A 115,343-nucleotide genomic window follows, 5' to 3' on the forward strand; every position below is an offset into this window, starting at 1 on the left:
GTTCCTGGCCATCCCGTTCATCCTCCAGCAGATCTGGGGCTTCATCGCGCCGGGGCTGTATCGCCATGAAAAGCGCATCGCCATCCCGCTGCTGGTGTCGAGCATCCTGCTGTTCTACGCCGGCATGGCGTTCGCCTATTTCCTGGTATTCCCACTGATCTTCGGCTTCTTCGCCAGCGCCACGCCCGAAGGCGTGTCGATGATGACGGATATCTCCAGCTACCTGGACTTCGTCATGACGCTGTTCTTCGCTTTTGGCGTCGCCTTCGAGATTCCGGTGGCCGTGGTACTGCTGGTGTGGATCGGCGTGGTGGACGTGCAGTACCTGAAGAAGATCCGCCCCTACGTGATCATCGGCTGCTTCGTGGTCGGCATGGTCCTCACGCCACCGGACATCTTCTCCCAGACCCTGCTCGCCGTGCCCATGTGGATGCTGTTCGAGGTGGGCGTGCTGTGCGGCAGCCTGATCCGCAAGCGCAGCCACGCCCAGGAAGGCGCGCCGGACGACCACAACGACCAACCGCCAGCGACCCAATCGTGAACCTGTTGTTGCTCGAGGAGGCCGATTTCATCGCGGCCGACCGTGTGGTGCTGGCCGATCGACGCTTCACCCACATGCAGGAGATCCATCGCGTGGCGGTGGGGGACACCTTGCGGGTCGGTCGCATCGGCGGGCTGATGGGCCTGGCCAGCGTGCTGCGTCTGGAGGGGCACGAGGCCGAGCTGCAGGTCGCCTTCGACCAGCCGCCACCGGCCAAGCTGCCCCTGACGCTGATCCTCGCCGTACCGCGCCCCAAGATGCTGCGCCGCCTGTTCCAGACGGTCGCCACCCTGGGCGTGCCGCGGCTGATCCTGGTCAACAGCTACAAGGTCGAGAAAAGCTTCTGGCAGACCCCCTTCCTGAACCCCGAGACCATCCGCGAGAACCTGATCCTGGGCCTGGAGCAGGCACGCGACACGGTGCTGCCCGAGGTGATCATCGAAAAACGCTTCAAGCCGTTCGTCGAAGACCGCCTGCCGGCGATCGCCAGTGGCACCCTGGGCCTGGTCGGCCACCCCGGCCCCTACCCCGCCTGCCCGCGTGCTGTCGACGAGCCGGTTACCCTCGCGATCGGGCCAGAAGGCGGCTGGATCCCCTACGAAGTCGACCTGTTGGGCAAGGCGGGCCTGGCCCCGGTGCAATTGGGCGAGCGCATCCTGCGCGTGGAAACCGCCGTCACGGCGCTGCTGTCGCGTATTTTCTGACGGACGGGTCAGCCTTGACCCGTCAAGTTTCCCCGGCGCACGCCGATGGCCTTGGCAACATTACAAAAATGCTACCGTTGCCGGGGAGTAGAACATGTACCGATGGTTTAACCAGTCGCTGGGGAATATGAGCGTCAATCGCAAGCTGGGTTTCGGTTTCGGCCTGGTATTGCTCTTGACCCTGGCCATTACCGTTACCGGCTGGATCGGCCTGGACAATGTCACCAACCGCGGTGACAAGCTGGGCAACATCTCGCTGATCTACGAGACCACTCAAGACCTGCGCATCGCTCGCCTCCACTACCAGACGACCCATGACCAGGCCTCGATCACCGAGCTGGAGAAGGTCCTCGACCAGCTCGAACAGCAGATCCAGTCGATGCTCGGGCAAATCGAGCAACCGGCCGATCAACAGCGCCTGCGCCAGCAGCTTGAAGCCACGCGCCAGTATCGCCAGGCATTCGACCAACTCAGGCAGGCCGACCAGCGCAAAGGCACCCTGGTCGACGATGCCCTGGGTGCCAGCCAACAGGCCTTGGAGCGCATGGCTGCGCAAGGCACGGTGCTCAAGGACACCAGCCAGGCGCTGACCGCCTCGCAAACCGCGGTCCGTGACGCCGGCACCCGCCAGGCCAAGCAGACCCTGGCTGGCGCTGCCGCCCTGGCGTTGCTGCTCGGTTTGCTGGCCGCCTGGGCCATCACCCGCCAGATCGTCGCTCCCCTGCGCCAGGCCCTGGCCGCCGCCGAACGCGTGGCCAACGGCGACTTGCGCCAGGAGCCGCCGGTGGAGCGCCGCGATGAAATGGGGCAACTGCAAGCCAGCATGCAACGCATGACCCAAGGCTTGCGCGAGCTTATCGGCGGCATCGGTGATGGCATCACCCAGATCGCCAGTGCCGCCGAACAGTTGTCGGCCGTCACCGAGCAGACCAGTGCCGGGGTCAACAACCAGAAGGTCGAGACCGACCAGGTGGCCACGGCGATGAACGAGATGGCCGCCACGGTGCACGAGGTGGCACGCAACGCCGAACAAGCCTCGGAGGCTGCCGTGGCAGCCGACCAGCAGGCGCGCGAAGGGGACCGGGTGGTGGGTGAGGCCATCGCCCAGATCGAGCGGCTGGCCAACGAGGTGATCAACTCCAGCGAAGCAATGAACCAGCTCAAGGCCGAAAGCGACAAGATCGGCAGCGTGCTGGACGTGATCAAGTCGGTGGCCCAGCAGACCAACCTGCTGGCGCTCAATGCGGCCATCGAGGCGGCCCGGGCTGGCGAGGCCGGCCGAGGCTTCGCCGTGGTGGCCGACGAAGTACGCAGCCTGGCCCAGCGTACCCAACAGTCCACCGAGGAAATCGAGGAGCTGATCGCCAGCCTGCAGAACGGCACCCAGCGAGTCGCTGGCGTGATGGATGGCAGCCGTGCGCTGACCGACAGCAGCGTCGAACTGACCCGCCGTGCCGGCGGCTCGCTGGCGACCATCACCCGCACCGTGTCGGCGATCCAGGCGATGAACCAGCAAATCGCTACCGCGGCGGAGCAGCAGAGTGCCACGGCCGAGGAAATCAACCGGAGCGTGATGAACGTACGGGATATTTCCGACCAGACCTCGGCGGCGAGCGAAGAGACGGCGAGCTCGACCGTCGAACTGGCGCGGCTGGGGACGCACCTGCAAGGGCTGGTTGGGCGGTTCAGGCTCTAAGGCCTGCTGCGCAGCCCAATCGCACAACGCCCGCTCTCACAGTACCCCCCTGTAGGAGCGGGCTTGCCCCGCGATGGCCGCCATAGCGGCCCCGGCGGTTACAGCACCTGACGCAGGAACGCCTGGGCCCGTGGGTCCTTGGGCGCGGCGAAGAACTGCTCGGGCGGCGAGTCTTCCAGCAACTTGCCATGGTCGAAGAACAGGACACGGTCGGCCACTTCCCGGGCAAAGCCCATCTCGTGGGTCACGCAGACCATGGTCATGCCCTCCTGGGCCAGGGTCTTCATCACATCCAGCACCTCGCCGACCATCTCCGGGTCCAGCGCCGAGGTCGGTTCGTCGAACAGCATGACCTTGGGGTCCATCGCCAGGGCCCGGGCGATGGCCACCCGCTGCTGTTGGCCACCGGACAACCGCGACGGGTACTCGTTGGCCTTCTGGCCGATGCCAACCTTCTCCAGCAGCGCCTTGGCCTTGGCTTCACGCTCGGCCTTGCTGCGCTTGCGCACCACCTTCTGGGCCAGACACAGGTTCTCCAGCACGGTCATGTGCGGGAACAGGTTGAAATGCTGGAACACCATGCCGACTTCGCGGCGGTAGGCGTTGATGTCGGTCTTCGGGTCATCCAGTTGCAGGCCGTCGATGGACACATGCCCCATGTCGAAATGCTCGAGGCCATTGAGGCAACGAAGGAAGGTCGACTTGCCCGAGCCAGACGGCCCCAGCACCACCACCACCTCGCCCTTGGCCACGCCGGTGGTGACGTTGTCCACCGCACGCACCACCTGGCCGCGGGTGTCGAAGACTTTTACCAGGTCACGGACTTCAATCACTTTGCGCAAGCCTCCGCTCGAGCCGGCTGGCGATGTGCGACAGCGGCAGGTTGATCAGCAGGTACAGGCCTGCCACGCAGAACCAGATCTCGAAGGTCGAGAACGAGGTGGTGATGGCCTCGCGGCCGCTCTTGGTCAGTTCGGTGATGGCGATCACCGAGACCAGCGAGGTGTCCTTGACCAGGCTGATGAACTGCCCGGCCAGCGGCGGCAGCACGCGTTTGAAGGCCTGGGGCAGGATCACATGACGCATCGACTGGCTGGCGTTCAGGCCCAGCGAGCGCGCCGCCTCGTTCTGGCCTTTGGCGATGGACTGCACGCCGGCGCGCACGATCTCCGCCACGTAGGCGCCGGTGAACAGCGCCAGCGCCGCCACCCCGGCGAACTCCCGGGACAGGTTGAGCACGGTGCCGATGAAGAAGTAGAAGATGAAGATCTGTACCAGCAGCGGCGTGCCGCGCACCAGTTCGACATACACCGTGGACAGGTCGCGCAGGGTCGGGTTGTTCGACAGCCGGCACAGCCCGGCGAACAGGCCGATCACCAGGCCCAGGGCACCGGACACCACCGAGATCCACAGAGTGGTCCACAAACCCCAGGCCAACGGGCCGGCTGCCCAATGGCGGGTCACGCCGATCGCATCGCCTTCGGCGACGTCGTCGCCACGGCTGAGCAGCATGCTGTCCTTGTCCACCTCCACGACCTGCTGGCCGCCGCTTTCGTCCTTGAGGGTGACGCGCGCGGTATCGCCGCTGACCACGATCTCTTGGACCGTACCGTAGTCGGCAGCGCGCTGGGTTTCTTCGGCCTTGTAGGCGAAATACTGGGGGACGCGGTTCCAGCGCCACTCATAGGAAATCATCGAGGTGGCCAGGTAGAGGCTGAACGCCAGCCCCACCAGTACCAGCGCGGTCAACCCGTGCCAGGGCCACTGGGCTTTCTTGTGCTTGATCAATTGGGGTACTTCCGTAAAAGCGAACGCGCAGGGTTTGCCTGCGCGTCGGGGTGATAAAGCCGGGCTTGTGGCCAGGGCCTTATTCCATTTCCTTCAGCCAGTCCTTGTTCTTGAACCACTTGTCGTGGATCCGATCGTAGGTCCCGTCGTTCTTGATCTGGTGCAGGAAGTTGTTGATGAAGTTGATGCTGTCGTAGTCGCCTTTCTTCAGGCCGAAGGCCAGCGGCTCGTAGGTGAAGGGCTCTTCGAGGAACAGCAGCTTGCCGGCACCGGCCTTGTCCACCGCCACCACGTTGTACGGTGCGTCGTAGACGAAGGCATCGGCCTTGCCGTTGACCACATCCATCACGCCTTCCTGCTCGTTGTCGTAGCCGTGGTACTTGGCCTTGCCGATCAGCTTCTTGGCGACCATCTCGCCGGTGGTGCCGAGCTTGGAGGTGATGCGGTACTTCTCGTTGTTCAGGTCCTTGTACGACTTGATCTCGCCTGCCAACTCCTTGCGGATCAGCAGGGTCTGGCCGACCACGATGAAGGGTTCGCTGAAGTTCAGGCGCAGGTTGCGTTCCTGGGTGAGGGTCATGCCGCTGCCGATCATGTCGAACTTGTCGGTCAGCAGGGCCGGGATGATGCCGTCATAGGCGGTGGAGACGGTCTCCAGCTTGACGCCCATGGACTTGGCCATGGCCTTGAGGATGTCGACCTCGAAGCCGATGATCTCGCCACGCTTGTTGGTCATCTCGAAGGGCATGTAGGTGGGGTCCATGCCGACCCGCAGCGTGCCACGCTTGACCGCGTCTTCGATGGCGCCCGCTTGGGCGGCGGTGACCGCGACCAGCGCGGTGACACCGACCAAGAGTCGCGACAGGTATTTTTTCATCATCACCAGGTCCCCTAGCAAAGTAGTGCGAATTTTATTGTTGGAAAGGTCGATAGACCGATACGCAATATCGAGAGGGATGCTAACGCATGCGCAGGCTGGGACCTAGAGCCAGGGGGGACTTTGTTGGCCAAAATCGAAGAGATGGCGAGGGCTGCGCCCTCGATCGCGGCACAAGGCCGCTCCTACAGGGGACGTGCAACGTAGGAGCGGCCTTGTGAAAGATCAGGCGCCGACCAGCGAAGGCTGGGCCTGATTGTCCGGGTGCAGCGGCAGCAACGGCGAGTGCGGGTCGCTGGTGATGGAGTTGCGCCACACGCCGATCCACGCTTCGTTGTGCGTGGCCCAGACCTGCTCGTGCAGGCGCGACAGCGCCACCGGGTCGCTCAGCAAGGCCAGGCGCGTGTTGCCATCCAGCCCCTTGGGACCCACTTCCAGCGCCTTGGCCACGCGCTCGGCGCGCAACGCCTCGATCGGCGCCGCCTGGCCATGGCGTGCCGTGGCCATGGCGCAGGCCAGGGCGTTCTGCCGAGGGTCGACCACGGCCCGGACGAAACCGTCATGCATGGCATGCCAACGGTTTTCGTGAGTGTACTGGTCGGTGGCCAGCAACTCGTGCGGGGTCGCATATTCCTCAGGGATCAGGAACAGCTTTTCGTCCTTGGCGCTCAGGCCCAGGCGCACGCGGCTGGAGATCACCGACACCGGGATCGACAGCACCAGCGAGCCCACGATCGGCGCCAGCCACCACAGGAAGCTCGGGTTCAGCCAAGCCACCAGGGCCGCCCAGGCGATGCCCAGCAGGGTTTGCGGGCCGTGGCGACGCACGGCTTCGCTCCACGGGGTGGAGTCATCGTCACGCTGCGGCGAGTTCCAGGTCGCCGCCCAGCCGAGGAACGCAGCCAGGACGAAGCGGGTGTGGAAGATCATCCGCACCGGCGCCAGCAGCATGGAGAACAGCATCTCGATCAGCATCGACAAGGTGACCTTGATGCGCCCGCCGAACTCGGTGGCGCCCTTGGCCCAGATCAGCACGATGCTCAGCAGCTTGGGCAGGAACAACAGCACGATGGTGGTGGAGAACAGCGCGATGGCCTTCTCCGGGTGCCATTGCGGCCACAGTGGGTAGAGCTGGAACGGCTCGATGAAGTACTGCGGCTCCATCAAGGTGTTGGTGGCCAGCAATGCGGTCGAAAGCACCAGGAAGAAGAACCACAGCGGCGCCGACAGGTACGACATCACGCCGGTGAGGAACACCGCGCGATGCACCGGGTGCATGCCTTTTACCAGGAACAGGCGGAAGTTCATCAGGTTGCCGTGGCACCAGCGCCGGTCGCGCTTGAGCTCGTCGAGTAGGTTCGGCGGCAGTTCCTCGTAGCTGCCCGGCAGGTCGTAGGCGATCCACACGCCCCAGCCGGCACGGCGCATCAGCGCGGCTTCGACGAAGTCGTGGGAGAGGATCGCACCGGCGAAGGCCCCCTTGCCCGGCAGCGGCGCCAGGGCGCAATGCTCGATGAAGGGCTTCATGCGGATGATCGCGTTGTGGCCCCAATAATGCGATTCGCCCAGCTGCCAGAAGTGCAGGCCGGCGGTGAACAGCGGGCCGTAGACACGGGTGGCGAATTGCTGGATGCGTGCATAGAGGGTGTCCATGCCCGACGCCTTCGGCGCGGTCTGGATGATGCCCGCGTCCGGGTTGGCCTCCATCAGGCGCACCAGGCTGGTCAGGCACTCGCCGCTCATGACGCTGTCGGCGTCGAGCACGACCATGTACTTGTACTCACCACCCCAGCGACGGCAGAAGTCGTCCAGGTTACCGCTCTTGCGCTTCACGCGGCGGCGACGGCGGCGATAGAAGATGCGCCCGAAACCTTTGGCTTCGCGGCATACCTCGAGCCAGGCCTGCTGTTCGGCGACGGCGATGTCGGTGTCGTTGGTGTCGCTGAGCACGAAGAAGTCGAAGCGGTCCAGGTCGCCCGTGGCGGCCACCGACTCGAAAGTCGCGCGCAGGCCCGCGAAGACCCGCGGCACGTCCTCGTTGCAGATCGGCATCACCAATGCAGTACGCGCCTGGGGCGCGATCGGCTCGCTGCCGGCGCTGCTGCCGGAGATGCGGTATTTGTCACGCCCGGTGAGCAGCTCGAGAAAGCCCATCAGCGCGGTCCAGAAACCTGCCGACACCCAGCAGAACAGGATGCCGAACAAGACCAGGATGGAGGTCTGCAAGGCGTACGGCCAGACCTGCACCACGGTTTCCCAGAAGGTCTGGGCCATGATCTCGTCGAGCGAGACGAACGACCAGCCCTGGTAAGGCAGGATGCCCTTCATGTACCAGCCGGCCACGAGGGTCTGGCCGATCATCAGCAGCAGCAGGATGTAGCGACGCAGGGAGCCGACCCGGCGCCAGCGGGCCGGTGGCAGCTCGCGCTTGGGCGGCTGCGGGGCGTTGGTACGCCCGGTGAGGCGCCGCCACATCCGCACCAGCACGTTGGTGCGCCAGGGTTCGGGCACCACGCGGGTACGCTTGATCGGCGGCGCGATCTTCAGGCACAGCCGCCCGCCGGCGTCGACGCCGAGCATCTCAGCCTCTTCCAGCTCGGCGGCGCTGCCCACGGTCAGGCGTGGGCCCACCGAGGCCTGCACGGCCTCGGCGGCAGTGGCGGCCGGATGGGCCGCCAGGCGTTGGTGCAGCTCACTGAACGAGGTGCAGCTGGCAAGTTCTGCCCGCTGCTCGTCGCTCAGTGGTAGGTGGGCCAGGTATTCGGCAAGCGATTCTGGCCGGGCGCTTGAGTTACTCATCGGCAGGCAACTGATAGCTCCAGGTCTCGGTCATCACCTTCTCGGTGGTGGCCGGGGCCCCGTTGGTGGGCGCCGCATCGGCGGCAGGTTGTTCAGCCTTGACGGCGTTCTCGGCCTTGGCGTGCTTGCCAGTGGCCTTTTCCTGCTTGCCTTCCTTGGCCGGCTTGGCCGGTTCCACCGGAACGTCGCGTACCAGCGCGGCACGCATCTCGGTGGACTTACTCGGGTCCTTGACCTTCAACCGCAGGGTCAGGCGCCAGCCCTTGATTTCAGGGTTGTAGCGCAGGTTGTTCTCGACCACCTCGGCGTTGTCGCCCACGCTGACCTGGCTGCGCAGGGCGGTGTCCTCAGGCAGGGCGGCCAGCGCCGGGCCTTCGAAGTCGACCAGGAAGGCCACGCTGCCATCGGCCTCACGGATCAGGTTGGACTGCTTCACGTCACCGGTCGAACGCATGGTCTGCTTGACCCAGCCCAGCTCCGGCGAATGCAGCTGGGACTCGTCGATGGTCCAGCGCAGGCGGTATTCGAACTCCATCGGCTTGCCCGGCTCTGGCAGTTTCTCCGGGCTCCAGAAGGCAACGATGTTGTCGTTGGTCTCGTCGGCGGTGGGGATCTCGACCAGGTCGACAGTACCTTTACCCCAGTCGCCACGGGGTTCGATCCAGGCGCTCGGACGCTTCTGGTAGTTGTCGTCGAGGTCTTCGTAGTGGCTGAACTCACGCTGGCGCTGCAGCAGGCCGAAACCACGCGGGTTCTCCACGCTGAAGCTGCTCACGGCCAGGTGCTTGGGGTTGTTCAGCGGACGCCACAGCCACTCGCCGTTGCCGGCGTGGATCGACAGGCCTTCGGAGTCGTGCAGGGCCGGGCGGTAGTTGAGGACCTTGGATGGCTGGTTGCTGCCGAACAGGTACATGCTGGTCAGCGGGGCAACGCCCAGGCGGCTGACGTGATCACGCAGGAACACCTTGGACTTTACGTCCACCAGCGTGTCGCTGCCCGGACGCAGGATCAGCTTGTAGGCACCGGTGGAGCGCGGCGAGTCCAGCAGGGCGTAGATCACCAGGTGCTTGTCGGTGGGCTTGGGCTTCTCGACCCAGAACTCACGGAAGCGCGGGAACTCCTCGCCCGACGGCAGCGCGGTGTCGATGGCCAGGCCACGGGCCGACAGGCCGTACACGTGGCCCTTGCCGACCACGCGGAAATAGCTGGCGCCCAGCAGGGTCATGATCTCGTCCTGCTTACCGGCCTTGTTGATCGGGTAGAGCACGCGGAAACCGGCGTAGCCCAGGTTCTCGACGGTCTTGGGGTCATGGGGTACGTCGCCGAACTCGAAGCGGCTCGGGTCGTACTTGATCTCCTCGACGCTGGTGGCGGTGACCTGGTTGATCTTCACCGGCGTGTCGAAATGCATGCCCTGGTGGTAGAAGGACAGCTTGAACGGCGTCTTGTCCTTGGCCCACTCGGCCTTTTCCTGGATGAAGCGGATCTTCTGGTAGTCCGCGAATTTCATGTCACGGAACACCGCCGGCAGATTGCTCTTGGGTGCTTCGAATTTCTGGCCGGCGAGATCCTTTGCCTTGGCTGCAACATCGTCAAGATTGAATGCCCACAGCTGGCCAGCGCTCATCAGGCCGATCAGTGCAACGCCTGCCGCCAGGGCCTTGCGCAGACGATTTCCGGGGATTCTTTGTGCAATACAGGGACTTACAATCACGAGCAACCCTCGCCGAAAACAGATCATGAAACCAACGGCCAGCGACCAATGCCGGGTTGGCGAGCACTGTTCGGACCCCGTGAGGGCGCAATGATTCCCCAAACGGTTCCAGACAATGCTCGAGTCAGAGTGAAACGAGCCTGCGAACGCAGGCTCACGCAGCGCGCGATTATCCAGCAGGGCGCGTTACAACGCATCAGGCTGGAACAACTATTTATCGTACAAACCCTCTTGTTTTTCACGCAAACATAGGGTTTTTAAGCTCAAATTTGTAACATAAATGTCACTGGGCCATCATTGACCAGATGCACCTGCATATCGGCACCGAAACAGCCGCTGGCGACAGTGTCGTGCGCGGCGCGGGCTCGCTCGAGCAGGTAGTCGAACAATTCGGCGCCGAGGGCCGGCGGCGCCGCGGTGGAGAAGCTCGGGCGCATGCCGTTGCGGGTGTCGGCCGCCAGGGTGAACTGGGACACCAGCAGCAAGCCGCCGCCGATGTCCTTGAGCGACAGGTTCATCTTGCCCTGGGAATCGCTGAACACACGGTAGTTGAGCAGCTTGTGCAAAAGCTTGTCGGCGTGCTCGCGGGTATCCCCCGGCTCCACCGCCACCAGCACCAGCAGGCCTTGGTCGATAGCGCCGACGATTTCCCCCTCCACCTCTACCCGCGCGCCCCGCACGCGCTGCAGCAGGCCCTTCATGCTTCTTCCAGGGGCAGGTCGAGCAGGCGGCGGGCCATCTGGTCGGCGGCGCGCACCAGGGCATCGGTGATACCCGGCTCGGAGGCGGCATGGCCGGCGTCGCGGATCACCTTCAGCTCGCTGTTCGGCCAGGCCTGGTGCAGCGCCCAGGCGTTTTCCAGCGGGCAGATCACATCGTAGCGGCCGTGCACGATCACCGCGGGCAGGTGGGCGATCTTCGGCAGGTCACGGATCAGTTGGTCCGGCTCGAGGAAGGCATTGTTCATGAAGTAGTGGCATTCGATGCGGGCGATCGACAGGGCGCGCTGTGGCTCGGAGAAGCGGTCGACCACCAGCGGGTTGGGGCGCAGCGTCGCGGTGCGGCCCTCCCAGGTGGACCAGGCCTTGGCGGCGTGCATCTGGGCGATCTGGTCGTTGCCGGTCAGGCGCTTGTGGAAGGCCTTGACCAGGTCACCGCGCTCTTCCGGCGGAATCGGTGCGATGTAGTCCTGCCAGTAGTCCGGGAACAGGCGGCTGGCACCTTCCTGGTAGAACCATTGGATCTCCTGGGGGCGGCACAGGAAGATGCCCCGCAGGATCAGGCCATGGACGCGCTCGGGGTGGGTCTGGGCATAGGCCAGGGCCAGGGTGGAACCCCAGGAGCCGCCGAACAGCACCCATTTGTCGATCCCCAGGTGCTCGCGGATGCGCTCCAGGTCCTCGACCAGATGCCAGGTGGTGTTGTTCTCCAGGCTGGCGTGGGGCGTGGAACGGCCACAGCCGCGCTGGTCGAAGGTGATGATGCGGTACAGGTTGGGGTCGAAGTAGCAGCGGCTCTGGGCATCGCAGCCAGCGCCCGGGCCACCGTGGATGAACACCACCGGCAGACCTTCCGGCGAACCGCTTTCGTCGACATACAGCACATGCGGCGCTTCCACGGCCAGATCGTGCCGGGCGTAGGGTTTGATCTGCGGGTACAGGGTCTGCATTGCGCACTCCGTGTGAGGATTTAGTCTGCCGCCTGGCATCATAAACCTGAATTGCGCTTTGAGCATGTGTCGCGGTGAAACAGGTGGATGTCGATCGGGATACTGGGGCCGCTTTGCGCCCTTTCGCGGCACAAGGCCGCTCCTACAAGAACCTCGCGATCTCCTGTAGGAGCGGCCTTGTGCCGCGAAAGGGCTGCAAGGCAGCCCAAGTATCAACGCCCGTAGCGCTCCTTGCCCCAGGCCACGACGGTTTCCAGCAACCGCTTCAACACCACCTGGGTCGGCTGGGCCAGCTCCTCGCGGTAGGCGAACGGCTCGACCTCTTCCATGTAGGTGCTCTGCGCCAGCTCCAGTTGCACCGCATGGATGTGGTTCGCCGGGTCGCCGTAATGACGGGTGATGTGCCCGCCCTTGAAACGCCCGTTGAGCACAGAGGTGTAGCCCTGGGCCTGAGCGCAGACACCCAGCAGGCGCTCGGCCAGGACCGGGTCGCAGCTGGCGCCATTGAAGGTGCCCAGGTTGAAATCCGGCAACTTGCCGTCGAACAGGTGCGGGATGACCGAGTGGATCGAGTGGGCGTCCCACAACAGGGCATAGCCGTGAATCTCGCGCAGGCGCGCGAGTTCCTGTCGGATCGTCTCGTGGTAGGGCCGCCAGATCTGCTCCAGATAGCCCTTGCGCTCGTCCGCAGAGGGTTCCTGACCCGCCTTGAACAACGGCTCGCCCTCGAACAGCGTCGCCGGGTACAGGCCCGTCGTGGCGCCGGCATACAACGGCTTGTCGTCATCCGGGCGGTTCAGGTCGATGACGAACCGCGAATATTCCGCAGCCACCACGCTGGCACCCAGGTTTCGGGCGAAATCGTACAGCCGTGGGATATGCCAGTCGGTGTCCGGCAGGCTGCGCGCCTGCTCGACCAAACCGTCACGCACGGTCTCGGTCAGGCCAAGGCCTGCATGAGGCATGCTGATCAGCAGCGGCAGCTGGCCCTGGTGAAAACTCAATACCTTGTCCATGTGCCCTCGCTCAGTTGGATATCTCATGGCCCAGGCGTACCACCCGCTTGGGCAGGTCGCCGCCGAGCCAGTAGCTCAGATCCGCCGGGCGTTCGATCTGCCAGGCGACGAAGTCCGCCACCTTGCCCACCTCCAGCGAGCCGTGGCTTTCGCCCAGGCCCAGTGCCGTGGCGGCGTGCAGGGTGACGCCGGCAAGCGCCTCCTCGGGGGTCATGCGGAACAAGGTGCAGCCCATGTTCAGCATCAGGCGCAGCGACAACCCAGGCGAGGTGCCGGGGTTCAGGTCGCTGGCCAGGGCGATCTTCACGCCGTGGCGGCGCAGGGCCTCCATCGGCGGCAGCTGGGTTTCGCGCAGGAAATAGAACGCCCCCGGCAGCAGCACGGCGACGGTGCCGGCCTCGGCCATGGCGATGGCGTCTTCCTCGGTCATGAACTCCAGGTGGTCGGCCGACAGCGCATGGTAGCGCGCCGCCAGGCTCGAGCCGTGCAGCGACGACAGCTGCTCGGCGTGGAGCTTGACCGGCAGGCCCAGCTCGCGCGCCTTGATGAACACCTTCTCGACCTGGGCTGGCGAGAATGCCAGGTGTTCGCAGAAGGCATCCACCGCGTCCACTAGGCCTTCCTCGGCCAGGGCGGGCAGCATCTGGTCGCAGATATGCGCGATGTAGTCGTCCGCCCGGCCGGCGTATTCCGGCGGCAAGGCATGGGCAGCCAGGCAGGTGCTGCGCACGGTCAGCGGCAGCTCCTCGCCCAGGCGCCGGGCGACCCGCAGCATCTTGCGCTCGTTGGCCAGGTCCAGGCCGTAGCCGGACTTGATCTCCAGCGTGGTCATACCATCGCGCATCAATGCCTGGACCCGCTGGCGTGCACTGGCGAACAGCTCGTCCTCGCTGGCCGCACGGGTCGCCCGCACGGTGCTGGCGATACCGCCGCCCTGGGCGGCGATCTCGGCGTAGCTGACGCCCTGCAGGCGCTGCTCGAACTCGCCGCTGCGGTTACCACCGAACACCGCATGGGAGTGGCAATCGATCAGCCCCGGGGTGACCCAGGCGCCGCCCAGGTCGACCGTACGCTCGGCGTCGACCGACGGCTGTTCGCCACGTGGGCCGATCCATTCGATCCGCCCCGCGTTGGTGACGATCGCCGCATCCTCGATGATCGAGTAGCGGCCTTGGGCCATGGTCGCCACGTGACAGTGCTGCCAGAGGGTTCTCATAAGCGGTCTCCGTTTCTAGCGGTGCAGTTCGGCCGGCTCCCGGACTGGCTGGCCCTGCCCTGCCCGCGGCTTGCACCACAGCAGGTAGGAGGCCACCAGGAACACCACCCAGATGACGCCGACGATCAACGCAGCCTGAGTATCCGGGAAGTAACCAAGTACACCAAAGATGAACAACATGAAAGCGATGGCCATGGCCGGCCCGTAGGGCCAGAACGGCACGGGGAACTTCAGCTCGGCGACTTGCTGGGCGCTCAGGCGGCGACGCATGGCCACTTGGCTGACCAGGATCATCGTCCATACCCACACGGTGGCGAAGGTGGCGATCGAGGCGATCAGCAGGAACACGTTCTCCGGGATCAGGTAGTTCAGCAGCACGCCGACCAGCAGCGCAGCGCCCATCACCAGCACGGTCATCCATGGCACGCCGTGGCGGGACAGTTTGCCGAAGCTGCGCGGCGCATGGCCTTGCTGGGCCAGGCCATACATCATGCGGCCGGCGCCGAAGATGTCGCTGTTGATGGCCGACACCGCGGCCGAGATCACCACCACGTTCAGCACGGCAGCGGCCGAACCAATGCCCAGGTTGCTGAAGATCTGCACGAATGGGCTGCCCTGGCTGCCGATCTGCGGCCAGGGGTACAGGCACATCAGCACGAACAGGGTGAGCACGTAGAACAGCAGGATGCGCAGCGGCACGGCGTTGATCGCCTTGGGGATGACGCGTTGCGGGTCCTTGGCTTCACCGGCGGTGACACCGATGATCTCGATGCCACCGAAGGCGAACATCACCACGGCGAAGCAAGCGATCAGGCCGCCGATACCGTTGGGCATGAAGCCGCCATTGCTGACCAGGTTGCTCACACCGACGGTGGTTTCGGTGGTGGCGTGGCCCAGGCCGAAGATCATGATGCCGAAGCCGGCCAGGATCATGGCGACGATCGCCCCGACCTTGAGCAGCGACAGCCAGAACTCCATTTCGCCGAAGACCTTGACGTTGCACAGGTTAAGGCCGCCGATGATGAAGACGATGCCCAGCACCCAGATCCAGCGGGCCACTTCCGGGAACCAGAAGCCCATGTAGATCCCGAATGCGGTGACGTCGGCGATGGCGACGATGACCATCTCGAAGGCGTAGGTCCAGCCGAGGATGAAGCCCGCCATGGGGCCGAGGTAGGTACTGGCGTAGTGACCGAAGGAGCCGGCCACCGGGTTGTGCACGGCCATCTCACCGAGGGCGCGCATGACCATGAACACCGCCGCGCCACCGATCAGGTAGGCCAGCAGGACGGCCGGGCCGGCCATCTGGATGGCTGAGGCCGAACCGTAGAACAGCCCGGTACCGATCGCGGAACCGAGCGCCATGAAACGAATGTGCCGGGCCGATAGCCCGCGCTTGAGACCTTGGGTTTGTTGCATGTCACGTCCTTCTTGAATTGTTCTTGTGGTCGTGAAATAGAAGGGGCTGCTACGCAGCCCAATCGCGGGGCAAGCCCGCTCCTACAGGTACGGCGAGGTCCCTGTGGGAGCGGGCTTGTCCCGCGATGGCGATGTCACAGGCTTGGCAGGACGCCGGCCGGCAGCAGGCTGGTCAAGGTCCCTTTGGCCAGCAGCTCGGCGGCGATTTCGATGTCCGGCGCGAAGAAGCGGTCACGGTCGTAGTGCGGCACTTCGCGGCGCAGGGCCTGGCGCGCCTGTTCCAGCTTGGCGGAGGTCTTCAGGCCCTTGCGCAGGTCCAGGCCCTGGCAGGCGCCCAGCCATTCGATGGCGAGCACACCACGGGTGTTCTCGGCCATTTCCCACAGGCGCTTGCCGGCGGCAGGGGCCATCGACACGTGGTCTTCCTGGTTGGCGGAGGTCGGCAGGCTGTCGACGCTGTGCGGATGCGACAGGGCCTTGTTCTCGCTGGCCAGGGCGGCAGCGGTGACCTGGGCGATCATGAAGCCGGAGTTCACCCCACCGTTCTCCACCAGGAACGGCGGCAGCTGGGACATGTGCTTGTCCATCATCAGCGAGATACGGCGCTCGCTCAGCGAGCCCATTTCGGCGATGGCCAGGGCGATGTTGTCGGCGGCCATGGCCACAGGCTCGGCGTGGAAGTTGCCACCGGAGATCACGTCGCCTTCGGCGGCGAATACCAGCGGGTTGTCCGACACGGCGTTGGCTTCGATGCCCAGCACTTCGGCCGCCTGGCGGATCTGGGTCAGGCAGGCGCCCATGACTTGCGGCTGGCAACGCAGGGAGTACGGGTCCTGGACCTTGTCGCAGTTCTTGTGCGACAGCGAAACTTCGCTGGAGTCGCCCAGCAGGTCGCGGAAGCAGGCGGCGGTGTCGATCTGGCCACGCTGGCCACGCACTTCATGAATGCGCGCATCGAACGGCGAGCGCGAACCCAGTGCCGCTTCGACGCTCAGGCCGCCACAGGCGATGGCCGCGGCGTACAGGTCTTCGGCGGCGAACAGGCCGCGCAGGGCATAGGCGGTGGATGCCTGGGTGCCGTTGAGCAGGGCCAGGCCTTCTTTCGCGGCCAGGGTCAGCGGCTCCAGGCCGGCGACCGCCAGGGCTTCGGTGGCTGGCAGCCACTGGCCTTTGTGGCGGGCCTTGCCTTCACCCAGCAGCACCAGCGACATGTGGGCCAGCGGTGCCAGGTCGCCCGAGGCGCCTACCGAGCCCTTGAGCGGGATGTGCGGGTAGACTTCGGCGTTGACCAGGGCGATCAACGCGTCGATGACCTTGCGGCGGATGCCGGAGAAGCCACGGCTGAGGCTGTTGATCTTCAGCACCATGATCAGGCGCACCAGGGCGTCGTCCAGCGGCGCGCCGATACCGGCGGCGTGGGACAGCACCAGCGAGCGCTGCAGGTTTTCCAGGTCATGGCTGGCGATGCGGGTCGAGGCCAGCAGGCCGAAACCGGTATTGATGCCGTAGGCAGTACGGTCTTCGGCGATGATCTGCTCGACGCAGGCGACGCTGGCGTCGATCGCCGGGATTGCGCTGGCGTCCAGCTGCAGGCGTACAGGCGCTGCGTGGACAGCACGCAGTTGGGCCAGGGTCAGGGTGCCGGGCTTGAGAGTCAGGTCGGTCACTTCGCTACTCCAATTCGCATGGGGCCCGCAGGCCCCTTCTTGTTGTTCAGTATCAACGTTGTTCGGCGACAGCCAAAGGAACGCCGATCAGCCCGTGATCATCGGCAGGTCCAGGCCCTGCTCCTTGGCGCAGTCGATGGCGATCTGGTAGCCGGCGTCGGCGTGGCGCATGACGCCGGTCCCTGGGTCGTTGGTCAGTACGCGGGCGATACGTGCAGCGGCTTCGTCGGTACCGTCGCAGACGATGACCATGCCCGAGTGCTGGGAGAAGCCCATGCCTACGCCGCCGCCGTGGTGCAGCGAAACCCAGGTGGCGCCGCCTGCGGTGTTGAGCAGCGCGTTGAGCAGCGGCCAGTCGGAGACAGCATCGGAGCCGTCACGCATGGCTTCGGTCTCGCGGTTCGGGCTGGACACGGAACCGGAGTCCAGGTGGTCGCGGCCGATGACGATCGGCGCGGACAGCTCGCCGCTGCGGACCATTTCGTTGAACGCCAGGCCCAGCTTGGCGCGCAGGCCCAGGCCAACCCAGCAGATACGTGCCGGCAGGCCCTGGAAGCTGATGCGCTCGCGGGCCATGTCCAGCCAACGGTGCAGGTGGGCGTCGTCCGGGATCAGTTCCTTGACCTTGGCGTCGGTCTTGTAGATGTCCTCGGCATCGCCCGACAGCGCCGCCCAGCGGAACGGGCCGACACCACGGCAGAACAGCGGGCGGATGTAGGCCGGTACGAAGCCAGGGAAGTCGAAGGCATTGGCTACGCCCTCTTCCTTGGCCATCTGGCGGATGTTGTTGCCGTAGTCGAAGGTCGGCACGCCCATCTTCTGGAAGTCGAGCATGGCTTGTACGTGTACGGCCATCGATTGCTTGGCCGCTTTGACCACGGCAGCGGCGTCGGTCTGGGCGCGGTCGCGGTACTCTTCCCAGGTCCAGCCGGCCGGCAGGTAGCCGTTGAGCGGGTCGTGGGCGCTGGTCTGGTCGGTGACCATGTCCGGGCGCACGCCACGCTTGACCAGCTCAGGCAGGATTTCGGCAGCGTTGCCGTGCAGGGCGATGGAGATGGCCTTGCCTTCGGCGGTGTACTTGGCGATGCGCGCCAGGGCGTCGTCCAGGTCCTTGGCCTGCTCGTCCACGTAGCGGGTCTGCAGGCGGAAGTCGATGCGGCTCTGCTGGCACTCGATGTTCAGCGAGCAGGCACCGGCCAGGGTCGCGGCCAGAGGCTGGGCGCCGCCCATGCCACCGAGGCCTGCGGTCAGGACCCACTTGCCGGTCAGGTTGCCATTGTAGTGCTGGCGGCCTGCTTCGACGAAGGTTTCGTAGGTGCCCTGGACGATGCCCTGGCTGCCGATGTAGATCCAGCTGCCGGCGGTCATCTGGCCGTACATGGCCAGGCCCTTGGCGTCCAGTTCGTTGAAGTGTTCCCAGTTGGCCCAGTGCGGCACCAGGTTGGAGTTGGCGATCAGCACGCGCGGGGCGTTGGCGTGGGTCTTGAAGACACCGACCGGCTTGCCGGACTGCACCAGCAGGGTCTCGTCGTCTTCCAGGCGGGTCAGGGTCTCGACGATCTTGTCGTAGCACTCCCAGTTACGCGCGGCACGGCCGATACCGCCGTAGACCACCAGTTCCTTCGGGTTCTCGGCGACCTGCGGGTCGAGGTTGTTCATCAGCATGCGCAGCGGCGCTTCGGTCAGCCAGCTCTTGGCGGTCAGCTTGTTGCCACGCGGGGCGCGGATTTCTACGTCACGGTATTTGTTGTTGTCAGTCACGGGTGTGTCCTCTGCGGTCGGTGTCGACGGCGGTGTGTCGATGGCGATATACAAACACACCTTTACTTGTACATACAAGCATGGACAACTAAATTTTTTCTACCGTTCCTCGGGAAACCGAAAAACCAAAGGGGCCGCTGCGCGACCCAATCGCGGGACAAGCCCGCTCCCACAGGCTCGCGTTGCCCTTGAGGCGGCGCGGTACCTGTGGGAGCGGGCTTGTCCCGCGATTGAGGCTGCGCAGCAGCCCCCTTTCACGATGCCAGGCTTAACGCGGCATCAATTCGATCAGGCAGAACCGCCCTTGCACATCCAGCCTCAGCAGCTCTTCGTTGCCCTCCAGGCGCAGGCAGTCATACAAGCCCAGCCGCTGCACCCCATGCCCCGATACGCTCGCCTCGACATGCCCGCTGGCCGCGAACAGCAGCACCGTCGAGGCCGAGCTGTATAACCGCTGCGTGCCATCGAACCATTGCAGCCGCGCCCGGTAGCGTTGCGGCGCGTAGATCAGGTTGAAGTCGCGGATCGGCCCGCCCAGCAGCTTGCAGCTGACCTGGCTTTCGCCCCTGAAGGCGAAGGCATCGAACGGCAGCAATGGCCGGCTGGCCTGGCCGTCGACCAGCAGGCGCATGCCATCGCCCTGGAGCACGGTGATGATCCGCTGGTAACCGGCGAAGGTGGAAAACCCGCCGGACTCCTCGATATCGGCGATCGACAAGCGCCAGCCAAAACCCTCCAGGCCCTCGCCGGCGTCGCGGGTAATCTCTTCGGTGAAGCCTCCACCGTTCTTCCAGGGCATGCGCGGGTAGTCTTGGGCGCGCAACAGCTGCAATTGACTCATTTGCTGAATCGTCCTTCCAGGCGATGACGGGAACCAGGGTGGATCAGGCGTGCGGCGGTCACCGGCTGACGGCCGGACCAGGTGCGACGGCGGATCAGCAGGCACGGCTCGCCGCGCTCGATCTGCAACAGGCGGCATTCCTCGGGCTCGGCCAGGATCGCCTCGACCACGTGCTCGCCCTCGGTCAACGGGGCGACCTGCGACAGGTAGGCGTAGGGCGTCTGCCGGGTGAAATCCTGCTTGAGGTAGTCCGGGGCGATCTGCGCGTTGACGTAGCGGTCCTCGATCTGCACTGGCACGCCGTTTTCGTAGTGCACGATGAGCGAATGGAACACCCGCTGCCCTTCGCGCATGTCCAAGGCCAAGGCACGCTCGGAGCCGGCCGCTTCCTCGGCGAGGCGGATCACCTGGCAGCTATGCTGGTGGCCACGGCCGGCGATCTCGTCAGCGATGTTGTTGACCTCGAACAGCGCCGAACGGGTCTTGGGCTCGGCCACGAAGGTGCCGACGCCCTGCATGCGCACCAGCAGCCCTTCGGCGGTGAGTTCGCGCAGGGCACGGTTGATGGTCATGCGGCTGAAGCCCAGCTGGCTGACCAGCTCGCTTTCCGAGGGAACCCGGTGGTGCGGCGGCCAGCTGCCGTTTTCGATCTGCTGGACGATCATCTGCTTGACCCGGGCATACAGCGGCGCCGGACCTTCGCCCATCTGGGCAACCAGCGCGGAGACAGGAGGTGTCGGCACGGCGTTGAATCCTTGTGCAATTGGTTGAACGGTAGCTTGCCGCAGTTTACCCGGCACGCAAACGCCTGTATATGTATATACAAGTTAAACAATAACAGGATTTTTCCCAATGCCTGCCTTTTTCGCCGAACGCGCCCTGCTGCCCACTGGCTGGGCCAGCAATGTCCGCCTGGAAGTCGCCGAAGACGGTCGTCTGAGCCACGTCGAGGCCAACGCCTCGGCCGAGGGCGCCGAGCGCCTGGCCGGCCCGCTGCTGCCGGGCATGCCCAACCTGCATTCCCATGCCTTCCAGCGCGCCATGGCAGGCCTTGCGGAAGTGGCCGGCAACCCCAACGACAGCTTCTGGACCTGGCGCGACCTGATGTACCGCCTGGTCGGCCGGATCACGCCGCAACAGCTCCAGGTCATCGCCCGCCAGCTGTACATCGAAATGCTCAAGGCCGGCTATACCTCGGTGGCCGAGTTCCATTACGTGCACCACGACCACAATGGCCACGCCTATGCTGACGCCGCCGAGCTGTCGCTGCGCATCAGTGCCGCCGCCGCCGACACCGGCATCGGCCTGACCCTGCTGCCGGTGCTCTACAGCCATGCAGGCTTCGGCGGCCAGGCGCCGAGCGAAGGCCAGCGCCGTTTCATCAACTCCAGCGAGCAGTACCTGCGCCTGCAACAGCAGCTCGCCCCGCAGCTGGCGGCGCAACCTGCCCAGCGCCTGGGCCTGTGCTTCCACTCCCTGCGCGCGGTCACCCCTGGGCAGATCGCCGAGGTGTTGGCTGCCAGCGACCAACGTTGCCCGGTGCACATCCATATCGCCGAACAGCAGAAGGAAGTCGACGACTGCCTGGCCTGGAGTGGCCTGCGCCCCCTGCAATGGCTCTATGAAAACGTCGAGGTAGACGAACGCTGGTGCCTGGTCCATGCGACCCACGCCGAGCCCGATGAAGTCAGCGCCATGGCCCGCAGCCGCGCCGTGGCCGGCCTGTGCCTGACCACCGAGGCCAACCTGGGCGACGGTATCTTCCCGGCCGTGGATTTCATGGCCCAGGGCGGGCGCATGGGCATCGGCTCGGACAGCCACGTGTCACTGAGCGTGGTGGAAGAGCTGCGCTGGCTGGAATACGGCCAACGCCTGCGCGACCAGCGACGCAACCGGCTGTATCGCGGCGACCAGCCGATGGTTGGCCGGACCTTGTACGACGCAGCCTTGGTCGGCGGCGCCCAGGCGATGGGCCAACCCATCGGCGAACTGGCCGTAGGCAAGCGCGCCGACTGGCTGGTGCTCGATGGGCAAGACCCTTACCTGGCGACGGCGAACGGGGATGCCATTCTCAACCGCTGGCTGTTCGCCGGCGGCGATCGCCAGGTGCGCGACGTGATGGTCAACGGGCAATGGGTGGTGCGCCAGGGGCGGCACGAACAGGAAGAGGCGAGTGCGCAGGCGTTCGTCGAGGTACTGCGCCAGCTGCTCGACTGACGACGGCAAGGGCTTCGCCCTTGATCGCGAGCCCGCTCCCACAGTGATCACCGTCACCCTTGTGGGAGATTCTATGGTTGTGGGCAAGCATTTTTAGCTGTTCTGGTGACGTATTCGCCCTGACTCTTCAATAGGGCGAATGCGACTCTGGCGAGCTTCCTGGCCAAGATCACCAGGGCCTCGGTAGTAGCCTTACCTTTGCTCCTGTGGTGTGCATACACCTCTTTCCAGGCCACTGATCGACTAGCCGACATTGCCGCATTGTGCAGAAGGCGTCGTATCTCAGAGCAGCCCCGCTTGGTGAGCCGCCGACGGCCGGTTTTTTGCCCGGAGTCAGAGATTTGCAAGTCCATGCCCAAGAAAGCGATGAATGAATCACCATTCTTGAAGTCCCCCCGGATAAACGCTGTCACCAACCCCACAGCGGTCAAAAATCCGATGCCTTCTATCTTTTGGCAGCGGGCGACCTGCTCGCTTAATCCGGCTTCGCGCACCAACTCCTTGAGCTTTTTCTGAAGCAGTACATCGAGTTTCTCCATGTTCTTGGCAAAGGATTTGAACACGGTCTCAAGGCTTCTTTCATTGGACCAGCTTTGCATCAAGGCGGTGCGTGCCGAGACCAGCGAGGCGCGGCGACGCAGAAGGCTCTGGAGCTTGCCGTAGACGGCTGGAGGTGGGCTCCAGGGACGTAGTCCACTGCCTTCGCGGGAAAGATAGCGAGAGAGTAGATAAGCGTCAGAGGCGTCCGTCTTCACCCGACCACCGACGCTCTTTCGATAGTTACTGAGCTGGAAGCCATCGACCACGTAGACTGCAAAGCCTTTTTCATAAGCCATCTCCACCAGGTCGAGATGGTAGGTATTCGTTGCTTCGACGCAGATAGCGGTATTGGCGGGTTGTTGTCCCAGCCATTTTTTGATTTCGGGTTTGGTATTTTTCAGCGAGGACTGTTCATCACGGTCTTCGAAATGGACAACCAATTCGACTTTGGCCACATCCACACCAATGATGAATTGGCTTACCTGCATTGCCATTGGCCACACTCCCACGTATGGTTTTTCTGCTTGGAGGGGTTTTCACCAAGAGGCGCTGGCTTGCTTCTATCGTCGCTTGCAAACGATGCATTCTTTATCGGCGCTTTGGTGAAGGGGTGGGGCGATGTCTCCCACGGTCTGTACTGCGGCTAACAGTCAGAATCGGCTTTTTCGTCCCACCACCCCTTCAAGTATCACCATACAAGCGGGCTTGTCCCGCGATCGCGATCCAGCAGCAGAACTCAGTGCGAAGCGACGATCTGCTTGTCCGACGCCCGCCAGATCAGGCGGGTGGTGTCGTACCCCTGCTGCCGGGCCTTGGCCAGCAGGCTCTCGCGCTCCACCGCCGGCAGGCTCTGGGTCCGCGACAGGATCCACAGGTATTTGCGGTCCGGGCTGCCGACGATCGCCGTGCGGTAGCGCTCGTCCACGTACAGCACCCAGTACTCGCCCTTGGCCACACCCGGCACCAGATGCGTGAACCAGTTGTTGAACTCCACCCACAACCGGTCATTGTGCCCCTGCTCCTGCGGCCAGGCCGAACCCTCGGCGCGCAACCACTCACCGTCGATCATGCGGCAGCGGTTCAGCACGCCCATCGAACCATCGGGCTTGAGGTTGTAATGGGCCTCGGACTGGGCACAATCGCGCTGGTAAGGCATCGGCAACCGCGCCAGCTCGAACCATTTGCCCTCATAGCGCTTCAGGTCGAGACCGCCTGCGGTCTTAGGCGCCAGCGGGTCGCTCGGGGACGTGGCGCAACCGCCCAGCAGCAACGCTGCACAAACCGCCAGCAGCAGGTGGATACGCTTCATTTGAGACCCTGCCCGGAATACATCAAGACCTTGTCGGCAGCGTACTGAACGCTGATGAAGCTCTTCTCGTCGCCCCAGGTGCAGCTGCTCATGCCCAGCGCCCCCGAACATTCTGCCGGGGTGCCGAGCAGTTGCTCGACCTCGGCCTTGCTCATGCCGGCCTTGAGCTTGGAATAGTTTTCCTGGTTGATCTTGCTGCAGGCAGTCAGGACGACGCACAAGGACAACAGGGCGAGGGAACGCAACGACATGAAGGGACACTCCTGGAGATGAAGGCACAGGCATGGTGACCTGCAGACAGCTTAGAAGGCAAAAAGCCGCCTCGGTTCCCTGCTCCCCTGGGTTTGTGCCTACACCGTTGGTCGGCTGGCGTGAACCTTGCGAACCTGTTCACATCGCCAAAACGATTGCGGGGCGAACCCGCCCCCCCTGCATCACGCATGAGAGCGGCTTTGCCCCGCAAAGGCCTGCTGGCCTAGAAACGCGAGCCTGGCTCGAGCAGGAAGTCCATCTCTTCATCGGTGCTCGGCCGGCCCAGCACCAGGTTGCGGTGCGGGAAGCGGCCGAAGCGGGCGATCACCCGTTGGTGCTGCTCGGCGTAATCGAGGAACCCTTCGAACAGGCGGCGGTTGGCCTCGGGCTGTTCCTCCAGCAGGGCCTGGTAGCGCTCGACGCACAGGTTCTGCCAGTCCAGCACCTCGGCGTGCTCCAGCACCAGCAGCACGAACACCCGCTGGATCGGCAACAGCTGGTAGTCCCAGCCCTTCTGCAAACCCTGCATGGCCACTACCTGGGCACGCCGGTCGCCCTCGAAGGCGCGCGGCGAGTCCCGGTAAATCATGCGCGGCAGCTGATCGAGCAACAGGAGCAGGCCAAGCCAACCCTGGGGGCTCTGCTGCCATTCGTCCAAGCCGCCGGCCAGGGCATGCTCGACCAGCTCGCCAAAGTACTCACGGGCTTCATCGTCATGGTGCTTGCCGAACCACAGCGTGCTCTTCTCGTCAGCCACGGCCTGGGGGCTGGTGCCCCAACCGAACCACCATTCCAGTAAAGGCTGCCAAGGTGCGAGCATGACTTACTCCTTGTGATAGGCGGTGACGCGCTCGACCTCTTCCTTCGAGCCCAGGATCACCGACACGCGCTGGTGCAGGCTTTCGGGCTGGATGTCGAGGATGCGATCGTAACCGTTGGTGGACGCGCCGCCGGCCTGCTCGATGATGAACGACATCGGGTTGGCTTCGTACATCAGGCGCAGCTTGCCCGGCTTGCTGGGTTCGCGGGCATCGCGTGGGTACATGAATAGGCCGCCACGGGTGAGGATGCGGTGCACGTCGGCCACCATCGAGGCGATCCAGCGCATGTTGTAGTTCTTCTTCAGCGGGCCGGTCTCGCCAGCCAGCAGTTCGCCCACGTAGCGCTGCACCGGGGCTTCCCAGTGACGCTGGTTGGACATGTTGATGGCGAACTCGGCGGTGCTTTCCGGCACGCGGATGTTCTCATGGGTCAGGACGAAGCTGCCCAGCTCGCGGTCCAGGGTGAAGCCCTTGACGCCGTTGCCCAGGGTCAGGATCAGCATGGTCTGCGGGCCGTAGATGGCGTAGCCGGCGGCGACCTGCTGGGTGCCCGGCTGGAGGAACGCCTTCTCGTTCAGGGTTTCGTTCTGGCTCAGGTATTCGTTGGGGCAACGCAATACCGAGAAGATGGTACCGACCGAGACGTTGACGTCGATGTTCGACGAGCCGTCCAGCGGGTCGAAGACCAGCAGGTAGGCCCCCTTGGGGTACTTGCCCGGGATCTGATAGGCGTTGTCCATTTCCTCGGACGCCATGCCGGCCAGGTGGCCGCCCCACTCGTTGGCCTCGAGCAGGATGTCGTTGGAGATCACGTCGAGCTTCTTCTGCACTTCGCCCTGCACGTTTTCGGTGCCCATGCTGCCCAGTACGCCGCCCAGGGCCCCTTTGGACACGTGGTGGCTGATTTCCTTGCACGCACGCGCCACCACTTCGATCAGGAAGCGCAGATCGGCAGGGGTATTGTTGCTGCGGGTCTGCTCAATCAGATAGCGACTCAGGGTAACGCGGGACATGTATGGCTCCGAAATGGAAAGGGGGAGAAAAACCCCCGCAGTTTACAGGGAGAGTGGCGGGCTAGCGAGCGATGAGACTCGACTGGTCGTTCAGACGGCACAATAGGTCGGTAGTTCAGCGCCCGCCAGGCCGGCGGTCGGAGCGCGCGGCCATTCGCGGGTAAACCCGCTCCCACAGGTTTGTCGCAGGCTTCGGGAGCTGAGCGGGCCTGTGGGAGCGGGTTGACCCGCGAATGGCTTCACCTCAGTCCAGCGCCTTCCAGATCTCGCTGGCATACTCGCGAATGGTCCGGTCCGACGAGAACCAGCCCATCCGCGCGGTGTTGAGCACCGCCATGCGCCACCAGCTCTGGGGTTGGTGCCACAGCGCCTCGACCCGTCGCTGGGCCTCCCAGTAGGCATCGAAATCGGCACACACCAGGAAACGGTCATGGGCCACCAGCGCATCCACAAGGCCCGTGTAGCGCGCCGGGTCGTCGGGTGAAAAGACGCCGCTGCGGATCGCCTCGAGCACATCGCCCAGGCGGTTCGACGCTGCGATCGCAGCGCCGGCACCGAAGTCCCCGGCACGCTTGCGTGCCTCCACTTGCTGGGCCGTGAGACCGAAGATGAACATGTTCTCGGTACCGACCTGCTCGCTCATCTCGACATTGGCGCCATCGAGGGTGCCGATGGTCAGTGCGCCGTTGAGGCCGAACTTCATGTTGCTGGTGCCAGAGGCTTCGTAGCCGGCGGTGGAGATCTGCTCGGACAGGTCCGCCGCCGGGATGATGCTCTCGGCCAGGCTGACGTTGTAGTTAGGCAGGAACACCACCTTGAGCAGGCCGCGCACGGTCGGGTCGTTGTTGACCACCCGGGCGATGTCGTTGGCCAGCTTGATGATCAGCTTGGCCTGGTGGTAGCTGGCCGCGGCCTTGCCGGCGAAGATCTTCACCCGTGGTACCCAGTCGATGTCCGGCTCGGCGCGCATGGCCTGGTACAGGGCCACGGTGTGCAGCAGGTTGAGCAGCTGGCGCTTGTATTCGTGGATCCGCTTGACCTGGACGTCGAACAGCGCCTCGGGGTTGACCGTCACCCCGACCCGGTCCTGGATGATGCTGGCCAGGGCGCGCTTGCTGTGCAGGCGCTGGGCGGCGAACTGCTTGCGGAAGGTGGTCTTGTCGGCGAACGGTACCAGCGCCTTCAGTTGCCCCTCGGGGTCGTCCAGCACCTGCTCGCCCAGCGCCTCCACCAGCATGGCGGTGAGCTGCGGGTTGGCCTGGTACAGCCAGCGGCGGAAGGTGATGCCGTTGGTCTTGTTGTTGATCCGTTGCGGGTAGAGCTTGTGCAGCTCGGCGAATACCGTGCTGCGCATCAGCTTGCTGTGCAGGGCCGACACCCCGTTGACGCTGTGCGAACCGAGGAACGCCAGGTTGCCCATGCGTACCCGCCGACCGTTGTCCTCCTCGATCAGCGACACCGCGCGCAGAACGTCGAAGTCATGCAGGCCTTTGGCCCGCAATGCATCGATGTGGTAGGCGTTGATCAGATAGATGATTTGCATGTGGCGCGGCAGCATGCGCTCCATCAGCGCCACCGGCCAGGTTTCCAGGGCCTCGGGCAGCAGGGTGTGGTTGGTGTAGGCCAAGGTCCCGACAGTCAGCTCCCAGGCGGTGTCCCAGGGGATTTCATGCTGGTCGACCAACAGCCGCATCAATTCGGCCACGGCGATCGAGGGGTGGGTGTCGTTGAGCTGGATGGCCGCCGCATCCGGCAGGTTGAGCAGGTTGTCATGCATGTTCAGGTGCCGGCGCAGCAGGTCCTGCAACGATGCCGAGACGAAGAAGTATTCCTGGCGTAGGCGCAGCTCCTGGCCCGCCTCGGTGCTGTCGGCCGGATAGAGGACCCGCGAAATGCTCTCGGCCCGCGCCACCTCGGCGACCGCGCCGAGGTGATCGCCGGCGTTGAAGCGCTCCAGGTGCAGCTCTTCCATGGCCCGGGCACGCCACAGGCGCAAGGTGTTGACGCTCGCCCCACGCCAGCCGACCACCGGGGTGTCGTAGGCCACCGCCCGCACCGTCTCGCCCGGCCACCAGACCTGGCGTGGCTGGCCATGGGTGTCGTACACGGTCTCGACGCTGCCGCCAAAGCTGATCGGGTAGATCACCTCGGCGCGCTCGAACTCCCACGGGTTGCCGAAGTCCAGCCAATTCTCGGTCTGCTCCTGCTGCCAGCCATCGACCATGGCCTGGCGGAACAGGCCGTGTTCGTAGCGGATGCCATAGCCATGGGCGGCGATGCCCAGGGTCGACATGCTCTCCATGAAGCACGCCGCCAGGCGACCGAGGCCGCCGTTGCCCAGCGCGGCGTCCGGCTCCAGCAGACGGATGCGCTCCAGGTCTACGTCCAGCCCCACCAAGGCTTCGCGGGCGATCTCCAGCAGGCCCAGATTGCTGAGGCTGTCGTAGAGCAGGCGGCCGATGAGAAATTCCAGGGAGAGGTAGTAGACCCGCTTCTGGCTGCGCCGGTAGGCCTGACGGGTGTGGTCCATCCAATGGTCGACCATGTGATCGCGGGCAGCCAGGGCGATGGCTTCGAACCAGTCGTGGTCGAAGGCATGCTCCGGATCCTTGCCGACCGCGTAGGTCAGCTTGGCCAGTACAGCGGCGCGGAACTCGGCCACCTCTGCGTCACGAGCTTTGGGTTCCTGGGACATGCGGCATCCTCGGGCAAGTTGACGAAAGCACAGGTTGTTCAGCCTAGACGCTTCGACACAGAGCGTCAGCGAGGGTTCGAGGTTTTCATGCCCGCTCGGCGATTCGGGCAAAAGGTTGTTCACAAATTGAACAACTCCGGTATCATCGCGCGCCCCGCAAACCGTGATATGCCCCAAGAAAATGAAACCGACCCTGATCACCGCCGCCGAAGTCGACCGCCTGGAAACCTGGCAACGCTATGCCAGCCACATGTGCGGAGGCTGCCACTCGACCTGTTGCACACTGCCGGTGGAAGTGAAGATCAAGGACCTGATCCGCATTGGCGTGGTGGACGAGTTCGAAAAAGACGAGCCGCCGAAGAACATCGCCAAGCGCCTGCAGAAAGACGGCATCATCGAGCGCTTCAACCAGAAGTCGGGGATCTTCACCCTGACGCGCATGAGCAATGACGATTGCCTGTACCTGGATCGCAAGAGCCGCTTGTGCACCATCTATGACAAGCGGCCCGACACCTGCCGCAACCACCCCAAGGTCGGGCCGCGGCCGGGGTATTGCGCCTACAAGCCCAAGGTGGTCGGGCGCTGAGCCTGTTTCAGTCGAGAATTCGGGGCCGCTTCGCGCCCCTTTCGCGGCGCAAGGCCGCTCCTACAGGAGATCACGCCCCCGTGTAGGAGCGGCCTTGCGCCGCGAAAGGGCCGCAAAGCGGCCCCTAACTTTCTTGAAGACAAACAAAAACGCCCCCGGCCTTTCGACCGGGGGCGTTTTCGTTTCAGCTCAGGCTAAATGAATCAAGCCTTGGCTTTCTTGGCAGCGCGGGTACGCTCGCCTTCGTCGAGGATCTTCTTGCGCAGACGGATCGACTTCGGCGTGACTTCGCACAGCTCGTCGTCCTGGATGAATTCCAGGGCCTGTTCGAGGGTGTGGCGAACCGGCGGTACCAGGGCGATGACTTCGTCCTTGCCCGAAGCACGCATGTTGTCGAGTTTCTTGCCTTTGGTCGGGTTCACGCCCAGGTCGTTGTCACGGCTGTTCAGGCCGATGATCTGACCGTTGTAGATGTCCTGGCCATGCTCGATGAACAGCTTGCCACGAGCCTGCAGGGTTTCCAGCGAGTAGGTCAGGGCCTTGCCGGTCTCGATCGACACCAGCACACCGTTCAGACGGCCCGACATGGTGCCTGGCTTCATGGTGTCGTAGCGATCGAAGATCGAGGTCAGGATGCCCGCACCGTTGGTCAGGGTCAGGAACTGGTTACGGAAACCGATCAGGCCACGGGCCGGAACGTTGTACTCCAGACGCACACGGCCCTTGCCATCCGGCGCCATGTTGGTCAGGTCGCCCTTACGCAGGCCCATCTCTTCCATGACCTTGCCCTGGGATTCTTCAGGGATGTCGATGGTGACGTTCTCGAACGGCTCCTGCTTGACACCGTTGACTTCGCGGATGATCACTTCAGGACGGCCTACGGCCATTTCGAAGCCTTCGCGACGCATGGTTTCGATCAGCACCGACAGGTGCAGCTCACCACGGCCGGACACCTTGAACTTGTCGGCCGAGTCGCCTTCTTCGACGCGCAGGGCCACGTTGTACAGCAGCTCTTTGTCCAGGCGCTCCTTGATGTTGCGGCTGGTGACGAACTTGCCTTCCTTGCCGCAGAACGGCGAGTCGTTGACCTGGAAGGTCATCGAAACGGTCGGCTCGTCGACGGTCAGCGGCTTCATCGCTTCGACGTGGTTCATGTCGCACAGGGTGTCGGAAATGAACAGCTCGTCGAAGCCGCTGATGCAGACGATGTCGCCCGCGGTGGCTTCTTCGACGTCGACGCGGTGCAGGCCGTGGTGGCCCATCAGCTTGAGGATACGGCCGTTGCGCTTCTTGCCTTCGGTGTCGATGGCGACGACCGGGGTGTTCGGCTTGACGCGGCCACGGGCGATACGGCCAACACCGATGACGCCCAGGAAGCTGTTGTAGTCCAGCGCAGAGATCTGCATCTGGAACGGGCCGTCGACGTCAACGGTCGGAGCGGGCACGTGGTCGACGATGGCCTGGTACAGCGGGGTCATGTCTTCGGCCATGTTGGTGTGGTCCAGGCCGGCGATGCCGTTCAGGGCCGAGGCGTAGACGACCTGGAAGTCCAGCTGGTCGTCGGTGGCGCCGAGGTTGTCGAACAGGTCGAAGATCTGGTCCAGAACCCAGTCAGGACGTGCGCCCGGACGGTCGACCTTGTTGATCACGACGATCGGCTTGAGGCCGGCTTCGAAGGCCTTCTTGGTCACGAAGCGGGTTTGCGGCATCGGGCCGTCCTGGGCGTCGACCAGCAGCAGCACGGAGTCGACCATCGACATCACGCGCTCTACTTCACCACCGAAGTCGGCGTGGCCGGGGGTGTCGACGATGTTGATGCGGTAGTCGTTCCAGCGGATGGCGGTGTTCTTCGCCAGGATGGTAATGCCGCGCTCCTTTTCCTGGTCGTTGGAGTCCATCACGCGCTCGTCGTTGAGCTCGTTACGCTCCAGGGTGCCGGACTGGCGCAGGAGTTTGTCGACCAGGGTGGTTTTGCCATGGTCAACGTGGGCGATGATGGCGATGTTACGCAGATTTTCGATCACAACTGTATCTCGATCAGAGGATTCGGTTGCCGCCAGTGTAGGCGGCGAATATGTAAGGTTTGCGGCTCAGCGGGTCCGGTGGTCGGGAGGGCGATGGCGGATGCTGCCGCCATACAGCCCTGGGGTCTTATGTCGGACGATAAACACGCACATTGGCATGTCCCTCACTGAGCAGGTGGTGTGCGTGCAGGCGGCTCATCACACCCTTGTCGCAATACAGCAGGTACTGGCGGTTGGCATCCAGGTGCTTGAACTTGCTGTTGATGGCATAGAACGGCATGGCCTGGACTTCGACGCCTTCGATCACCAGGGGTTCGTCTTCCTGGGCATCGGGGTGGCGGATGTCGAGGACGATCTGGCCCGGCAACGCCTCGGCCACTTCCTCAATCTCGACGTCCTTGCCCAGCTCGTCGATCACGTGGTCGATGGAGATGAACTTGGCGCGCTCCATGGCGCGCTCGAGCACCGCCATGTCGAACTGCTTCTCTTCGTGCTCCATGCGGTGGCGCTTGGCATGGGTGGTCGGGTTCACCGAGATCACGCCGCAGTATTCAGGCATGTGCTTGGCAAACTCGGCGGTGCCGATCTGGTAGGCGGTGTCGATGATGTCCTGCTTGTGGCTGGCCAGCAGCGGGCGCAGCACCAGCTTGTCGGTGGCCGAGTCGATGATCGACAGGTTCGGCAGGGTCTGGCTGGACACCTGGGAAATCGCCTCGCCGGTGACCAGGGCCTCGATCTCCAGGCGGTCGGCCATGCGCGCGGCGGCGCGCAGCATCATGCGCTTGAGGGTCACGCCCATGTAGCTGTTGTCGACCTTGTTGAGGATCTCACCCACCACTTCCTCGAAAGGCACGCTGATGAACAGCACGCGCTGGCTGCTGCCGAACTTCTTCCACAGGTAATGGGCCACTTCCATCACGCCCAGTTCGTGGGCACGACCGCCGAGGTTGAAGAAGCAGAAGTGGGTCATCAGGCCGCGGCGCATCATCTGGTAGGCAGCGACGGTGGAGTCGAAGCCGCCGGACATCAACACCAGGGTCTGCTCCAGGGCGCCCAGCGGGTAACCGCCGATGCCCTGGTGCTGGTTGTGGATCACGTACAAACGCTGGTCGCGGATCTCGATGCGCACCAGGACTTCCGGGGCCTTGAGGTCGATGCCGGTGGCGCCGCACTGCTGGCGCAGCTGGCTGCCGACGTAGCGATCGACATCCATCGAGGTGAAGTCATGATGCCCGCCTCGCTTGCAACGCACGGCGAAGCGCTTGCCGGCCAGCAGGTGGCCAAAATGGTGCTTGCACTTCTCGACAATATCGTCGAAGTCACCCAGCGGGTACTCCTCGACTTGCAGGAAGTGGGTGATACCTGGGGTGCAGGTCAGGCGTTCGATCATTTCGCGCTGGATCTTCTCGTCCTCGACGCGGGTGACCACCTCGAGATTGTCCCAGACACCATCGACCACGAGCTCCGGATCCAAGTCCTTGAGCACGACGCGGATGTTCTTGCCGAGCTGGCGGATGAAACGCTTGCGCACCGGCCGGCTCTTGATGGTGATCTCTGGGAAGACTTTGACGATAAGTTTCATTGGTTTAACAGCGCGCGCAGGGCCTGCCGAAAATGAGGGGCGCGAATTATAGCGGAAATAGCTCAAGGTTTGAGCAACTTTTGATCAGGACATGGATTTATGTTGCCTGTGCGGGCCTCATCGCGGGACAAGCCCGCTCCCACCGAGAGCCCGTTGTGCGCAATTCCCTGTAGGAGCGGGCTTGTCCCGCGATGGGGCGCACAGGACCACCGTCGCACCACAATGGTGCGCAACTTCAAAAAAACGCATCTTATGGGTGCATTTTCAAAGGTTCCCTTTAGGCAAAATGCCCGCCAACGCCCCCTTTTATCCCACCCTCGCCATTTTCGAGCACTGGCATGCAAATTGCTCTCTTGTGAGGCAGGTAAGCTTGGCCGACTATCCGCGCCCGGCGACACCCTTTTTCCAGGGCAGCGGCCCACCGCGCCCTAGACCATCCGGAGGACAACATGTCGAAGTCGGTTCAACTCATCAAAGATCATGACGTCAAGTGGATTGATCTGCGTTTCACGGACACCAAAGGCAAGCAGCACCACGTCACCATGCCCGCTCGCGATGCGCTGGAAGACGACTTCTTCGAAGCCGGCAAGATGTTCGACGGCTCGTCGATCGAAGGCTGGAAAGGTATCGAAGCCTCCGACATGATCCTGATGCCGGACGACGCGTCCGCCGTCCTGGACCCGTTCACCGAAGAACCGACCCTGATCCTGGTCTGCGACGTGGTCGAGCCGTCCACCATGCAAGGCTACGACCGTGACCCACGCGCCATCGCCAAGCGCGCCGAGGAATACCTCAAGACCACCGGCATCGGCGACACCGTGTTCGTCGGCCCGGAGCCTGAGTTCTTCATCTTCGACCAGGTCAAGTTCAAGTCCGACATCTCCGGCTCCATGTTCAAGATCTACTCCGAACAGGGCTCCTGGATGACCGACCAGGACGTCGAAGGCGGCAACAAGGGCCACCGCCCTGCCGTCAAGGGCGGCTACTTCCCGGTTCCGCCGTGCGACCACGACCACGAAATCCGTACTGCCATGTGCAACGCCATGGAAGAAATGGGCCTGGTCATCGAAGTTCACCACCACGAAGTGGCCACCGCCGGCCAGAACGAAATCGGTGTGAAGTTCAACACCCTGGTCACCAAGGCTGACGAAGTCCAGACCCTGAAGTACTGCGTGCACAACGTGGCCGACGCCTACGGCAAGACCGCCACCTTCATGCCCAAGCCGCTGTACGGCGACAACGGCTCGGGCATGCACGTCCACATGTCGATCTCCAAGGACGGCAAGAACACCTTCTCCGGCGAAGGCTATGCCGGCCTGTCCGATACCGCCCTGTACTTCATCGGCGGCATCATCAAGCACGGCAAGGCCCTGAACGGCTTCACCAACCCGGCCACCAACTCCTACAAGCGTCTGGTGCCTGGCTTCGAAGCCCCGGTCATGCTGGCCTACTCGGCCCGTAACCGTTCGGCCTCGATCCGTATCCCGTACGTTTCCAGCCCGAAAGCCCGCCGTATCGAAGCGCGCTTCCCGGACCCGGCCGCCAACCCGTACCTGTGCTTCGCCGCCCTGCTGATGGCCGGCCTGGACGGTATCCAGAACAAGATCCACCCAGGCGATGCCGCCGACAAGAACCTGTACGACCTGCCGCCTGAAGAGGCCAAGGAAATCCCGCAGGTCTGCGGCAGCCTGAAGGAAGCCCTGGAAGAACTGGACAAGGGCCGTGCGTTCCTGACCAAGGGCGGCGTGTTCTCCGACGACTTCATCGATGCCTACATCGAGCTGAAGTCCGAAGAAGAGATCAAGGTCCGCACCTTCGTCCACCCGCTGGAATACGATCTGTACTACAGCGTGTGATGTAAGCTTCACCCAGCAAACGGCCTCTTCGGAGGCCGTTTCTGCTTTTACACCATCGACTCCCCCGCCATCTCGCCCTAGGCCGCACCACCGCATGGCTGTGCGAGCGCAGCCGAAGGCCCTATGCTCTATATTGGTGCATCGCTGCACGCAACGCCCCGCGATGCGTCCCAATAGAGGTCACAAGAAACGATAAACCAGGGCTTTTTGTCCTGATTTCGCACAAATCCAGGCCTTTATCCGGGAAATCCGCTTCTTTTCGGAGCCTTGGTTTGTTTCTTGCATTTTCCTTTGCACCGAGAGGATCACCCGCGCGCGCCCTAGCCCAGCCGGGGCCCACCCACGAGCCAACCACGCGCCCAAACGAGGTCCAAGACGCCATGACCATCAGCGATGCACAGCACCGGCTGCTCCTGGACAACCTGACCACCGCCACGCTTTTGCTCAATGCCGAGCTGCGCCTGGAGTACATGAACCCGGCGGCGGAAATGCTGCTGGCCGTCAGCGGGCAGCGCAGCCATGGTCAGTTCATCAGCGAGCTGTTCACCGAGTCCGCCGAGGCGCTCAACTCGCTGCGCCAGGCCGTGGAACAGGCGCATCCCTTTACCAAGCGCGAAGCCCAGCTCACTTCGCTGACCGGCCAGGCCATCACCGTCGACTATGCCGTGACGCCGATCCTGCACCAGGGCCAGACCTTGCTGTTGCTGGAAGTCCACCCACGCGACCGCCTGCTGCGCATCACCAAGGAAGAGGCCCAGCTGAGCAAGCAGGAAACCACCAAGATGCTGGTGCGCGGGCTGGCCCACGAGATAAAGAACCCTCTGGGCGGCATCCGCGGCGCGGCGCAGCTGCTGTCGCGAGAACTGCCTCATGACGATCTGCGCGACTACACCAACGTGATCATCGAGGAAGCCGACCGCCTGCGAAACCTGGTCGATCGTATGCTCGGCTCGAACAAGCTGCCTTCGCTGGCCATGACCAACATCCATGAAGTGCTGGAGCGGGTCTGCAGCCTGGTGGACGCCGAAAGCCAAGGTGGCATCACCTTGGTGCGCGACTATGACCCGAGCCTGCCGGACGTGCTGATCGACAGCGAGCAGATGATCCAGGCGGTACTCAACATCGTGCGCAACGCCATGCAGGCGATCGGCGGGCAGAACGACCTGCGCCTGGGCCGCATCACCCTGCGCAGCCGTGCGGTACGCCAGTTCACCATCGGCCACATACGTCACCGCCTGGTCGCGCGGATCCAGATCACCGACAACGGCCCGGGCATACCCACCGAACTGCAGGACACCCTCTTCTATCCCATGGTCAGCGGGCGCCCGGACGGTACCGGGCTGGGCCTGGCCATCACCCAGAACATCATCAGCCAGCACCAGGGCCTGATCGAGTGCGACAGCCATCCCGGCCAAACCACCTTTTCGATCTACCTGCCCCTGGAACAAGGAGCCACCGCCTCATGAGCCGAAGTGAAACCGTCTGGATCGTCGACGATGACCGCTCCATCCGCTGGGTCCTGGAAAAAGCCCTGCAACAGGAGGGCATGACCACCCAGAGCTTCGACAGCGCCGACGGAGTCATGGGCCGCCTGGCCCGGCAGCAACCGGACGTGATCATTTCCGATATACGTATGCCCGGCACCAGCGGCCTGGACCTGCTCGCACAGATCCGCGAGCAGCACCCGCGCCTGCCGGTCATCATCATGACTGCCCATTCCGACCTGGACAGCGCCGTGGCGTCCTATCAGGGCGGCGCCTTCGAATACCTGCCCAAGCCGTTCGATGTGGACGAAGCCGTCGCGCTGGTCAAGCGCGCCAACCAGCATGCCCAGGAGCAACAGGCGCTCGACGTGCCGACAAGCCTGGCCCGCACGCCGGAGATCATCGGCGAGGCCCCGGCGATGCAAGAGGTGTTCCGCGCCATCGGCCGGCTCAGCCATTCCAATATCACCGTGCTGATCAATGGTGAGTCCGGCACCGGCAAGGAGCTGGTGGCCCATGCGCTGCATCGTCACAGCCCGCGCGCGGCATCGCCGTTCATCGCGCTGAACATGGCGGCGATCCCCAAGGACCTGATGGAGTCAGAACTGTTCGGCCACGAAAAAGGTGCCTTCACCGGCGCGGCCAATCTGCGTCGCGGCCGCTTCGAACAGGCCGACGGCGGCACACTGTTCCTCGACGAGATCGGCGACATGCCTGCCGACACCCAGACCCGTCTGCTGCGGGTGCTGGCCGATGGCGAGTTCTACCGGGTCGGAGGGCATGTACCGGTCAAGGTGGACGTGCGCATCATCGCCGCCACGCACCAGAATCTCGAATCGCTGGTACAGGCCGGCAAGTTCCGCGAAGACCTGTTCCACCGCCTGAACGTGATCCGCATCCATATCCCGCGCCTGGCAGACCGGCGCGAGGACATTCCCGCCCTGGCGCGTCACTTCCTTGGCCGGGCGGCCAAGGAGCTGGCAGTGGAACCCAAGCTGCTCAAGCCGGAAACCGAGGAATTCATGCGCAACCTGCCCTGGCCGGGCAACGTACGCCAATTGGAGAACACCTGCCGCTGGATCACCGTCATGGCCTCCAGCCGCGAGGTGTTGATCGGCGACCTGCCGCCAGAGCTGCTCAACCTGCCGCACGATGCAGCGCCGGTGACCAATTGGGAACAAGCCCTGCGCCAATGGGCCGACCAGGCCCTGACGCGCGGTCAGTCGAACCTGCTCGACAGTGCCGTGCCCAGCTTCGAGCGCATCATGATCGAGACCGCCCTCAAGCACACCGCCGGGCGCCGGCGCGATGCCGCGGTGCTGTTGGGGTGGGGGCGCAACACCCTGACGCGCAAGATCAAAGAGCTGGGCATGCGGGTCGATGGCGGGGATGAAGAGGACGGCGACGACCACTGACGCAATCGCGGGGCAAGCCCGCTCCCACAGGAGGCCGCTGCCCTCAGCACCGTGCCCCCCTGTAGGAGCGGGCTTGTCCCGCGATTGCGTCTGCAAGGGCAACACCTCAAGCCGCCTCTTGCACCGATCCGGTGCCCACCGCACTGCGCAAAGGCACAAAAACTACCGAAAGTCCCGCCAGAACCGTTCTAAACCCAGCATTCACGGGCTTTTGCAGAACTGGCACGGCACCTGCAATACACCAGGTACCTCCAGTTTTGGGGACCTCGGTACAGGCAGGCCGGGATATCCCCTCTTTTATTCGTGCAGTTTCACCTGCACCCGCCAGCGCCCAGCGTCCTCTGCACCGGCCCACTCGCCGTGCAGGGGACGCGCGGCGACCACGGTCAGCAACAAACCCTCTTCGCTCTTGCGCAACCGCCACCCTGCGGGCTTGCCCTGTACCTGCAACTGTCCGCGCTGCTCCCGACCTTCGGCCTGGAAGACCAGCGCCACGGTGCCTTGCACATTCTCGCCATGCAGCCTGGGCTCACCGTCGAACCACAGGTCCAGGCCATCCTGCACCACGTCCACCTGTTCCAGCACCCGTTCCTCGGGCGCGGTCAGGCGGCCGATCATCAGGCCCACCATCAAGCCGACGATGGCCAGTGACAACAGCACACGTGGCCAGGCCTTCGATCGCAGGTCGGGTTCGAGGGTAGAATGCTCGTCATCATTACGCCTGGAGCCGTGCATGTTTCACGTCATCCTCTTTCAACCAGAGATTCCGCCGAATACCGGCAACATCATCCGCCTGTGCGCCAACAGCGGCTGCGACCTGCACCTGATCGAGCCGCTGGGCTTCGAGCTGGACGACAAGCGCCTGCGCCGGGCAGGGTTGGATTACCACGAGTATGCCACGCTCAAGCGTCACCAGAGCCTGGCCGATTGCCTGGAAAGCCTAGGTCAGCCGCGGCTGTTCGCCTTCACCACCAAGGGCTCGCACCCCTTCCATGAAGTGGCCTACCAACCGGGCGATGCCTTCCTGTTCGGCCCGGAGAGCCGCGGGCTGCCGGCTGAGGTGCTGGACAGCCTGCCGCCGGAACAGCGCCTGCGCCTGCCGATGCGGCCGGGGTGCCGCAGCCTTAATCTGTCCAATACCGTGGCAGTGACGGTATACGAGGCGTGGCGCCAGCAGGGGTTTGCCTGACAGGCCCAACCGCGGGCGGCGCTCGATCGGATAGGCGCTGAACCGTTCACGACGAACACCTGGCAGCCCTGACACATCCTCAAAACGCCCCATGAAAAAAGCGCCCCGAGAGGCGCTTTCTTCATACCGGCAGGATCACTGAACGGTCGGCGCTTCGCCAGCTTCCTGCATACGCTGCATCTCTTGCGCGTACAGGGCGTCGAAGTTGACCGGCGACAGCATCAGGGCCGGGAACGAACCACGGGTCACCAGGCTGTCGAGGGTCTCACGGGCGTACGGGAACAGGATGTTCGGGCAGAACGCGCCGAGGGTGTGGCTCATGGAAGCAGCGTCGAGGTTCTTGATCAGGAAGATACCGGCCTGCTGCACTTCGGCGATGAACGCCACTTCCTCACCATTCTTGACGGTCACCGACAGGGTCAGCACCACTTCGTGGAAATCGCTTTCCAGGGCCTTCTGGCGGGTGTTCAGGTCCAGCGAGACGCTCGGCTCCCACTGCTGGCGGAAGATCTGCGGGCTCTTCGGCGCTTCGAACGACAGGTCGCGCACGTAGATACGCTGCAGGGAGAATTGCGGGGAGTTGTCTTCGGCGGCGCCGTTGTTCTGCTGGTCTGTCATGGCAGATCCTTTTTCCTAATGGTTATGTAAGGGAAAGTGCTCAAGCCTCGAGCAGGGCATCGAGCTTGCCCGAGCGCTCCAGGGCATAGAGGTCATCGCAACCGCCAACGTGGGTGGTGCCGATCCAGATCTGCGGCACGGAAGTACGACCGGTCTTCTGGCTCATCTCGGCACGCACCTGGGGCTTACCGTCGACCTTGATTTCCTCGAAGGCCACCCCCTTGCTCTCGAGCAGGTACTTGGCGCGCATGCAATAGGGGCAATAGTCGCTGGAGTAGACGATGACAGGCTTCATGATCACTTCACCAGGGGCAGGTTATCGGCTTTCCAGCTGGAAACGCCACCGCTGAGCTTGGCGGCAGTGTAACCAGCCTTGAGCAGCTCGCGGCAGATGGTGCCGGACTGCTGGCCCATGCTGTCCACCACGATCAGGGTCTTGCCCTTGTGCTTGTCCAGCTCGGCCATACGGTTGACCAGTTTGTCCTGCGGGATGTTCAGGGCGCCGACGATGTGGCCCGCCCCGTATTCCTTGGCCGGGCGGATGTCGATCACCACGCCCTTGTCGGCGTTGACCAGGGCGGTCAGCTGACCATTGCTCAGGCTCTGGCCGCCACGGCGGATCTCGTTGATGAGCAGCAAGACCAGGAGAACGACGAAGATCGCGACGAGGATGTAGTGGTTTGTCGCAAATTGGATCAGGTTAGCAACCATCTGAGGGTGTTCCACGCGATTGAAAATGCCGGCCAGTATACACAGCCCCCAAAGCCGGCCAAAGCCCGCCGGGCCCGCTGGGAAAACACCTACATCGGCAGCCTGTCGGAGCGATGGCCGGCCATCCGGAGGAAATTGGCCGCGCTTGGCCGAATTGCCCTAGAATGCGTGTCTTTATCATCTTGCAACCGTGAGTAGGATTGATGACAAGCACGCCAAAACCCTTGGTCCTGATTATCCTGGATGGTTTCGGGCACAGCGAAAGCCCCGAGTACAACGCCATCTTCGCCGCCAACACCCCGGTCTACGATCGCCTGCGGGCCAGCCAGCCCCATGGCCTGATCTCCGGTTCCGGCATGGATGTCGGGCTGCCCGATGGCCAGATGGGCAACTCCGAAGTCGGCCACATGAACCTCGGCGCAGGGCGTGTGGTGTATCAGGACTTCACCCGGGTGACCAAGGCCATCCGTGATGGCGAGTTCTTCCACAACCCGGTCCTGACCGGCGCGGTGGACAAGGCCGTAGGTGCCGGCAAGGCCGTGCATATCCTCGGCCTGCTCTCCGACGGCGGCGTGCACAGCCACCAGGACCATCTCATCGCCATGGCCGAACTGGCCGCACAACGCGGCGCCGAGAAAATCTACCTGCACGCCTTCCTCGATGGCCGCGATACCCCGCCGCGCAGCGCGCAGTCGTCCATCGAACTGCTCGACGCCACCTTCGCCAAGCTGGGCAAGGGCCGCATCGCCAGCCTCATCGGCCGCTACTACGCGATGGACCGCGACAACCGCTGGGACCGCGTCGCCGCCGCCTACAACCTGATCGTCGACAGCGTCGCCGACTACACCGCCGACTCGGCCGTGGCGGGCCTGCAAGCGGCCTACGCCCGTGATGAAAGCGACGAGTTCGTGAAAGCCACGCGCATCGGCGAAGCGGTGAAGGTCGAGGACGGCGATGCCGTGGTCTTCATGAACTTCCGCGCCGACCGCGCCCGCGAACTGTCCCGCGTGTTCGTCGAGCCCGACTTCAACGAGTTCCCCCGTGCCCGCCTGCCGAAACTGGCCGCCTACATCGGCCTGACCCAGTATTCGGCCAAGATTCCGGCCCCGGCCGCGTTCGCCCCGGCCAGCCTGGACAACGTGCTCGGCGAATACCTGGCCAAGCACGGCAAGACCCAGCTGCGCATCGCCGAGACCGAGAAGTACGCCCACGTCACCTTCTTCTTCTCCGGCGGGCGCGAAGAGCCGTTCGAAGGCGAAGAGCGCATCCTGATCCCGTCGCCGAAGGTGGCGACCTACGACCTGCAGCCAGAGATGAGCGCACCGGAGGTCACCGACCGCATCGTCGAGGCCATCGAGCAGCAGCGCTACGACGTGATCGTGGTCAACTACGCCAACGGCGACATGGTCGGCCACACCGGCGTGTTCGAGGCGGCGGTCAAGGCCGTCGAGGCCCTGGATGGCTGCGTCGGCCGTATCGTCGAGGCGCTGGACAAGGTCGGCGGCGAAGCGTTGATCACTGCCGACCATGGTAACGTCGAGCAGATGGAAGACGCGTGCACCGGCCAGGCGCACACCGCCCACACCACAGAGCCTGTGCCGTTCATCTATGTCGGCAAGCGCGCCCTGAAGGTCCGCGACGGCGGCGTGCTGGCGGACGTGGCCCCGACCATGCTCAAGCTGCTGGGGCTGGAAAAGCCCGTGGAAATGACCGGCACCTCGATCCTGGTCGACGCCTGAGCCATTGCCAGGGGCTGCAAGGCAGCCCCGCTGCACGGTTTCCAGACAAACGCCTCGCCACAAATACCGCGAGGCGTTTTTTTTGCGGGCACGGGCGGGCATACTAGGCCAGTCTCCATCCCTGGTACGCCCAACCCCATGCTCCGCGCCCTGATCCTCATCGCCCTGTCCTGCCTGCTCAGCCCGGCCTTCGCCGATGAGCGTGCGCAGACCCAGCAACAACTGGAAGCCACCCGCCAGGACATCGCCGAGCTGAAAAAAATGCTGGGCAAGCTCCAGGAGGAGAAGTCCGGTGTGCAGAAAGACCTCAAGACCACCGAGACCGAAATCGGCGATCTCGAAAAACAGGTGGAGGCGCTGCAAGAAGAACTAAAAAAGACCGAGGGCGAGCTGGAGCGCCTTGATACCGAGAAAAAAAAACTCCAGAGCGCCCGCGTTGAACAACAGCGACTGATCGCCATCCAGGCCCGCTCCGCCTACCAGAGCGGCCGCGAGGAATACCTCAAGCTGCTGCTCAACCAGCAGAACCCCGAGAAATTCGCCCGCACCCTCACCTACTACGACTACCTGAGCAAGGCGCGCCTGGAGCAACTGCGCGCCTTCAACGAAACCCTGCGCCAGCTGGCCAACGTCGAGCAGGACATCAGCCGCCAGCAGGCGCAGTTGCTGGCCCAGCGCGGCAACCTCGACAGCCGCCGCCAGGAGCTTGAGGCCGTGCGCAGCGAGCGCCGGCAGGTGCTGGCCAAGCTCAACGGCGACATGAAGGCTCGCGACCAGAAGCTGCAGGCTCGCCAGCAGGACCAGGCCGACCTCACCAAGGTGCTCAAGACCATCGAGGAAACCCTGGCCCGCCAGGCCCGTGAAGCCGAGGAAGCTCGCCAGAAGGCGCTGCTGGCCCAGCGCGAGGCGGAAAAACGCCGCCAGCAAGAGGCCCTCGCCGCCCGCTCGGCCACCGAAACGCCCACGAAAAAGGCCCGCACCACGCTGGGCCCGCTGGTTTCCAGCGACGGCGCGAACTATGGCGGCGCATTTTCTGCCGCGCGCGGAAAACTTCCATGGCCAGTCAATGGTCGATTGCTGGCACGCTTCGGCGATGCACGCGGTGGCGATGCCCGGGCCAAGTGGGACGGCGTGATGATCGGCGCCAGCCCCGGCACCCAGGTACGCGCCGTGCACGGCGGGCGCGTGGTGTTCGCCGACTGGTTGCGCGGCGCTGGACTTCTGGTCATTCTCGACCATGGTAATGGTTACCTGAGCCTGTACGGCCACAACCAGAGCCTGCTCAAGAGCGCCGGCGATATCGTCAAGGCCGGCGAAGCCATCTCCACCGTCGGCGACAGCGGTGGGCAGGACAGTTCGGGCCTGTACTTCGCCATCCGCCAGCAGGGCCGGCCGACCGACCCGGCGCAATGGTGCCGGGGCTAGCCCCCTCAAACGTCTACGGCGTAGCGCAACCCAGCGCTGCGCCGATGCTCCCGCGGGAGCGCCAACAGGATCAGGAGTTCGTTCGACATGCTGCACTCGCCTCGCCTCACCCAGCTGGCCCTGACCATCGCATTGGTGGTCGGCGCGCCCTTGGCCTGCGCCGCCGAGCCGGCACCGGCAACGCCGGCCAGCCGCGCTGCGGTCCCGGCCACCGAGGTGACGGCCAACGCACCGCTGCCGCTGGATGAGCTGCGCACCTTCGCCGAAGTCATGGACCGCATCAAGGCGGCCTATGTCGAGCCGGTGGACGACAAGACCCTGCTGGAAAACGCCATCAAAGGCATGCTCAGCAACCTCGACCCGCACTCGGCCTACCTGGGCCCCGAAGACTTCCAGGAGCTGCAGGAAAGCACCAGCGGCGAATTCGGCGGCCTGGGCATCGAAGTGGGCATGGAAGACGGCTTCGTCAAGGTGGTATCGCCGATCGACGACACCCCGGCCTCGCGCGCCGGCATCGAGGCCGGTGACCTGATCGTCAAGATCAACGGCGCCCCGACCCGCGGCCAGACCATGACCGAAGCTGTCGACAAGATGCGCGGCAAGGTCGGCGAGAAGATCACCCTGACCCTGGTGCGCGACGGTGGCACGCCGTTCGACGTGACCCTCGCCCGCGCGGTGATCCAGGTCAAGAGCGTGAAGAGCCAGCTGCTGGAAAACGACTACGGCTATATCCGCATCACCCAGTTCCAGGTCAAGACCGGCGATGAAGTGGGCAAGGCCCTGGCCAAGCTGCGCAAGGACAACGGCAAGAAGCTGCGCGGCGTGGTCCTGGACCTGCGCAACAACCCCGGCGGTGTCTTGCAGTCGGCGGTGGAAGTGGCCGACCACTTCCTGACCAAGGGCCTGATCGTCTACACCAAAGGCCGCATCGCCAACTCCGAGCTGCGCTTCTCGGCCGACCCGGCCGATGCCAGCGAGGGCGTGCCACTGGTGGTGCTGATCAACGGCGGCAGCGCCTCGGCCTCGGAGATCGTCGCCGGCGCCCTGCAAGACCAGAAACGCGCCGTACTGATGGGCACCGACAGCTTCGGCAAGGGCTCGGTACAGACCGTGCTACCGCTGAACAACGACCGTGCCCTGAAGCTGACCACCGCGCTGTACTTCACCCCCAACGGCCGCTCGATCCAGGCCCAGGGCATCGTCCCGGATATCGAAGTGCGCCCGGCCAAGCTCACCGCCGAAGCGGACACCGACAACTTCAAGGAAGCCGACCTGCAAGGCCACCTGGGCAACGGCAACGGCGGCGCCGATCGCCCGACCGGCAGCGCCAAGCGCAAGGACCGCCCGCAGGATGGCGACTTCCAGCTCAGCCAGGCCCTGAGCCTGCTCAAGGGCCTGAACATCACCAAGGGTGACTGACCCTGCCCATGCGCTACCTGCTGTTCTCGCTGCTCTGCCTGCTGGCCGGCACCGCCCACGCGGCGCCGGCCAAGGCCTACATGAGCATCATCATCGATGACCTGGGCCAGAACAGCGAGCGCGACAGTCGCACCCTCGCCCTGCCAGGCCCGGTCACCTTGGCGATCATGCCCGACACACCCCACGCCACCGATTTCGCCCGCCAGGCCCACAAGGCCGGGCGCACGGTGATCCTGCACATGCCCATGGATCCGGCTACCGGGCCCTATGCCTGGACGCCAGGCACGCCGGTCGAGGAGCTGGCCCGGCGCCTGGACGCCGCCTTGGCCAAGGTGCCTTTCGCCGCCGGCATCAACAACCACATGGGCAGCCGCATGACCGCCCAGCCTGGGCCCATGGCCTGGCTGATGGGCGAACTGCAACGGCGCCACCTGTTCTTCGTCGACAGCCGTACCAGCGCCGCCACCGTGGCCGCGGCCAAGGCCCAGGAGCAGGGTCTGGCGCATGTTTCGCGGGATGTGTTCCTGGACGACGTGCGCACTACCGAAGCCATCACGGCCCAGTTGCAACAAGGCATCGCCCTGGCCCGCAAGCAAGGTTCAGCGGTACTCATCGGGCATCCCTATCCGCAGACCCTGGACGTTCTGGCGCGGGAGATACCTCGGCTCAGAGGCCAGGGCATCGAGCTGATCGACATCCACCAGATGATCGCCCAACGTGGCAACCAGGCGATGCCGGGCCATGGCCATAACGGGCGCTACAGCAACCGCTGAGAAGCAAATAGACGTAACACGGTTTGCGTTTTGGCACAGGGCGGAAATCGAGCGCCACCCATAAAGAAAAGAGCCCGATTCTCACGAACCGGGCCCTTCTTCATCGCATCAAGCCGTATCAGCTATACACACGGCCCAACAGCTGGCGATGGCTCTCGAACTGATCCAGCACATCGCGCACGATCTGCTCAGGCGTGAAGCCCATCAGGTCGTATTCCTGGCTGCCATCGTGCAGGTACACCTCAGCACGGTAGAAGCGCTGGGGCACTTCCGGCGCCCCTTCGACCTGCGCCTCGCTCGGCGCGGCCTGGTAGCCGTCAAGGCTGACTTCATAGACGAACGGGTTGCCCTCTTCCATCATCACCCGCAGGCCCATCAGGTTACGCGAGTGACCGGCACGGGCCTCGACCTCGAAGCCTTGCAGGCGCATCTGCGCGGCGGCGTCCTTGAGCGCCGGGCTCACGTACTTGTCCATGAAACGCTGGACCACGGCCTGGGTCGGCTGCAGGTCCATCTGGCTCAAGCGCTCGCTGAAGCCACGGCGGCCGCGGGCAGCCAGCTCGGCGCGCTCCTGCTCGACGGCCACGTCCTGCTTCATGGCCTTGTACAGGCCGAACATGAACAGCACCAGCACCACCGAGAACGGCAGGCCAGCCAGCACCACCATGGTCTGCATGGCTTCGAAGTTACCGGCAAACAGCAGGCCGATGGTGACCAGCGTGATGACCACCGACCAGAACACCACCATCCAGTGCGGCGCATCTTCGTCCACCTTGCCGCCTTTGCACGACAGGTTGGCCATCATCACCGCGCCCGAGTCGGCCGGGGTGAGGAACAGCACGAAGCCGACGAATACCGCTACACCGATGACGATCTTGGCGGCCGGGAAGTATTCCAGCAGCTGGTAGATCGACATCGAAGGCTGCTCGAGCGCCGTCTTGCCCAGTTCCACGGCGCCCTGGTTGATCACCAGGTCCAGCGCGGTGTTGCCGAAGATCGACAGCCAGGCCAGGGTGAAGCCCAGCGGAATCAGCAGCACGCCGGTCACCAGCTGGCGCACGGTACGGCCCTTGGAGATACGGGCGATGAACATGCCGACGAACGGGCCCCAGGAAATCCACCAGGCCCAGTAGAACACGGTCCACAGGCCCAGCCAGCGCTCGGACTTGCCCGCCTCGCCTTCATAGACATAGAGGTCGAAGGTCTTGAGCACCAGGCCGTTGAGGTAGTCGCCGATGTTCTGCACGAAGGCGTTGAGCAGGTGCAGGGTCTGGCCGCCGAGCAGCACGAAGATCAGCAGGCCGCTGAACAGGATGATGTTCAGGTTGGACAGGCGGCGGATGCCGTTCTCCACGCCCGATACCGCCGCTACGGTGGCAACACCGGCCATGACCAGGATGACCGCCAGCAGGTTGGTCTTGCTGTGGTCGATGCCGAACAGGTACTCCAGGCCCGAGGCCACCTGCATCGAGCCTATCCCTAAGTTGGTGACCAGGCCCAACAGGGTGACGAACATGCCGAAGATGTCCACGGCGTTGCCCGCGGCCCCCTTGACCCAACGCTCGCCGACCAGCGGGTACAGCGCCGAGCGCAGTGCCAGCGGCTGGTTGTGGCGATAGGCGAAGTACCCCACGGCCAGGCCGACCAGGGCGTAGATCGCCCAGCCGTGCAGGCCCCAGTGCAGGAAGGTCAGCTGCAGGCCCTGGCGCGCGGCCTCGAGGCTGGCCGAGGTGCCCTCTGGCGGGTTGAAGTAGTGGTCCAGCGGCTCGGATGCGCCAAAGTACAGCAACGAGATACCGATACCGGAGGAGAACAGCATGCCGGCCCAGGCGCCGTAGCTGAAGTCAGGCTGGTCGTCCTTGCCGCCCAGCTTGAGCTTGCCGTAGTCGGAGAAGGCCAGGTAGACGACGAACAGCAGGTAACCGCAGATCACCAGCATGTAGTACCAGCCGAAGGTGCGGGTCAGCCATTTCTGGGCAATGCCCAGCACATGGCCAGCTGTTTCAGGAACCGCGATGAGCAAGGCAGTCAAGGCGAGGACCAGCAGGGCGGAGGTGTAGAACACCACGCGGTTGACCCGCACGCGTTCGGCGGGAGGCTTGGTTAGGGAGGCAGAACTCATTGCACGAATGCTCCGGGCAAGTGCGGGGTGAAGGCTAATCAGATGTTTCCCAAGCAAATGGTGGAATAGCCCCACTGCGTCAGGTGTTATAAATGCACCTAGGAAACCGTGATCCCGAATCGAATCGTTGCAAAAAAAACAGTTCCAGCCCGCTCCAAAGGGCTTCCCGTTCGGCCTGTGACCGCCCGGCGGAATCTGTCATTCGCATCGCTCATGCCCGTCAACGCCTTGTATTCCGGGGGTTACGCGATTTCCTGGGGTGTCAATCCGTGCCTTCTCGACCGCCTGAAAAACTGTCAATGGCACAAATTGTCGCAGAGCTTATTCTTTATTGATTGAACGTTCAATCAAAACAAAATAGACTGGCCTTCGCCGAGGCAGCCGCTCGTCGTCTGATCGCAGGCCTGAGGAGATAGCAAGATGCCCAAGGTCGGTATGCAACCCATCCGCCGCCAGCAGTTGATCGAAGCCACGCTACAGGCTGTCGATCAGGTCGGCCTGGGAGATGCCAGCATTGCGCTGATTGCCCGTTTGGCCGGTGTGTCGAACGGCATCATCAGTCACTACTTTCGGGACAAGAATGGCCTGATCGCAGCGACGATGGGCTACGTCATGAGCATGCTCAACGAAGGGGTGGCGGCGCGTCGCCAGGCACTGACGGACGACAGCCCGCGTGCCCACCTGAAAGTGATCATCGAAGGCAACTTCGATGCGAGCCAGGTGAATGGCCCGGCAATGAAAACCTGGTTGGCCTTCTGGGCCTCCAGCATGCACCAGCCAGACTTGCACAGGTTGCAGCGGATCAACGACCACCGCTTGTATTCCAACCTGTGCTGCCAGTTCCGTCGCGTCCTGCCGCTCTACCATGCGCGCAAGGCTGCCCGCGGCCTGGCGGCCCTGATCGATGGCCTGTGGCTGCGTGGCGCGCTGTCCGGTGATGCATTCGACACCGACCAGGCGATACGGATTGCTTACGAATACATGGATCTACAACTGGCTAAACAGCAGACCCTGGGCACAACCGACCAGGCCTCTGAACCTTCGCGCGCAGCGCTTGCCGAGCAGGCAGGAGCGTGACGCGGTAGCCAACCACACACTGCACTTGCGAGGACACTATGGCCCGTTTCGGAACGCAAAAACTCTATATTGATGGTGGTTATGTCGACGCTAGCTCCGACGCTACCTTCGAAGCCATCAACCCGGCCACCGGCGAAGTCCTCGCCCACGTGCAGCGCGCCACCCAGGCGGACGTCGAGAAGGCCGTCGAAAGCGCCGAGCGTGGCCAGAAAGTCTGGGCTGCCATGACCGCCATGCAGCGTTCGCGCATCCTGCGCCGCGCCGTCGATATCCTGCGCGAGCGCAACGACGAGCTGGCCATGCTGGAAACCCTGGATACCGGCAAGTCGTACTCCGAAACCCGCTACGTCGACATCGTCACCGGCGCCGACGTGCTGGAATACTACGCAGGCCTGGTACCGGCCATCGAAGGCGAGCAGATCCCGCTGCGCGAAAGCTCCTTCGTCTACACCCGCCGCGAGCCGCTGGGCGTGACCGCCGGTATCGGCGCCTGGAACTACCCGATCCAGATCGCCCTGTGGAAATCCGCCCCGGCCCTGGCCGCCGGCAACGCCATGATCTTCAAGCCTTCGGAAGTCACCTCGCTGACCACCCTGAAACTGGCCGAGATCTACACCGAAGCCGGCCTGCCTGACGGCGTGTTCAACGTCCTGACCGGCAGCGGCCGTGAAGTCGGCACCTGGCTGACCGAACACCCACGCATCGAGAAAGTCTCCTTCACCGGCGGCACCACCACCGGCAAGAAGGTCATGGCCAGCGCTTCGAGCTCCACGCTCAAGGAAGTCACCATGGAACTGGGCGGCAAGTCGCCGCTGATCATCTGCGACGACGCCGACCTGGACAAGGCCGCCGACATCGCCATGATGGCCAACTTCTACAGCTCCGGCCAGGTCTGCACCAACGGCACCCGCGTGTTCGTACCGGCGTCGATGAAGGCCGCCTTCGAAGCCAAGATCGCCGAGCGCGTTGCCCGCATCCGCGTTGGCAACCCGGAAGACGAGAACACCAACTTCGGTCCGCTGGTCAGCTTCCCGCACATGGAAAGCGTCCTGGGCTACATCGCCAAGGGCAAGGAAGAAGGTGCGCGCGTACTGTGCGGTGGCGAGCGTCTGATGGACGGTGATTTCGCCAAAGGCGCCTTCGTCGCGCCGACCGTCTTCACCGACTGCACCGACGACATGACCATCGTCAAGGAAGAAATCTTCGGCCCGGTCATGAGCATCCTGACCTACGAAACCGAAGAAGAAGCCATCCGTCGCGCCAACGACACCGAATACGGCCTGGCCGCCGGCGTGTGCACCAACGACATCAGCCGTGCCCACCGCATCATCCACAAGCTCGAAGCCGGTATCTGCTGGATCAATGCCTGGGGCGAGTCCCCGGCCGAAATGCCGGTCGGTGGCTACAAGCAGTCGGGCGTCGGCCGTGAAAACGGCGTCAGCTCGCTGGCCCAGTACACCCGCATCAAGTCGGTCCAGGTCGAGCTGGGCGGCTACAACTCGGTTTTCTAAACCCTGTCTAGCCACGCCCGTGCCGCCGTGCACGGGCGTTTCCGCTCCCTGATCACCGCTAACACGAGGGTACTTCAATGTCCCAAGAATTCGACTACATCATCGTCGGCGCCGGTTCCGCCGGTAACACCCTGGCGACCCGCCTGACCGAAGACGCTGGCGTCACCGTCCTGCTGCTCGAAGCCGGCGGCCCGGACTACCGCTTCGACTTCCGCACCCAGATGCCGGCCGCCCTGGCCTTCCCGCTGCAGGGCCGCCGCTACAACTGGGCCTACGAGACCGACCCGGAGCCGCACATGGGCGGCCGTCGCATGGAATGCGGTCGCGGCAAGGGCCTGGGCGGTTCCTCGCTGATCAACGGCATGTGCTATATCCGTGGTAACGCCATGGACTTCGACGGCTGGGCGAAACTGCCAGGCCTGGAAGACTGGACCTACCTGGACTGCCTGCCGTACTTCCGCAAGGCCGAAACCCGTGACATCGGCCCGAACGACTACCACGGCGGCGACGGCCCGGTCAGCGTGACCACGCCCAAGGCCGGCAACAACCCGCTGTTCCATGCCATGGTCGAGGCCGGCGTGCAGGCCGGTTACCCGCGCACCGAAGACCTCAACGGCTATCAGCAGGAAGGCTTCGGCCCGATGGACCGCACCGTGACGCCGAAAGGCCGTCGCGCCAGCACCGCCCGCGGCTACCTGGACCAGGCCAAGAAGCGCCCGAACCTGACCATCGTCACCCATGCCCTGACCGACCGCGTCCTGTTCGACGGCAAGCGCGCCATCGGCGTGACCTACCTGGTCGGCGACAGCGAAGAGCGCATGGAAGCCCGCGCCCGCAAGGAAGTGATCGTCAGCTCCGGCGCCATCGCCTCGCCACAGCTGCTGCAACGCTCCGGCGTCGGCCCGCGCGAACTGCTGGAAAGCCTGGACATCCCAGTCGTACACGACCTGCCGGGCGTCGGCGAGAACCTGCAGGACCACCTGGAGCTGTACATGCAGTACGCCTGCACCCAGCCGGTCTCGCTGTACCCCTCGCTGCTGTGGTGGAACCAGCCGGCCATTGGTGCCGAGTGGCTGTTCAACGGTACCGGCATCGGGGCCAGCAACCAGTTCGAGGCCGGTGGTTTCATCCGTACCCGTCCTGAGTTCGAATGGCCGAACATCCAGTACCACTTCCTGCCGGTCGCCATCAACTACAACGGTTCGAACGGCGTGAAGGAGCACGGCTTCCAGGCGCACATGGGTTCCATGCGCTCGCCAAGCCGCGGCCGCATCAAGCTCAAGTCCAAGGACCCACGCCAGCACCCAAGCATCCTGTTCAACTACATGGCCACCGAACAGGACTGGCAGGAGTTCCGTGACGGCATCCGCCTGACCCGCGAGATCATGGCCCAGCCGGCGCTGGACCCCTACCGTGGTCGCGAGATCAGCCCGGGCGCCCACGTGCAGACCGACGAGGAACTGGACAAGTTCATCCGCGAGCACGCCGAAACCGCCTTCCACCCGTCCTGCTCGTGCAAGATGGGCACCGACGACATGGCGGTGGTGGATGGCGAAGGCCGCGTGCACGGCATGCAGGGCCTGCGTGTGGTCGATGCTTCGATCATGCCGATCATCATCACCGGCAACCTCAACGCCACCACGATCATGATCGCCGAGAAGATCTCGGACAAGATCCGTGGCCGCAAGCCGCTGCCGCGCAGCACCGCCAAGTACTACGTGGCCAATGGCGCGCCGGTCAAGGGCAAGCCGATGCGTGAGGTCAAGCAGGGTTGAGACCCTGGGGCCGCTTTGCGGCCCTTTGGCGGGGCAAGCCCTACAAGGATCGCGTTGCCCTTGAAGACTGCGCTGCACCTGTAGGAGCGGGCTCGCCCCTCGATAGCGTCGGCACTGCAACACAGAGAAAAGCACCTTGATCGGTGCTTTTTTCATTTGCAGAAACGCTTTACAGGCGGCCAATTCATCAGGTTAGAATCGATTGGCACGCGACCTGCTAGTCAACGCTGCCCTGCCCTTTCCCCCGCGATGTACCGGAGTACTGCCTTTGGATGCGAGCACCATCAACAGCCTGTTCCTGATCGGCGCACTGCTGGTTGGGGCAAGTATCCTGGTCAGCTCGCTGTCATCGCGCCTTGGCATCCCTATCCTGGTCATCATCCTCGCCGTCGGCATGGCTGCTGGGGTCGATGGTGGCGGTATCATCTTCAACAACTACCCGACCGCCTACCTGGTGGGCAACCTGGCCCTGGCCGTGATCCTGCTCGACGGCGGCCTGCGCACCCGGGTGGCCAGCTTTCGCGTGGCCCTGTGGCCGGCCTTGTCGCTGGCCACGGTGGGCGTGCTGATCACCACCGGCCTGACAGGCATGGTCGCCGCCTGGCTGTTCGACCTGAGCCTGATCCAAGGCTTGTTGATCGGTGCCATCGTCGGTTCCACGGACGCCGCCGCAGTATTCTCGCTGCTCGGCGGCAAGGGCCTGAACGAGCGGGTCTCGGCCACCCTGGAAATCGAGTCGGGCAGCAACGACCCGATGGCGGTATTTCTCACCGTCACCCTCATCGACATGCTCGCCAGCGGCCAGACCGGCCTGCACTGGAGCCTGCTCACCCACCTGCTGCGCGAGTTCGGCATCGGCAGCCTGCTGGGCCTGGGTGGCGGCTGGCTGATGTTGCAACTGGTCAACCGCATCAGCCTCGCCGGCGGCCTGTACCCGATCCTGGTGATCGCCGGCGGCCTGGCGGTGTTCTCCCTGACCAACGCCCTGCATGGCAGCGGCTTCCTGGCCGTGTACCTGTGCGGCCTGGTGTTGGGCAACCGGCCGATCCGCAGCCGCCACGGCATCCTGCACATGCTCGATGGCATGGCCTGGCTGGCGCAGATCGGCATGTTCCTGGTGCTGGGCCTGCTGGTCACCCCCCACGACCTGTTGCCCATCGCCCTGCCGGCCCTGGGCCTGGCGCTGTGGATGATCCTGTTCGCCCGGCCGCTGTCGGTGGTCGCCAGCCTGTTGCCGTTCAAGGCCTTCCACGGCCGCGAGAAGGCGTTCATTTCCTGGGTAGGCCTGCGCGGCGCGGTCCCCATCATCCTTGCCGTCTTCCCGCTGATGGCCGGGCTGCCGGATGCCCAACTGTTCTTCAACCTGGCATTCTTCATCGTCCTGGTATCGCTGCTGGTGCAAGGCACCAGCCTGCCGTGGATGGCCAAGCTGCTGAAGGTCACGGTGCCGCCGGACCCGGCCCCGATCTCCCGCTCGGCCCTGGAAGTGCACATCACCAGCGAATGGGAGCTGTTCGTCTACCGCCTGGGTGCCGAGAAATGGTGCATCGGCGCCGCGCTGCGCGAGCTGAAGATGCCCGAGGGCACGCGTATCGCCGCACTGTTCCGCGGTGAACAACTGCTGCACCCCTCGGGCAGCACGGTACTGGAGGTCGGCGATATGCTCTGTGTGATCGGCCATGAACATAACCTGCCAGCCCTGGGTAAACTGTTCAGCCAGGCACCGCAACGCGGCCTGGACCTGCGCTTCTTCGGTGACTTCGTGCTCGAAGGCGATGCCGAGCTCGGCGCGGTGGCTGCGCTCTATGGTCTGAAACTCGAAGGCCTGGACGCGAAAATGCCGCTGGCGCAGTTCATCCGACAAAAGGTCGGAGGCGCTCCAGTAGTAGGCGACCAGGTCGAATGGAACAGCACGATCTGGACCGTGGCGACCATGGAGGGGAACAAGATCCAGAAAGTGGGCGTCAGATTCCCCGAAGGTACCCGCCCCGGTCCCGGGTTGTTCCTCTAAACTCCGATTTGCCTCGTTTCACAAGAATTCTGCCTATGTCCCTGCGTTCAACTCTCAGCGCAGCCCTGCTCGGGCTGTGCCTGTCACTTTCGTTCCTGGCTTCTGCGGCCGAGGCGCCCACCGCCGCCGGCATCCAGGGCAGCCTGGACAAGATCGCCGACCGCAAGCTGCCCGAAGCCGAGCAGAAGGCCCTGCAGCAGGTGCTCGAACAGACCCTGAGCCTGCTAGCCAGCCAAGAGGACAACGCCCGCAAGCTGGCCGACCTCAAGCAGCAGATCGCCAGCGCGCCCAACGAGATCCGCGAAAGCCAGCGTGAGCTCGCCAAGCTCAAGGACAGCAAGACCGTGCCGGTGGCCCAGCGTTATGCAAGCCTGGGCGTGCCCCAGCTCGAGCAGATGCTCGGCGAGCGCAGCGCCCAGCAGGGCGACCTGCAAAAGGCGCTGTCGGAGGCCAACAGCCTGATCATCAATTCCCAGACCCGCCCGGAGCGGGCCCAGGCCGAGATCAGCAGCAGCCAGACGCGCATCCAGCAGATCAACAACAGCCTCAAGAGCGGCAAGGACAACGGCAAGCCGCTGACCGCCGACCTGCGCAACCAGCTCGCCGCCGAGCTTGCCGCCCTCGACAGCCGGATCCTGCTGCGCCGCCAGGAGATGGCCAGCAACAGCCTGCTGCAGGACCTGGGCAACGCCCGCCACGACCTTTTGATCGAACGCGCCACGCGCCTGGAGCAGGAAATCCAGGACTTGCAGACGTTAATCAACGACAAGCGCCTGGCCCAGTCCCAGCAGACCGTCACCCAGCAGTCGATCGAGGCGCAGAAGGCTGGCGGCAGCACCTTGCTGGCCAATGAAAGCACGGCCAACCTCAAGCTCTCCGATTACCTGCTCAGAAGCACCGACCGCCTCAACGAGGTCACCCAGCAGAACCTGCGCACCAAGCAGCAGCTCGACAGCCTGACCCAGGCCGACCAGGCCCTGGACGAGCAGATCGACGTGCTCAAGGGCAGCCTGTTGCTGTCGAAGATCCTCTACAAGCAAAAGCAATCCCTGCCACACCTGAAGGTCGACCGTGACCTGGCCGACCAGATCGCCGACATCCGCCTGTACCAGTTCGAGGTCAACCAGCAGCGCGAGCAGATCAGCAGCCCGTCCACCTATGTCGACAAGCTGTTGGCCAACCAGCCCGGTGAAGACGCCACGCCCCAGCTGCGCAAGGCCTTGCTCGAAGTGGTGATCACCCGCAGCGACCTGCTCGAGCGCCTGAACCGTGAGCTGTCGGCCTTGCTCAACGAGTCCATCACCCTGCAGCTGAACCAGAAGCAGTTGCTCGGCACCGCCCAGAACCTGCGCACCACCCTGGAAGAGCAGATGTTCTGGATCCCCAGCAACAAGCCCCTGGACTGGGAATGGCTGAGCTATGTACCGCAGCGCCTCGCCGACCAAGTGGCCAACCTGCCGTGGGGCTCGGGCATCAAGGAGCTGGCCGATGGCCTGGTCCAGCGCCCGCTGCTGTTCCTGCCGTTGTTGCTGGTGATCGGCGCGCTGCTGTGGCGACGCAAGTACCTGTACCAGCGCCTGGGCAAGGTGCACCAGGACATCGGCCACTTCCGCCGCGACAGCCAGTGGCACACGCCCCAGGCGATCTTGATCAACATTCTCCTGGCCCTGCCGGTCGCCCTCGGCCTGGCGCTGGCCGGCTACGCCCTGCAGATCGACGCCCGGGGCCAGAACGCCAACCTGGGCGCCGCCCTGTGGCAGATCGCCCAGGCCTGGCTGGTGTTCTACACCGCCTACCGCATCCTCGCCCCCGGCGGTGTGGCCGAGATCCACTTCCGCTGGTACAAGCCTCAGGTCGAATTCCTGCGCGGCTGGGTACGCCGCCTGGGTACCGTGGTGCTGGCCCTGGTCGGCGTGGTGGCGGTGGCCGAGCACCAGCCTTCGGCCCTGGCCGACGACGTGCTGGGCATCGGCGTGGTCCTGACCTGCTATGCCCTGATGGCCTGGCTGCTCAGCCGCCTGCTGCTCAGCAGCCCGGCGCACCGCGACACCTCGCTGTTCCGCAAGGCAGTCGGGGTGGCCTTCACCGCGCTGCCCATCGCCCTGTTCGTGGCGGTGTGCTTCGGCTACTACTACACCGCCCTGAAGCTCACCGACCGGCTGATCTACACCTTGTACCTGCTGCTGTTCTGGCTGGTGATCGAGGCGGCGTTCGTGCGCGGCCTCTCGGTGGCCGCGCGGCGCCTGGCCTACCAACGCGCGCTGAGCAAGCGCCAGGCCGCCAAGGAAGGGCTCGATGGCGAAGTGATCAGCGAAGAGCCGACCCTGGACATCGAACAGGTCAACCAGCAGTCCCTGCGCCTGATCCGCCTGGCCTTGCTGGGTGGCTTCATCGGTGGCCTGTACTGGGTCTGGTCGGACCTGATCACCGTGTTCTCCTACCTCAACAACGTGACCCTGTACGAATACAGCAGCGGCACCGGCGCGGCGGCGAGCATGGTACCGATCAGCCTCGGCGACCTGCTCGGCGCCCTGGTGATCGTCGGCATCACCTTCGCCCTGGCCGGCAACTTGCCCGGCCTGCTGGAAGTACTGGTGCTGTCGCGCCTGAACCTGGCCCAGGGCAGCGCCTACGCCACCACCACACTGCTGTCGTACACCATCGTCGGCGTCGGCATCGTCAGCACCCTTTCGACCCTGGGGGTGAGCTGGGACAAGCTGCAATGGCTGGTGGCCGCGCTTTCGGTGGGCCTGGGTTTCGGCATGCAGGAGATCTTCGCCAACTTCATCTCCGGCATCATGATTCTCTTCGAGCGCCCGGTGCGCATCGGCGACACCATCACCATCGGCAACCTGTCGGGCACGGTGAGCAAGATCCGCATCCGTGCCACCACCATCACCGACTTCGACCGCAAGGACATCATCGTCCCCAACAAGACCTTCATCACCGGCCAGCTGATCAACTGGTCGCTGACCGACACGGTCACCCGGGTCACCCTGAAGCTTGGCATCGACTACGGCTCGGACCTGGACCTGGTGCGCGACCTGCTGCTCAAGGGCGCCCATGAAAACCCCCGGGTACTCAAGGACCCGGAGCCGATCGTGTACTTCCTCAACTTCGGCGAGAGCTCGCTGGACCATGAGCTGCGCATGCACGTGCGCGACCTGGGCGACCGCAACCCGACGCTCGATGAGCTCAACCGCTACATCAGCCGCGAATTCAAGGCCCATGGCATCAAGATCTCGGTGCGCCAGGTGGAGGTGTTCCTGATCGACACCAAGGGTGGCAAGCAACAGCTGGTGCCGGCGGAAAACCTGAAACCGGATGGCACTGCATCGGCCTGAGTGCACTCGAATACTTTATTCTGTGCAGAATCCTTGCGCGGGCTGCGCCCTCGTTCGCGGGGCAAGCCCGCTCCTACAGACTCCATGCGCCCCTTGTAGGAGCGGGCTTGCCCCGCGATCGGGCCGCAGCCCCTTTGGCATCGACTCCAGGAGCAGGCCCCGTGAAAGCCCTCGACCAACTGACCTTCGACAACCGCTTCGCCCGCCTGGGCGACGCCTTCTCCACCGAGGTGCTGCCCGACCCCATCGCCGAGCCGCGCCTGGTGGTGGCCAGCGAGGCGGCCATGGCCCTGCTCGACCTGGACCCAGCCCAGGCCGAACAGCCGGTGTTCGCCGAGCTGTTCAGCGGCCACAAGCTGTGGGAAGAGGCCGACCCGCGTGCCATGGTCTATTCCGGCCACCAGTTCGGCTCCTACAACCCACGCCTGGGCGATGGCCGTGGCCTGCTGCTGGGCGAAGTCCTCAACGACGCCGGCGAGCACTGGGACCTGCACCTCAAGGGTGCCGGCCAGACGCCCTATTCGCGCATGGGCGACGGCCGCGCCGTGCTGCGCTCATCGATCCGCGAATTCCTCGCCTCCGAGGCCTTGCACGCCCTGGGCATCCCCAGCAGCCGCGCCGTGTGCGTGATCGGCTCGAGCACCACGGTCTGGCGCGAAACCCGTGAAAGCGCGGCCATGCTCCTGCGCCTGGCCCAGAGCCACATCCGCTTCGGGCATTTCGAGTACTTCTACTACACCCGCCAGCCCGAGCAGCAGAAGGTGCTCATCGACCATGTGCTGGAACACCACTACCCCGAGTGCCAGGATGCAGAGCAACCGTACCTGGCGATGTTCCGCACCATCGTCGAGCGCAACGCCGAGCTGATCGCCTACTGGCAGGCCTACGGTTTCTGCCACGGGGTGATGAACACCGACAACATGTCGATCCTGGGCATCACCTTCGACTTCGGCCCATACGCCTTCCTCGACGATTTCGACGCCAACTTCATCTGCAACCACTCCGATGACCGCGGCCGCTACAGCTATTCCAACCAGGTGCCCATCGCCCACTGGAACCTGAGCGCCCTGGCCCAGGCCCTGACCACCGTGATCGAAGTGGAGCCGCTCAAGGAGGCCCTGGGGCTGTTCCTGCCGCTGTACCAGGCCCACTACCTGGACCTCATGCGCCGGCGCCTGGGCCTGACCACCGCCGAGGACGACGACATGGCACTGGTCGAGCGCCTGCTGCAACGCATGCAAAGCGGCGGTGTGGACTACAACCTGTTCTTCCGCAAGCTGGGCGACCGACCGCTGGCAGAGGCCCTGAAGGTGGTACGCGACGACTTCATCGACCTGGCCGGTTTCGATGCGTGGGGCCAGGACTACCTGGCCCGCTGTGAACGCGAACCCACCCATGCCGAAGGCCGGCGCGCGCGCATGCATGCGGTCAACCCACTGTACATCCTGCGCAACTACCTGGCGCAAAAGGCCATCGAAGCGGCCGAAGCCGGGGACTACAGCGAAGTGCGGCGCTTGCACCAAGTGCTGTGCAAACCATTCGAGGAGCAACCGGGGATGCAAGCCTATGCCGAGCGCCCGCCCGAGTGGGGCAAGCACCTGGAAATCAGCTGCTCGTCCTGATGATCACGCTCCCCTGTAGAGCGGCCTTGCGCCGCGATGGGGCGCGCAGCGGCCCTAGGACCAGCGAACGCGGTGCATCAGGAAAAACGCGCTTACCGGATCAGGACCGCTTCGCGCCCCATTGCGGCACAAGGCCGCTCCAAGGGGCGCGCAAGACTTGAAGAGGAAACACCATGTCCGACCCAATGCTAATCCCCTGCCCCCACTGCAACGGCCTCAACCGCCTGCCGTCCGAGCGACTGGGCGATGCCCCCAAATGCGGCCGCTGCAAACAGGACGTACTGCTGGGCAAGCCCTTCGACCTTACCGAGCGCAGCTACGCCAGCCAGATCAAAGGCGACCTGCCCCTGTTGCTCGATGTCTGGGCCGACTGGTGCGGCCCGTGCACATCCTTCGCTCCGGTCTTCGAACAGGCCGCCCGCCAGCTCACCGGCCGCTGCCGCCTGGCCAAGCTCGACAGCGAGGCCAACCGCAACCTGGCCGGGCAGCTGGGCATCCGCTCGATCCCCAGCCTGATCCTGTTCAGGAACGGCCGCGAAGTCGGTCGCCAGGCCGGGGCATTTCCCCTCCAGTCGTTGCTGGAGTGGTTGCGTAGCCAGGGGGTCTAGGCGTTTTCTTCGAGCAACGCATGCAACTCGACAAACTGCTGGGTCAACTTGTGCCGCGGCTCCAGATGGATCAGCGGCAAGCTGGCGTGGTGCGACTCGCGCATCTTCACCGAACTGCCCAGGTACACCGGCAATACCGGCAGGCCCTCGGCCAGCAGCTCGTCGAGCATCTGCTGCGGCAGGCTGGCCCGTGACTGGAACTGGTTGACGACGATACCTTCGACCACCAGCTCCTCGTTGTGGTCGTCCCGCAGTTCCTCGATCTCCGCCAGCAGCCCGTACAGGGCCTGGCGCGAGAAGCTGTCGCAATCGAAGGGAATCAACACGCGGTCAGCAGCGATCAGTGCGGACACGGCATAGAAGTTCAACGCAGGTGGGGTGTCGATGTAGATCCGCTCGTAGTCCTCGTCGAGCTCGTCGAGCAACTTACGCAGCTTGTTGATCTTGTGCTTGGCCTCGAGCTTGGGCTGCAGGTCGGCCAACTCCGGCGTGGCGGTGACCACGTGCAGGTTGTCGAACGGCGTTTCGTAGATATCCACCCGGTTCTTCTTGGCGAACGGCCCGCTGGACAGGGTCTGCTTGAAGAAATCGGCGATACCCATGGGGATGTCTTCGCCGGTGAGCCCGGTGAGGTACTGGGTCGAGTTGGCCTGGGCATCCAAGTCCACCAGCAAGGTCCGGTAGCCTTCGTTGGCGCTGACCGCCGCCAGGTTGCAGGCAATGCTCGACTTGCCAACGCCACCTTTCTGATTGAATACCACGCGCCGCATGGGAGACCTCCGTGTATCAACGAATGCCCGAGTATGTGGCCCGCGCATGACAATGACCAGTACCGCCTGCCTCAACCTTCCTACCTGCAGGCCGATATATGGCTTACACCGTTCATCGGAAAATGCCGGCAAACGATAGAACCTTCATCCCTAGCCGGCGACTTGCCCGTTTGCCATTGTCCAACGGGTATTTGCTACAGATCGCCTGCACCGGGATAATGCGCGCCACTCGACGAGCACCAATCCCTGTCAGGTCATTGTTCCGACGCACTCCTTGGCCAAAGGAAGTCTTTCAGGGCGGGAACCAGACACATCGTGATCACTTTCAACATCAGCCAATGGCGCGCCTGGGCCCCTGGCCTGCAGACGCCTGCCGACTGGCGTGCCTGGGCCGAGGGTAGGTCACTGCCGCAGGGCGACGGCCCGGCGCCGGACGTTTCGTTCCTGCCAGCCCTGCAACGCAGGCGCCTGGGCCCGTTGGCACGCATGGCGTTCGCCGTCGGCTGGCCATTGGCCGAGGGCCACGACGCGCTGCCGCTGGTATACGCCTCACGCCATGGCGAAACCCCGCGCACCTTCTCCATGCTCAGTGAACTCGCCCAGGGCCAGCCACTTTCGCCCACGCAGTTCAGCCTCTCGGTGCATAACGCGGTGATCGGGCTATGGTCGATCATCCGTGGCCAGACCTGCGAGATGACCGCCCTGGCCGCCGCAGGCGATGGTTTCGAGCAAGGCCTGCTGGAGGCTGCCGGCCTGCTGCACGACGGTGCACCGGCAGTGCTGCTGATCGTGGCCGAGGAGACGCCACCCGAGGCCTACAGCCCATCGGTCGAAGATGTGCCCTTCAGCTATGCCCTCGGCCTGTTGCTCACCCCGGGTAGCCAGTGGCGCCTGGACATGGCCCCCGGCAGCAACGCCACACCCGCCCCCCTGCCCCACGCCCTGAACTGGCTGAAGAACCTGCTCACCGGTCAGGCCCGACTCACCCACCCAGGAGCCCTGCGGTCATGGAACTGGCTTCGGCTCGCGTGAACAGGCCAACGGACGCCTACCCCTGGCGCCTGCTGGCGACCGCGCTGAGCTTCGCCGCTTTCGGTGTCGGCAGCCTGTGCCTGCGCGTGCTGGTATTCCCGTTGCTGGCCTGCCTGCCCGGTGGCGTGGCGCGTCATCAGCGCCGTGCCCGACACACCATCGGCGGGCTGTTCTGGCGTTTCATCCGCTTCATGCGCGTCACCGGCGTGCTGACCTATGAGGTGGAAGGGGCCGAGCGCCTGGGGCGCCCCGGCCAGCTGATCATCGCCAACCACCCCTCGCTGATCGACGTGGTGTTCCTCATCGGCCTGGCGCGCAACGCCAATTGTGTGGTGAAGCAGAGCCTGTTCGACAACCCATTCACCCGCGGCCCGGTGCGTGAAGCGGGCTATATCGGCAACGACGGCAGCCTGCAGATGCTGGAAACCGCTGCCGCGACCCTGCGCCAGGGCCAGCCGCTGATCATCTTCCCCGAAGGCACCCGCACCCCGCCCGGCCAGCCCCCGGCCTTTCATCGTGGCGCCGCGGCCATCGCCCTGCGCGGTGCGAAAATCATCACACCGGTGACGATCAGCGTCAGCCCCAGCACACTGACCAAACATGAGCCCTGGTACCGCATCCCGCACCGCCGCGTGCACTTTCGCCTGCGCGTCGGCGCCGACATCGACCCGGCCACCTTCGCCGCGCTGGGCCCGGCACCGGTGGCCTCGCGCCGCCTCAACGACTACCTGCACCAGTACTTCTTCAAGGAGCTCGCCGACGATGAGCGATCCACACAACCTGCACCGTGACATCAAGCAACTGATCATCGACGCCCTGGGCCTGGAGGACATCGGCGTCCAGGACATCGATGACCAGCAGCCACTGTTCGGCGAAGGCCTGGGCCTGGACTCGGTAGATGCCCTCGAACTCGGCCTGGCCCTGCAGAAACGCTTTGGCATCAAGATCGATGCCGACGCCAAGGACACCCGCTCCCATTTCACCAATGTCGCCACCTTGGCGGCATTCATCACTGCCCGACAGGCTGCCTGAGACCGCACCATGCAAAACCGCGAAGCCATCTTCAACCTCCTGCGCGATGCCCTGGTCGAGCTGTTCGAGCTCGATCCGGCCAGCATCCGCCCGGAGTCCCACCTCTATCAGGACCTGGAAATCGATAGCATCGACGCCATCGATTTGATCGACCATATCAAGCGCCAGACCGGCAAGAAGATCACCGCCGAGGACTTCAAGTCCGTGCGCACCGTAGAGGATGTGGTCGAGGCGGTGCACCGCCTGGTGAATTCCGCCGCATGAAGCGCCTGGTCGGCCTCGGCCTGGTGCTGGCCGGGGTGCTCTACCCCTTCGCCGTACACTATGGCCTGGCCCGTTTCGCCCCCTGGCAGTTCGCCCTGGTGCTCGCCGCACTGTGGCTGGCCCGCGCCCTGGGCGCGCCGCGCCGGCCCGGCAACCTGTGGATGACCACCATCGCCCTGGCCTTCTGCGGGCTGCTGGCACTGTCCGACAGCCGCCAGCTGCTGCGCTGGTACCCGGTGCTGGTCAATGGGTTCCTGCTGGCGCTGTTCGCCTCCAGCCTCAGGTACGGGCCACCGTTGGTGGAACGCCTGGCACGCCTGCGCGAGCCGCAGCTGCCTGCCGCCGCCATTGCCTACACACGCCGGGTGACGCAGGTCTGGTGCCTGTTCTTCCTGGCCAACGGGCTGATCGCCGCAGGCCTGACCCTATGGGCGCCGCTGGCCTGGTGGACCCTCTACAACGGCCTGATCGCCTATCTGGCCATGGGCCTGCTGTTCGCCGTGGAATGGCTGGCCAGGCAACGTATGCGAGCACGCTCATGAACTGGATCGAACCCCAGCACTTGCTGCAGCCACAGGCCGCCCCCCGGGTCGTTACCCGCGCGCCTGCGCTGGACCACGCCACCCTCTGCCAGGCCGCCCTGTGCCTGGCAGGCGGCCTGCGCGAACGTGGCGTGCAGCGCCTGGCGGTGCATCTGGAGGATGCCGGCGAACTGGCCATCGCCTTGCTGGGCGCCTGGCGAGCCGGGGCCCAGGTACTGCTGCCCGCCGACCTGCAGGCACAGACCCGGGCGCGCTGGAGCGCCCAGGTCGAGCTGTGGCTCAGCGACGAGCCAGGCGACCATAGCCTGGCATCGCTTTCAGGCGTACCGCTGGCACCTGCCGACCTGGACCTGGACGCCTGCCGGATCAGCCTGTGCACCTCAGGATCCAGCGGCGAGCCCAAGCGCATCGACAAGCAACTGCGCCAGCTGGCCAACGAAGTACAAGCCCTCGAGCGCCTCTGGGGCGCCGACCTGGGCGATGCCTGGATCATCGGCAGCGTCGCCACACAACACATCTATGGGTTGTTGTTCCGCGTCCTCTGGCCGCTGTGCGCAGGGCGCGGCTTCCTGCGTCGCCAGTTGCCCTTCCCGGAAGACCTGCAATGTGCCAGCCGCGAACAGCCGGGCTTCGCCTGGGTGGCAAGCCCGGCACTGCTCAAGCGCATGGGCGACAACCTCGATTGGCCGGCCCTGGGCCAGGTGCGCCGGGTGTTCTCCTCCGGCGGCGCCCTGCCCGGGGACGCCGCGCAGCAGTTGCATCGGCGCCTGGGCCAGTGGCCGGTGGAAATCCTCGGAAGCTCCGAGACCGGTGGCATCGCCTGGCGCGAGGGCGATGCCCCATGGCGTCCGTTCGAAGGCATTACCCTGAGCCAATCGGCGGATGGCGCCCTGTGCGTCGCCTCGCCCTACCTGCCGCACGGCCATGTCGAACACACCGCCGATGCCGTGCAGTTCACCGACGATGGCCGATTCCACCTGCTTGGGCGCCTGGACCGCATCGTCAAGCTCGAAGAAAAGCGCATCTCGCTGCCGCTGCTGGAGCAGGCGCTGTGCGCCCACGAATGGGTCAGCGAAGCGCGACTGGGCGTTGTGCAGCAAGGCCGTGCGTTTCTCGGCGCCTTGCTCGTGCCCAGCCCCGCCGGCCTGCACCAGCTGCGTACCCAGGGGCGTCGCGCCCTGCTCGATACGCTGCGCCAGCACCTGGCGCAACATTGCGAAAGCCTGGCCCTGCCACGGCGCTGGCGCCTGCTGCGGCAGCTGCCGCTCAACGGCCAGGGCAAGCTGCCCCAGGCGCAGGTCCAAGCACTACTGCAGGCCCCACGCAACAATGCTCCGGACGTGCTCCAGGCGACACCTGACGACCAGCAACTGAGCCTGCGCCTGGCGGTACCGGCGGACCTGGCCTGCTTCACCGGGCACTTTCCCACCACCCCCATTCTGCCCGGCGTGGTGCAGGTCGACTGGGCCATGACCCTGGCCACGCCCCTGCTGCCGCAAGGGCTGCGCTTCGCCGGCATGGAAGTGCTGAAGTTCCAGCAACTGGTTCGCCCAGGCGACGAGCTGGAGCTGACCCTGCGCTACGAGGCCCAGCGCGGCAAGCTCTACTTCACCTACGCCAGCAACGGCCAGGCCTGTTCCAGCGGCCGCATTCTCCTGGAGCCCAACGGTGCATAGGCCTTGCGCGGTGATCCCGGTGTACGACCACGAGCACGCGGTACCCGCGGTGGTGGCCCAAGTGCTGGGCGCCGGGTTGCCCTGCGTGCTGGTGGACGATGCCAGCCACCGGCCCTGCGCCCTGGTCCTGGACCAGCTGGCCAGGCAGGAACAGGTGTTCCTGGTGCGCCTGGCCGTCAACCAGGGCAAGGGTGGCGCGGTGATGGCCGGCCTGCGCGAAGCGGCCCGGCTGGGCTTCACCCATGCCTTGCAGGTGGACGCCGATGGCCAGCACGACCTTGCCGATGTCCACGCATTCCTGGCCGACTCGAGGGTTTGCCCACAGGCCCTGGTGTGCGGTTATCCACAGTACGACGCCAGCGTGCCCAAGGGGCGCCTCTATGCGCGCTACCTGACCCACGTCTGGGTGTGGATCAACACCTTGTCGCTGGCCATCCCGGACTCGATGTGCGGGTTTCGCGTGTACCCGCTCGTCCCCACCCTGGCGTTGCTGGACAGGGTACGCCTCGGGCGGCGCATGGATTTCGACACGGAGATCCTGGTGCGCCTGGCCTGGCGCGGGCAACCGATGCGCTGGCGGCCGATCCGGGTGCATTACCCGAGCGATGGCGTCTCGCATTTTCGCCTGCTGCACGACAACGTGCTGATCTCGCGGATGCACGCCCGGCTGTTCTTCGGCATGCTGCTGCGCGCACCGCGGATCCTGTGGCGCAGGTGGCGACGATGAGCCACCCTTCCCGGCACTGGGCCGAACAGCGCGAACGCGGCAGCTTCTGGCTGATGAAGCTGACCGCCGTGCTGGTGCGCCTGCTCGGCCGACGCCTGCTCAGCCCGTTGATCCACGGCATCGTGCTGTATTTCTTCCTGTTCGGTCGCAAGGCCCGGCGCAGCGCCTGGCAGTACCAGCAACGGCTGGCCGCCTGGAGCGACGGCCAGGTACCGGCACCCACCCATGGGCGGGTGTTCGGCCAGTTCATGGCCTTCGCCGACGCCTTGCTGGACAAGCTGGACGCCTGGAACGGCCGGCTGCGCCTGGAAGATATCGAGATCCACGACCCCAGCCAGCTGCGCCGGCAATTGCGCGGCAGCCGCGGGCAGATGCTGGTGGGCGCGCACTTGGGCAACCTGGAAGTCTGCCGGGCCCTGGCAGAGCTGGGCGAGCGGGTGACCATGAACGTGCTGGTGCACACCCGCCATGCCGAACGCTTCAATCGCCTGCTGGGCGAGGCCGGCGCCAGCCACCTGCGGCTGATCCAGGTCAGCGAGCTGGACCCGGCGATCATGCTGCAACTGTCCGAGCGCCTGGAACGCGGCGAATGGCTGGCCATCGCCGGCGACCGTGTGCCTTTGCACGGCAGCCGCACCGTGGCCGTGGATTTTCTCGGCCACCGGGCGGCCTTCCCCCAAGGCCCCTGGCTGCTGGCGGGCCTGCTGGGCTGCCCGGTCAACCTGTTGTTCTGCCTCAAGCACCAAGGCCGCTACCGGATCACCCTGGAGCCCTTCGCCGAACGCCTGCAGTGGCGCCGCGACTTGCGCGAGCAGGTGATTGCCGAATGGGCCGGGCGCTATGCCGCCCGCCTGGGCCATTATTGTCTGCAGGCCCCTGGCCAGTGGTTCAACTTCTACCCTTTCTGGAACGACGATGACGACGCATCCCCATGAGCCCGTGACCTTTGGCGAGGCCCCGCTCGCCATCGAGGACATCCTGGCCTTGAGCCAACGCCACGCCCGCCCACTGTTGCAGGCAGATGCCGCGTACCGCGAACGCATCGCCCGCGGCGCGCGTTTCGTCGACAGCCTGTTGGACAAGGAAGGGGTGATCTACGGGGTCACCACCGGTTATGGCGACTCCTGCGTGGTGGCCGTGCCGCTGGAGCATGTCGAGGCCTTGCCGCGCCACCTGTACACCTTCCACGGCTGTGGCCTTGGCCGGCTGCTCGACGCGCCGGCCACACGGGCGGTGCTGGCGGCCCGGCTGCGCTCGCTGAGCCACGGCATGTCGGGGGTGCGCGTGGCGTTGTTGGAGCGCCTACAGGCGTTTCTCGAGCACGACATCCTGCCGCTGATTCCCGAGGAAGGCTCGGTCGGCGCCAGTGGCGACCTGACACCGCTGTCCTACGTCGCTGCAGCCCTGTCGGGCGAGCGCGAGGTGATGTACCGGGGGCAGCGCCGCGACAGCGCCGATGTGCACCGCGAGCTGGGCTGGCAGCCCTTGGTGCTACGCCCCAAGGAAGCCCTGGCGCTGATGAACGGCACCGCGGTGATGACCGGTCTGGCCTGCCTGGCCTATGCCCGCGCTGATTACCTGCTGCAGTTGGCCACGCGCATCACGGCGCTGAACGTCATCGCCTTGCAAGGCAACCCTGAACACTTCGACGAGCGCCTGTTCGCCGCCAAGCCACACCCCGGCCAGAACCAGGTCGCCGCCTGGTTGCGCCAGGACCTGGCCATCGAGGCCCCGACGGCGCCCCTGCACCGCTTGCAGGATCGCTACTCGCTGCGTTGCGCGCCCCATGTGCTGGGCGTGCTGGCCGACAGCCTGGGCTGGTTGCGCAGCTTCATCGAGACCGAGCTCAACAGCGCCAACGACAACCCGATCATCGACGGCGATGCCGAACGGGTGCTGCATGGCGGGCATTTCTACGGCGGCCATATCGCCTTCGCCATGGACAGCCTCAAGACCCTGGTAGCCAATGTCGCCGACCTGCTCGACCGCCAGCTGGCGCTGCTGGTGGACGAGCGCTACAACCATGGCCTGCCCAGCAACCTGTCCGGTGCCGAGCCCGAGCGCGCAATGCTCAACCATGGCTTCAAGGCCGTGCAGATCGGCGCCAGTGCCTGGACCGCCGAGGCCCTCAAGCTGACCCTGCCAGCCAGCGTGTTCTCGCGCTCCACCGAATGCCATAACCAGGACAAGGTGAGCATGGGCACCATCGCCGCCCGGGATGCCTTGCGCGTGCTGGAGCTGAGCGAACAGGTAGCCGCCGCGACGCTGTTGGCCGCCAACCAGGGGGTATGGCTGCGCGGCCGTGCGGCCGATGCCAACCCGTTGCCGCCGGCACTGGCAAGCATGCATGCCGCCCTGCTGCAGGACTTCGCCCCCGTCACCGAGGACCGCGCCCTGGAGCGCGAACTGCGCCTGTGCCTGGCGCGTATCGGCGAACGCCACTGGAGGCTGCATGCGTAAGCCTGGGGTATTCCATGTGGACACGGAGATCCTCGTGCCCTTCTTCGATGTCGACAGCATGCACATCGTCTGGCACGGCCACTACGTCAAGTACCTGGAAGTGGCCCGTTGCGCTCTGCTCGAACGCCTGGGCCACGACTACCCGCGCATGCAAGCCAGCGGCTACATGTGGCCGGTGATCGACCTGCAACTGCGCTACATTCGCGGCGCCACCTTCGGCCAACGCCTGAAGGTGCGCGCCAGCCTGGTGGAATGGGAGCACCGCCTGAAGATCAACTACCTGATCAGCGATGCACTCAGCGGCGAGCGCATGACCCGCGCCAGCACGGTGCAGGTCGCGGTGCACATCGCCAGCGGCGAAATGCAGCTGGCCTCGCCCCAGGCCATGCTCGATGCCGTCGACAAGGTGCTGGCATGAGGCGCCTGGCGGGTTACCTGCTGATGGCCGCCTTGCTGCTGGCCGGCCCGCAGGCCATGGCGTTCAGCCTGGATGATCTGCAAAAACAGCTCGGTGCATCGGCAGTGGTGAAGGGCCCCTTCGTCCAGGAGAAGCACTTGCGCGCCCTGCCCCAACCGCTGGTGAGCCAGGGCCGCTTCGTCCTGGCCCGCGACCACGGGCTGCTCTGGCTGCTGCAGACACCGCTGCGCCAGGATTACCGCATCACCGCCGACGGCATAGCCCGGCGCGACGCCAGTGGTTGGCAGAAGCTGCCCAGCCAGAGTGCCGGGGCGCAGCAGAACCGCCTGTTCTTCGCCGTGCTGCAAGGCGACAGCAGTGGCCTGCAGCGCGACTTCGAACTGAGCCTCACCGGCGATGCCGAACACTGGCAATTGCACCTGGTGCCTCGTTCGTTGCTGCTCAAGCAGGTGTTCACCCACATCGATATTGCCGGCGGGCGTTTCGTGGAGCGTATCGTGCTGGCCGAAACCCAGGGCGACAGCACCGTGCTGCGCATGCCTGGCAGCACCGGCGCCACGGCCTTGAGCGATTCGGAGCGCAGTGACTTTGCCGACTGAACGACTGCTGCCCAGGCTGTTCCTGGCCCTTTTGCTGGCCGTGCTCGCTCTGGCAGGCTGGCAATGGCATCGCGGCGCTCCCGTTTCCGCTGACCTGATGACCCTGGTGCCAGGGGCTGCGCAGGACGAGCTGGTCGCGCGCGCCGAACAGCGCATGCAAGCGCCGCTCAACCGCCAGCTGCTGGTACTGGTCGGCCATGCCGATCGCCAGCAGGCGCTGGGCCTGGCTGAGCGCCTGGCAGGCCAGTGGCAGGCCAGCGGCCTCTTCGAGCAGGTGCAATGGAACCTGCAGACCGACCTGCAGGCCATACGCGCCCAGGTGCTGCAAGGCCGCCTGGCGATGCTCGGCGCCACCGACCGCCAACAGCTGCTGGCACAGCCCGACACCTTCATCGAACAACGCGTGCAGGCGCTGTTCGATCCGTTCGCAGGCTTCAGCTTGCTGGCCAACCAGGACGACTGGCTGGGCCTGGGTGCGCGCGTCCAGGCCAGCCAAGCCAAACCCGCCAATGTCGAGCTGGACACGGCCAGCGGCGCCCTGGTCGCCGAGGCAGGCGGCAGGCACTGGGTAATGCTGCGCGCCAGCACCCGCGGCGATGCCTTCGACCTGCAGCTGCCGTTGCAGGTCGCCGACCTGCTCGCCAGCGGCCGCCAGCTGGCCGAACAGCAAGGCGCCCAACTGCTGGCTGCCAGCGGCCTGCTGCATGCGGCCAGCGGCCAACGCCAGGCCAGCCGGGAAATCACCTGGGTGGGCGGCGGCGCCACGCTGGGCATCCTGCTGCTATTGCTGTTGGCCTTCCGCCGCTGGCGGGTGCTGTTGGCCTTCGTGCCGGTGCTGGTGGGCATGCTGTTCGGCACGGTGATCTGCACGGCCCTGTTCGGCCGCGTGCATGTCATGACCCTGGTGCTGGGTTCGAGCCTGATCGGCGTGGCGGTGGACTACCCGCTGCACTACCTGTCCAAGAGCTGGAGCCTGCGCCCCTGGCACAGCTGGACAGCCGTGCGCCTGACCTTGCCCGGGCTGAGCCTGAGCCTGGCGACCACCTGCATCGGCTACCTGGCCTTGGCCTTCACACCCTTCCCGGCGCTGACCCAGATCGCAGCGTTTTCCGCCGCCGGCCTGGTCGGCGCCTACCTGAGTGCGGTGTGCCTGCTGCCGGCCTTGCTCGGCGGCACGCAGCTGCGCCCGGCGCGCTGGCCGCTGCGTATCGCCCAGATGCTGACCGACCTGCGCGAACGCGTGTTGGCCAAGGTACCGAGCGCCGCCCTGCTTGCCCTGCTGCTGGCGTTCTGCGCTACAGGTTTGTGGCAACTGCAGACGCGAAACGACATCCGCCAGTGGGTCGGTGCACCGCCACAGCTGCTCGAAGAAGCCCAGGCCGTGGCCCGGATCACCGGCTACCAGCCGACCAGCCAGTTCTACCTGGTGCGCGCCAGTGATGAAACACAGCTGCTCGAGCGCCTGCAGACACTGGCCGGCAAGCTCGATGAACTGGTCGACCTGGGCAAGCTCAAGGGTTACATGACGCTCAGCCAGCGGGTGGCCAGCCCGGCGCAGCAACGGCAGTTGCAGCAGGCCTTGGGGCAGTTGCCCGACCATTGGCAACCCCTGTTGGCCCTAGGGGTGCCTGAAACAGCCTTGCGCGGCGAACTGCAGCAGCTGCAGGCCTTGCCCCTGCTGACGATCGACCAGGTACTCGCCGGCCCGCTGGGCGAAGCCTGGCGGCCACTGTGGCTGGGCCGCACCGACGATGGCGTGGCCGCCGTCGTCAGCCTGCAAGGCCAGGGCGATGTCGCCTTGCTTCGCCTGCAGGCCCAGGACCTGCCGGGTGTGCAGTTGGTCGACCGGCTGGGTGAACTCAACCAGCTGTTCGCCGCCACCCAGGTCAGCGCCGCCGAACTCAAGCTGCTGTCCTGTGGGCTGATCCTGGTCCTGCTGGTGCTGCCCTTCGGGCTGGGCGCGGCCTTGCGCATCGTCGCCCTGCCGCTACTGGCGGCGCTGTGCAGCCTGGCCTGCCTCGGCTGGCTAGGGCAGCCACTGACCCTGTTCAGCCTGTTCGGCCTGCTGCTGGTGACCGCCATCGGCGTGGACTATGCCATCCTGATGCATGAGCGCATCGGCGGTACCGCGGTCAGCCTGCTGGGCACCTTGCTGGCGGCGGCCACCACTTGGTTGTCGTTCGGCCTGCTGGCGCTGTCCAGCACGCCGGCAGTGAGCAACTTCGGCCTGGCCGTGAGCCTGGGGCTGGTGTTCAGCTTCCTGCTGGCGCCTTGGGCGGCGAGCCGCGAGCGAGGGGACATCGCGCCATGAAACACCTGTTGACCGTGATGATGCTGTTGCTGCTCGGTGCCTGCACCTGGCAGCCGCCCCTGCCCGAGCAACTGCCCCCGCTCGAGCTGCCGCGCCAGTTCCATGTGCAGCAGGAACAAGGCGGCCAACGCCAGGACTGGTTGCTGGTGATCCAGCGTGAAGACGGCCATCTGCGCTGGTCGCTGCTGGACCTGCTGGGCGTTCCCCAGGCGCGCCAGTTGCTCGAAGGCCAGCAGTGGCAAGCCGACGGCCTGCTGCCGCCGAACCCTGCCGCCCGCGAGCTGTTCGCCGCCATGCTGTTCGCCTTGACCCCTGAGGCCCAACTGTCCCGGCTTTACCCCCGGGCCATCGGCCACGACCAGCAACGTCGCCTGCCAGACCGCTGGCGCGTCACCTATCGCAGTGCCGACGACTTCACCCTGGCCCTCGATCAAGGCCTGCGCTACCACGTTTCCCCCTTGCCCAACGAGAACGCACCATGACCGCCTTCCTCGACGCCCTGGGCCTGGTCTGTGCCCTCGGGCACGGCCAGGCCGACGTGGCCCGCAGGCTTTTTGCCGGCGACTGCTCCGGCATGCAGCTGCAGGACGACTGGGTGCCTGGGCGCCGCCTGCCGGTCGGTGCCGTGACCGGGCCACTGCCCGAGCTGCCGCTGCCCGGCCACCAGAGCCGCAACAACCAGCTGCTGCTGGCCGCCGCCTTGCAGATCGAACCGGCCATCCGGCAAGCCCTCGAGCGCCATGGCCCACAACGGGTCGGCGTAGTGCTGGGCACCAGCACCTCGGGGATCGCCGAAGCCACCACCGGCATCGCCCATTACCTCCAGGCGGGCCGCTTCCCAGCCGACTACCGCTACGACCAGCAGGAGCTCAGCGCGCCGGCGAACTTCCTGGCGGCCTGGCTGGGCCTGCAAGGCCCTGCCTACGTGTTGTCCACCGCTTGCACCTCCAGCGGTCGCGCGCTGCTCAGCGCACGGCGCCTGCTCGACCTGGGCCTGTGCGATGCCGTGCTGTGCGGTGGCGTGGACAGCCTCTGCAGCCTGACGCTCAACGGCTTCACCGCCCTGGAGGCCGTCAGCGCGCAGCGCTGCAACCCGCTCTCGGCCAACCGCGACGGTATCAATATCGGCGAAGGAGCCGCCCTGTTCCTGATGACCCGCCAAGCGACACCCGAAGGGCACGGCATCGCCCTGCTCGGCGCTGGCGCCAGCTCCGATGCGTTCCATATCTCGGCACCGGACCCCAGCGGCAAGGGCGCCTTGCAGGCCATGCGCAAAGCACTGGACAATGCAGGCCTGACGCCAGGGCAGGTCGATTATCTGAACCTGCACGGCACCGCCACCATGCACAACGACGCCATGGAATGCCTGGCCGTGCACAGCCTGTTCGGCAACCATCTGCCCTGCTCCTCCAGCAAGCCCATGACCGGCCATACCCTGGGCGCCGCCGGCGCGCTGGAAGCCGCGTTCTGCTGGCTGAGCCTGAGCCGGCACAACCCGCAGGGCCTGTTGCCGCCCCATTGCTGGGATGGCCAGCCCGACCCGGCCTTGCCGGCCCTGAACCTGGTCGATGGCCGCCAGCGCTTGCCGGCGCACGGGCCGCGCCGGCTGATGAGCAATTCGTTCGCCTTCGGTGGCAACAATGTCAGCCTGATTCTCGGAGATGCCCCATGATCACCTGGCCCTTGGCCGAACTGCTGCCCCACGCCGGGGACATGATCCTCATCGAGCGCATCGACAGCTGCGACGACGAGCAGATCCACACCTGCACGACGGTTCGCCCCGATGGCCAGTTCAACCGGGCCGACGGCAGCCTGCCCGCCTGGCTTGGCCTGGAACTGATGGCCCAGAGCGTGGCGGCCTATGCCGGCTGCCAGGCACGCCGCCAGGGGCGTCCCGTGGAAATGGGTTTTCTGCTCGGTACGCGCAAGTTCGAATGCAATGTCGAGGCGTTTCCCGCCGGTGCGCAGTTGCACATCCATGCCCTGCGCTCCCTCGAGGACGAGGGCGGCATGGGCGTGTTCGAATGTCACCTGCGCGGCGAAGGCATCCATGCCAGCGCCCGCCTGAATGTCTATCGCCCGCCGCAAGCTGCCAGCTACCTGGCCGAGGCGGGCCCGGAGGAGTCGCAGCATGACTGACACCATCCTGGTCACCGGTTCCAGCCGAGGAATCGGGCGCGCCATCGCCCTGCGCCTGGCCCGCTCCGGCTTCGACCTGGCCCTGCATTGCCGCAGCGCGCGAGACGAGGCCGAAGCGGTCGCCGGCGAAGTCCGTGCCTTGGGCCGCCAGGCGCGGGTCTTGCAGTTCGACGTGGCCGACCGAGGCGGCTGTGCCGCGGCGCTCGAGGCCGATGTCGAAGCCCATGGCGCCTATTACGGTGTGGTGTGCAACGCCGGGCTGACCCGTGACGGCGCCTTCCCGGCGCTGACCGAGGACGATTGGGACACGGTCATGCGCACCAACCTCGACGGTTTCTACAACGTGCTGCACCCACTGATCATGCCGATGATCCGCCGCCGCGCCCCTGGCCGGATCGTCTGCATCACCTCGGTGTCCGGCCTGATCGGCAACCGTGGCCAGGTCAACTACAGCGCTTCCAAGGCCGGCCTGATCGGTGCGGCGAAGGCGCTGGCCATCGAGCTGGGCAAGCGCCGCATCACGGTCAACTGCGTGGCGCCGGGCCTGATCGACACCGCCATGCTCGACGAACAGGTGCCGGTGGAGGAACTGCTCAAGATGGTCCCGGCGCAGCGCATGGGCACGCCCGAGGAAGTGGCGGGCGCGGTGAACTTCCTGATGTCGGACGAAGCCGCCTACATCACCCGCCAGGTCCTGGCGGTCAACGGAGGGCTGTGCTGATGCGTCGCGTCGTGGTTACCGGCATGGCCGGCATCACCGCCCTGGGCAATGACTGGGCCAGCATCGCTGCGCAGTTCGCCGCCAACCGCAGCGGGATCCGGCGCATGGACGAATGGGACCGTTTCGAGGAACTCAATACCCGCCTGGGCGGGCCCGTGGATAGCTTCCAGGTGCCCGCGCATTGGACCCGCAAGCAACTGCGCAGCATGGGCCGCGTGTCCCGCCTGGCGGTGGCGGCTGCCGAACAGGCACTGCTCGACGCCGGGCTGCTCGACGACCCGAGCATCCGTGATGGCCGCATGGGAGTCGCCTGCGGCTCGTCGATCGGCAGCACCGAAGAGATCAAGGCCTTCGGCAACATGCTGCTCAATTCCAAGGCCGATGGCCTGAACGCCAACTCCTACGTACGCATGATGCCGCACACCACCGCGGCCAACATCAGCATCTTCTTCGGCCTCACCGGGCGCCTGATCCCTACGTCCAGTGCCTGCACCAGCGGCAGCCAGGGCATCGGCTATGCGTACGAGGCGATCAAGTACGGGCGCCTGCCGCTCATGCTCGCCGGCGGCGCCGAGGAACTGTGCCCCAGCGAGGCCATGGTCTTCGACGCGCTGTACGCCACCAGCCTGAAGAACGACACCCCATCCCTGACCCCACGGCCCTACGACAATGCACGGGATGGCCTGGTGGTGGGCGAAGGCGCCGGCATGCTGGTGCTCGAGGAGTTGCAGCACGCCCTGGCCCGGGGCGCTCGTATCCATGCCGAGATCGTCGGTTTCGGCAGCAACGCCGACGGCCAGCACATCACCCGCCCCGAACAGGCCACCATGCGCCGGGCCATGGAACTGGCGCTGGAGGATGCAGGCCTTGGGCCCGAGGCCATCGGCTACGTCAACGGCCATGGCACCGCCACCGAGCAAGGCGACATCGCCGAGACGCTGGCCACCCATGAGCTGTTCGGCCCGCGCATGCCCATCAGTTCGCAAAAGAGCTTCCTCGGGCATACCCTGGGGGCCTGCGGGGCGCTGGAGTCCTGGTTCAGCATCGAGATGATGAACCGCGACCAATACGTGCATACCCTGAACCTCGACCACATCGACCCCCGCTGCGGCGAGCTGGACTACCTGCGCGGCCGGTTCCGGGCCATGCAGCATGAGCATGTGATGAACAACAACTTCGCCTTTGGCGGGGTGAATACCTCGCTGGTGTTTCGGCGCTGGTCGGCTGGGCGAGGTAGTGCTGTTCACTTATAGCGCTGCGGTGCCTGTGAAATCGAGCGCCGCCCGCGCGGCGCTCGATCCCACAGACACCGAAGCCGCCACGGCGAACGCCAGTGCCCCTACCGGGTCAACAACTCGGCGAACGCCCTGGCCATGGCCGAGCCTGCCGCCTGCCGCTGGACCAGCCACACCGCTGTCGTCGCGCCCTCGTCCAGCAGGGTCCGGTACACCACGCCATCGATACGCATGCGCTGGAACGACGCCGGCAACACCGACACGCCCAACCCCGCCGACACCAGGCCGATGATGGTCATCGCCTCGCCCGCTTCCTGGGCGAAATGCGGGCTGAACCCGGCCTGGCGCGCCAGGCTCAGCAATTGTGCATGCAACCCGCTGCCGTAGCTGCGCGGGAAGAACACGAAGGGCTCGTTGGCCAGGGCCTGCATGTACACCCCCTGTTCGCTGCCCTGGGCCAAAGGGTGGGAGGCATGGATCACCGCCACCAGCGGCTCGCTGAACAGTTCGGTAGCCACCAGCCCTTCGGGCAACGCCATCGGGCGCATCAGGCCAACCTCGATGGTTTCGTCGAACACCGCGTCGGCCACGTCACGGCTGCTCATCTCGCGCAGGTTCAGGTGCACCGCGGGAAAGCGCTGGCGAAAGGCATGCAGCGCCTTGGGGATCCTCGAAGTGAACGGCGCCGAAGAGGTGAAGCCGATCTTCATCTCGCCCAGCTCACCCAACTGCGCACGCCGGGCAACGTCCGCAGCCTTTTCCACCTGGGCCAGGACTTGGCGCGCTTCGTCGAGAAACAGGCGCCCGGCCTCGCTCAACTCGACCCGACGGTTGGTGCGCTCGAACAGGCGCGCGCCCAGTTCCTGCTCCAGGGCCTGGATCTGCTGACTCAATGGCGGTTGTGAAATGCCCAGCTGCTGGGCAGCACGACCGAAGTGCAGTTCTTCAGCTACAGCGATGAAATACCGCAGATGACGCAATTCCATGATCGGCCCCAAACAAGTCGCAGAACGTCTTAAACAGGTCGAACAATATATTGGATGTATTCATTAGCCAGCTATATGATTTTTTGCAACGCAACACCGGCCCAGCGCCCGAGGTACTCTCCGTGAAATCCGTCGTCGCCCCGCTTTCCCTCGACCCCGAGCCTGCCACGCCTGCCCCGAACGACGCCTGGATCGAAAAAGGCACGCCCGCCTTCATGAAAACCGTGCTGGCGTTGTTCAGCGGTGGCTTTGCCACCTTCGCGCTGTTGTACTGCGTGCAGCCGATGATGCCGCTGCTGTCCCATGAGTTTTCCATCAACGCGGCACAGAGCAGCCTGGTGCTCTCGGTGTCCACCGCCATGTTGGCTTTCGGTCTGCTGGTCACCGGGCCGATTTCCGACCGTATCGGCCGCAAGCCGGTCATGGTCTGCGCCTTGCTCTGCGCCGCCCTGGCAACCTTGGCCAGCGCGGTGATGCCGACCTGGGAGCTGGTACTGGCCACCCGGGCACTGGTGGGGCTGGCCTTGAGTGGCCTGGCCGCCGTGGCCATGACTTACCTGAGCGAAGAAATCCATCCACAGCACATCGGCCTGGCCATGGGCCTGTACATCGGTGGCAATGCCATCGGTGGCATGAGCGGGCGCCTGATCAGCGGTGTGCTGATCGACTTCGTCAGCTGGCACACTGCGATGCTGGCCATCGGCGGCCTGGCCCTGGTGGCGGCGTTGGTGTTCTGGAAGGTGCTGCCCGAATCCCGCAATTTCCGTCCCCAGCCCATGAACCCTCGCAGCCTGCTGGACGGCTTCGCCATGCATTTTCGTGATGCCGGCCTGCCCTGGCTGTTCCTCGAGGCCTTCCTGCTGATGGGCGCCTTCGTCACCTTGTTCAACTACATCGGCTATCGCCTGCTGGCAGGGCCCTACCACATGAACCAAGCCTTGGTGGGCCTGCTATCGGTGGTGTACCTATCGGGCATCTACAGCTCCGCCCAGGTGGGCGCGCTGGCGGACAAACTGGGCCGGCGCAAGGTGTTCTGGGCGAGCATCCTGGTGATGGCCGGCGGCTTGTTGCTGACCTTGGCCAACCCGCTCACGGTGGTGATTCTGGGCATGCTGGTATTCACCTTCGGCTTCTTCGGCGCACACTCGGTGGCCAGCAGCTGGATCGGCCGCCGAGCGTTGAAGGCCAAGGGGCAGGCATCGTCGCTGTACCTGTTCTGCTATTACGCAGGTTCCAGCGTGGCCGGGACGGCGGGCGGAGTGTTCTGGCACCAGGCCGGGTGGAACGGCATCGGGCTGTTCATCGGCAGCCTGCTGGCGGTGGCGTTGCTAGTGGCGTTGCACCTGAGCAGGTTGCCGCCGAAGTCTTCCACACCATCGATGTAGGAGCGGCCTTGTGCCGCGAAAGGGCCGCAAAGCGGCCCCAGGGTTGCGCCGTTTCGTCAGTTGACGATCTCGACGATGTCCACATCCACTTCACGGCTCATCAGGTGCTTCTCCACCTCGCCGGTGAGCTTGACCTTGGTCTTGTCGTTGAACGGCGTCTGCGGCAGGTCTTCGTCATCGATCTCGACGGTGATGGTGCCAGTGTTGTCCTTGAACTCGTACTTGTCGTCGTTGTTGATCTTCTTGGTCACGTAGCCTTGCAGCACCACCGGGGTGTCGTCGGCGGCATCGTTGGCGGCGGCGACGGTGGTCACCGACTGGGCGCCGGGGCCGGTGTAGCCGGCTGCCAGGGCGGCAGTGCTGAACAATGGGGCGAGGATCAGAGCGAGGTAACGAGCTTTCATGGTGTCAGGTCCTGTTGGGGTTTCGATGGGAACAGCCTACCGAAGCTGGCTGAAGCGAAGCTTAATCAGCCTCATGCCTCGTCCAGTTCCAGACTGACCCTGGCCTGGAGCTGGTCGTCCATGACCTGCAATTGCATGTCCCGTACCCGGCCGCCTTCACGCTCAAGCGCATGCAGCCATGCAAACATCACGGCCGGCGAGCCTTCGAAGCTGACATCGACCTGCTGGGCCCTGGCCTCAAGGCCGATGATGCGCACGCCCGCCGCCTGGGCCCGCTCGCTCAGCCTGGCCGGTGTCAACACCTGGACGGCCTCCTGCTTCCGGGCGGGCCCAGCCGATACCCGCTGCAGATGGGCGGCCAGCGCCTGTTCTCGGGCCAGCGCCTGTTCAGCCTGCTGCAGACGTGCCTGGCCTGGTACCCAAGCCAGCTGCCACAACGCAACCAAGGCCAACGCCCATAGGGCGATGGCGATCGTCATCCGTCGCTCGCCCGGTATCTGTCGCCATTGGCGCACCAAGGCATGTTCGCGCCATTGCATCATCGTGCTGCCCTCCAGGTCAGCGTGGCCCGCACACCCTGTTCGTCCTGGCGGGCCTGATCCATCGATACCGCCGGAACGCGTTGGCGAAGGCGCTCGAGGTCGTCGAACCCTTGCGCCAGCACCTCCACGCGCCAGCCTTCGGCGGCGCTCAGCGTCGCCTGGGTAACGGTTACGTTTCCGGTTTCGACCAACTGCTCGCCGAGCGACGCCAGCCCTTCGATAGCCGTTGTCGGTTGCGGGCGGTATTCGAGTGCCCGTATCTGGCTGGCGAGATCCGCGCTGAGAGGCTGTTCGGGCGCCCAACGTTGAAAGGCCTGGCGGCTTTCCGCCTGCAGCTGTGCCGTACGCTGCAGCAGCCAGCCGGCGCGCAGGTAATCGGCCACGCACACCATCGCGAACGCCATCACCCCCCCAACCGCCAGGGCACGCCAGGGCGCGCTCGCACGGCGCCGTCGATAGGCGCCCTGGAGCAGGTCGATGGCCTGCCCGCGGCCTTGCCTGAGCGTGTCGAAGGCACAGGGGATCGATTGGGTACGCCGGGCAAGCCCTGCAGGCTGCGTTTCGGCCAGCCACGCCATGGCCGGCAGCTTTTGCGCCAGCACCTCGGCGACCTGGGGGGCGGCAGCCAACCGTGGCACCCCGGTACCGCCAATCAACCAACGCCCCTCGACCCACAACGCGCACGCGGGTTCGCCACACAGCAGGTCAGCATCGACATGCAGGGCAAGCGGCTCGATACCCTGTGCCTGCAGCAGGGCCAGCAGGCTGTCCATGGCCTCTCGGTCAATCACAAGCCCCCGACGGAGCCCCTGCTCGTTCGCTGGGCCGAAGGCCAGGTGCACGCTCTCCAGCGGTGCTGCCAGTTGGTCCTCGGCGGCGAAGGCCAAGGTATCGGGCTTGGGCCGCCGGCCTGGCAGCGGGCCGACTTCGCAGCTGCCGACCATTTCCATCGGCACCACCACCACGGCCGCGCCACTCAGGATCGACGCCACTTCACCCATGCAGGAGCGGTGCAGCTCACCAGCGGCCGTTCGCACCCACACGGGCCACTGCGTATCGATCGCCCCTGTTCCCGCGGGCAGCAGGTACAACCAATTGTCACTCATCCGGCATTTGCTCCCGCACTGCAGAAAATACACGTCGCACCACCCGAACCCGGTGCGTGTTCAGATCGATTTCCAGGTCGCTGTACAGGTACATCCGCCTGCCACCGAGCTCCACCTGCACCTCGAGTCGAAACCACTGGCTGCTCACCGTCAGCCCACGGCTGGTGATGCCAAGGCCATCCACCTGTGGCAGGGCCAGGAACTGGTCGACCCGGGTGAAGCCTTCCTCGGGCCGTTCAGCCACCAACTGATGGGCAACCGCCGGCGACAGCCCCTCCAGCGCAGCCAAGACCTGTGCCGGGGCGGTATTGATGTTGAGCCGGGCCTCCTTGGGCAACGCAACGACCCAGGGTTTCAGGCGGTCCATCACCTCGGCGGACACACCCGGCAACGCGCGTAGCTGGGTGATGTCGAGCAGCGGCTGCCCCATCAGGCTGTCCAGCACAGGAGGTTCGACCTGCAACCAATGGCAAAGGCGTTCCCAGCGTTCGAGCAATATCGGGTCAGGCGTCTTGAGTGCCAGCAATGCACCCAGGTTGTATCGCGCCGAGAGGTCCGACACCTGCGTGCGTACCCGCCCCTCACCCAGGGCGAACGCCTGGGGCCGGGCCCAAGGCTGACCGCCATGGGTCACCTGCACCACCTCGGCCACCCCCTGGCGCAACTGCGCCAGGACCTTGCGCTCCGCGCCATGGGCCAGCTGCAACAAACGTGTAGCGTCGACTTGCTGGGTGACACCACCCAGCAGCAGTCGGTGGCTGCGCAACATGCCGGCGACCAGCAACGACAACAGCGCCATGATCAGCAGCACCGTGACCAGCGCCAGCCCCTTTTGCCGCTGCCGGTTCATTGGCTGGCCCCCGCCAGGGGCAGCACACGTCGCACTTGCCCGAAACGCTGCGTCGACAAAATGATTTCCAATGCTTGCGGCGGTGTCGGCCTGCGCTGCGCGAAGGGCCATTGCGCCTGCCAGCCGACCCCGGGCACATACACGCGCCAGCGCAGCTCGACGATACCGTCGAGCAGACGCTGGGGAAGACCTAGGCCTTGCTCCAAGGTATTGCGCCGCCGCCAGAGCACACCATCCTCCAACCAGTAATCGACCAGCCTCACGTCGCTGCGTGGCAAGGGTTGGCTGTCCTGGGTGCCGGCGAGCAACCAGCCCATACGCTGCTGCTCCAGCGTGAGGCCATAGCCGCTCTTGTTCAGGCTCCCAGGCAGGTACGCTTGCAGTGCATCCCGTTGCACCAGGCTCATTGCCCGACCCAACGCGCGCACGGCTTCGGCCTGGTCCTGGCGCTTGGCATCGGCACGCACCAGCACATCGAGCAGACGCCCGGTGCCGACCGCCAACAGCGCGAAGATGGCGATGGCCAACAGCAATTCGATCAGGGTGAAACCCTGCTGGCGGTGCACCTTGCCCGCTTCATTCGGCAGCATCGGCGCCCTCCATCCACCCGCTGGCCTGGTGCAGCACCTGGCCATCCGCGGTGAGACCCACACGCACATGGACTTCCACCAGGCCATGCCCCGCCAGGCGGCGACGGGTCTCGACCAGCGTCCAGCGGCGTCGGTCGTAGGTCACCGCCAGCGTGCGCTGCCCAGCCGGCTGCGTCGGCTGTAAGCGCAGCTCGGTCAGGTGGTTATCGGCGATCCAGCTGGCGAACAGGCGGTCCTGCAAACCCTGCGACTGCATCAGCACATGCCGGGTAGCGGTGCTCACGGCCACCGCCAGGACGGCGAAGATCGCCAGCGCCACCAGGACTTCCAGCAAGGTGAATCCGCGCTCACGGCGCGAGCGTGGGGTCATTGAGTCCATCGCTCGATACCCTCGCCAGGCGTCTGTCCATCGCCATGAAATACAACCCAAACGGCGTGTGCTCGTCATTGCTGGAAATCACCAGTTGCGGGGCGTCGCCGCGTACGGGGATCGATACCGGCCCGCCATCGATCGTCAGGCGCAGCGCCAGCTCGATCGCCTGGCGCTGGCCCGCAGCTTCCCACCCTTGCCCGGCTGCCCTGAGCACTTGGTAGCCCTGGGGATCGACGCGAATACCCAAGGTGCGCCCCTCCAGCACCGCCTGTTGCCGCGCATGCTGCAGCACCTGCAGGAAAAGGCTGGCTTCCTGGCTGGCCACTCGCTGGGGGTCACGCCCGAACCTCAACCCGGCCATCCCCATGACGATCCCCAGCAGTGCGATGACCACCAGCAGTTCCAACAGGGTAAAGCCCTGGGCGCGGCGCCGTTTCATTCAGACCAGTTACCGATTTCGGCATCCATGCCCTCACCGCCTGGCTGGCCATCGGCCCCCAGGGAGTACAGGTCATAGCCTTGGTTCGAGCGTGTACCGGGGCTCATGTACTGATAAGGCGAGCCCCACGGGTCGGTAGGCGTGCTCTTGAGGTAGCCCTGGGCATTCCACTGACGCGGCAACGGCGCCACGGTGGGACGTTTGACCAGGGCGTCGAGGCCCTGGGCAGTGCTTGGGTAGCGGCCGTTGTCCAGCCGGTAGATTTCCAGGGCGGTGGAAATCGACTGGATGTCGGTACGGGCCGCGGTGAGCTTGGCGTGGTCCGGACGGCTCATCACGTTGGGCAGCACCAGCGCGCCCAGCACGCCAAGGATGATGACCACCACCATGATTTCGATAAGGGTGAAGCCGCGTTGTGCACGGCGCGCGGAACGAATGGACATATCAATTGACCAGTTGGTTGAGGTTGAGGATCGGCAACAGGATGGCGAGCACGATGAACAACACGATGCCGCCCATCACCAGCAGCATCAGGGGTTCGCAAAGGCTCACCAGCAGGGATATCCGCCCCGCCAGCTGCTTGCCTTGAAGGTCGGCGGCACGTTCGAGCATGGTGTCCAGCTCGCCGGCGCGCTCGCCGCTGGCGATCATGTGCAGCATCAGGGGCGGCAAGGTCTCGCTACGCGCCAGGCAGTTGGCCAGCGTGGCGCCTTCGCCAAGCTCGCGGGCGGCCTCCAGCAAGCGCTCGCGCAGTACCAGGTTGCCGATGACACCGGCACCGATGTGCATGGCTTCGACCAGGGCGACACCGCTGCGGCCGAGGATCGCCAAGGTGCTGATGAAACGCGCCGCTTCGCTGGCGCGAACGAACTCGCCGTATGCCGGCAGGCGCAACGACACACCATGCCATTTCCGGCGCCGGGCGGGATCGCGCAAGGCCCAGTACACTGCCGCAGCCGCTGCCGCCAAGGCTGCAACGCCCAGCCCCCCGTAGTGGTTGGTGGCGTCGCTGAGCGCAATCAGTACCTGGGTCGCCATGGGTAGTTGGGCCTGATCCCGGGCAAACGCCTGCACCACATCCGGCACCACATAGCCCAGCAGAAAGCCCACCACCAGCAACGAGACCACCAGCAGGATCACTGGGTACACCATCGCCAGCTGGACCTTCTGGCGCAGGGCCTGCTGGTTCTCGCCATGTTCGGCCAGGCGGTCGAGCACCCCGGCCAGGTGGCCGGAGCGCTCCGCCGCGGCGACAGTGGCCCGGTAGACCATGGGAAACGCCTGTGGATAAGTCCCAAGCGCTTGCGCCAGGGCGTGGCCTTCGGCGACGCGCTCAGCCACGCCGCGCAGCACTTGCCGCACTTGGCGTTGAGTGGTTTGCGCGGCGACAGCCTGCAAGGCTTCGGTCAGCGGCACGCCCGCATGCAGCAAGGTCGCCAGTTGCCGGGTCAGCAGCGAGCGCCGGGCAAGGCTCAGGTGGTTGCGCGTCAGCAAGCCATTGAACGGCGATTCCCGTACAGGTTCGACCTGCAGCACCAGCAGCCCCTGGTCGCGCAGGGCCTTCCGGGCCTGGCGCGCGCCCGGCGCTTCCAATGTACCCCGTTGGCGGGCGCCGCGGGCATCCTGGGCCTGATAGCGAAACAACGCCATGTCAGTCGTGCCCCGTCACGCGCAGCAGTTCTTCCACGCTGGTCTGCCCTTGGCGGACACGCTCGACACCGTGTTGGAACAGGCTGGGCGTGTCCTGGCGAATCAGCTCGAGCATCTGTGCCTGGGACGCGCGCGAATGGATCGCCTGCGCCAGCGGCGGCTCGACCACCACCATTTCATGCAAGGCCAGGCGGCCGCTGTAACCCTGCTGGCATTCGCTGCACCCTTGGGCCTTGTAGACCACCGCAGGCCGTTCGGCGGGGTGCCCCAGCGCGCTGGCAATGGCATCGTCCACCTCGCAGGCGACCTTGCAGTGCGGGCAGAGCTCGCGCACCAGGCGCTGGGCCATGACCCCGGCCAGCGACGAGGCGAGCAGGCAGGTGTCGATGCCCATGTCCGCCAGGCGCGTGATGGCGCCCAACGCGCTGTTGGTGTGCAGGGTGGACAGCACCAGGTGCCCGGTCAGCGAGGCCTGGACGGCGATGTCGGCGGTTTCCCGGTCGCGGATCTCACCGACCATGACCACGTCCGGGTCCTGGCGCAGGATGGCGCGCAGGCCACGGGCGAAGGTCATGTCGACCTTGGTGTTGACCTGGGTCTGGCCGATCCCGGGCAGGTGGTATTCGATCGGGTCTTCCACCGTGAGGATGTTGCGCGACACCTGGTTGAGGTGGGACAGCGCCGTGTACAGCGTGGTGGTCTTGCCGGAGCCGGTAGGGCCGGTGACCAGGAAGATGCCGTGGGGTTTTTCCAGCACGCGCAAGAAGCCCGTGCGCACCGAACCTGCCATGTGCATATGGTCGATATCCAGGCGCACCGCCTGCTTGTCCAGCAGGCGCAGTACCACCCGTTCACCATGGGCCGCCGGCAGGGTCGAGACCCGCACATCGACCTCATGACCGGCCAGGCGCAGGCTGATCCGGCCATCCTGGGGCACGCGTTTCTCGGCGATGTCCAGGCGCGCCATGACCTTGATGCGCGAAACCAGCAACGCCGAAAGCGCCCGCGGCGGCGCCAGCACTTCGCGCATCACGCCGTCGATACGCATGCGCACCCGCAGTTGCTGTTCGAAGGTTTCCAGGTGGATATCCGAGGCCCTGGAGCGGACGGCCTCGCTGAGCAGGGCATTGAGCAGGCGAATGATCGGTGCATCGTCCTGCTGGTCGAGCAGGTCGCAGGTCTGTGGCAGGGCTTCGGCCAGGCGGGACAGGTCGATTTCCTGGTCCAGGCCCTGTACCACCGCCTGCGCCGCGTCCTGGCTGCCGCCATAGCAACTGGCCAGGCGCTCGGCAAAGCTGGCGTCATCCACCTGGCGCAGCGGCCAGGCACTGCCCACCAAGCGGCAGGCCTCGGCCATGGCGGCCAGCGATGCATCCTCGCGCATCAGCAAGGCAGGTTCGTCCGCCTGCTGGTCGAGCAGGATGCCGTGGCGCCGGGCGAAGCTGAACGGCAGGCTGGCAGTCATCGACGGCCGCCTTGGTTGTCAGGTAGGCGCTGGGCCTCGAACAGCTTCTGGGCATCCTCAGGCAGCACCGAGTCGTCCACCGCACGAACGTTTTCGTAGGCGCGTCGTCCTGCCTGGACCAGCTCGGCCTGGCTACGCAGGATGGTGGGGCGCAGGAAGACCATCAGGTTGGTCTTTTCCTGGACATCCCGGTTCCAGCGGAACAGGCCACCCACCCAGGGGATACGGCTGAGCAACGGCACACCACGCTGCTCTTTTCGTACGCTGTCCTTGATCAGGCCACCGATCACGATGATCTCACCATCCGCGGCGAGGATGGTGCTCTTGAGCGTGCGCTTGTTGGTGATCAGGTCGTTTTCCAGCGTGCTGGGGGCGAGCTCCGAACTTTCCTGTTCGACCTCCAGGCGCAAGGTCCGGCCTTCGTTGATATGTGGACGCACCTTCAGGCTGATACCGATGTCCTTGCGCTCGACGGTGGTGAACGGGTTGTCCGCGCCACTGCCGGTAGTGGTATAGGAGCCAGTCTTGAACGGCACGTTCTGGCCGACGAGGATCTGCGCCTCCTGGTTGTCGAGGGTCAGCAGGCTGGGGGTGGACAGCAGGTTGCTGCGGGTATTGCTGGCCAGGGCCGACACCAGCAGGCCGAAGCGATCCGAGCCGATGGCCACGGCAGCACCCGCCGGGACCGACTTGCCCTCGCCGAGCAGATCGGCCAGCGAAGCGCCGCTGTCGGGGAAGGTGATGCCCCCCTTCAGGCCGCCCTTGTCGATGCCCCATTGCAGGCCGAGGGCCTCGTTGATGTCACCGCTGACTTCGACGATGGCCGCATGGATCAACACCTGGGCCCGCGGTTGGTCCAGTTGTTCGATGATCTGCTCGACACTGCCCAGGGTCTGGGGTTCGCCCAACAGCACCAAGGCGTTCTGGTTGGCATCGGCCTTGACCATGGCTTCACCGCTGAGCGCCTCGCCCAGGCCGTCGCCGCTCGGCTTGCCATCCAGGCGCTTGCCCACATCGCCCAGCACCTCGGCCAGTTGCTCGGCATTGCTGTGCTGCAACCGGACCACGCGCCAGTTCTGCGAGGCGGTAGGCGCCGGAACGTCCAGCGAGCGGCTCAACTGCGCCAGGCGCTGACGCGACTTGACGGGCCCGAGGATGAGCAAGCGGTTGCCTGGCAGGTCGGCCAGCACCCGCACGCCGCTCTCCGGGCCACCGGCGGCCCCTTCCACCACGGCCAGCACGTCGCTGGCCTGGGCCTTGTGTAGGGTCACCAGTTCATAGTCATGCCGCTGGCCGCTGTCGAGCTGCAGCACCAGGTCTTCCAGGCGGTCCAGGTTGGCGGCCGAGTCGGTGACTACCAAGGCATTGGCCGAACTGGAGGGGCCGATATAGCCATTGCTGGAGACCAACGGGCGCAGCAGCCCTGCCAGGTCCGATGCGGTACTGCCGGACAGGGACAGTACGCGTGTCGTGAAGGCGGCCGGAATGGCCTCGACCTGCTGGTTGGCCCAGGCCTTGGCCTCGCTGGCCGGCAGCACCAGCAGCCGGTCACCGTCGTTCACGGCGGCGAAGCCTTGGGCGTTGAGCACCGAGTAGAACAGCCGACGTATGCCCTCGCGGTCGAGCGCTTCACTCGACAGCACGGTTATCCGCCCTTGCACGCGTGGGTCGAGGATGATCGTCTGGTCGAGGATCGTGCCCACCTCGCGCACCACGTCACGAACGTCGGCATCGCTCATCGCCAGTTGCCAGGTAGGCGCCTCGGCCAGCGCCAGCGAGCAGCTCAGGGTCAGGCACGCACCGAACGAAGCGGCGCGAAGGTATCGCTTGAAAGTCATGGCACCTCCCGCAGCAGGCGGGGTGAAGATTGGGGAGCCGAAACAGGGCCTATGGCTCTGTCGGAAGGTTGGAAGACAGAGGCGTTGCCGGGCGAGAGCGACACGACCTCCTCGCGGCCGTTGACCCATAGCACGATGGCACGCACGTCGATGCGCCGCAGTACGCCACCACCCGGCAGACGGTCGCCGACCCGATAGAGGCCATCGCCGCTGGCGGTCTTCACCAGTGCGCGGGCATCGCCCTGGCTGGAGACGAAGCAGGCCTTGAGGGTGATATCCGCTCGGCTCGACTGGGGCTGGCCGGGTGCCTGGAAACCGAACGCCAGCGCCAAGGTGGCGACAGGCAACGGTTTCTCCACCGCCGACGCCGGGGCCATGGGCTGCGCCGGGATGGCCGCACCTGGCAGCATCGGGTTGGCCAGTTCGCGCCAGGTCAGCAGGACACCCATGGCCAGCACCATGGCGACCCAAGGCAGATGCGCGGAAAGCTTCATCGGGTTCAGGGCAGCATCCGCCGAAGCACGCGCCGCCCGCACAGCTCATGCAGCACCACGGCGGCGATGTGCATCGCCACGCCCAGGGCAAGCAGCAGGCAGGATGCGATGTGGAAGTTGAACCAGACCCGGTGCCAGAACGGATCGCTCAGTACAGGGGGGACAGCGAACCAGCCGAAGACCTCGATGTCGCGATCCATCATCAGCACGCCGGACAACAATACGGCGGCAATGGTCCAGTACAGGGCTTCGTGCACGACATGGGCGATACGGCGATTGCGGGGGTCGTCATGGAGGCTCTTCGGCACAGGCTTGATCACGCGCAGCCACCAACGAACCAGAAAGACCGGGATGAACAGCGTGGTCAGGGCGACATTGAAGAACGCGACCCAATGGAAGGTGGGAGCGCCAACATCGAGGTGCGCGACAGCGAAGCCGCTGATCAACACCCAGAGGATGACCACGGCAGAGATCCAGTGCAGGATGATCTGCTGCCAGCAATACTTTTGTGCTCGCATAGGCATTACCGCGACGAAACCGAGCACCCCGTTAACGGGGTACCCGGTTCAATCGGTTAGAGTTTGTTCCAGGCATCGGCCCAGTTGCTGCCGAAACCAGGCTCGTAGTGGATAGCGCTAGGGTTGTTGCACCAGCCGCTGTAAGGGAATGGCTTACACTCGAAAACGTCGCCAGTCTTGGGCTGCAGCACTTTAGTGCCTTCCTGGTAGCTGCCGATCGATTGCGGGTACTCGAAGTCGTACTCGACAGCGCCTGCGGCCTTCAACTGGACGCTGTACGTTTCTTGTAGCAACACACGTTTATGTGCGTCCGTACCCACGACTTTGAGCGTATGAGTGCCTTCTTGGCTGGAGGCGTCGAGCACGATGGCGCCAGCGCCGCCAGTCGCTTTGCCCTCAGCCACACCGACTGGCTTGTTGGATTCATCGAGCAACTGGGCCTTGACCTTCAGCTCATTGACGCTGGTGATGACATTGAATTTCAGGCTGGTCTTGCCGTCTTTCAATGTGTACTCCGGCTGCAGACCATTCAACTTCATGTAGTGGTCCTCGCCTGGCGCAGCTTCCAAGGCGAAGAAGTAATTGGTGATCCCGGTTTCTGGCTTGGCAAAGATGGTATTTACGCCCGGCACGGGCTCAATAGTGCCATCCGCATCGAGTTTGCCGGCACGCACCAGTGTCTGTGTCTCATTGATACGCTTGGCGAGTTTGTAGGTCCAATTACCTGCCTTACCTTCCTCGGGCGTATCGACGGTGATACCGACACTGTATTCCTTATTTTCCGTAGTACCTTGGAATGCCCGCGCGATCATTTTTTCGCCGACTTTCATATCGAAAACAGGTTTGATATCGGCAATGCGGGGCCACTCCGGCGCTGGACCGCCATCGAGTTGAATATCCACATCCATTACGTTGTGGAAGGCATTGCCGGTGTCGGCAACGGTCCATACGCCGAGGATGATATGGTGCCCAGAGCGATCGGCAGGCAGGGTGCATTGATGCTTTTCGATAGCAGGTCCGTGGGTTGGGTTACCTTGGCCACGGGCCGGTTTACCATGACCATCCACTTCGCAGAAAGGCGTGAGCTCGAACGCACTGCGACTCAATGGCGCATTGGGGTTCCACCCGTTCTTGGTAATGAAGTATTCCCACTTCGTCGTTGGGTGACCTGCGGTGTAGAACCAATCGAACGCGACATTGCGGTCGGTGATTGGCGTCAAATGCCAACGATTGGCGGATTGCTCATCGAGTAGAGCAAAGTCAGGACGCTTACCACCACTGGCGATTTTCCCATCAACAGGGCCGCCGGCCGGAAACCCCTTGGCAACTTCACTGACAGACTGGGGCTCGCTTGCCGCTCCGCCACAACCGGTATTCTTGCCCAGCTGGCAAAGATAGGCACGAGAAGGCGGCTCGGTGGTATGACCATGCGCGTTGGCAACTTGCGCGTGCAGGCCAGCACCAAGGACAGCCGCGCAAAGGCCGCTCAAGGCGAACCCTTTGTGCATTACATTTCTGGTAGTCACAAGAAAACTCCGAAGAAATTATTAGACGCTAGTGGCCAGCAAGCACCCGATAAAATCCGGTGCAAGCGACGATCGCAATCTAACTACGCCATCAGAGTTCTAGATGTAGGAAAGTTCTACAGAACCCGCAAGATTAGTAGGTATAGCCACGCCCATTGGTTCGAGCAAGTCATCTTTATTAACAAAGACTCTCTTTCCTCGCCAACGCACCCAATAAGCGCAGCAATAGTGAACTCACGAGATCAATATAACGTATTGCAACGGAAGTTCTTTTAAACAAATAGGGTTCTCCTATTGCAGGAGAACCCCTCGCCTCGGTTCAGCCGTGATACCGAGCCGACAACTCATGCACTGCGTTGATGAACACCCCGGCATGCTCCGGGTCTACTTCCGGGGTAATGCCATGCCCCAGGTTGAACACATGGCCGCTGCCATGCCCGTAGCTTTCGAGAATCCGCGCCACTTCCTGGCGAATGGCCTCGGGCTTGGCGTACAGCACGGTCGGGTCCATGTTGCCTTGCAGCGCGACCTTGTCGCCCACGCGGCGACGGGCATCGCCGATTTCGCAGGTCCAGTCCAGGCCCAGGGCATCGGCGCCGGCTTCGGCGATGCTTTCCAGCCAGATGCCGCCGTTCTTGGTGAACAGGATCACCGGCACCTTGCGCCCGTCGTGTTCGCGGATCAGGCCGCTGACGATCTTGCGCATGTAGGCCAGGGAAAACTCCTGGTAGGCCGCTGCCGACAGGTTGCCGCCCCAGGTGTCGAAGATCTGCACCGCCTGGGCACCGGCCTGGATCTGGCCATTGAGGTAACTGGTGACCGACTGGGCCAGCTTGTCCAGCAACAGGTGCATCGCCTGGGGGTTGTCGTAGAGCATGGCCTTGGTCTTGCGGAAGTCCTTGGAGGAACCGCCTTCGACCATGTAGGTGGCCAGTGTCCAGGGGCTACCGGAGAAGCCGATCAGCGGCACGCGACCGTTGAGCTCGCGGCGAATGGTGCTGACGGCGTCCATCACATAGCCCAGGTCCTTGTGCGGATCGGGGATCGGCAGCGCCTCGATGTCGGCCAGGGTACTGACGACCTTCTTGAAACGCGGGCCTTCGCCGGCCTCGAAATACAGGCCCTGGCCCATGGCGTCGGGGATGGTGAGGATGTCCGAGAAGAGGATCGCCGCGTCCAGCGGGTAGCGGTCCAGCGGCTGCAGGGTGACCTCGCAGGCGAACTGTGGGTTCATGCACAGGCTCATGAAGTCACCGGCCTTGGCGCGGCTGGCGCGGTACTCCGGGAGGTAGCGGCCGGCCTGGCGCATCATCCAGACCGGGGTGACGTCTACGGGTTGCTTGAGCAGTGCACGCAGGAAACGATCGTTCTTCAGGGCAGTCATGTCGGCATCCAGCAAAAAAGTGCGGGCATTTTCTCAGACGCACAGGGAAAAGGCACGGCTGTTTGTCTATTGAATGCCGTAGATCAAGGTTTTTTGTATACAAAAGCATCGCGGGACAAGCCCGCTCCTACAGGGATTGCGCAATACCTGTAGGAGCGGGCTTGTCCCGCGATAGCGAGGGATCAGACTTCCAAGTAGTCCAGAATACCTTCAGCCGCCGTACGCCCCTCGAAGATCGCCGTCACCACCAGGTCCGAACCACGCACCATGTCACCACCGGCGAACACTTTCGGGTTGCTGGTCTGGTGCTTGAACTTGCCCTTCTCCGGCGCCACCACGCGGCCTTGGCTGTCCAACTGGATACCATGCTGCTCGAACCACGGCGCCGGGCTCGGGCGGAAGCCGAAGGCGATCACCACGGCATCGGCCGGCAGGATCTCCTCGGAACCCGGAATCGGCTCGGGGCTGCGACGGCCACGGGCATCCGGCTCACCCAGACGGGTCTCGACCACCTTCACGCCTTCGACCTTGTCCTCGCCGACGATGGCGATGGGCTGACGGTTGTAGAGGAACTTCACGCCCTCTTCCTTGGCGTTCTTCACCTCGCGGCGCGAACCCGGCATGTTGGCTTCGTCACGGCGGTAGGCACAGGTCACCGACTTGGCGCCCTGGCGGATCGACGTGCGGTTGCAGTCCATCGCGGTGTCGCCGCCGCCCAGTACCACGACCTTCTTGCCCTGCATGTCGACGAAATCTTCCGGCGACTTCTCGAAGCCCAGGTTGCGGTTGACGTTGGCGATCAGGAAGTCCAGGGCGTCATGCACACCTGGCAGGTCTTCGCCGGGGAAGCCGCCCTTCATGTAGGTGTAGGTGCCCATGCCCATGAACACCGCGTCATAATCGGCGAGCAGCTGTTCCATGGTGATGTCCTTGCCCACCTCGGTGTTCAGGCGGAACTCGATGCCCATGCCGGTGAAAACTTCGCGGCGGTTGCTGAGCACGGTCTTTTCCAGCTTGAACTCGGGGATGCCGAAGGTCAGCAGGCCACCGATCTCCGGGTTGCGGTCGAACACCACCGGGGTCACACCGGCACGTACCAGCACGTCGGCACACCCCAGGCCCGCCGGGCCCGCGCCGATGATCGCGACGCGCTTGCCGGTCGGCTTGACCTTGGACATGTCCGGGCGCCAGCCCATGGCGAAGGCGGTGTCGGTGATGTACTTCTCCACCGAGCCGATGGTCACCGCGCCGAAACCGTCGTTGAGCGTGCAGGCACCTTCGCAGAGGCGGTCCTGCGGGCACACGCGGCCACACACTTCCGGCAGGGTGTTGGTCTGGTGCGACAGTTCCGCCGCCGCGAGGATGTTGCCCTCGGACACCAGCTTCAACCAGTTGGGGATGAAGTTGTGCACCGGGCACTTCCACTCGCAATACGGGTTGCCGCAGCCCAGGCAGCGGTGTGCCTGCTCCACGGACTGTTGCGGCTTGAAAGGTTCGTAGATTTCCACGAACTCCTTCTTGCGCTGGCGCAGGAGCTTCTTCTTGGGGTCCTTGCGCCCTACTTCGATGAACTGGAAGTCGTTGTTCAGACGTTCAGCCATTTTTCAAAACCTCTATACCGCAGTTGCTGGCCTGGGCCGCAAGCTGCAAGACGATCACTTGAGCCGGGCAAGCCCCGCGCATGGGGCTTGCCACTTGCAGCTGTTGTTACTGCGGGTTGGCACGGGTGCTGGACAGCAGTTGCTTGAGGTTGGCCGCCTTCGGCTTGACCAGCCAGAAGCGCCGCACGTAGTCGTCCAGGTTCTCCGAGAGCTCGCGCCCCCACTCGCTGCCGGTCTCTTCCACGTATTCGGCAAGGACCCGCGCCAGGTGGCTACGGTAGGCCTCCATCGCCTCGCCACTGATCCGCTGGATTTCCACCAGCTCGTGGTTGAGTTTGTCGACGAAGGTGTTGTCCATGTCGAGCACGTAGGCGAAACCGCCCGTCATGCCAGAACCGAAGTTGTAACCGGTCTTGCCCAGGACGCAGACAAAGCCGCCGGTCATGTATTCACAGCAGTGATCGCCGGTACCCTCGACCACAGCGTGGGCGCCGGAGTTACGCACAGCGAAGCGCTCGCCCGCGGTGCCGGCCGCGAACAGCTTGCCGCCGGTGGCGCCATACAGGCAGGTGTTGCCGATGATGGCGCTGTCCTGGGTTTCGAACGGGCTGCCGGCAGGCGGCACGATGGTCAGCTTGCCACCGGTCATGCCCTTGCCCACGTAGTCGTTGGCGTCGCCTTCCAGGTGCAGGTTCAGGCCACCGGCGTTCCATACGCCGAAGCTCTGGCCTGCGGTGCCCTTGAAGCGGAAGGTGATCGGCGCGCCGGCCATGCCCTGGTTGCCATGCAGGCGGGCGATTTCGCCGGAGACACGCGCACCGATGGAGCGGTCGCAGTTGCAGATATCCAGGCTGAACTCGCCACCGGCCAAGTCGCGAACGGCCGGCAGGGCCATCTCGACCATCTTCTCGGCCAGCTCGCCCTTGTCGAACGGCGGGTTCTTTTCGACTTCACAGAACTGCGGCTTGTCGGCCGGAACGTGGGCGCTGCCCAGCAGCGGCGAAAGATCCAGGTACTGCTGGCGCTCGGTGTCGCCAGGCAGCACTTCCAGCAGGTCGGTGCGGCCGATCAGCTCGCCCAGGCTGCGCACGCCCAGCTTGGCCAGCCATTCGCGGGTCTCCTCGGCGACGAAGGTGAAGAAGTTCACCACCATGTCGACGGTGCCGATGTAGTGGTCCTTGCGCAGCTTGTCGTTCTGGGTGGCCACGCCGGTGGCGCAGTTGTTCAAGTGGCAGATGCGCAGGTACTTGCAGCCCAGGGCGATCATCGGCGCGGTGCCGAAGCCGAAGCTCTCGGCGCCGAGGATGGCGGCCTTGATCACATCCAGGCCGGTTTTCAGGCCGCCGTCGGTCTGTACCCGCACCTTGCCGCGCAGGTCGTTGCCGCGCAGGGTCTGGTGGGTTTCGGCCAGGCCCAGCTCCCATGGGGCACCGGCATACTTGATGGACGTCAGCGGCGAAGCGCCGGTGCCACCGTCGTAGCCGGAGATGGTGATTAGGTCGGCATAGGCCTTGGCCACGCCAGCGGCGATGGTGCCCACCCCCGCCTCGGCCACGAGCTTGACCGATACCAGGGCCTGCGGATTGACCTGCTTGAGGTCGTAGATCAGCTGGGCCAGGTCTTCGATTGAGTAGATGTCATGGTGCGGCGGTGGCGAAATCAAGGTCACGCCCGGCACGGCATAGCGCAGGCGGGCGATCAGGCCATTGACCTTGCCGCCGGGCAGCTGGCCACCCTCACCGGGCTTGGCGCCCTGGGCCACCTTGATCTGCAGCACTTCGGCATTGACCAGGTATTCGGGGGTGACGCCGAAACGGCCGGTAGCCACCTGCTTGATCTTCGAGCTCCTGATAGTGCCGTAGCGCGCCGGGTCTTCGCCGCCCTCACCGGAGTTGGAGCGCGCGCCCAGGCGGTTCATGGCCTCGGCCAGAGCTTCGTGGGCTTCCGGCGACAGGGCACCGAGGGAGATGCCTGCGGAGTCGAAACGCTTGAGGATCTCTTCCAGCGGCTCGACCTGCTCCAGCGGCAGCGCCTGGTCAGCGACCTTCACTTTCAGCAGGTCGCGGATCATCGACACCGGACGCTGGTCGACCAGCGTGGTGTATTCCTTGAACTTGGCGTAGTCGCCCTGCTGCACGGCAGCCTGCAGGGTATTGACCACATCCGGGTTGTAGGCGTGGTATTCGCCACCGTGGACGAACTTGAGCAGGCCGCCCTGCTGGATCGGCTTGCGCGCACTCCAGGCTTCGGCGGCCAGCAGCTTCTGGTCGCTCTCCAGGTCGACGAAACGTGCGCCCTTGATCCGGCTGGACACACCCTTGAAGCTCAGGCCGACCACTTCCTCGGCCAGGCCCACGGCTTCGAACAGTTGGGCGCCACGGTACGAGGCGATGGTGGAGATACCCATCTTCGACAGGATCTTCAAAAGACCCTTGGAGATACCCTTGCGGTAGTACTTGAAGACTTCGTCCAAGTCGCCCAGCACTTCACCGGTGCGGATCAGGTCGGCCAGGACTTCGTAGGCCAGGTACGGGTACACGGCAGAGGCACCGAAGCCGATCAGCACCGCGAAATGATGCGGGTCGCGGGCGGTGGCGGTTTCCACCAGGATGTTGCTGTCGCACCGCAGGCCCTGCTCGGTCAGGCGGTGGTGCACTGCACCGACGGCCAGGGAAGCGTGTACCGGCAGCTTGCCCGGGGCGATATAGCGGTCGCTCAGCACCAGTTGGGTCTTGCCGCTGCGCACGGCCTCTTCGGCCTGGTCGGCGATGTTGCGAATGGCCGCTTCCAAGCCGACGCTTTCCTCGTAGTTGAGGTCGATCAGCTGGCGGTCGAAGCCCTCGCGCTCGAGGTTCATCAGCGAGCGCCACTTGGCCGGGGAAATCACCGGAGAGCTGAGGATCACCCGGGAGGCATGCTCCGGGGACTCCTGGAAGATATTGCGCTCTGCACCCAGGCAGATCTCCAGGGACATGACGATCGCTTCACGCAGCGGGTCGATCGGCGGATTGGTCACCTGGGCGAACTGCTGGCGGAAGAAGTCGTACGGCGAACGCACGCGCTGGGACAATACAGCCATCGGCGTGTCGTCGCCCATCGAGCCCACGGCTTCCTGGCCTTGCTCACCGAGCGGGCGCAGCACCTGGTCACGTTCTTCGAAGGTGACCTGGAACATCTTCATGTACTGCTTGAGCTGGTCGGCGTCGTAGCTGGCCACGCCCTGGTCGTCGGTCAGGGTCGCCTGGATGCGCAAGGCGTGCTGACGCAGCCAGCGCTTGTACGGGTGGCGCGACTTGAGGCGGTTGTCGATGGCGTCGGTGTCGAGAATCTGGCCGGTCTCGGTGTCCACGGCGAAGATCTGGCCCGGGCCGACACGGCCCTTGGCCAGGACGTCCTCGGGCTCGTAGTCCCAGACGCCGATTTCCGATGCCAGGGTGATGTAGCCATTCTTGGTGGTGACCCAACGCGCCGGGCGCAGGCCGTTACGGTCGAGCAGGCAGACCGCGTGGCGGCCTTCGGTCATGACGATGCCGGCCGGGCCGTCCCACGGCTCCATGTGCATGGAGTTGTATTCGTAGAAGGCACGCAGGTCGGCGTCCATGGTCTCAACGTTCTGCCAGGCCGGCGGCACCAGCATGCGCACGCCGCGGAACAGGTCGATGCCGCCGGTGACCATCAGCTCGAGCATGTTGTCCATGCTCGAGGAGTCCGAACCGACGCGGTTGACCAGCGGGCCGAGCTCTTCGAGGTCGGGGATCAGGTCGTTGGCGAACTTGGTGCGACGGGCCACGGCCCAGTTGCGGTTGCCGGTGATGGTATTGATCTCGCCGTTGTGGGCGAGGAAGCGGAAGGGCTGGGCCAGCGGCCACTTCGGCAGGGTGTTGGTGGAGAAGCGCTGGTGGAAGACGCAGATGGCGGTCTTCAGGCGCTCGTCGCCCAGGTCCGGGAAGAAGGCGGCGAGGTCCGCCGGCATCATCAGGCCTTTGTAGATGATGGTCTTGTGCGAGAAGCTGCAGATGTAGTGGTCAGCATCGTGGGCGTTGGCCACGGACGAGCGACGACGGGCGCTGAACAGCTTGATGGCGAATTCCTGGTCGCTCAGGCCTTCACCGCCGATGAACACCTGCTCGATCTGCGGCAGGCGCTCCAGGGCCAGGCGGCCGAGCACGCGGGTGTCTATCGGCACCTTGCGCCAGCCGATCAGCTTCAGGCCGGCATTGACGATTTCCCGGTCCATGTTGGCGCGGGCTGCTTCGGCCTTCACCGGATCCTGGTTGAAGAACACCATGCCGACGGCATACTGCTTGGGCAGCTCGACGGCGAAGTGTTCCTGGGCTACGGCACGCAGGAACTGATCGGGCTTCTGCATCAGCAGGCCGCAACCGTCACCGGTCTTGCCGTCGGCGTTGATACCGCCGCGGTGGGTCATGCAGGTCAGGGCCTGCATGGCGGTTTGCAGAAGATGGTGGCTCGCCTCGCCCGTCATATGGGCGATCAGGCCGAAACCACAGTTGTCCTTGAATTCTTCGGGATGGTACAGACCTGTTTTCATAGACACTTTCTCACCAGGTTCGCCTCTCAACGAAGGCAAATCTCTTTTTAGTACAACCACTTACCATCCACGCCGATCAAACGCCAGCTTTTTGCGGTGGGCAATGGGAAACCATTGTTGCACAGGGACAGCAACGCCCACAAATTTTCATGACGCATCAATGAAAACTTATGTCGCATTTTTGAATGTTTTTGCGCCACGAGCCGTGGTAGCGGCTTGGCTCGAGTCTGAAGCGTTTCAGCCAGGACTGCAAGAGTGGGCTTGTGGCCGGCAGTCTGGGACAGAAAAGCCTGCCGCGCTCAGGCGCAGCAGGCTCTGCAAGTCGGGAATCGCTTTGCAACTGGGCGGCGGGGTGTTGCCGCCCGGAAGGTATCAGCGGGCCGCCGCCAGCTCTTGTTGGACGCTGCCGACGGTACGAGGCCAAGGTTTACCAGCCTGGACCTTGGCTGGCAAGTTCTTGATTGCCGCAACCGCTGCATCGCGATTGGCGAAATTACCGTAGGTGACCACGTACAGCGGCTTGCCCTGCAGGGTTTTCTTGAAGTAGCGATAGTCGCCACCCTGGGCCTTGACGAAGGCTTGGGCCGACGCCTCGGAGCTGGTCCCCAGGATCTGCACCACGTAGTTGCCGGCTTTCTGGCCGGTGTACCAGCTGCTGTTGCCCGAACCGCCCGCGGCAGGTTTGGCCGCAGGCTTGGCCGTGGCCACCTGGGTCGGTGCCGGAGCAGGCTTGGCAGGTACAACCGGCTTGGTCGACGGGGTTGCGACAGGCTTCGGTGCCGGCGCAACCGGCTGCGGGGAAGCACTGGCGATGGTCTGGGCCGGGGCGCTGGTGACAGGCTGGGCCGGCGCAGGACCAGCAGGCACACCCTGGGGCGGCGCGGTGGTGGTCACGGTAGGAGGGGTGGCCGGCTGCAGCGCGGTGTCGCCAGCCGGGCTGCCTTCCTCGCCGTCACCCATCCCGGCCGCCTGGGCCAGCGGCTCACGCATCACCGGCTGCGATTGACCAACCAGCGGCAGCGGCATGGGCTGCGATGAGCCGGAGAACTCGATGGCCGGCTGGCCTTCGCCCAAAGGCAGCTGGGCCTGGGCGGCCGGCGCCTCGGCGGGTTTGTCGCTCTTCTTGGGCATCAGCACCGCCGCGGCAACCGCGACCACGACGACAGCGGACAGCGCTAGCACATGTTTCTTAGGCATATTGAACCCCATGGATGGTCGCTTGGCCGTACTGCGGCTGGCGATCATGGCTTCGATCAAGGTATCGCGGGCAACCTGGTTGATCGTTCCAGGCCAGCCGTCCGAGTTTTCATGGATGTCGACGATCTGTTCGCGGGTGAACACCTCGATGCCTCGGCCGGCGCCATCCAGGCGCTGCTCCAGGTACTCGCGGGTCTCCTCCTCGCTGTACGGGGCAAGCTCGATGACATGGAACCGCTCACCACCGGCATCGAGCCCTTCCAGGCCAGCGATCAACGACGGCTCGCCGAACAGGAATACGTGCGGACGCCCTTCAGGAACGCCGGCCGCCAACTCCAGCAACGCTTGGAGTGCCGACTCGTCCAGTTGTTCCGCATCGTCCACCAGCAAATAGACTTCCTGGCCGGTCAGTGCCAATTGCACCACCTGGGCAAGAATGGCCTGGACCTCGGCATGAGCCACGTCGAGCGCCTGGGCCACTTGGCCGAGCACGCTGGCCGCATCGCCCGCGCCGCGAGCAGACACCACCACGCTCTGCACCGACTGTTTGTTGGTGCTGGCCACCAGGGCCTGGCGCAGCAGGGTCTTGCCGCTGCCCATGGGGCCGGTGACCACCAGCATCAGCTGGCTGTAGCGCGCCAGGTGATGGAGCTGGCCCAGCACCGGCTTGCGCTGGGCGGGGAAGAACTTGAAGCCGGGCACCCGAGGTGCGAACGGGTCATGGCTCAACTGGTAGTGGTCGAGAAACGCCTCATCGGCATGCAAACTGGTCATCGCGCTGTCACAACCTCAAAGCTGGGCCACGATCGCGCGGTAGTCCGCCGCCAGCGTGGCTTGAAGAATCTCTTTCGGATAGTCGTCGGTCACCACGGCCTCGCCCATCTGGCGCAGCAGCACCAAGCGCAAGCGACCGTCGAGCACCTTCTTGTCGACCGCCATGTGCTCCATGAAATGCGCTGGGGTCATTTCCTCGGGCGGCACCACCGGCAGGCCTGCGGCCTGCAGCAGGCGAATGCCACGGTCCCGCGCCGGCTGGTCGATCCAGCCCAGGCGCATGGACATTTCCAGCGCCATCACGGTGCCGGCAGCCACGGCTTCGCCGTGCAGCCAGACGCCATAGCCCATGTGGGTCTCGATGGCATGGCCGAAGGTGTGGCCGAGGTTCAGGGTCGCCCGCACGCCGGACTCGCGCTCGTCGGCACCGACCACGGCCGCCTTGGCGGCGCAGGAGCGGCGGATGGCCTCGGTCAGGGCAGCAGGCTCCAGGGCACGCAGGGCACCCATGTGTTCTTCGAGCCAGTTCAGGAATGGCTCGTCGCAGATCAGGCCGTACTTGATCACTTCCGCCAGGCCCGCCGACAGCTCGCGCTCGGGCAGGGTCTTGAGGCTGGTGGTGTCGATCAGGACCGCATTGGGCTGGTAGAACGCCCCTACCATGTTCTTGCCCAACGGGTGGTTGATGCCGGTCTTGCCGCCTACCGACGAGTCCACCTGGGACAACAGGGTGGTCGGCACCTGGATGAAGTCGACGCCACGCTGGTAGCAGGCGGCGGCAAAGCCGGCCATGTCGCCGATCACGCCACCGCCCAGGGCCACCACGGTGGTGCGGCGGTCGTGGCGCGCAGTGAGCAGGGCATCGAAGATCAGTTGCAGGGTTTGCCAGTTCTTGTGGGCCTCGCCATCGGGCAGCACTACCGGCAGCACCGAATAGGCACCGAGGGTTCGGCTCAGGCGCTCGAGATACAGGGGCGCGACGGTTTCGTTGGAAACGATGGCGACCTGCCGCCCGGCAATGTGCGGTGCCAGCAGTTCAGGCTGGTCCAGCAGGCCTTCGCCAATGTAGATCGGGTAGCTGCGTTCGCCCAGGTCGACCTTTAGTGTCTGCATGTATCCCCACAATGTACTAGGGCGCGGCATCGTCCAGGCGACACCGCGCGGTAACGTTCAACCCGCCTCGGCGTTGGTCGCCGAGCATAGTCCCGGCTTACCGGGGCGGCAACTTCTCCAGGCGCTCGAGAATGTCGAGCACCACCATGCGCGGCGGCCGTTCGTCGGTTTCCACCACCAGGTCGGCAATCTCTCGGTACAGCGGGTCCCGGGTTTCCAACAGGGCACGCAGGGTCGCCTCGGGGTTGGCCGTGCGCAACAAAGGGCGGTTGCGGTCGCGGGCGGTACGCCCGACCTGCTGCTCCACCGAGGCGTGCAGATAGATCACCCGCCCGCCGTCATGCAGGGCCTTGCGGTTGGCCTCGCGCATCACCGCGCCGCCACCGGTTGCCAGGACCACGCCATCGAGGGCGCAAAGCTCGGCGATCATGGCCTGCTCACGGTCACGAAAACCCGGCTCGCCTTCCTTGTCGAAGATCCACGGGATATTGGCGCCGGTTCGCAGCTCGATTTCCTTGTCGGAATCCTTGAACAGCAGGCGCAGCTCTTTGGCCAAAAGGCGTCCGATGGTGCTTTTACCAGCGCCCATGGGCCCCACAAGTATCAAATTTCGCACAGAATCAACGACTCACAGCAATCGCCTGGTCACTCATGATACGCGGAGTCAGGAAGACCAGCAGCTCGGATTTTTTCTCTTGTAATGCATCGCGTCGAAACAGCCGCCCAACATACGGCAGATCGCCTAAAAATGGCACCTTGTCGACCACTTTGTTTTGCGTGGTCGAGTAGACGCCACCGATGACGATGGTCTGGCCATCGGCCACCCGGACCTTGGCGTTGACCTCGTTCTTGCGGATCGGCGGTACGTTGTTCAGTGCATTGACGTAGTCAGGCTCGTCCTTAGTCACCCTCACCGCCATGATCACCTTGCCGTCCGGCGTGATCTGCGGCGTGACCTCCAATGAAAGCGATGCTTCGCGAAACGAGATGGAGGTGGCGCCGCTCTTGCTGGTTTCCTGGTAGGGGACCTCCGTACCCTTGAGGATCCGCGCCGTTTCCTTGTCCGCCGTGACCACCTTCGGCTGGGAGATGATCTCGCCGTTACCGCTCTTTTCCATGGCACTGAGTTCCAGGTCCAGCAACGTGCCCCCACGTAGCAGGCCCAGCCCGACACCCGAACTGGCCCGCTCCACGCCCAGATCGACGAACAAATCCTTGCCCAGGCGAGCCTCCTCGCCCTGCAGCGGCGCGCCCCATTTCACCCCCAGGCTCTTTTCATAGTCGACATTGGCCTCGACGATACGCGCCTCGATCAGCACCTGGCGCACCGGCACGTCCAACTGCGCCACCAACTGTCGCAGTTCAGCCAGCCGATCGGCAGGCTGGTAGACCACCAACGTGTTGGTGCGGGCGTCCACGCTCAGGCTGCCACGCCCGGTGAGGATGCCATCGTCGGCCAGTGCAGCCAGCAACAGCTCGGCCAGGTCCGCAGCCTTGGCGTGGTGAATCGGCAGCAATGCCCGGCGCATGGGCTGCTGTTGCGCATCCAGCGCCTGCTCCAGGCGCGCTTCGCGAAATTGCTCGGCCAACTCGGCTGCCGGTGCCACCAGCAGGACATTGCCCTCCTCACGTCGGGCCAAGCCCTTGCTGCGCAGCACAAGGTCAAGGGCCTGCTCCCAGGGAACCCCCTCCAGACGCAGGGTCAGGTTGCCTTGCACGGTGTCGCTGGCCACCAGGTTGACACCGGCAAAGTCGGCGAGCACCTGCAGCGCCGCACGCACCTCTATGTCCTGGAAGTTCAGCGAGAGCGGCTCATTCCGACTGGCCAGCGCCATGCTGGCCTGGCCCGTCAGGAGTATCGCCAGCATCCATTTCCCCAGCCCGTTCACGCTCATCCATGACCTCATTACCCACCTGCTTCCTTAGCCTCAGGTATGCCGTCCGCTCGTGCCAGGCACCTGCGACGAACACACGCTCACGCACTTCGATCTGTTGGCCGCTCACCGCCACGACAATGCCCTGGTCCCGGCCCAACCTGTCACCCTCGCCCACCCGGTAAAGGCGACCCGCAGCCTGGAGCAACGCCTGGTTTCGCCCATTGCGCGACAGGCTCCCCACCATTTCCACCTGTGCAAGCGCAACCCCGGCCAAGCCTCGAGGCGGCTTTTGCATCGACCACGGCGCGAACAGATCCACGCTGGCAGGCTGGGCAACAGACCGCGCCGGCTCATGGGCCAACGAAGCCGGCGCCGCCAGGGCCTCTGCGGGATGGTACGACTCGACCTGCAAGCTCAGGCGCCGCACACCCGGTCGACCTTGCACGCCGGTCAATTCCAGCTGCGTAGGCCGCAACAGACGAACTTGATCCAGCCACGCCTGCAGCCATGATCGCAAGGCCGGGTAGGTGCCAATGACCTGGATCTCGAGCGGCACCACCCGGTACCCCGGCCCGGCGCCCTCAGGCAATACATCGAGCTGCTCGAACACCAATCCCAAGGCGTGCCCGGAGCTGGCCAACCCGTCCAACAGGTCGCTCATGTCCTCCCCTGCCGAAAGTCGCCAGCGCGCGTCGAGCAACTGACGCTGCACGTCGGCCAGCGCCTCGGTGGCCGGCTGCAGCTGACGAGCGGCCTGGGCCTTGCGCTCGTGCACCAGGCGCAAGCCATCGGCTGAGGTCTCGCCTTGCTGCAAGGCCCGATGGTTTTCCTGCAGGAACAGGCGCCACCCGAGGAGAAATACCGCCAGCATGAGCAGCCCAGGGGCAAGCACCATGACGCCCCGTGAACGGCCAACCCACTCCGACCACTGCGCCTCGCCCAGCCCTTTCATGACCAAGTTGCCGATAAGCGCGCGACCAACAGGAACTCGTCTCCGGCAGGCAGGTTGCGAAACCGTTTCAACTCCAAGCCTTGCAATACCGAGGCCTGCGTCAGGTCACGCATGAACTGGGCGAGCACCGCGGGAGAGGCCGTCAGCCCCAACAGCCGAACCTCGTCATCCTTGAGTTGCAGCTCGCTCAGGTGCAATCCGTCAGGCATTACCCGTTCGAGCTCCAACAGCATTGTCACGACCGTGCCCTGGCCGGACCTCAAGCGCGCCAGCGCACGGGTTTGCCCTTCGATGCTCAGGCGCTGCTCACGTAGCGCCTCGATACGCGCCAGGGCCTGCTCCACCGGTTGCAGGGCTGCTTGCCTGGCGGTAGCCGCCAAGGCTTGTTGCTGCAGGCGCTGGCGTGCCAAGTGGTCCAGCAGCATCACGCCACCGAGCGCGAACAGCAGACAGACGACCAGCGCTGTCTTGAACCGCCGCACGGCCGCCAGGCGGCGATGCTCGCGCCAGGGCAACAGGTTCAGGCGCACCCTCATCGGGCATCCCCCATCGCCAGGCCCAACGCCAGCACCAAGCTTGGATCGAACCGGGTAAACGGCTGGAATACCTTGCAGGGCATGCCCAACTGCTCGGACAAGGCATCGACCCAACCTTCGTCGGCGGCGACCAGAAGAGGCTCGCACAGGGCCGACGACAAGGCACTGCGCAACCACTGCGCGACCCGCTCGACAGCCAGCGAACGGTCCTCCGAGGCGAGCAGCCGCAGCGTCGTCCGCTGGGGCAGACCAGGCTCCGGCCAGCCATGCAGCACCGCACAGTCCGGCTCGATCCGAAGCAATACCGGCGAACCGTTGCCTGCTGGCAGGGTCCGCGCCAGGGCAATGCTGTCGACCTCCACGGCCACGGGCTGCAGCCCGGCGCCGCCGAGCACCTCTTCCAAGGGTGCGAGAGACTGCTGGCGGCACGCCCCCACCAGCACGCGGGCTTCACCAGCCTGGTCAACCGCAGACTCCAATACCTGGAAATCCAGCGCCAGGTCCTGCAAGGGGAAGGGAAACAGGCGCTCGGCCTCCACCAGCAGTTGTGCCTCCATCTCGGCTTCGGACAAACCCGCAGGCAGCCGGCAGACCTTGCAGATCACCTCCGAGCCCGGCAGGGCGACTGCCGCCTGGCGTTGCCGGCTACCGCTGCGATGCCAGGCGCGCCGCAGCGCACCGGCTACCACATCGGGGCAGGTAGCCCACCCGCCCGCCGGTGGTTCGAAGGGTTCCAGCGCCCAGGCCCCGACCGAACGACGCCCGTGACGCCCTTGCAATTGAAGGATTCGAACGGAATCGGAGGCAATTTCCACCCCCAGCAGTGAACCGGCATCCCTGCCGAAGCGTCCAAGCATGGCGTTTTCCTGACAGTTTGTCGCAATACCGCGCCACCGGAGCCGACCGCCCAGGCCGGCCGGTCACCCCGGCAAAGCGAAAAATGCTTATAATGCCCAGCGTTTTTCCTGTCCGCCGGACCGCGTGCAATCCACTCCCAACCTGGACACCCAAAAGCCTTGATACGTCTGCTGAAGTTCTTCTGGTGGTCTTTCGTCGCAGTCATCTGCGCGCTCGTACTCGGTGTGAGCGGTGCGTTTCTGTATCTTAGCCCCAGCCTCCCCTCGGTCGAGTCCCTCAGAAGCATCCAGTTGCAGATCCCCTTGAGGGTATACAGCAGCGACGGCAAGCTGATTGCCGAGTTTGGCGAAATGCGCCGCTCGCCGATCCGCTTCGCGGACATCCCCCCACAATTCATCCAGGCGCTTCTGTCAGCCGAGGACGACAACTTCCTCAACCACTACGGGGTCGACCCGAGCAGCCTGATGCGTGCCGCGACCCAGCTGGTGAAGTCCGGCCACATACAGACCGGCGGCAGCACCATCACCATGCAGGTGGCGAAGAACTACTTCCTCACCAGCGAGCGCAGCTTCTCGCGCAAGACCAACGAGATCCTCCTGGCCCTGCAGATCGAACGCGAGCTGACCAAGGACGAGATCCTCGAGCTGTACGTCAACAAGATCTACCTGGGCAACCGCGCCTACGGCATCGAGGCCGCGGCACAGGTGTACTACGGCAAGTCGATCCGCGACGTCAGCCTGGCGCAGATGGCCATGATCGCCGGCCTGCCCAAGGCCCCTTCGCGCTTCAACCCGTTGGCTAACCCGGCGCGCGCCAAGGAGCGTCGCGACTGGATCCTGGGGCGCATGTACAAGCTCGGCAAGATCGACCAGGCCAGCTACGAAGCCGCCCTGGCCGAGCCGCTCAATGCCAGCTACCACGTACCGACGCCGGAAGTGAACGCGCCCTACATCGCCGAGATGGCCCGCGCCGAAATGGTCGGCCGCTATGGCAGCGAGGCCTACACCGAAGGTTTCCGCGTCACCACCACGGTGCCGAGCGACATGCAGGAAATGGCCAACAAGGCCGTGCTCAACGGCTTGTCCGCCTATGACGAACGCCACGGCTATCGCGGCCCGGAGGCGCGCTTCCCGGGCAAGACCCTCGACGCCTGGCAGCAGGAGCTGGGCAAGCAGCGCATCCTGGGCGGCCTGGAACCGGCCATCGTTACCCAGGTGCAGGCTGACGGCCTGCAGGTGCTGACCCGCGGTGGCCAACAGGAACATGTCGGTTGGGACACCATGAAGTGGGCCCGCCCGTTCATCAACAGCAATGCCCAGGGCCGTTCTCCGCAGTCGCCGAAGGACGTGGCCCAGGTCGGCGACCTGATCCGCATCCAGCGCCTGGAAGACGGTAAGCTAAAGTTCAGCCAGGTCCCCGGCGCGCAGAGCGCCCTGGTCACCCTCGACCCGTACAGCGGCGCCATCCGCGCCCTAGTCGGCGGTTTCTCGTTCGAGCAGAGCAACTACAACCGCGCCATGCAGGCAAAGCGCCAGCCGGGCTCGAGCTTCAAGCCGTTCGTCTACAGTGCCGCGCTCGACAGCGGCTACACGGCGGCCAGCTTGGTGAACGACGCGCCGATCGTGTTCGTCGATGAGTACCTGGACAAGGTCTGGCGTCCGAAGAACGACACCAACACCTTCCTCGGCCCGATCCGCATGCGCGAAGCGCTGTACAAGTCGCGCAACCTGGTCTCGATCCGGCTGCTGCAATCGATGGGCGTAGGCAAGACCATCGACTACATCACCAAGTTCGGCTTCAACAAGCAGGACCTGCCGCCGAACCTGTCCCTGGCCTTGGGTACCGCGACCCTCACCCCGATGGAGATCGCCACTGGCTGGAGCACCTTCGCCAACGGCGGCTACAAGATCAGCCCGTACCTGATCGAGCGCATCGAGAGCCGTAACGGCGAGACCCTGTTCACCGCCAACCCGGCCCGGGTCCCACAAGGCGACCAGGACCAGGCCGGCATCGCCGCACCGGAACAACCGATCAGCACCTCCGCCCTGCCCGGCGAAGCGCCCGTGGTCGCCGGCCAGGCTACGCCACAGCTGCAGGTGCCAGCGGTAGCCGAACGCATCATCGATGGGCGCACCACCTACATCCTCACCAGCATGCTCCAGGACGTGATCAAGCGTGGTACCGGCCGCCGTGCCTTGGCCCTGGGTCGCAGCGACCTGGCAGGCAAGACCGGCACCACCAACGAATCCAAGGACGCCTGGTTCACCGGCTACAACGCCGACTACGTCACCACCGTATGGGTCGGCTTCGATCAGCCGGAAACCTTGGGCCGACGCGAGTATGGCGGCACCGCGGCGCTGCCGATCTGGATGAGCTTCATGGGCGCTGCACTCAAGGACAAACCCGAGCACGCGCCCGCCGAGCCGGAGGGCATCCTCAGCCTGCGGGTCGACCCGGTCAGCGGCCGCGCGGCCACACCGAGCACGCCGAACGCCTATTTCGAGCTGTTCAAGGCCGAGGATTCGCCGCCTTCGGTGGACGAGCTGGGCAATGGCGCCATTCCCGGCAGCCCGCTGCCGGCGGACGAAGCCGCGCCGATGGATCTGTTCTAGCAGGCGCGACGTCCACTTTCAGGACATTGCCCCTGCGGGAGCGACTCTCTTGAGTTGCCTGCTCCGGCCCTACCGCTGGCAAGCCAGCTCCCGCAGGTACGGCGGTGTCTCTGAAATCAGCGCCGGGCAGGTGGGAGCGGGCTTGTCCCGCGATCAAGGGCGAAGCCCTTGCCAAGCAGTCGCGGTGGCAGGGCCGGCCCAATCACGGGACAAGCCCGCTCCCACAAGTATGGCGCTGCCGCTTGACTGACCTGCACCCAAACGAAAAAGCCCCGACTCTCACGAGCCGGGGCTTTTTCATGGCGCTACGGCCTGGATCAGCCGTTGAACACGTCGTTCACGCTCTGCAGCGGGTAGTGCTTCGGATACGGCAGGGTAGCCACGCCGGACTCGATGGCGGCCTTGGCCACGGCGTCGGAGACGACGGTGATCAGGCGTGGGTCCATCGGTTTCGGAATGATGTACTCACGGCCGAATTCCAGGGCCTGTACGCCGTAGGCGTCGCACACTTCCTTCGGCACCGGCAGCTTGGCCAGGTCCTTCAGGGCGATGGCGGCAGCGATCTTCATCTCTTCGTTGATGCGCTTGGCGCGAACGTCCAGGGCACCACGGAAGATGAACGGGAAGCCCAGCACGTTGTTGACCTGGTTCGGGTAGTCGGAACGACCGGTGGCCATGATCACGTCGTTGCGGGTGGCATGGGCCAGTTCCGGGGCGATTTCCGGGTCCGGGTTCGAGCAGGCGAACACGATCGGGTTGGCCGCCATGGACTTCAGGCCTTCGGCGCTCAGCAGGTTCGGGCCGGACAGGCCAACGAACACGTCGGCGCCTTCCAGGGCGTCAGCCAGGGTGCGCTTGTCGGTAGCGTGGGCGAACTGGGCCTTGTACTGGTTCAGGTCGTCGCGGCCGGCGTGAATGACGCCAGTACGGTCGATCATGAAGATGTTCTCGACCTTGGCACCCATGCTGACCAGCAGCTTCATGCAGGAGATGGCGGCAGCGCCAGCACCCAGGCAAACGATCTTGGCGTCTTCGAGTTTCTTGCCGGCGATTTCCAGGGCGTTGATCATGCCGGCCGCGGTGACGATCGCGGTACCGTGCTGGTCATCGTGGAAGACCGGGATGTCGCACTGCTCGATCAGGGTGCGCTCGATCTCGAAGCACTCAGGCGCCTTGATGTCTTCCAGGTTGATGCCACCGAAGGTGATGGAGATGCGCTTGACGGTGTCGATGAAGGCCTGCGGGCTTTCCGAGTCGACTTCGATGTCGAACACGTCGATACCGGCGAAACGCTTGAACAGAACACCCTTGCCTTCCATGACCGGCTTGGAGGCCAGCGGGCCCAGGTCGCCGAGGCCGAGGATGGCGGTACCATCGGAAATCACCGCGACCAGGTTGCCCTTGCCGGTGTACTTGTAGGCCAGCTCTGGGTCACGGCCAATCTCGCGCACCGGCTCGGCGACGCCCGGGCTGTAGGCCAGGGCCAGGTCACGAGCGGTTGCGGTTGGCTTGGTGAGCTCGACGCTCAGTTTCCCCGGGCGAGGCTGAGCGTGATATTCGAGAGCGGCGGTTTTCAGGTCTGACATGGTGGGCATTCCGCTTGTTTACTGTTCTGACGGACCGCCGAGGATACGCAAAGAGCCGGGGGGCTACAAGACTGCCCGGTCACTTGTGTCAAGGCCTTTAGCCTACGACTTTACGCTATAACCCACGGGGCATACGCCATCAAGTGTGTACAATCCAATAGCGAAATGTCTACAACTATTTAACCTGAAACACGCTCCAACATGCTCGGATCGGTCAATGGCAACAACCAACGCCGCTGCCCTGACTTCAGGCCGCCCTTGCGGGATCGATCCAGCACCCAGCCACGCGCCTCGACCTGGCGTCCTTTGAGATTATCGAAGAACCTGGGCGGGAAGTTGCGTTGCAGACGAGCGGGAACCTGCAGCACCACCTGCTCGCCAAGATCGAGCCAGACCCCGCCGCGATTGCGCTCGATGCCCTGGATTTTGCCGCTGATGACGGCAAACCCAGACTGGCGCACATCGCCGTCACGCAGCACCGGCGACTGCCGCCAGAGTCCGACACGGGCCGCCCTGGCCGCCTGTTCGGCTTGCTGCTGGCAGGAGGCGAGGTTGACGTTGGGCGCCACCGCGACCCGATAGCCCAGGCCCTCGCTGAGCAATACCGCCTCGAGATTGTCGCCATTGCGACTGTAGATATGCGCCAAGGTGCGCCCGTACTTGTCTTTCGACTCCACGCCCGGCACCAGGCCGACGCGCCCGTCGCTGGCTTTCACCAAGGCTTGCAGGCGGCGCTTGGCAGCCTCGGCATAGGGTTCGCTGGTACGCCCCTTGCGGCCGATTTCCGGTGCGTTGAGCCCGATCATGCGCACGCTGCGCCCATCGCTCAGGCGCAAGGTGTCGCCATCGACCACCTGGCGTACCGCCACGTGCTGCGGTTTGTCGGGCAGGGGACAGTAGGCAAGGGCGGGGAGGTGCCAGATCGCGCCCACAAAAAAAGCGCCCACAAGGGGCGCCTTCTTCTGCAGTAGCGCGAAACCCGAGGGGTTCGCCATACGCATGATTACTTCTTGGTACCGAACATACCGAAGCGATCGGCGAACTTCTGTACGCGACCACCGGTGTCCAGGACCTTCTGCTTGCCAGTGTAGAACGGGTGGCACTGGGAGCAGACGTCGATCGACAGAGGCTTGGCCAGGGTCGAACGGGTCTCGAACTTGTTGCCGCAGCTGCAGGTGACTGCAACTACTTCGTAATTCGGGTGAATTTCTGGTTTCATCGTCACTTCCTCGAGCTGCGTGCCGCCACCCAACACCAATTGTTGAATACCGCACGTAATTAGGCGGCGAATAATACCAGAGCATCGCGCCAACGCAAGGTGTCGCGAGCACCGACTGTCGTCTGCTAGTCTCGGCGGATTCCGAAATGCCCTCCAGAGACCTTCCGCGTGTCCGACGTCATCCTGCGCCTTGCCCTGCCCTCGCCCCTGCGTCGCCTGTTCGACTACCGGGCTCCGGCCAGCATGGCCCGCCAGGCGCTGGTGCCGGGCATGCGCATCCGTGTGCCGTTCGGGCGCCGGGAGATGATCGGCGTGCTGGTGGAAGTCTGCGACAAGAGCGAAGTTCCGGCAGACAAGCTCAAGCCTGCCAGTGCCCTGCTCGACCCGGTGTCGCCGCTGCCGGCTTCGCTGTTCAAGCTGTGCCTGTGGACCTCGCAGTATTACCAGCACAGCCTGGGCGACACCCTGAACTGGGCCCTGCCGACCCTGCTGCGCCAGGGCGAGCCGGCCGAGATGCGCCAGGAGCGTTTCTGGCACGTGGCGCCCGGCGCCCGCCTGGAAGACCCGCGCATAGCCCGCGCACCGCGCCAGCGCGAAGCCCTCAAGACATTGTCGCAACACCCCCACGGTGTCGCCCACAGCCTGTTGACCAAGCTGGGCCTGAACAAGGACAGCCTGGATCTGTTGCTGGCCAAGGAACTGGTCCAGGTGGAAATACGCCGCCACCTGCCCCAGGCTCGTCACGAACACTGGCTGGCACAGCCGGAACTGCCCCTGAACGAGGAGCAGCTGGCTGCCTTCGATGCCGTGCGCTCGGGCTTCGGCGCCTTCCACGCCTTCCTCCTGGCCGGGGTGACGGGCAGCGGCAAGACCGAGGTCTACCTGCAGCTGATCCGTGAAACCTTGGAAGCGGGCAAGCAAGCATTGATCCTGATCCCCGAGATCAACCTGGGGCCACAGACCCTGGCGCGTTTCGAGCAGCGCTTCAATGCCCGCATCGCCCTGCTGCACTCGGCGGTTGGCGACCGTGAGCGCCTCGATGCCTGGCTGGCGGCCCGCGATGGCGAGGCCGACATCATCATCGGCACGCGCTCGGCGCTGTTCACACCCATGAAGAACCCCGGCCTGATCATCATCGATGAGGAGCACGACGGCTCCTATAAGCAGCAAGAAGGCCTGCGCTACCACGCCCGGGACCTGGCCGTGGTGCGTGCCCACCAGGAAAACATCCCGATCCTGCTCGGCTCCGCCACACCCTCGCTGGAAAGCCTGCACAACGCCCACAGCGGGCGCTACGGCCTGCTGCGCATGAACCAGCGCGCCGGCGGCGCACGTGCCCCTCGCTTCCTGCGCCTGGATGTGCGCAGCCTGCCTCTGGACAGCGGCATCAGCGGCCCGCTGCAGCAAGCCATCCGCCAGACCCTGGAAGCCGGCCAGCAAGTGCTGGTATTCCTCAACCGCCGCGGCTTCGCCCCGACGCTGCTGTGCCATGACTGCGGCTGGCTGAGCGAATGCCCGCGCTGCGATGCGCGAATGACCGTACACCAACGCTCCGGCGTGCTGCGCTGCCACCATTGCGGCCACGACGAGCGCTTGCCGCACCAGTGCCCGCAGTGTGCCCATGTCGACCTGCGCCCGGTGGGCGCGGGCACCGAGCGGGCCGAGGAGCGCCTGAAAACGCTGTTCCCCGACTACCCTGTCCTGCGCGTCGACCGCGACAGCACCTCGCGCAAGGACGCCATGCACAACCTGTTCACCACTATCCAGCGCGGCCAGCCCAGCATCCTGGTCGGGACGCAGATGCTGGCCAAGGGTCACCACTTCCCCCGGGTGACGCTGGTGGCCATCCTCGACGCCGATGGCGGCCTGTTCTCCGGCGACTTCCGCGCCAGCGAGCGCATGGCCCAGCTGATTGTCCAGGTGGCCGGCCGCGCCGGGCGGGCCGAGGAGCCAGGCAAGGTGATCATCCAGACCCACCTGGCCGAACACCCCTTGCTGGTGCAGCTGACCGAGCAGGGCTACTTCGCCTTCGCCGAACAGGCCCTGAGCGAACGTCGGGCTGCAGGCCTGCCTCCTTTCGCCCATTTGGCCTTGCTGCGTGCCGAGGCGCACAAGCCGGGCCAGGCGGAGAGCTTTCTCGACGAGGCCTGCGCCGCGGCCGAACGCCTGCTGGCCGAGCAGAACCTGCACGGTATCGAGCTGCTCGGCCCGGTGCCGGCGCCCATGGAGCGCCGCGCCGGGCGCTTCCGCGCGCAATTATTGCTCCAGGCCAATGCCCGGGCGCCTTTGCATCGACTGATCAGTGCCTGGTTGCTAGTGTTGGAGCACATGCCGTCCGGGCGCCAGGTACGCTGGTCGCTGGATGTGGACCCGGTCGACCTGTACTGAGCAAAGGCGCAGCACACACATGCCCTGTAGGAGCCGGCTTGTTCCGCGATAAGCCGACCCTGTAGGCGCGACGGCATGGCAAGGGCTGCGCCCTTGATCGCGGGACGAGCCCGCTCCTACAAGGACACGCAAGATGCTCAGAGGTTGGCAACAAGCCCCCAGGAACGGATAATGCCCAGTTTTTCCACCTGCGCATCGAAGCGCCCCACCGCGCTTGCGGTCGAAAAGAGAACGCCATGAAAGACACCATTCGCCAGCTGATCCAGCAAGCCCTCACCCAACTCGTCACCGACGGCGTGCTGCCTGAAGGGCTGACGCCGGCGATCCAGGTGGAAAATGCCCGGGACAAGACCCATGGCGATTTCGCCAGCAACATCGCCATGATGCTGGCCAAGCCCGCCGGCATGAAGCCGCGCGACCTGGCCGACAAGATCATCGCAGCCCTGCCGGCCAGCGACGACATCACCAAGGTCGAGATCGCAGGCCCTGGCTTCTTGAACTTCTTCCAGAACACCCAGGCGCTGGCCAACCGCCTGGACGCCGCCCTGGCCGACGATCACTTGGGCGTGCGCAAGGCCGGCCCGAGCGAGAAGGTGGTGATCGACCTGTCGGCACCGAACCTGGCCAAGGAAATGCACGTCGGCCATCTGCGCTCGACCATCATCGGCGACAGCGTCGCCCGGGTCCTGGAGTACCTCGGCGACCAGGTGATCCGCCAGAACCACGTAGGCGACTGGGGTACCCAGTTCGGCATGCTGTTGGCCTACCTGGAAGAGAACCCGATCACCAGCGACGAGCTGTCGGACCTGGAGAACTTCTACCGCGCAGCCAAGAAGCGCTTCGACGAGTCCGAAACATTCGCCACCCGCGCCCGTGGCCTGGTGGTCAAGCTGCAGGCCGGCGACCCCGAGTGCATGGCCCTGTGGACCCGCTTCAAGGACATCTCCCTGTCCCACTGCCAGAAGACCTACGAGCTGCTCAACGTCAAGCTGACCATGGCCGACGTGATGGGCGAAAGCGCCTATAACGCCGACCTGGCCAACGTCGTGGCCGACCTCAAGGCCAAGGGCCTGCTGGTCGAGGACCAGGGCGCCCAGTGCGTATTCCTCGACGAATTCAAGAATGCCGAAGGCGAGCCGCTGCCGGTGATCGTGCAGAAGGCCGACGGTGGCTACCTCTATGCCACCACCGACCTTGCCGCCGTACGCTACCGCAGCAATGTGCTCAAGGCCGATCGCGCCCTGTACTTCGTCGACCAGCGCCAGGCCCTGCATTTCAACCAGGTATTCGAAGTTGCCCGCCGCGCAGGTTTCGTCGGCCACCCGATGCAGATGGAGCACATGGGCTTCGGCACCATGAACGGCGCCGACGGCCGCCCGTTCAAGACCCGCGACGGCGGCACCGTGAAGCTGATCGACCTGCTCACCGAGGCCAAGGAACGCGCCTATACCCTGGTCAAGGACAAGAACCCGAGCCTGTCCGAGGACGAACTGCGCCGCATCGGCGAAGTGGTCGGCATCGGCGCAGTGAAGTACGCCGACCTGTCCAAGCACCGCACCAGCGACTACAGCTTCAACTTCGAGCTGATGCTCAACTTCGACGGCAACACCGCGCCGTACCTGCTGTACGCCTACACCCGCGTGGCCAGTGTGTTCCGCAAGCTGGGCAAGGGCTTTGACGAAGTCGAGGGCAAGATCACCCTGCAGGCTGCCCACGAGCAGGACCTGGCCGCGCGCCTGGCGCAGTTCGGCGAAGTGCTCAACAACGTGGCCGAGAAAGGCACCCCACACGTGCTGTGCAGCTACCTGTACGACATCGCCGGCCTGTTCTCCAGCTTCTACGAGAACTGCCCGATCCTCGCCGCCGAGACCGCCGAGCAGCAACAGAGCCGTCTGCGCCTGGCCGCCCTGACCGGCCGGACCCTCAAGCAGGGCCTGGAACTGCTCGGCCTGGAAACCCTGGAGCGCATGTAAGTTGGCTGCCAAGAAAAAACCCGCACCCAAGCGTGGCGCCAGCCGTAACCAGGCACCGGCCAAACAGCCGATCCCGGGCTGGATCTGGCTGGCGGTCGGCCTGACCGTCGGCGCCTTCATCGTCTTCCTGATGAAGCTCGAGCCTGGCGGCGACGACATCAAGCGCACCAAGCCCGAGCAACAGAAGCCGGCGAAGGTCGCCGAAGCTGGCAAAGGCAGCGCGCCTGCGCAGCAGCAGCCGGTCAAGCCCAAGTACGACTTCTATACGCTGCTGCCGGAATCGGAGGTCATCGTGCCGCCCGAAGCCGTGCCGGAGAAAACCCCACCGGTGCCGGCGCAACCGATCAAGCCGGTCACACCAGCGGAAGCGGCGAAGATCGACACCGCCCGCGCCCAGGCCGCCCTGATGGGGCAGACACCTCCGCCTGCGCCCCCGGTGATCAAGCCGGCAGCGACCACGCAGTTCTTCCTCCAGGCCGGCTCGTTCCGTAAGCAGGCCGATGCCGACAAGGTCCGGGCGCAGATCATCCTGCTCGGCCAGTCGGTCAAGGTGGAGTCGGGGACGGTGAAGGACGAGACTTGGTACCGCGTACTGGTCGGCCCGTTCAGTAATCGTGAACAACTGACCGGGGCGCAGAAGCAACTGGCCGGGGCAGGCTTTGGCAACCTGCTGCTGCAGCAGCGACAGACCCGCCAGTAACAAGAGAAGGCCTTGCCGCCCCACGCGACAAGGCCTTTTTTCTATCAGCGGCGTTCGGCGTTGACCTGGGAAATCTGGCTGTTGAGCGTCCAGAAGTCGTACAGCACGCCAACCAGGAACAAGCCACCGGTGAATAGGTAGATCAGGGCACTGATCCATTTGCCCTGGTACAGGCGATGCACTCCGAAGATGCCCAGGAAGGTCAGGAAGATCCAGGCCAGATTGTAGTCCACCCGGCCCGGCTGGAAGCGCATGTCCGCCTCACGGTCCATGGACGGGATCAGGAACAGGTCGATCAACCAACCGATACCCAATAAGCCCAGGGTGAAGAACCAGAGGGTGCCTGTGATCGGCTTGCCATAGTAGAAGCGGTGCGAGCCAGTGAAGCCGAAGATCCACAAGAGATAACCCAGGACCTTGCTGTGGGTGTCGTGCAACGGCGCCCCCTGTTGATAACCATTCATGCTTGTCCTCCTTGGATTA

99 protein-coding genes (1 of these 99 cut by a window edge) are annotated in these 115,343 nt (G+C 64.8%); 42 read left to right on the forward strand and 57 right to left on the reverse strand.

The window, feature by feature from the left end:
* The 3 genes from tatC to K8374_RS21940 all read left to right on the forward strand — a co-directional run.
* A protein-coding gene (tatC, locus tag K8374_RS21930; protein ID WP_224457184.1) for a twin-arginine translocase subunit TatC crosses the window boundary here: on the forward strand, positions 1-541 show its 3' portion. It extends 251 nt beyond the left edge of the window; the window shows 541 of its 792 coding nt (coding positions 252-792); its start codon lies beyond the left edge, outside the window; its stop codon occupies positions 539-541.
* The gene (locus K8374_RS21935) at positions 538-1,245 is read left to right on the forward strand and encodes a 16S rRNA (uracil(1498)-N(3))-methyltransferase (protein WP_224457185.1); all 708 of its coding nucleotides are present in this window, start codon (positions 538-540) and stop codon (positions 1,243-1,245) included. Before tatC ends, K8374_RS21935 begins: the two co-directional genes overlap by 4 nt.
* A gap of 94 nt (positions 1,246-1,339) precedes the next feature.
* Positions 1,340-2,941, forward strand: coding sequence for a methyl-accepting chemotaxis protein (locus K8374_RS21940; protein ID WP_224457186.1), 1,602 nt, complete (start codon positions 1,340-1,342; stop codon positions 2,939-2,941).
* A 98-nt stretch (positions 2,942-3,039) separates the two neighbouring features.
* Here the strand turns inward: K8374_RS21940 and K8374_RS21945 are convergent, their stop codons facing one another.
* From K8374_RS21945 to hutC, 14 genes are all read right to left on the reverse strand, one after another.
* Positions 3,040-3,774, reverse strand: a complete 735-nt coding sequence (locus tag K8374_RS21945; RefSeq protein ID WP_224459380.1) for an amino acid ABC transporter ATP-binding protein — start codon at positions 3,772-3,774, stop codon at positions 3,040-3,042.
* A complete protein-coding gene (locus tag K8374_RS21950; RefSeq protein WP_084853972.1) occupies positions 3,767-4,729 on the reverse strand; it encodes an amino acid ABC transporter permease in 963 nt (320 codons plus the stop codon). The genes K8374_RS21945 and K8374_RS21950 overlap by 8 nt, the downstream gene beginning before the upstream one ends.
* A gap of 79 nt (positions 4,730-4,808) precedes the next feature.
* Entirely contained in the window at positions 4,809-5,606 is a 798-nt protein-coding gene (locus tag K8374_RS21955) for a transporter substrate-binding domain-containing protein (protein ID WP_224459381.1), read from the reverse strand.
* Between the two features lie 225 nt (positions 5,607-5,831).
* The gene (mdoH, locus tag K8374_RS21960) at positions 5,832-8,405 is read right to left on the reverse strand and encodes a glucans biosynthesis glucosyltransferase MdoH (RefSeq protein WP_224457187.1); all 2,574 of its coding nucleotides are present in this window, start codon (positions 8,403-8,405) and stop codon (positions 5,832-5,834) included.
* Entirely contained in the window at positions 8,398-10,119 is a 1,722-nt protein-coding gene (locus K8374_RS21965) for a glucan biosynthesis protein G (RefSeq protein ID WP_318010854.1), read from the reverse strand. Before K8374_RS21965 ends, mdoH begins: the two co-directional genes overlap by 8 nt.
* A 263-nt stretch (positions 10,120-10,382) precedes the next feature.
* Complete coding sequence (gene dtd, locus K8374_RS21970; RefSeq protein WP_224457189.1) at positions 10,383-10,820, reverse strand: D-aminoacyl-tRNA deacylase; 438 nt, start codon at positions 10,818-10,820, stop codon at positions 10,383-10,385.
* A complete protein-coding gene (pip, locus tag K8374_RS21975; protein WP_084853967.1) occupies positions 10,817-11,788 on the reverse strand; it encodes a prolyl aminopeptidase in 972 nt (323 codons plus the stop codon). The genes dtd and pip overlap by 4 nt, the downstream gene beginning before the upstream one ends.
* Before the next feature lie 212 nt (positions 11,789-12,000).
* The gene (gene hutG, locus K8374_RS21980; RefSeq protein WP_224457190.1) at positions 12,001-12,804 is read right to left on the reverse strand and encodes an N-formylglutamate deformylase; all 804 of its coding nucleotides are present in this window, start codon (positions 12,802-12,804) and stop codon (positions 12,001-12,003) included.
* A gap of 10 nt (positions 12,805-12,814) precedes the next feature.
* Positions 12,815-14,020, reverse strand: a complete 1,206-nt coding sequence (hutI, locus tag K8374_RS21985; RefSeq protein WP_224457191.1) for an imidazolonepropionase — start codon at positions 14,018-14,020, stop codon at positions 12,815-12,817.
* A 15-nt stretch (positions 14,021-14,035) separates the two neighbouring features.
* Positions 14,036-15,439 carry an amino acid permease gene (locus K8374_RS21990; RefSeq protein ID WP_224457192.1) on the reverse strand — a complete coding sequence of 468 codons (1,404 nt, stop codon included), beginning with the start codon at positions 15,437-15,439 and terminating at the stop codon, positions 14,036-14,038.
* Between the two features lie 134 nt (positions 15,440-15,573).
* Positions 15,574-17,106 carry a histidine ammonia-lyase gene (hutH, locus tag K8374_RS21995; RefSeq protein WP_084853960.1) on the reverse strand — a complete coding sequence of 511 codons (1,533 nt, stop codon included), beginning with the start codon at positions 17,104-17,106 and terminating at the stop codon, positions 15,574-15,576.
* 87 nt (positions 17,107-17,193) lie between these two features.
* Positions 17,194-18,867: a urocanate hydratase gene (hutU, locus tag K8374_RS22000; RefSeq protein ID WP_196144020.1), complete on the reverse strand. Its 1,674-nt coding sequence runs from the start codon at positions 18,865-18,867 to the stop codon at positions 17,194-17,196.
* A 268-nt stretch (positions 18,868-19,135) separates the two neighbouring features.
* On the reverse strand, positions 19,136-19,708 hold the full coding sequence (locus tag K8374_RS22005; protein WP_224457193.1) for a HutD family protein: 573 nt from the start codon (positions 19,706-19,708) through the stop codon (positions 19,136-19,138).
* Positions 19,705-20,415 (reverse strand): histidine utilization repressor, encoded by a 711-nt coding sequence (hutC, locus tag K8374_RS22010; protein WP_172402939.1) that lies wholly within the window; start codon positions 20,413-20,415, stop codon positions 19,705-19,707. Before hutC ends, K8374_RS22005 begins: the two co-directional genes overlap by 4 nt.
* Positions 20,416-20,560: 145 nt before the next feature.
* Between hutC and K8374_RS22015 the strand changes: the two genes are divergently transcribed.
* Positions 20,561-21,925: a formimidoylglutamate deiminase gene (locus K8374_RS22015; RefSeq protein ID WP_224457194.1), complete on the forward strand. Its 1,365-nt coding sequence runs from the start codon at positions 20,561-20,563 to the stop codon at positions 21,923-21,925.
* Positions 21,926-21,996: 71 nt separating this feature from the next.
* On the opposite strand, the gene K8374_RS22020 is transcribed toward K8374_RS22015, so the two are convergent.
* The 6 genes from K8374_RS22020 to K8374_RS22045 form a co-directional block, all read right to left on the reverse strand.
* The gene (locus K8374_RS22020; RefSeq protein ID WP_224455813.1) at positions 21,997-22,959 is read right to left on the reverse strand and encodes an IS110 family transposase; all 963 of its coding nucleotides are present in this window, start codon (positions 22,957-22,959) and stop codon (positions 21,997-21,999) included.
* A 242-nt stretch (positions 22,960-23,201) separates the two neighbouring features.
* The gene (locus K8374_RS22025; RefSeq protein WP_224457195.1) at positions 23,202-23,774 is read right to left on the reverse strand and encodes a lipocalin family protein; all 573 of its coding nucleotides are present in this window, start codon (positions 23,772-23,774) and stop codon (positions 23,202-23,204) included.
* Positions 23,771-24,025 carry an outer membrane protein assembly factor BamE gene (gene bamE, locus K8374_RS22030; RefSeq protein WP_084853950.1) on the reverse strand — a complete coding sequence of 85 codons (255 nt, stop codon included), beginning with the start codon at positions 24,023-24,025 and terminating at the stop codon, positions 23,771-23,773. The genes K8374_RS22025 and bamE overlap by 4 nt, the downstream gene beginning before the upstream one ends.
* A 224-nt stretch (positions 24,026-24,249) precedes the next feature.
* Entirely contained in the window at positions 24,250-24,846 is a 597-nt protein-coding gene (locus K8374_RS22035) for a DUF924 family protein (protein ID WP_224457196.1), read from the reverse strand.
* Between the two features lie 3 nt (positions 24,847-24,849).
* Complete coding sequence (locus K8374_RS22040; RefSeq protein ID WP_051099541.1) at positions 24,850-25,860, reverse strand: class 1 fructose-bisphosphatase; 1,011 nt, start codon at positions 25,858-25,860, stop codon at positions 24,850-24,852.
* A 244-nt stretch (positions 25,861-26,104) separates the two neighbouring features.
* The gene (locus tag K8374_RS22045) at positions 26,105-28,555 is read right to left on the reverse strand and encodes a glycogen/starch/alpha-glucan phosphorylase (RefSeq protein WP_224457197.1); all 2,451 of its coding nucleotides are present in this window, start codon (positions 28,553-28,555) and stop codon (positions 26,105-26,107) included.
* Positions 28,556-28,736: 181 nt separating this feature from the next.
* On the opposite strand from K8374_RS22045, the gene K8374_RS22050 reads away from it, so the two are divergent.
* On the forward strand, positions 28,737-29,141 hold the full coding sequence (locus tag K8374_RS22050; protein ID WP_224457198.1) for a YkgJ family cysteine cluster protein: 405 nt from the start codon (positions 28,737-28,739) through the stop codon (positions 29,139-29,141).
* A 203-nt stretch (positions 29,142-29,344) separates the two neighbouring features.
* On the opposite strand, the gene typA is transcribed toward K8374_RS22050, so the two are convergent.
* Complete coding sequence (gene typA / locus K8374_RS22055; RefSeq protein ID WP_084853944.1) at positions 29,345-31,165, reverse strand: translational GTPase TypA; 1,821 nt, start codon at positions 31,163-31,165, stop codon at positions 29,345-29,347.
* Between the two features lie 127 nt (positions 31,166-31,292).
* Positions 31,293-32,747 (reverse strand): tRNA uracil 4-sulfurtransferase ThiI, encoded by a 1,455-nt coding sequence (gene thiI, locus K8374_RS22060; protein WP_224457199.1) that lies wholly within the window; start codon positions 32,745-32,747, stop codon positions 31,293-31,295.
* A gap of 449 nt (positions 32,748-33,196) precedes the next feature.
* On the opposite strand from thiI, the gene glnA reads away from it, so the two are divergent.
* From glnA to ntrC, 3 genes are all read left to right on the forward strand, one after another.
* Complete coding sequence (glnA, locus tag K8374_RS22065) at positions 33,197-34,603, forward strand: glutamate--ammonia ligase (RefSeq protein WP_084853940.1); 1,407 nt, start codon at positions 33,197-33,199, stop codon at positions 34,601-34,603.
* A 380-nt stretch (positions 34,604-34,983) separates the two neighbouring features.
* Positions 34,984-36,069 (forward strand): nitrogen regulation protein NR(II), encoded by a 1,086-nt coding sequence (gene glnL / locus K8374_RS22070; protein WP_224457200.1) that lies wholly within the window; start codon positions 34,984-34,986, stop codon positions 36,067-36,069.
* Positions 36,066-37,502, forward strand: coding sequence for a nitrogen regulation protein NR(I) (gene ntrC, locus K8374_RS22075; protein ID WP_084853934.1), 1,437 nt, complete (start codon positions 36,066-36,068; stop codon positions 37,500-37,502). Before glnL ends, ntrC begins: the two co-directional genes overlap by 4 nt.
* 297 nt (positions 37,503-37,799) lie before the next feature.
* Here the strand turns inward: ntrC and K8374_RS22080 are convergent, their stop codons facing one another.
* On the reverse strand, positions 37,800-38,237 hold the full coding sequence (locus K8374_RS22080; RefSeq protein WP_224457201.1) for a hypothetical protein: 438 nt from the start codon (positions 38,235-38,237) through the stop codon (positions 37,800-37,802).
* Between K8374_RS22080 and trmL the strand changes: the two genes are divergently transcribed.
* Positions 38,236-38,691, forward strand: coding sequence for a tRNA (uridine(34)/cytosine(34)/5-carboxymethylaminomethyluridine(34)-2'-O)-methyltransferase TrmL (trmL, locus tag K8374_RS22085; protein WP_224457202.1), 456 nt, complete (start codon positions 38,236-38,238; stop codon positions 38,689-38,691). The genes K8374_RS22080 and trmL overlap by 2 nt on opposite strands.
* Before the next feature lie 135 nt (positions 38,692-38,826).
* Here the strand turns inward: trmL and secB are convergent, their stop codons facing one another.
* From secB to K8374_RS22100, 3 genes are read right to left on the reverse strand one after another with little or no spacing between them, the layout of a single operon-like run.
* A complete protein-coding gene (gene secB, locus K8374_RS22090; RefSeq protein WP_084853928.1) occupies positions 38,827-39,309 on the reverse strand; it encodes a protein-export chaperone SecB in 483 nt (160 codons plus the stop codon).
* Between the two features lie 40 nt (positions 39,310-39,349).
* A complete protein-coding gene (grxC, locus tag K8374_RS22095) occupies positions 39,350-39,604 on the reverse strand; it encodes a glutaredoxin 3 (RefSeq protein ID WP_224457203.1) in 255 nt (84 codons plus the stop codon).
* A gap of 2 nt (positions 39,605-39,606) precedes the next feature.
* Entirely contained in the window at positions 39,607-40,020 is a 414-nt protein-coding gene (locus K8374_RS22100) for a rhodanese-like domain-containing protein (protein ID WP_224457204.1), read from the reverse strand.
* Between the two features lie 203 nt (positions 40,021-40,223).
* Between K8374_RS22100 and gpmI the strand changes: the two genes are divergently transcribed.
* The 4 genes from gpmI (at position 40,224) to K8374_RS22120 (ending at position 45,376) form a co-directional block, all read left to right on the forward strand.
* Positions 40,224-41,759: a 2,3-bisphosphoglycerate-independent phosphoglycerate mutase gene (gene gpmI, locus K8374_RS22105; protein ID WP_224457205.1), complete on the forward strand. Its 1,536-nt coding sequence runs from the start codon at positions 40,224-40,226 to the stop codon at positions 41,757-41,759.
* A gap of 138 nt (positions 41,760-41,897) precedes the next feature.
* On the forward strand, positions 41,898-43,184 hold the full coding sequence (locus K8374_RS22110; protein WP_196144038.1) for a murein hydrolase activator EnvC family protein: 1,287 nt from the start codon (positions 41,898-41,900) through the stop codon (positions 43,182-43,184).
* 87 nt (positions 43,185-43,271) lie between these two features.
* Complete coding sequence (locus K8374_RS22115; protein ID WP_084853921.1) at positions 43,272-44,603, forward strand: S41 family peptidase; 1,332 nt, start codon at positions 43,272-43,274, stop codon at positions 44,601-44,603.
* Positions 44,604-44,611: 8 nt separating this feature from the next.
* A complete protein-coding gene (locus tag K8374_RS22120) occupies positions 44,612-45,376 on the forward strand; it encodes a divergent polysaccharide deacetylase family protein (RefSeq protein WP_224457206.1) in 765 nt (254 codons plus the stop codon).
* Positions 45,377-45,494: 118 nt separating this feature from the next.
* On the opposite strand, the gene K8374_RS22125 is transcribed toward K8374_RS22120, so the two are convergent.
* Entirely contained in the window at positions 45,495-47,498 is a 2,004-nt protein-coding gene (locus K8374_RS22125; protein WP_411969566.1) for a BCCT family transporter, read from the reverse strand.
* A 420-nt stretch (positions 47,499-47,918) separates the two neighbouring features.
* On the opposite strand from K8374_RS22125, the gene betI reads away from it, so the two are divergent.
* The 7 genes from betI to trxC all read left to right on the forward strand — a co-directional run bounded on the left by betI (position 47,919) and on the right by trxC (position 59,446).
* Positions 47,919-48,575, forward strand: coding sequence for a transcriptional regulator BetI (betI, locus tag K8374_RS22130; protein ID WP_224457207.1), 657 nt, complete (start codon positions 47,919-47,921; stop codon positions 48,573-48,575).
* A gap of 38 nt (positions 48,576-48,613) precedes the next feature.
* Positions 48,614-50,086 (forward strand): betaine-aldehyde dehydrogenase, encoded by a 1,473-nt coding sequence (gene betB, locus K8374_RS22135; protein WP_084853913.1) that lies wholly within the window; start codon positions 48,614-48,616, stop codon positions 50,084-50,086.
* A gap of 77 nt (positions 50,087-50,163) precedes the next feature.
* Entirely contained in the window at positions 50,164-51,861 is a 1,698-nt protein-coding gene (gene betA / locus K8374_RS22140; protein ID WP_224457208.1) for a choline dehydrogenase, read from the forward strand.
* 268 nt (positions 51,862-52,129) lie between these two features.
* Positions 52,130-53,872, forward strand: coding sequence for a potassium/proton antiporter (locus K8374_RS22145; RefSeq protein ID WP_224457209.1), 1,743 nt, complete (start codon positions 52,130-52,132; stop codon positions 53,870-53,872).
* Between the two features lie 35 nt (positions 53,873-53,907).
* Positions 53,908-57,216 (forward strand): mechanosensitive channel MscK, encoded by a 3,309-nt coding sequence (gene mscK / locus K8374_RS22150; protein WP_224457210.1) that lies wholly within the window; start codon positions 53,908-53,910, stop codon positions 57,214-57,216.
* A gap of 161 nt (positions 57,217-57,377) precedes the next feature.
* A complete protein-coding gene (gene selO / locus K8374_RS22155; protein WP_224457211.1) occupies positions 57,378-58,838 on the forward strand; it encodes a protein adenylyltransferase SelO in 1,461 nt (486 codons plus the stop codon).
* Positions 58,839-59,011: 173 nt separating this feature from the next.
* The gene (trxC, locus tag K8374_RS22160) at positions 59,012-59,446 is read left to right on the forward strand and encodes a thioredoxin TrxC (RefSeq protein ID WP_224457212.1); all 435 of its coding nucleotides are present in this window, start codon (positions 59,012-59,014) and stop codon (positions 59,444-59,446) included.
* Here trxC and K8374_RS22165 read toward each other — a convergent pair.
* Positions 59,443-60,216, reverse strand: coding sequence for a ParA family protein (locus tag K8374_RS22165; protein WP_224457213.1), 774 nt, complete (start codon positions 60,214-60,216; stop codon positions 59,443-59,445). The two genes, trxC and K8374_RS22165, sit on opposite strands and share 4 nt — an antisense overlap.
* 315 nt (positions 60,217-60,531) lie before the next feature.
* Here K8374_RS22165 and K8374_RS22170 point away from each other — a divergent pair, with 315 nt between their 5' ends.
* From K8374_RS22170 to K8374_RS22250, 17 genes are read left to right on the forward strand one after another with little or no spacing between them, the layout of a single operon-like run.
* Positions 60,532-61,248, forward strand: a complete 717-nt coding sequence (locus K8374_RS22170; protein WP_224457214.1) for a beta-ketoacyl synthase chain length factor — start codon at positions 60,532-60,534, stop codon at positions 61,246-61,248.
* Entirely contained in the window at positions 61,224-62,039 is an 816-nt protein-coding gene (locus K8374_RS22175; protein WP_224457215.1) for a lysophospholipid acyltransferase family protein, read from the forward strand. The genes K8374_RS22170 and K8374_RS22175 overlap by 25 nt, the downstream gene beginning before the upstream one ends.
* Positions 62,011-62,280 carry a phosphopantetheine-binding protein gene (locus K8374_RS22180; RefSeq protein ID WP_084853900.1) on the forward strand — a complete coding sequence of 90 codons (270 nt, stop codon included), beginning with the start codon at positions 62,011-62,013 and terminating at the stop codon, positions 62,278-62,280. Before K8374_RS22175 ends, K8374_RS22180 begins: the two co-directional genes overlap by 29 nt.
* A 9-nt stretch (positions 62,281-62,289) precedes the next feature.
* The gene (locus K8374_RS22185) at positions 62,290-62,544 is read left to right on the forward strand and encodes an acyl carrier protein (RefSeq protein WP_084853898.1); all 255 of its coding nucleotides are present in this window, start codon (positions 62,290-62,292) and stop codon (positions 62,542-62,544) included.
* On the forward strand, positions 62,541-63,086 hold the full coding sequence (locus K8374_RS22190) for a hypothetical protein (protein ID WP_224457216.1): 546 nt from the start codon (positions 62,541-62,543) through the stop codon (positions 63,084-63,086). Before K8374_RS22185 ends, K8374_RS22190 begins: the two co-directional genes overlap by 4 nt.
* Positions 63,083-64,762, forward strand: a complete 1,680-nt coding sequence (locus tag K8374_RS22195) for an AMP-binding protein (protein WP_224457217.1) — start codon at positions 63,083-63,085, stop codon at positions 64,760-64,762. Before K8374_RS22190 ends, K8374_RS22195 begins: the two co-directional genes overlap by 4 nt.
* A complete protein-coding gene (locus tag K8374_RS22200) occupies positions 64,755-65,489 on the forward strand; it encodes a glycosyltransferase family 2 protein (protein WP_224457218.1) in 735 nt (244 codons plus the stop codon). Before K8374_RS22195 ends, K8374_RS22200 begins: the two co-directional genes overlap by 8 nt.
* Positions 65,486-66,424 (forward strand): glycosyl transferase, encoded by a 939-nt coding sequence (locus tag K8374_RS22205; protein WP_224457219.1) that lies wholly within the window; start codon positions 65,486-65,488, stop codon positions 66,422-66,424. Before K8374_RS22200 ends, K8374_RS22205 begins: the two co-directional genes overlap by 4 nt.
* Positions 66,405-67,949 carry a histidine ammonia-lyase gene (gene hutH, locus K8374_RS22210; RefSeq protein WP_224457220.1) on the forward strand — a complete coding sequence of 515 codons (1,545 nt, stop codon included), beginning with the start codon at positions 66,405-66,407 and terminating at the stop codon, positions 67,947-67,949. The genes K8374_RS22205 and hutH (K8374_RS22210) overlap by 20 nt, the downstream gene beginning before the upstream one ends.
* Positions 67,942-68,367 (forward strand): acyl-CoA thioesterase, encoded by a 426-nt coding sequence (locus K8374_RS22215; protein WP_224457221.1) that lies wholly within the window; start codon positions 67,942-67,944, stop codon positions 68,365-68,367. Before hutH (K8374_RS22210) ends, K8374_RS22215 begins: the two co-directional genes overlap by 8 nt.
* A complete protein-coding gene (locus K8374_RS22220; RefSeq protein WP_411969567.1) occupies positions 68,364-68,966 on the forward strand; it encodes an outer membrane lipoprotein carrier protein LolA in 603 nt (200 codons plus the stop codon). Before K8374_RS22215 ends, K8374_RS22220 begins: the two co-directional genes overlap by 4 nt.
* On the forward strand, positions 68,950-71,277 hold the full coding sequence (locus tag K8374_RS22225; RefSeq protein ID WP_411969568.1) for an MMPL family transporter: 2,328 nt from the start codon (positions 68,950-68,952) through the stop codon (positions 71,275-71,277). Before K8374_RS22220 ends, K8374_RS22225 begins: the two co-directional genes overlap by 17 nt.
* Complete coding sequence (locus tag K8374_RS22230) at positions 71,274-71,759, forward strand: hypothetical protein (protein ID WP_224457222.1); 486 nt, start codon at positions 71,274-71,276, stop codon at positions 71,757-71,759. The genes K8374_RS22225 and K8374_RS22230 overlap by 4 nt, the downstream gene beginning before the upstream one ends.
* Positions 71,756-72,949, forward strand: coding sequence for a beta-ketoacyl-[acyl-carrier-protein] synthase family protein (locus tag K8374_RS22235; protein ID WP_224457223.1), 1,194 nt, complete (start codon positions 71,756-71,758; stop codon positions 72,947-72,949). Before K8374_RS22230 ends, K8374_RS22235 begins: the two co-directional genes overlap by 4 nt.
* Positions 72,946-73,416 carry a hotdog family protein gene (locus K8374_RS22240; protein ID WP_224457224.1) on the forward strand — a complete coding sequence of 157 codons (471 nt, stop codon included), beginning with the start codon at positions 72,946-72,948 and terminating at the stop codon, positions 73,414-73,416. Before K8374_RS22235 ends, K8374_RS22240 begins: the two co-directional genes overlap by 4 nt.
* Entirely contained in the window at positions 73,409-74,137 is a 729-nt protein-coding gene (gene fabG / locus K8374_RS22245; protein ID WP_224457225.1) for a 3-oxoacyl-ACP reductase FabG, read from the forward strand. The genes K8374_RS22240 and fabG overlap by 8 nt, the downstream gene beginning before the upstream one ends.
* Complete coding sequence (locus tag K8374_RS22250) at positions 74,137-75,390, forward strand: beta-ketoacyl-ACP synthase (RefSeq protein WP_224457226.1); 1,254 nt, start codon at positions 74,137-74,139, stop codon at positions 75,388-75,390. The genes fabG and K8374_RS22250 overlap by 1 nt, the downstream gene beginning before the upstream one ends.
* Positions 75,391-75,476: 86 nt before the next feature.
* On the opposite strand, the gene K8374_RS22255 is transcribed toward K8374_RS22250, so the two are convergent.
* Positions 75,477-76,358: a LysR family transcriptional regulator gene (locus K8374_RS22255; RefSeq protein WP_084853875.1), complete on the reverse strand. Its 882-nt coding sequence runs from the start codon at positions 76,356-76,358 to the stop codon at positions 75,477-75,479.
* A 122-nt stretch (positions 76,359-76,480) separates the two neighbouring features.
* Between K8374_RS22255 and K8374_RS22260 the strand changes: the two genes are divergently transcribed.
* Positions 76,481-77,743, forward strand: a complete 1,263-nt coding sequence (locus tag K8374_RS22260) for an MFS transporter (RefSeq protein WP_411969569.1) — start codon at positions 76,481-76,483, stop codon at positions 77,741-77,743.
* Between the two features lie 56 nt (positions 77,744-77,799).
* Here the strand turns inward: K8374_RS22260 and K8374_RS22265 are convergent, their stop codons facing one another.
* The 24 genes from K8374_RS22265 to pilM form a co-directional block, all read right to left on the reverse strand.
* Positions 77,800-78,147, reverse strand: a complete 348-nt coding sequence (locus K8374_RS22265; protein WP_196144068.1) for a YgiW/YdeI family stress tolerance OB fold protein — start codon at positions 78,145-78,147, stop codon at positions 77,800-77,802.
* Positions 78,148-78,218: 71 nt separating this feature from the next.
* Positions 78,219-78,689, reverse strand: a complete 471-nt coding sequence (gene gspM / locus K8374_RS22270) for a type II secretion system protein GspM (RefSeq protein WP_224457227.1) — start codon at positions 78,687-78,689, stop codon at positions 78,219-78,221.
* Positions 78,686-79,795 carry a type II secretion system protein GspL gene (gspL, locus tag K8374_RS22275; RefSeq protein ID WP_224457228.1) on the reverse strand — a complete coding sequence of 370 codons (1,110 nt, stop codon included), beginning with the start codon at positions 79,793-79,795 and terminating at the stop codon, positions 78,686-78,688. The genes gspM and gspL overlap by 4 nt, the downstream gene beginning before the upstream one ends.
* On the reverse strand, positions 79,788-80,645 hold the full coding sequence (locus tag K8374_RS22280) for a general secretion pathway protein GspK (RefSeq protein WP_224457229.1): 858 nt from the start codon (positions 80,643-80,645) through the stop codon (positions 79,788-79,790). The genes gspL and K8374_RS22280 overlap by 8 nt, the downstream gene beginning before the upstream one ends.
* Positions 80,642-81,235, reverse strand: coding sequence for a type II secretion system minor pseudopilin GspJ (gene gspJ / locus K8374_RS22285; protein WP_224457230.1), 594 nt, complete (start codon positions 81,233-81,235; stop codon positions 80,642-80,644). The genes K8374_RS22280 and gspJ overlap by 4 nt, the downstream gene beginning before the upstream one ends.
* Positions 81,222-81,605, reverse strand: coding sequence for a type II secretion system minor pseudopilin GspI (gene gspI / locus K8374_RS22290; RefSeq protein ID WP_224457231.1), 384 nt, complete (start codon positions 81,603-81,605; stop codon positions 81,222-81,224). The genes gspJ and gspI overlap by 14 nt, the downstream gene beginning before the upstream one ends.
* Complete coding sequence (gene gspH / locus K8374_RS22295) at positions 81,583-82,047, reverse strand: type II secretion system minor pseudopilin GspH (protein ID WP_224457232.1); 465 nt, start codon at positions 82,045-82,047, stop codon at positions 81,583-81,585. The genes gspI and gspH overlap by 23 nt, the downstream gene beginning before the upstream one ends.
* Positions 82,044-82,490 (reverse strand): type II secretion system major pseudopilin GspG, encoded by a 447-nt coding sequence (gspG, locus tag K8374_RS22300; protein ID WP_224457233.1) that lies wholly within the window; start codon positions 82,488-82,490, stop codon positions 82,044-82,046. Before gspG ends, gspH begins: the two co-directional genes overlap by 4 nt.
* A 1-nt stretch (position 82,491) precedes the next feature.
* Positions 82,492-83,697, reverse strand: coding sequence for a type II secretion system inner membrane protein GspF (gspF, locus tag K8374_RS22305; RefSeq protein WP_224457234.1), 1,206 nt, complete (start codon positions 83,695-83,697; stop codon positions 82,492-82,494).
* Position 83,698: 1 nt separating this feature from the next.
* The gene (gspE, locus tag K8374_RS22310; RefSeq protein ID WP_224457235.1) at positions 83,699-85,162 is read right to left on the reverse strand and encodes a type II secretion system ATPase GspE; all 1,464 of its coding nucleotides are present in this window, start codon (positions 85,160-85,162) and stop codon (positions 83,699-83,701) included.
* Positions 85,159-87,000: a type II secretion system secretin GspD gene (gspD, locus tag K8374_RS22315; protein WP_224457236.1), complete on the reverse strand. Its 1,842-nt coding sequence runs from the start codon at positions 86,998-87,000 to the stop codon at positions 85,159-85,161. Before gspD ends, gspE begins: the two co-directional genes overlap by 4 nt.
* Entirely contained in the window at positions 86,997-87,494 is a 498-nt protein-coding gene (locus K8374_RS22320; RefSeq protein ID WP_224457237.1) for a type II secretion system protein N, read from the reverse strand. Before K8374_RS22320 ends, gspD begins: the two co-directional genes overlap by 4 nt.
* 5 nt (positions 87,495-87,499) lie before the next feature.
* Positions 87,500-88,012: a cytochrome b gene (locus K8374_RS22325; protein ID WP_224457238.1), complete on the reverse strand. Its 513-nt coding sequence runs from the start codon at positions 88,010-88,012 to the stop codon at positions 87,500-87,502.
* 56 nt (positions 88,013-88,068) lie between these two features.
* Positions 88,069-89,520 (reverse strand): lytic polysaccharide monooxygenase, encoded by a 1,452-nt coding sequence (locus K8374_RS22330; protein ID WP_224457239.1) that lies wholly within the window; start codon positions 89,518-89,520, stop codon positions 88,069-88,071.
* A gap of 337 nt (positions 89,521-89,857) precedes the next feature.
* A complete protein-coding gene (gene hemE, locus K8374_RS22335; protein ID WP_224457240.1) occupies positions 89,858-90,922 on the reverse strand; it encodes a uroporphyrinogen decarboxylase in 1,065 nt (354 codons plus the stop codon).
* 182 nt (positions 90,923-91,104) lie between these two features.
* Positions 91,105-92,523 (reverse strand): FAD-dependent oxidoreductase, encoded by a 1,419-nt coding sequence (locus K8374_RS22340; protein WP_196144082.1) that lies wholly within the window; start codon positions 92,521-92,523, stop codon positions 91,105-91,107.
* 106 nt (positions 92,524-92,629) lie between these two features.
* Positions 92,630-97,075, reverse strand: coding sequence for a glutamate synthase large subunit (gene gltB / locus K8374_RS22345; protein ID WP_224457241.1), 4,446 nt, complete (start codon positions 97,073-97,075; stop codon positions 92,630-92,632).
* 372 nt (positions 97,076-97,447) lie between these two features.
* Complete coding sequence (locus tag K8374_RS22350) at positions 97,448-99,046, reverse strand: SPOR domain-containing protein (RefSeq protein ID WP_224457242.1); 1,599 nt, start codon at positions 99,044-99,046, stop codon at positions 97,448-97,450.
* Between the two features lie 15 nt (positions 99,047-99,061).
* The gene (gene aroB, locus K8374_RS22355) at positions 99,062-100,159 is read right to left on the reverse strand and encodes a 3-dehydroquinate synthase (protein ID WP_224457243.1); all 1,098 of its coding nucleotides are present in this window, start codon (positions 100,157-100,159) and stop codon (positions 99,062-99,064) included.
* Between the two features lie 97 nt (positions 100,160-100,256).
* Positions 100,257-100,775 carry a shikimate kinase AroK gene (gene aroK / locus K8374_RS22360; protein ID WP_084853842.1) on the reverse strand — a complete coding sequence of 173 codons (519 nt, stop codon included), beginning with the start codon at positions 100,773-100,775 and terminating at the stop codon, positions 100,257-100,259.
* A gap of 4 nt (positions 100,776-100,779) precedes the next feature.
* Positions 100,780-102,066, reverse strand: a complete 1,287-nt coding sequence (locus K8374_RS22365; RefSeq protein WP_224457244.1) for a type IV pilus secretin PilQ — start codon at positions 102,064-102,066, stop codon at positions 100,780-100,782.
* A complete protein-coding gene (locus K8374_RS22370) occupies positions 101,972-102,988 on the reverse strand; it encodes a pilus assembly protein PilP (protein ID WP_224457245.1) in 1,017 nt (338 codons plus the stop codon). Before K8374_RS22370 ends, K8374_RS22365 begins: the two co-directional genes overlap by 95 nt.
* On the reverse strand, positions 102,985-103,524 hold the full coding sequence (locus tag K8374_RS22375) for a PilN domain-containing protein (protein WP_224457246.1): 540 nt from the start codon (positions 103,522-103,524) through the stop codon (positions 102,985-102,987). Before K8374_RS22375 ends, K8374_RS22370 begins: the two co-directional genes overlap by 4 nt.
* Complete coding sequence (pilM, locus tag K8374_RS22380; protein ID WP_224457247.1) at positions 103,521-104,381, reverse strand: type IV pilus biogenesis protein PilM; 861 nt, start codon at positions 104,379-104,381, stop codon at positions 103,521-103,523. Before pilM ends, K8374_RS22375 begins: the two co-directional genes overlap by 4 nt.
* A gap of 162 nt (positions 104,382-104,543) precedes the next feature.
* On the opposite strand from pilM, the gene K8374_RS22385 reads away from it, so the two are divergent.
* Positions 104,544-106,994: a penicillin-binding protein 1A gene (locus tag K8374_RS22385; RefSeq protein ID WP_411969667.1), complete on the forward strand. Its 2,451-nt coding sequence runs from the start codon at positions 104,544-104,546 to the stop codon at positions 106,992-106,994.
* 317 nt (positions 106,995-107,311) lie between these two features.
* On the opposite strand, the gene K8374_RS22390 is transcribed toward K8374_RS22385, so the two are convergent.
* The 3 genes from K8374_RS22390 to rpmE all read right to left on the reverse strand — a co-directional run bounded on the left by K8374_RS22390 (position 107,312) and on the right by rpmE (position 109,799).
* Positions 107,312-108,580: a malic enzyme-like NAD(P)-binding protein gene (locus tag K8374_RS22390; RefSeq protein WP_084853834.1), complete on the reverse strand. Its 1,269-nt coding sequence runs from the start codon at positions 108,578-108,580 to the stop codon at positions 107,312-107,314.
* Positions 108,581-108,759: 179 nt separating this feature from the next.
* Entirely contained in the window at positions 108,760-109,581 is an 822-nt protein-coding gene (locus K8374_RS22395) for a thermonuclease family protein (protein ID WP_224457249.1), read from the reverse strand.
* 2 nt (positions 109,582-109,583) lie between these two features.
* Positions 109,584-109,799 carry a 50S ribosomal protein L31 gene (rpmE, locus tag K8374_RS22400; protein WP_084853831.1) on the reverse strand — a complete coding sequence of 72 codons (216 nt, stop codon included), beginning with the start codon at positions 109,797-109,799 and terminating at the stop codon, positions 109,584-109,586.
* 168 nt (positions 109,800-109,967) lie between these two features.
* Between rpmE and K8374_RS22405 the strand changes: the two genes are divergently transcribed.
* The 3 genes from K8374_RS22405 (at position 109,968) to K8374_RS22415 (ending at position 114,860) form a co-directional block, all read left to right on the forward strand.
* Positions 109,968-112,187: a primosomal protein N' gene (locus tag K8374_RS22405; protein ID WP_224457250.1), complete on the forward strand. Its 2,220-nt coding sequence runs from the start codon at positions 109,968-109,970 to the stop codon at positions 112,185-112,187.
* 236 nt (positions 112,188-112,423) lie between these two features.
* Positions 112,424-114,160, forward strand: coding sequence for an arginine--tRNA ligase (gene argS / locus K8374_RS22410; RefSeq protein ID WP_224457251.1), 1,737 nt, complete (start codon positions 112,424-112,426; stop codon positions 114,158-114,160).
* Position 114,161: 1 nt separating this feature from the next.
* Complete coding sequence (locus K8374_RS22415; protein WP_224457252.1) at positions 114,162-114,860, forward strand: SPOR domain-containing protein; 699 nt, start codon at positions 114,162-114,164, stop codon at positions 114,858-114,860.
* A 44-nt stretch (positions 114,861-114,904) separates the two neighbouring features.
* Here the strand turns inward: K8374_RS22415 and K8374_RS22420 are convergent, their stop codons facing one another.
* Entirely contained in the window at positions 114,905-115,324 is a 420-nt protein-coding gene (locus K8374_RS22420; protein ID WP_224457253.1) for an NINE protein, read from the reverse strand.
* Between the last annotated feature and the right edge of the window lie 19 nt (positions 115,325-115,343).

It is taken from the genome of Pseudomonas sp. p1(2021b) (assembly GCF_020151015.1).
Lineage (GTDB): Bacteria > Pseudomonadota > Gammaproteobacteria > Pseudomonadales > Pseudomonadaceae > Aquipseudomonas > Aquipseudomonas putida_K.

What these genes read in the sequence shown, in the direction of transcription:
- K8374_RS22035 (WP_224457196.1), bottom strand. Translation starts at nt 24,846, where the DNA reads ATGCTCGCACCTTGGCAGCCTTTACTGGAATGGTGGTTCGGTTGGGGC.
- K8374_RS22365 (WP_224457244.1), bottom strand. Translation starts at nt 102,066, where the DNA reads ATGAGGTCATGGATGAGCGTGAACGGGCTGGGGAAATGGATGCTGGCG.
- K8374_RS22255 (WP_084853875.1), bottom strand. Translation starts at nt 76,358, where the DNA reads ATGGAATTGCGTCATCTGCGGTATTTCATCGCTGTAGCTGAAGAACTG.
- K8374_RS22165 (WP_224457213.1), bottom strand. Translation starts at nt 60,216, where the DNA reads ATGCGGCGCGTGGTATTCAATCAGAAAGGTGGCGTTGGCAAGTCGAGC.
- K8374_RS22370 (WP_224457245.1), bottom strand. Translation starts at nt 102,988, where the DNA reads ATGAAAGGGCTGGGCGAGGCGCAGTGGTCGGAGTGGGTTGGCCGTTCA.
- gspG (WP_224457233.1), bottom strand. Translation starts at nt 82,490, where the DNA reads ATGTCCATTCGTTCCGCGCGCCGTGCACAACGCGGCTTCACCCTTATC.
- K8374_RS21990 (WP_224457192.1), bottom strand. Translation starts at nt 15,439, where the DNA reads ATGCAACAAACCCAAGGTCTCAAGCGCGGGCTATCGGCCCGGCACATT.
- K8374_RS22230 (WP_224457222.1), top strand. Translation starts at nt 71,274, where the DNA reads ATGAAACACCTGTTGACCGTGATGATGCTGTTGCTGCTCGGTGCCTGC.
- grxC (WP_224457203.1), bottom strand. Translation starts at nt 39,604, where the DNA reads ATGAAGCCTGTCATCGTCTACTCCAGCGACTATTGCCCCTATTGCATG.
- K8374_RS22045 (WP_224457197.1), bottom strand. Translation starts at nt 28,555, where the DNA reads ATGTCCCAGGAACCCAAAGCTCGTGACGCAGAGGTGGCCGAGTTCCGC.
- hutG (WP_224457190.1), bottom strand. Translation starts at nt 12,804, where the DNA reads ATGGACAAGGTATTGAGTTTTCACCAGGGCCAGCTGCCGCTGCTGATC.
- glnA (WP_084853940.1), top strand. Translation starts at nt 33,197, where the DNA reads ATGTCGAAGTCGGTTCAACTCATCAAAGATCATGACGTCAAGTGGATT.
- mscK (WP_224457210.1), top strand. Translation starts at nt 53,908, where the DNA reads ATGTCCCTGCGTTCAACTCTCAGCGCAGCCCTGCTCGGGCTGTGCCTG.
- betI (WP_224457207.1), top strand. Translation starts at nt 47,919, where the DNA reads ATGCCCAAGGTCGGTATGCAACCCATCCGCCGCCAGCAGTTGATCGAA.
- bamE (WP_084853950.1), bottom strand. Translation starts at nt 24,025, where the DNA reads ATGTCGTTGCGTTCCCTCGCCCTGTTGTCCTTGTGCGTCGTCCTGACT.
- K8374_RS22015 (WP_224457194.1), top strand. Translation starts at nt 20,561, where the DNA reads ATGCCTGCCTTTTTCGCCGAACGCGCCCTGCTGCCCACTGGCTGGGCC.
- hemE (WP_224457240.1), bottom strand. Translation starts at nt 90,922, where the DNA reads ATGACTGCCCTGAAGAACGATCGTTTCCTGCGTGCACTGCTCAAGCAA.
- gspD (WP_224457236.1), bottom strand. Translation starts at nt 87,000, where the DNA reads ATGACTTTCAAGCGATACCTTCGCGCCGCTTCGTTCGGTGCGTGCCTG.
- gspI (WP_224457231.1), bottom strand. Translation starts at nt 81,605, where the DNA reads ATGACCCCACGCTCGCGCCGTGAGCGCGGATTCACCTTGCTGGAAGTC.
- pip (WP_084853967.1), bottom strand. Translation starts at nt 11,788, where the DNA reads ATGCAGACCCTGTACCCGCAGATCAAACCCTACGCCCGGCACGATCTG.
- K8374_RS22340 (WP_196144082.1), bottom strand. Translation starts at nt 92,523, where the DNA reads ATGGCTGAACGTCTGAACAACGACTTCCAGTTCATCGAAGTAGGGCGC.
- K8374_RS22205 (WP_224457219.1), top strand. Translation starts at nt 65,486, where the DNA reads ATGAGCCACCCTTCCCGGCACTGGGCCGAACAGCGCGAACGCGGCAGC.
- ntrC (WP_084853934.1), top strand. Translation starts at nt 36,066, where the DNA reads ATGAGCCGAAGTGAAACCGTCTGGATCGTCGACGATGACCGCTCCATC.
- K8374_RS22265 (WP_196144068.1), bottom strand. Translation starts at nt 78,147, where the DNA reads ATGAAAGCTCGTTACCTCGCTCTGATCCTCGCCCCATTGTTCAGCACT.
- K8374_RS22110 (WP_196144038.1), top strand. Translation starts at nt 41,898, where the DNA reads ATGCTCCGCGCCCTGATCCTCATCGCCCTGTCCTGCCTGCTCAGCCCG.
- K8374_RS22220 (WP_411969567.1), top strand. Translation starts at nt 68,364, where the DNA reads ATGAGGCGCCTGGCGGGTTACCTGCTGATGGCCGCCTTGCTGCTGGCC.
- K8374_RS22195 (WP_224457217.1), top strand. Translation starts at nt 63,083, where the DNA reads ATGAACTGGATCGAACCCCAGCACTTGCTGCAGCCACAGGCCGCCCCC.
- pilM (WP_224457247.1), bottom strand. Translation starts at nt 104,381, where the DNA reads ATGCTTGGACGCTTCGGCAGGGATGCCGGTTCACTGCTGGGGGTGGAA.
- gspE (WP_224457235.1), bottom strand. Translation starts at nt 85,162, where the DNA reads ATGACTGCCAGCCTGCCGTTCAGCTTCGCCCGGCGCCACGGCATCCTG.
- trxC (WP_224457212.1), top strand. Translation starts at nt 59,012, where the DNA reads ATGTCCGACCCAATGCTAATCCCCTGCCCCCACTGCAACGGCCTCAAC.
- K8374_RS22325 (WP_224457238.1), bottom strand. Translation starts at nt 88,012, where the DNA reads ATGCGAGCACAAAAGTATTGCTGGCAGCAGATCATCCTGCACTGGATC.
- trmL (WP_224457202.1), top strand. Translation starts at nt 38,236, where the DNA reads ATGTTTCACGTCATCCTCTTTCAACCAGAGATTCCGCCGAATACCGGC.
- glnL (WP_224457200.1), top strand. Translation starts at nt 34,984, where the DNA reads ATGACCATCAGCGATGCACAGCACCGGCTGCTCCTGGACAACCTGACC.
- rpmE (WP_084853831.1), bottom strand. Translation starts at nt 109,799, where the DNA reads ATGAAACCAGAAATTCACCCGAATTACGAAGTAGTTGCAGTCACCTGC.
- betB (WP_084853913.1), top strand. Translation starts at nt 48,614, where the DNA reads ATGGCCCGTTTCGGAACGCAAAAACTCTATATTGATGGTGGTTATGTC.
- betA (WP_224457208.1), top strand. Translation starts at nt 50,164, where the DNA reads ATGTCCCAAGAATTCGACTACATCATCGTCGGCGCCGGTTCCGCCGGT.
- argS (WP_224457251.1), top strand. Translation starts at nt 112,424, where the DNA reads ATGAAAGACACCATTCGCCAGCTGATCCAGCAAGCCCTCACCCAACTC.
- K8374_RS22395 (WP_224457249.1), bottom strand. Translation starts at nt 109,581, where the DNA reads ATGCGTATGGCGAACCCCTCGGGTTTCGCGCTACTGCAGAAGAAGGCG.
- gspF (WP_224457234.1), bottom strand. Translation starts at nt 83,697, where the DNA reads ATGGCGTTGTTTCGCTATCAGGCCCAGGATGCCCGCGGCGCCCGCCAA.
- K8374_RS22100 (WP_224457204.1), bottom strand. Translation starts at nt 40,020, where the DNA reads ATGGTTGCTAACCTGATCCAATTTGCGACAAACCACTACATCCTCGTC.
- K8374_RS22320 (WP_224457237.1), bottom strand. Translation starts at nt 87,494, where the DNA reads ATGAAGCTTTCCGCGCATCTGCCTTGGGTCGCCATGGTGCTGGCCATG.
- gspJ (WP_224457230.1), bottom strand. Translation starts at nt 81,235, where the DNA reads ATGCTGCCGAATGAAGCGGGCAAGGTGCACCGCCAGCAGGGTTTCACC.
- gspL (WP_224457228.1), bottom strand. Translation starts at nt 79,795, where the DNA reads ATGAGTGACAATTGGTTGTACCTGCTGCCCGCGGGAACAGGGGCGATC.
- K8374_RS22390 (WP_084853834.1), bottom strand. Translation starts at nt 108,580, where the DNA reads ATGTCAGACCTGAAAACCGCCGCTCTCGAATATCACGCTCAGCCTCGC.
- K8374_RS22190 (WP_224457216.1), top strand. Translation starts at nt 62,541, where the DNA reads ATGAAGCGCCTGGTCGGCCTCGGCCTGGTGCTGGCCGGGGTGCTCTAC.
- K8374_RS22420 (WP_224457253.1), bottom strand. Translation starts at nt 115,324, where the DNA reads ATGAATGGTTATCAACAGGGGGCGCCGTTGCACGACACCCACAGCAAG.
- gpmI (WP_224457205.1), top strand. Translation starts at nt 40,224, where the DNA reads ATGACAAGCACGCCAAAACCCTTGGTCCTGATTATCCTGGATGGTTTC.
- K8374_RS22240 (WP_224457224.1), top strand. Translation starts at nt 72,946, where the DNA reads ATGATCACCTGGCCCTTGGCCGAACTGCTGCCCCACGCCGGGGACATG.
- hutI (WP_224457191.1), bottom strand. Translation starts at nt 14,020, where the DNA reads ATGAGAACCCTCTGGCAGCACTGTCACGTGGCGACCATGGCCCAAGGC.
- K8374_RS22330 (WP_224457239.1), bottom strand. Translation starts at nt 89,520, where the DNA reads ATGCACAAAGGGTTCGCCTTGAGCGGCCTTTGCGCGGCTGTCCTTGGT.
- secB (WP_084853928.1), bottom strand. Translation starts at nt 39,309, where the DNA reads ATGACAGACCAGCAGAACAACGGCGCCGCCGAAGACAACTCCCCGCAA.
- K8374_RS22040 (WP_051099541.1), bottom strand. Translation starts at nt 25,860, where the DNA reads ATGTCCCGCGTTACCCTGAGTCGCTATCTGATTGAGCAGACCCGCAGC.
- hutH (WP_224457220.1), top strand. Translation starts at nt 66,405, where the DNA reads ATGACGACGCATCCCCATGAGCCCGTGACCTTTGGCGAGGCCCCGCTC.
- thiI (WP_224457199.1), bottom strand. Translation starts at nt 32,747, where the DNA reads ATGAAACTTATCGTCAAAGTCTTCCCAGAGATCACCATCAAGAGCCGG.
- K8374_RS22215 (WP_224457221.1), top strand. Translation starts at nt 67,942, where the DNA reads ATGCGTAAGCCTGGGGTATTCCATGTGGACACGGAGATCCTCGTGCCC.
- K8374_RS22025 (WP_224457195.1), bottom strand. Translation starts at nt 23,774, where the DNA reads ATGAAGCGTATCCACCTGCTGCTGGCGGTTTGTGCAGCGTTGCTGCTG.
- K8374_RS22280 (WP_224457229.1), bottom strand. Translation starts at nt 80,645, where the DNA reads ATGAACCGGCAGCGGCAAAAGGGGCTGGCGCTGGTCACGGTGCTGCTG.
- K8374_RS22005 (WP_224457193.1), bottom strand. Translation starts at nt 19,708, where the DNA reads ATGAGTCAATTGCAGCTGTTGCGCGCCCAAGACTACCCGCGCATGCCC.
- K8374_RS22120 (WP_224457206.1), top strand. Translation starts at nt 44,612, where the DNA reads ATGCGCTACCTGCTGTTCTCGCTGCTCTGCCTGCTGGCCGGCACCGCC.
- K8374_RS22185 (WP_084853898.1), top strand. Translation starts at nt 62,290, where the DNA reads ATGCAAAACCGCGAAGCCATCTTCAACCTCCTGCGCGATGCCCTGGTC.
- dtd (WP_224457189.1), bottom strand. Translation starts at nt 10,820, where the DNA reads ATGAAGGGCCTGCTGCAGCGCGTGCGGGGCGCGCGGGTAGAGGTGGAG.
- K8374_RS21955 (WP_224459381.1), bottom strand. Translation starts at nt 5,606, where the DNA reads ATGAAAAAATACCTGTCGCGACTCTTGGTCGGTGTCACCGCGCTGGTC.
- K8374_RS22175 (WP_224457215.1), top strand. Translation starts at nt 61,224, where the DNA reads ATGGAACTGGCTTCGGCTCGCGTGAACAGGCCAACGGACGCCTACCCC.
- K8374_RS22115 (WP_084853921.1), top strand. Translation starts at nt 43,272, where the DNA reads ATGCTGCACTCGCCTCGCCTCACCCAGCTGGCCCTGACCATCGCATTG.
- gspM (WP_224457227.1), bottom strand. Translation starts at nt 78,689, where the DNA reads ATGATGCAATGGCGCGAACATGCCTTGGTGCGCCAATGGCGACAGATA.
- aroB (WP_224457243.1), bottom strand. Translation starts at nt 100,159, where the DNA reads ATGCAGACACTAAAGGTCGACCTGGGCGAACGCAGCTACCCGATCTAC.
- K8374_RS22350 (WP_224457242.1), bottom strand. Translation starts at nt 99,046, where the DNA reads ATGACCAGTTTGCATGCCGATGAGGCGTTTCTCGACCACTACCAGTTG.
- K8374_RS22080 (WP_224457201.1), bottom strand. Translation starts at nt 38,237, where the DNA reads ATGCACGGCTCCAGGCGTAATGATGACGAGCATTCTACCCTCGAACCC.
- gspH (WP_224457232.1), bottom strand. Translation starts at nt 82,047, where the DNA reads ATGAAACGGCGCCGCGCCCAGGGCTTTACCCTGTTGGAACTGCTGGTG.
- K8374_RS21940 (WP_224457186.1), top strand. Translation starts at nt 1,340, where the DNA reads ATGTACCGATGGTTTAACCAGTCGCTGGGGAATATGAGCGTCAATCGC.
- gltB (WP_224457241.1), bottom strand. Translation starts at nt 97,075, where the DNA reads ATGAAAACAGGTCTGTACCATCCCGAAGAATTCAAGGACAACTGTGGT.
- K8374_RS22125 (WP_411969566.1), bottom strand. Translation starts at nt 47,498, where the DNA reads ATGAGTTCTGCCTCCCTAACCAAGCCTCCCGCCGAACGCGTGCGGGTC.
- hutC (WP_172402939.1), bottom strand. Translation starts at nt 20,415, where the DNA reads ATGGGCGAAGGTCCGGCGCCGCTGTATGCCCGGGTCAAGCAGATGATC.
- mdoH (WP_224457187.1), bottom strand. Translation starts at nt 8,405, where the DNA reads ATGAGTAACTCAAGCGCCCGGCCAGAATCGCTTGCCGAATACCTGGCC.
- K8374_RS22250 (WP_224457226.1), top strand. Translation starts at nt 74,137, where the DNA reads ATGCGTCGCGTCGTGGTTACCGGCATGGCCGGCATCACCGCCCTGGGC.
- K8374_RS22020 (WP_224455813.1), bottom strand. Translation starts at nt 22,959, where the DNA reads ATGGCAATGCAGGTAAGCCAATTCATCATTGGTGTGGATGTGGCCAAA.
- K8374_RS22375 (WP_224457246.1), bottom strand. Translation starts at nt 103,524, where the DNA reads ATGAGGGTGCGCCTGAACCTGTTGCCCTGGCGCGAGCATCGCCGCCTG.
- K8374_RS22050 (WP_224457198.1), top strand. Translation starts at nt 28,737, where the DNA reads ATGAAACCGACCCTGATCACCGCCGCCGAAGTCGACCGCCTGGAAACC.
- fabG (WP_224457225.1), top strand. Translation starts at nt 73,409, where the DNA reads ATGACTGACACCATCCTGGTCACCGGTTCCAGCCGAGGAATCGGGCGC.
- K8374_RS22180 (WP_084853900.1), top strand. Translation starts at nt 62,011, where the DNA reads ATGAGCGATCCACACAACCTGCACCGTGACATCAAGCAACTGATCATC.
- K8374_RS22235 (WP_224457223.1), top strand. Translation starts at nt 71,756, where the DNA reads ATGACCGCCTTCCTCGACGCCCTGGGCCTGGTCTGTGCCCTCGGGCAC.